Raw genomic sequence first — 109613 nt, forward strand, 5'->3', positions numbered from 1 at the left:
CCGCAGTTCCAGGCGCACCACCGGAACACGATGCGAGCCACACGTGATCAAGACGAAGTGCTGCCACGGGCCACGGCCAATGCACTCCATCCCATCGGAGTCGGTCTCCTGCTCAACCGTGCTGATCTCTAAATGGACCCCGTTCACCTCGTACCTAGCGAAATACTGCAAACTCTCGGGGAGCCAAGATGCCGCATACAGACAGGGGAAGGACGAGAGAGCGGCAGCGAACGTGTCCACGTCCTCCCGCCGAGCCACCAAGAGGTCAACATCTCCGACAGGAAGATGAACACCTTGCAGCAGAGCGGCACCTGTGCCACCCACACGGTACGTCGGGTCGGCCCCCGCGGCCTTCAGGGCGGTGAGCGTCGTCTCCAACGCCGACATTACGTCCTCCAGCCGCAGAGATGCCCCACTGTCTCCCATGGCGATCAGCGTACTAATCATGAGCCTCCACGGTCAGGACTCTGGTTGTCGGGCCGTTAACGGTCCATTGGCCAGGGTGACGAGGGGCCGATCACGGTCACGCACGGACTCGTCGGCCAGAGCCACGACCTGCGCTTCCGAGGTCACCAGGTCGCAGTGGCCTTTCGGTGCTCGAGGCTTGGATCTGGGTGTGGATGTTCATGGTCACGGAGATCTGCGAGCGACATCTGAACCCAGGTCAGACAGGACTAAACGCCCACTTAAGACACGGAACAACTTCCCCGGCCAGTTCCTCCGCCTCAACAACTTCCGACAACTTCACTCCCCCCGGTAACCTTGCGGGATTCTTTGAGTCCGGTGGAGAGTCGTCGTGGGGCCCCGATGTTCGTCATGCCGATCAGCACGCTCGGGCTGGCTCTTCGATCTCTTCCTGGCCGGACGGAAGTAACTGATCCGTGGTGTGACCACCCCGGGACGGAAGCAGGTCCTGCACCCCCCAACCCCCAGGAGGTAGAGCCGTGGGCTCTGGCAAGAAGATGTGGACGGCAGTGTTACTGGCCACTGCCGTGCTGCCGATCACCGCGGCCTGCGGCGGCGAAGGCGCCAACGGCGAGGTCAAGTTGCGCTTCTCCTACTGGGGCAGCGCCGCGCGGCAGCAGATGACCCAAGAGGTGATCAAGAAGTTCGAGGCCAAGCACCCGAACATCGACATCGAGGAAGAGTTCACCGACTTCGGCAACTACTACGAAACGCTGGCCACGAAGGTCGCGGGCGGCGAAGCGCCTGACGTCATCACCCTCGAGATCCGCGGCCTGCGCGAATACGCCGACCGCGGCACGCTGTCCGATCTGGCCAGCAAGGTCAACACCGCCGACATCGACGGCAAGGTGCTGGCCACCGGTGCCGTCGACGGCAAGCAGTACGCCATCCCCACCGGCGTCAACGCCTGGTCCCTGGTCGTGGACCCGAAGGCGATCAAGGATGCGGGGCAGGAACTGCCCGACGACACCATGTGGACCTGGGAACAATACGTCGACTTAGCGGCGAAGATCACCGCAAGGACCGGTGGCAAGGTCTACGGCACGCAGCAGAGCTTCAACCCGGCTTTCCTGCAGATCTTCGCCGCTCAGCGGGGCGAGTCCTTCTACAAGGGCAACAAGATCGGCATCTCGCCCAGTACGCTCAAGGCATGGTGGGCCGTCCACCGGAAACTGATCAACACCAAGGGCTCTCCTGAGGCGGCCAAGAGCGTCGAGCTCGGGGCCCTGGGCGAGGACCGGTCGCTGTTCGCCACCGGCACCGGCGCGATGGGCATGTGGTGGAGCAACCAGCTCGGCGCCATCGCCAAGAAGTCGGGCAAGAACGTGGACCTGCTCCGGATGCCGAAGCTGCCGGGCGCGACCACCGGCGGCATGTTCCTGCAGCCCGCGATGTTCTACACCGCCTCGTCGAAGTCCGAGCACGCGGCCGAGGCCGCCAAGTTCATCGACTTCATGATCAACGACCCGGAGGCGGGCCAGGTCATCCTCAGCGACCGGGGCCTGCCGGCCAGCTCCAAGGTGCTGGCGGCAGTCAGGGACAAGCTTCCGGAGACCGACAAGAAGACGCTGGCCTTCCTCGACAAGATCAAGGGCGAGCTCACGGACGCGCCCGCCGCGCCGCCGAAGCACGCCAGCGCCATCGAGAACATCCTCAAACGGTATACGAACGAGGTTCTGTTCCTCCGGATGTCCCCTGACGATGCCGCGCAGAAGCTCATCACGGAGGCCAACGCCCTCATCGCAGGCTAGAAAAGCGACATATAGTACGCGTTCGTCGGGCTCGGGCACCGCGCATAAATGTACGTCGACGCGCTGCTCGGGGAGTGGCGCGACGTCGGCACCATCGTCGCTCGGTGCGACACGAACCGGACCCGCATGGACTACCACGTCGAGCGGATCGGTCACGAGGTGCCGCGCTTCGCACCCGGTGAGTTCGACAAGGTGCTCGAGCTCGCCGACGCGGTCATGGAGTCCCTGCTGGGCATCCTCGCCGGGTCGGTGGCGGCGTCCCCGGCGACTGTGAGGGCCGGGGACGAAGGCACGTTTCCGTCGGTGGGGTTCCAGTGCGTGTAACCGCCGCCGCCGACCAGCTCGGAGTGGACGTCGTTTTTGGAGGCGGCCATGATCGAACAGGCAGGCCCCGATCATGGCCTGGCCGCAGTCGTTGCAAGGGACCGTACCGAGGCGGGTCCGTAGCGGCCGTCGGCAACGCCGGGGCCGCCAACGCCGGAGCCGGCAACTAGCACCTGACCAACCCGGCGAAGCCTGAGTGGTCAACGCATTAGTCTGATTCCTGGACGACTCGGACGGAGGCGTGGACGCAGATGAGCCAGACCGATCCGCACATCCACGTCGAGCAGAAGGTGGTGCAGGCCGGGGCCGCCGTCCGCAACGCGATCGTGTCGACGTTGGGCTTCGTGCCCGACGCACCGAGTGTCGTCACCACCGGTTGCGGACTCCAGGTGCCCTATGCGATGACCTCTCCTCGTCCGGAAAGCGTCACCTGCCTCGCCTGCCGGGAACACGCTCACCAGGAGCACCTGCGCTTCGCCGACCAGGTCGAGCGCTGGAGCCGGATACCTGGCATGCCCCTCACCGGCGACCAGGCGGCCGAGGCCGCGCAATGGGCCCGGGATCTCGCGAAGAGGTTCTCCAGATAGTGCGGTGACCATGGCCTTCGGTCCGGTTGTGTCCTGGCCGTGGAACAGTCGCCGATCGTCGCCACGGCCTAGCCGGGATCCCCGTCCGAGTGCACGGCGCCCCTGAGCCGCCGGCGTCAGGGTTGGTCCGGCGCGCGCGGGACGAGCAGTCCCCGGTTGAACGCCTCGGTGACGGCGGCGGCGCGGTCGCCGACGCCGAGCTTGCCGTAGATGTTCAGCAGGTGGGACTTGACCGTGGCCTCGGTGATGAACAGTTTCGCCGCCGCCTCCCGGTTCGTGGCCCCGGCCGCCACTCGTTCCAACTCACCCGAGGCGCGATATCGGTCCTCTTCTCAGATGGGGCAGGATAGGCCCATGGTCTCGATGGTGCAGAATGTGGCGATCGACTGTGTGGATGCCTATGAACTCGCCCGGTTCTGGAGCGAGGTGACCGGCTGTCCCATGCATCCCGAGGACCGGCCTGGGGACGAGGAGACGCAGGTCCTGCTACCGCAGGGACCACTGCTGCACTTCAACCAAGTGCCGGAGCCCAAGACGGTCAAGAACCGGCTCCATCTCTGCCTGCGACCGGAGACCTCGCGCGAGGCGGAAATCGACCGCCTGCTGGGTCTCGGCGCCACCTTCGTGACTGACCGGCGCAACTCCGATGGCACGGGTTGGGCCGTTCTGGCTGACCCCGAGGGCAATGAGTTCTGTGTCCTCCGCAGCGAGTCCGAGCGGGTCGCGACGACCCCCTGAGGCCGCATTGCTGCTCGCACGGACGGATGTCCCGCGATCGCGAGAGCGCGAGCCCGGACTGTTTCCAGCGGCCGGTCACGGTCGCCTGGGGCAACGAGTCCTTGCGGGCGGAGGGTGCCGACGACCACCGAACCGTCTGGCCTGTTGTTCGCGGCCCTGCGAAGAACACCTTCCCGGGGTGGCGCATGCCGACGAGCCGAAGTCTCAGGTGTTCATCGACGGGGTCGTCAGCGCTCTGGACGGTCGATGCCCGTCCTGACCTCCGGCGGGGCCGGTTGTGAGGTGGTCAAGAACAGGGGACGGGCGGTGGTCAGGAGGGTGCCGATCAGCGGGTTCTGTTGTGCGGCTTCGTCCAGGGCGGCCGACAGAATCCGCGCATAGGTGGTCCGCGCCTCGTGGTGGCGGGCGCGCCCGGCATCGGTGATGACGGTGTAGACGCCCCGCTTGTCGTCGGGGCACAGGTCGCGGTACGTGAATCCGGCGGCGTTCAGCCGGCTGACCAGGCGGGTCACCGAGCTCTGGTTGAGCCCGAGGCGGCTTGCCAGGTCCTGCATGCGAAGTTCGCCGTCGTCGGCGCCGGCCAGGAGGTCGAGGGCGCGGTACTCGGACAGGCCGAGGCCGTGCTGGCGCTGGAGGGCGGTGCCGAGGCGGTGCTCGACGTGCGCGTACAGGGTCAGCAGCTGGTTCCACATGAGCGCATCCCCGATGTCGCTCGGGGCGATCTGCGCGGCTGACGACATCACGTGGTCTCCTTCGCCGGACGATTCAGGCTGATTGACACAAGCTTACTTGTACATGCATACTCTTTCGAGTCGCAAAGAACTTGCATATACATACAAATAGGGAGCTGCTTCAATGGCCTGGATCTATCTGCTGATCGCCTCGGTCTTCGAGGTGGTGTTCGCCCTGGCCACCAACGCCACCAACGGCTTCACCGAGCTCGGCCCGTCCCTCCTCACCGCAGGGGCCGCCGCCGGCGGCATCTTCTTCCTCAGCCAGGCGCTGAAAACGCTGGACGTGGGCGTCGGCTACACCGTGTGGACAGGCATCGGCTCAGTCGGCACGGTGGTGCTCGGCACCGTGATCTTCCACGAGTCGATGAACATCTGGAAGGCGCTCGCCTTCGTCCTGATCATCGGCGGCGTCCTGGGGCTCAAGCTCGCCGACAAACTCACCAAGAAGCAGCCCGTCGCCGGCTGACCGGCCCAACACCCATTCCGAAGAAGGAGCACACCGTCATGGCCTGGTTCTATCTGTCGCTCGCCGTCGTCTTCGAGATCGCCTTCGCGCTCGGCACCAACGCCACCCAGGGCTTCACGAAGCTGTGGCCCTCGGTCTTCACGCTGCTGGCCGCAAGCGGCGGCATCTTCACTCTCAGCCTGGCACTGAAGACGCTGGACGTGGGCGTCGGCTACACCATCTGGACCGGCCTGGGCTCCATCGGCACCGTCATCCTGGGCGCGCTGATCTACAAGGAGAAGATCACCCTGCCCAAGGTGCTGTCTTTCGCCGCCATCATCCTCGGCGCCATCACCCTCAAGCTGGCCGCCGGGGTCTGACCACGGCCGCGTGCTTCAGGGAGTCATCGCCTGAGCGCTCTGGGAGGGACGATGCCGCTGACGGTGGTCCCCCCGCCGGGCACGCCGTTGACCGTGAGGTCCCCGCCGATTTCGGCAAAGTACGCCTTCATCGCGCTCAGCCCTCGACCGGTCGTCCCAGAGGGGAAGCCGCACCCGTCATCGCTCACCGTCAGCCGCAGGCAGCTCTTTGCCAGCGTGAGGGCGATCGAGACGGTACCGGCGCCACTGTGCCGCTCGACGTTGGCCAGCGCCTCGCTCACCGCCGCGTACACGTTACGGGCGACGGGATCGGGAATGTCGCCCTTGGGCAGGGCCCACACCTCCACGGCGATGCCCGTACTCGCTGACAACTCCGCCAGCCGGCGCTCTAGCGTTTGCTGAAGGGTCTTGGCTTCCAACAGGCGAAGGTCGTCGTGCAACTGCTTTCTCCCCGCTTCCCCGCGAGCGTCTCGCTGCCCGCAGTCCGACTGGAGGTGAGCATGTCAGGCGGTGCCGTCAATCTGGTTACAAGTCGCTATCCTGCCCCTAGCGTCCCTTATGTACGACCATGCGACGACAGGCCCAATGGGCTCCAGCGTAGCCCCGGGACTAGTTCCCTTTCCTGTTATTTGCCGTACTCGAGGCGCTGTATTGAAACGGTCAGGGAAGTGCGGTCCGAAATTTCGTCAACGGCATGAATGTGTGGACTGAGGGCTCGCGTCGGCCCTGGGCGTAATACCGTGTTTGGCGGGTGGTGTGGATAGGCGCGAATATGCGGCGATGCGGCAGAAATAATGCTTTGCCGCCGGCTGGGACATTCCGGCGGGTGCCGCGATTAATCTGAGTGATGTCCAGCGCCGCATCGGCGTATCCCGAGACCCGGAACCGACTCTCGTCATCCCCGTGAACCGGGGTTGGGCCCTCACTCAGGGAGTGATCTCTGATGCTCAAGCGTTTGCTCCTCGGCGTCGCGCTGGCGGCGTCCACGCTCTTCGTCACCGGGACTGTCACCGGCACCGCGCAGGCCTCCAGCCCGAGCATCTGCGCGCCGGCCCACCACCGCACCACCACGGCCCAGGACTGCAAGTGGAGAGATGATGGCTGCTATTACTGCTACTCCTACCGGAGCGCAACCTGGGAGCGCCAGTATTGCCGCTAGCCGCATCGGTTAGTCCCGACGGACGACCGCAGCCCCGCGAAGCGCTGTCTCGCGGGGCTGCCCGCGGGTATGAAGGATCGGCGAGAAGCAGGGCTTGGCAGGGGGCGAGCACGACCGGCTCCCCGCCCCGATCGGCATGAGCTGCGTCTCGCCCCCATCCAGAGCCGCCGCCGTCCTCGCCGGCACGGCCTTGGGACAAAGAGGTTTGTGGTGGCCGGTCATCTGTTTCAAAGGTCGGCGGCTATGATCCTTTCGATGTTCCGTTCGGCCAGCGCGGTGATGGTGACGAACGGGTTTACCGAAGTGTTGCCGGGGATCAGTGCGCCGTCGATGACGTACAGGCCGGGATAGGCGGTCAGGCGGCCGTAATTGTCGGTGGCCTTGTTCAGCACCGCGCCGCCGAGCGGGTGATAGGTGAGGTGGTCGCCCCAGATCTTGTAGACGCCGAATAAGTCGGTACGGTAGATCGTCCCCTCCTTCGCGTTGATTTTGTCGAAGATGGTCCTGGCCATGTCGATGGACGGTTGTTTCCAGGACGCCTGCCAGCTCAGATCCACCTTGCCGGTGGCGGCGTTCCAGGAGAACTGGGCGCGGTTCGGGTTGTTGGTTATCGACAGATAGAACGAGGCGTAGGTCTCGATCCCGGTGGGCAGCGGGGCCACTTCGGCGAATGCGCCGCCCGCGGTCCAGTTGTCGATGCCGGAGCACGGGATGGCCGACTGGAGTGCGCCGGTCGGGTCCCACATGTGGTTGGCGCGGCCGCACATGACGTTGCCGTTGTCGCCCCAGCCTTTGCCGATCTCGTTGTTCAGGTTGGGGAGCGCGCCGGTGGCCTTCAGCTTGACCAGCAGCTTGCTGGTGCCCACGCTGCCGGCGGCGAAGAACACGCGGTCCGCGGTCACGGTCTTGGTGGTCGTGGTGTCGCCATTGGTGTTCAGCTGGTCCATGACGACCGTGTAGCCGCCGCCGGTCGCCTGGCTTACCGAGGTGACCTTGTGCAGGGGCGAGATGGCGACCCTGCCGGTGGCCTTGGCCTGGGCGAGATACGTTTTCTGCAGCGATTTCTTGCCGTGGTTGTTGCCGTAGAGGATTTCGCCGGCCAGCGCGGACCTGGTGACCGTTCCCGCGGCTTCCTGCTTCATGTAGTCCCAGTCGTACACGTCGGGCACGAAGACGAACGGGAAGCCGGAGCGCTGGGCGTGCTTGCGGCCGACGCGGGCGTATTGGTAGCAGTCGGTGGAGTCGAACCAGGCCGGGTCCACCGTGGCGGTGCCGAGGGCGGCGTTCGCGCGGGGGTAGTAAGTGTCGTACATTTCCGCGGGGTTCACGGAAGGGAGGACGGCGGCGAAGTTGGCGCGTTTCGGGGTGACCGCCATGCCGCCGTTCACCAGCGAGCCGCCGCCGACGCCGCGGCCCTGGTAGACCGTGATGCCGCTGAAGTCCTCCGCGTCCAGGATCCCGGTGTAGCGGGGGATGTCCCGGTCGATGGGGAAGCCGAGGAAGTAGTTGAGCGGGGCCTTCGTCCTCGTACGGAGCCAGTAGGAGCGGTAGTCGGGCGCGCGCGTGTTGCAGAAGATCCTGCCGTCGGAGCCGGGGGTGTCCCAGGCCATGCCCATCTCGACCATGTGCACGTCCACGCCCGCCTGGGCCAGGCGGAGGGCGGCGACGGAGCCGCCGTACCCGGTGCCGATCACCAGCACCTGGACGTGGGCCCCGCTCGCGATCGGGGCCGCCGCGGCGGCGGGCTCGCCGAGGGCCGCCACCCCCAGGACGGAACCGGCTCCGGCGAGGAATCCGCGGCGGGAGATGCCGCCCGAGGGGTTGCTGCTCATGTGGTCCTCACTTCCTGGGCTGAGGTGTGGGTGAGGAGCCGCCGGTCAGCGTGCAGGCGGTGTCGAGGCCCAGCACGTGGTTGAGGCGGCCGAAGGCCAGCCATGAGCCGAGGCACATGCTCAGCTCCACGATCTCGAGCTGGCTGTAATGCGCGGTCATCCGCGCCCAGAACTCGTCGTCAAGTCCGTGGTGGTCGAGGGCGTACCGCTCGGCGTACTCGGCGGCCAGCCGGGTGCGCTCGTCGAACGCGGCGGTGGTGCGCCACTGCGTCACCGCCTCCGCGAACTCCTCCTCGACCTTCTCCCCGTCGCGTTCCGTGCGCCAGTCGAGGCAGAAGGCGCACCCGTTGATCTGGGCGATGCGCAGCCGGGCCGCCTCGAACTCGCGCAGCCCGAGCGTGCTGTGGGCGTACACCGACATCGAGAACTTCGAGGCGGCGATCCCGATGCCGGGCACCATCTCGCCCCAGACGTACGCGATCGGGTCCTTGCCCTGGGGGATGTCGATGTTCACGGCCGGTTCCCTCCGAGTCTGCCGGGGTGCAGCGGGACGTCGAGCGCGTCGTACAGTCCTGGCTCCGCCTCGGCGAGCCAGTCGACGGCGCCCACCAGCCGGGCGACCGCGGTGGCGTTCCCGCCGGCGGAGCTGTTGCCGCCCTCGTCCGTGGCCTCGACCGTGACCTCGATGCGCGGGCGGCCCTCGATGATCACCCGGTGCGCGCCCACGCCGTTCGGCGGCGTCGGCCAGTCCGGCGCGCAGGACGGGTGGATGCGGGTGACGTGCTCGATGACGATGCGGGGCGTGCCCCCGACGATGCCCTGCACCTCGAACCGCACCGCGCCCTGGGTCCCCGCCTCGAACTCGCCCACAGTGGCGTCGAGCGGGCGCCGGTCCCTGGTCTCGCGGATCTCGTCCAGCTCGACGCCGAGCGCCCTGGCCATCAGGCGTATCTGCCCGCCCCAGACCATGGTGGGGACGGTCGGCGCGATCATGGGCGGCTCGTAGTCCATCGGCTGGCCCATGCCGACCAGGTAGCGGACCGAGTCCGGCTGGTCGTACGTGGAGTAGTCGAAGATCTCCTGGCAGCGGATCGCGTCAATGGTGGTGCCGAGCCCGCTGATCAGCAGCGGCAGCACGTCGTTGCCCCAGCCGGGGTCGATCCCTGAGACGAACAGCGAGCCGCCGCCGTCCCCGATGGCGGCCAGCACCGGCTCGCGCAGCTCGGGCGGGGCGCCGCGCTGGTCGTAGAGCGCGTACAGCGAGGGGGTGACGACTATGGCCCCCGCCCGGATCGCCCGGGTGACGTCGGCGAGCGCCTCGTCGGGGCGGAGGTCGCCGGAGGCCGCGTACACGACGGCGCGGGGGCTCGCGGCCAGCACCGCCTCGATGTCGTCGGTCGCCGCGACGCCGAGCTCGTGGCCGAGCCCGCCGAGCTCGCCGGCGTCCCGGCCGACCTTGTCCGGGTCGTGGACGAGTACGGCCGAGAGCTTCAGTCCTGAGTGGGCCGCGACGGCACGGATGGCCGCGCGGCCGACGTTGCCGGTGCCCCAGACGACCGTGGACATCATGGGCGGAGCGTAGCAAGCGCTTGGTTGAGTGTATAGGGGTCGAATGCCTCACCCTCGTACGGCGCACAGCAGGCGGTTGTTGCCCCGCTGCCAGAGCGTGCCGATCTCCGAGAAACCGGCTTCCCGGAGTGCCTGGACGTGATCCGAGAGGAGCCGGGACTCCGAGCCGTGGTGCGAGGCCCCGGCCGTGGTGCGCCGTTCCTCGTTGAGCTCGGCGAAGGCGGGGTCCGCCTCGACCGCGTCCCACCAGGCCCGCCAGCCCTCCGGCGGGTTCACGCCGAACGTCCGCTCCGTCTCCCGGTCGTGAACGGCGTGCTCCAGGCGGGCGAGGGCCGGGGTGGCGTCGTCGGTGTCCATGTGGTCGCCGTTGAGCAGCAGCCCGCCCGGGCGCAGCACGGCCGCGACCTCTCCGTACACCGCCTTGAGGTCGGACGGGGAGATCCAGTGCAGCGCCGTCGTGCTGATCGCGGCGTCGGCGGGCCCGTCGAGCTCGAGCAGTCCCGTCCATCCTCCGGTGCGAAGGTCCGCGGAGACGAACGTGAGCTGCGGGTACGCGGCCCGCCCGAGCCCGAGCAGCAGCGGGTCGGCGTCCACCGAGATCACCTTCGCCTTCGGGAGGCGGTCGAGCAGCCGGGCGGACAGCGAGCCGGGGCCGCAGCCCAGGTCGATCACCACCGGGTCCGGTCGTCCCAGCGCCTCGACGGCGTCGATCAGGGCGGTGAACCGCTCCTCGCGGTCCGGCAGGTAACCCTCCTGCTGGCGGTCCCAGCGCGCGATCCACTGCGATGCGGCATCGTGAGTGAGCACGAAGGTCTCCTTGTGACTGTCGTTTATGCTTTGGGCAGTTACAAGCTAGAACATGAAGGTGTAACCGGTCAATTGGATTTCAACAGTCACACAGATGGAGTGGTCAGGGCGGCGGTGGCGCTCGTCAACGTGCTGACCCCAGGCGAGCAGCGGGGGCGCGCCCATCCGGCGCCGGACAGGCCCGCCGCGGCCGCCACCGAGGGCCTGCGTGCCGTCTATCCGGATCATCGAGAGGTCACCGAACGGGAGGGCGCCGAGCTGGCCGAGGTGGCCGCCCGCCTGCGAGCGGTCTTCGCCGCGGTGGCCGACGGCGACATCGACACCGCGGCCACCCAGGTGAACGCCCTGCTGGAGGAGACCCACGCCAGGCCGACGCTCCAGCGGCACGACGGCGAGCCGTGGCACCTGCACTTCCACGGTCGCGGCGGCACCATGGCGGGCGACTGGGGGGCGAGCTGCGCCACCGGGCTCGCGATCGTGCTGGGCAGCGAGTTCAGCGACCGCCTGGGAGTCTGTACGGCGCCGCACTGCGACCGCGTCTACGTGGACGTGTCACGCAACGGCACCCGCAGGTTCTGCTCCACGGCCTGCCAGAACCGCGTCAAGACGGCGGCCTTCAGGGCCAGGGGCAAGACTCACTGAAGGCGCCAGGGGCAAGACTCGGTGAAGGCGCCAGGAGCAAGGTTCACTGAAGGCGGCGGATGGGGGCGCCGTCGAGGAAGGCGTCGATGTCCTCGACGGCCCCGCGGAAGAATGTGCGGTAGTTCAGCTCCGTCACGTACCCCAGGTGCGGCGTGGCCAGCACGTTGGGCAGCGTGCGCAGCTCGTGGCTGGCGGGCAGCGGCTCGGTCTCGAACACGTCCAGCCCGGCCCCCGCGATCCGCCCCGCCTTCAGCGCCGCCACCAGCGCCGCCTGGTCGACGATCCCCGCCCGCGAGGTGTTCACCAGGTACGCGCCCGGCCGCATCAACGACAGCTCCCGCTCCCCGATCAGGCCGCGCGTCCGGTCGCTCAGCACGAGGTGGATGGAGACGATGTCGGCCTCGGACAGCAGCGCCTCCTTGCCTGGGGCGAGCCGCACGCCGAGGGCGTCCGTGCGTTCCTGGGTCAAGTGCCGGCTCCACGCCACGACGTCCATGCCGAACGCCTGGCCGATCTCCGCCATCCGGGTCCCGATCTTGCCGAGCCCCAGCAGTCCGAGCGTGCGGCCGTGCAGATCCGTGCCCAGGGTGCTCTGCCAGGGGCCGCCCGTGCGGAGGGCCGTCGCCTCCGGCAGCAGGTGGCGGGTGAGGCCGAGGATCAGGGCCCAGGTCAGCTCGACCGGCGGGGTCGAGCTGCTGCCCGTGCCGCAGACCGTGACGCCACGCGCCCGCGCCGCGTCCAGGTCGATGGAGGCGTTGCGCATGCCCGTGGTGATGAGCAGCCGGAGGTTGGGCAGCCGGTCGAGCACCTCGGCCGGGAACGGCGTGCGCTCCCGCATGGCGACCACGATCTCGCAGTCGTGGATGGCGGCCACGAGCTCGTCCTGGCCGGCGAAGTGGTCGCGGAAGCTCGTCGCCCGCACTCTCGACCAGTCGGCCAGGCGGAGAGCCACTCCCTGATAGTCGTCAAGCACGGCGCAACGCAGCATGGTCGGTAATCCTATGAGGCGTTCGGAAAGCGCTCTTATCCGTCCCCCTGCTCCAGCTCCCCGGGTGCGGCCCGGGGAGCTGGAGCCCGCTTTTCTGCCTCTTCGTGCAGCGCCAGGATGAGAACCAGCTCCAGGTGGAGCTCCTCAAGATCGGGCGCCGCGAGACCGTCTGGCGCGCGCATGTTGGGCCTCCCTGGTTATAGGACGTCCCAGGCGCCTCAACGGTTCACGGATCAGGTCTCGGTCCTGAAACGTTCCCACGCGGACTGCCGCGTCATGCCGAGCGAGGCGCCGATGCGCTCCCAGCTGACTTCCCGGGTGCGCAGGTGCGCCACCCAGTCGCGCAGGTTGTCGTCCACCTGTGCTTGTACGGCGGCGATTTTCGGAAGGTGGTCGAGTATTTGCTCTTCGGTCATCGACTCCCACATCGGCAGCCGGGGCTCGGTGGAGGAGACGAGTTGTTCCTCTTCGAGGATTTCATTGCACAGCCCTATGCATTGGTCGCAAATGTGCACACCAGGACCAGCAATCAACTTGCTCACGTCCGCACTCTTCTTGTGACAGAAAGAGCAGCGGATCTTGTCCTTCCAGTCAGGCATGGCCTGACACTACTCCCGTCAGGCCGCACCTGACAACCCTATGTGCTCCTGCAGGATCTCCTGGCGCTCCTCGGTGATCCTGTGGCAGATCGTCACATACGCGTTCAGCACCTTGCGGTACAGCTCGCGCGCCTGCTCCAGCTGGACGCGCAGCTCCAGGACGCGGCCGGCCTCGCCGCGCTGCTCGGCCTCCGCCAGCAAGGCACGCGCCTCGTCCACTATCTCTTCGGCTCGCATCCTCGTACGGCGAAGCAGTGCGGAGCACTCGTGCAGCTCGTTCAGTCGAGCCGTCGAGGCCATGAACTCAGCAGAGTGCCCGGGCGAGTCGTGCGCCGCCCGCCTGCGGAGATCCGATCCCATTTACCGCCACCTCCCGGTCAAGGTTGCCTAACTGTAGACGCGCAACTCTCAGGAGCGGATCACCCGCCGGCGGCCGGGGGTAGCTCAATGATCCTGGTGGAGAGGTTTCTATTCCCGGGTAGGAAAACCTCGTCCCTGAAACTCGTTCGGTTCCGACTAAATGTGGTACTTCGATACCTATTAGTGGAATGCCGTAAATCTCCGTTGCTGGCAAAAAGCCGGGGAGGAAGACGTCCGATCCGCCCCCCTGGACACCTCTGCCCGTCACATACTGAAACCAACTAGCAGCACAACGTGACTCAGGCGGCGGTGGTGGCGATGTCGGCAACGGGGAACGATGACGACGCGGTTGACGTGAGCGTCGTGATCCCCGCGCACAACTGCCGGGCATACCTCGACAGATGCCTCACCTCCGCGCTCGTGCAGCGCGTGAAGAAGGAGCTCATCGTCGTCGACGACGGCTCCACGGACGGCAGCGGCGAGCTCCTCGACCTCTACGCCGCCTACCACAAGGACAGCGTCAAGGTCGTCCACATCGAGAGCAGCGGCGGCGCGGGCCGGCCGCGCAACGTCGGCATCGAGCACGCCACCGGCCGGTACGTGTTCTTCTGCGACGCCGACGACTACCTCGGTCCCGAGGCGCTGGAACGCATGGTCGCCATGGCCGACAGGAACGGCTCCGACATCGTCCTCGGCAAGATCGTGGGGCACGGCCGGCGGGCGCCGGTGTCGATGTTCCAGCACAGCGCCGACCGCGTGACCCTCGGCGACAGCAACGTCTACAACAGCCTGTGCTGCTTCAAGCTGTTCAGGAGGGACCTGCTCGAGCGCCACGGCATCAGGTTCGGCGAGGGCATGCTCGTCGGCGAGGACATCGTCTTCACCGTCCACGCCTACTGCCACGCCGGGGTCATCTCCGTGGTGGCCGACTACGACTGCTACCACCTCGTGTCCAGGCCGGACGGCAGCAGCATCATGCAGCAGAAGAACAGCAGGGACCCGCTGGCCTGGCTGGCCATGATCAGGCGGCCGATCCGGCTGATGGCCGAGCATGTCGAGCCCGGCCCGCTCCGCGACCACCTGCTGCGCAGGCACTTCAGGCTCGACGCGTTCGCCCAGCTCGGGGCGGTGTTCCTGGAGAGCGACGACGTGCGGCGCAAGGACATCGCCCGGGAGGTGGCCGCCCTCTGCGACGAGTGGTACACGCCCGGGGTGCACGAACTGCTCAACAGCATCGACAGGCAGCGGGCGACCGCGCTCGAGGACATCGACCGCCTGGTGCGCCTGGCCCGCATCGAGAGCGCCACCGTGCGGCGCAGGCTGACCGGGCTGCGCTGGGACGGCGACCGCCTGGTGGTGACGGGATCCGCCCGGCTGGACGGCATCAGCAGGGACGACGGCCTGGCCGTGGTGCTGCGCTCGCGGCACGACCCGGCCGCCGAGATCGTCGTCCCGGCCGAGCGGAAGGGGGGCGAGTTCACCGTCCGGGTGGACGTCTCCGCGCTCGCCTCGGGGATCTGGGATCTGCGGGTGGCGGTCGAGATCGAGGGCGTGGTGCGGTTCGGCAGGCTCGGGGCCGAGCGCGACAGCGGCGCCGGCCTCCCGCCGCCCCGGCTGATCGGCGGCGTGGTGGCCCTGCCGTACTTCACCAGGGACAACGGCAATCTCAGCATCGACGTCGGCGGCCATGTGGTCGCGGTGCCCGGCACGGCGCGCCTCATCAGGACGAGATGGGCGCTGGGGCACCGGCTGGTCATCGACGGAGAGCTCAGCGTCGTCGGCACCGCTCCGGCGGCCTCGGCGGTCAAGCAGATCGTCTGGCGCGAGCGGCGCACCGGGTGTGAGCGGACCGAGCGCGTGCTGGCGCTGCCCGGAGGGGGCTTCGCGGCCAGGGTCGCGGTCGGCCTGTTGCCGCCAGGGACCTGGGACGCGTACCTGGAGCTCGATCTCGGCGGGCCGCCCGCGCGGTTCAGGATCGAGACCGACGCCGAGATGGTCGCGGCGCCGCGCATATGGTGGGGTGCGGGCCTGCTCAGGACCGTGCGGCCGTACGCGACCTCGGGGAAGGGGCGGCTGAGCACGGTGGTGCGGCGGCTGACGGCGCGGACGATCATCAGAAGGATCATGCGCTAATTGCCATCTATGTGCAGGTGCAAGACGATGTCCTAAAGTAGGGTCGTTTGGCTCTTGCAGGAGGTTTGCCGTGCACGTACCCGATGGCTTCTTCAACGCGGCGACATCCGTGTCGGCCGGCGTCGTGGCGGCGGCCGGCGTCGCAGTCTGCCTGCGCGGGGCGCGGCGCGAGCTCGACGACAGGACCGCACCCATGGCCGGGCTCGTCGCGGCCTTCATCTTCGCCGTCCAGATGCTCAACTTCCCCGTCGCCGCCGGCACCAGCGGTCACCTGCTGGGCGGGGCGCTGGCGGCGATACTCGTCGGGCCGTACACAGGCGTGTTGTGCATGGCCGTGGTCCTGCTCGTGCAGGGTGTGTTCTTCGCGGACGGCGGGCTGACCGCGCTCGGCATCAACATCACGATCATGGGCATCGTCACCGTGCTGGTCGGGTGGGGGATCTTCCGGCTGGTGACGAGGGTGGCCAGAGGCAAGGTCGTGGTGGCGGCGTTCCTGGGCGCGCTGGTCTCGGTGCCCACGTCCGCGCTGGTGTTCTCGCTGCTGTTCTGGGTCGGTGGGACCGCGCCGATCGAGGTGGGCGCGGTGGCGGCGGCCATGGGCGGCGTGCACGTGCTGATCGGGATCGGCGAGGCGCTGATCACCGCGGTGACGGTCGGCGCGGTCCTCGCGGTCCGGCCCGACCTCGTGCACGGCGCCCGCGGCCTGGCCAGGCCGCTGGTCCTGCGCGGGGCCGAGGGGGCGACGACGACCACCGCCGCCGGCGAGCGGGAGCCGGCGGCCGCGCCCGGCAGGCTCAAGCCGTTCCTGCTCGGGGGGATCGGCCTGACGCTGGTGCTGGCCGGGGTCGTGTCGTTCTTCGCCTCCTCCTCGCCTGACGGGCTGGAGGCGGTCGCGGAGAACAAGGGCTTCCTCTCGCAGGCGAGCGACCACCTGGTGACGTGGGGACTGGCCGACTACGGCGAGGTGGGCGGCATCCCCGTCGGCGTGGCCGGGATCATCGGCGTCGGGCTGGTGCTGCTCATCGCCGGGGCCGTGGCCCACGCCGCGCGGAGCCGTGCCAAGGTCGAGGCCTGACCCGTGGGCGCGGGGCACCATCACCAGCTCTACCTGCCGGGCGACTCGGTCGTGCACCGGCTGCCGCCGCAGTGCAAGCTGCTGGCCGTCTTCACTTTCGCCATCGTCGTGGTGGCCACGCCGCGCGAGCGGTTCTGGGCGTTCGCGGTGTACGCCGCTCTGCTGGGGATCGTGGCGGTGGCGGCGAAGGTGCCGATGACATACGTCCTGCGGCGGATGGTGATCGAGGTGCCCTTCGTGCTGTTCGCGTTCCTCATCCCGGTCATCGGGCTGGGGGAGCGGACCAGCGTCCTGGGGGTGTCGCTGAGCGTGCCCGGGCTCTGGGCGGCCTGGAACATCCTGGCCAAGGCCACGCTCGGTGTGTTCGCCTCCATCCTGCTCGCGGCCACCACCGAGCCGCGGGTGATCCTCATCGGGGCACAGCGGCTCCGGCTGCCGAGCCTGCTGGTGCAGATCGCCATGTTCATGCTGAGGTATATGGACGTGATCGTGGAGGAGATGCGGCGGATGCGGGTGGCTCGGGAGTCCCGGGGGTTCGAGGCGCGCAACTTCCAGCAGATCCCGGTGATCGCCCGGTCCGCCGGGGCGCTGTTCATCCGGTCGTACGAGCGGGGCGAGCGCGTTCATCTCGCGATGCTCAGCCGGGGATACTCGGGGCGGATGCCGATTATTCAAGATATTTCGGCATCGGCCCGCCAATGGGGCATTGCTCTCGCCCTCCCGGCCATGGCCCTCGCAGTATGGGGACTCTCGTGGTGAACTCTCTCGAAGTCAGGCAGCTCGCCTACGCCTATCCCGACGGCACGCAGGCGTTGTTCGGCGTGGACCTGTCGATCGGCCGCGGCGAGCGCGTGGCCCTGCTCGGCCCGAACGGCGCCGGCAAGACCACCCTCGTCATGCACCTCAACGGCATTCTCACCCCCGGTCACGGAAGCGTCACCGTGGCAGGCACCCCGTTGCGCAAGGACACGCTCAAGGAGGTCAGGCAGCGCGTCGGCCTGGTCTTCCAGGATCCGGACGACCAGCTCTTCATGCCCACGGTCAGGGACGACGTCGCCTTCGGCCCGGCCAACGCGGGCGTGCGCGGCGAGGACCTCGACCGCGTCGTCAAGGACGCGCTGGAGCGGGTCGGCATGCTGGAGGCCATCGACCGGCCGCCGCACCACCTGTCGTTCGGCCAGCGGCGCAGGGTGGCGGTGGCGACGGTGCTGGCCATGTCACCGGAGATCCTGGTGCTCGACGAGCCCTCGTCCAACCTGGACCCGGCCGCCCGCAGGGAGCTGGCCGAGATCCTGCGCTCCCTCGACGTGACGGTGCTCATGGTCACGCACGACCTGCCGTACGCGCTGGAATTGTGTGGACGCTCGCTGATCCTTTCCGGCGGCGTGATCGCGGCCGACGGCCCCACGCGTGACCTGCTCGCGGACACAGAATTGCTGGCCGAGCACCGGTTGGAGCTTCCGTACGGGTTCGCCATCCCTGCGGTATGAGGCCGCTTTCTGGTGTCTCGTCCACATCTTCGTAGTTTGTGCATGCCCAGTACCCGGGGATGTCGAAGTACAGTGGCTCATCGAGGAGGGGCCAAATGAAGCTGCGGCTTGCGCGACACGCTCTTGGCGATGCCGTGGTGGTGGCCGTTGAGGGAGAGCTCGATCTGTTCACCGCACCGTTCCTGCGCGACGAGGTGCGTGACGCCATCAAGCAGGACAGCGCCAAGCTCGTGCTCGATCTGCAGCAGTTGTCGTTCATGGACTCCAGCGGGCTGTCGGTGCTGATCGAGGCCTGGCGGCTGGCGACGGGCGAGGGCGGCGGCGTGTCCCTGGCGGCTCCCCAGGCGCCCGTGGCGCGTATTCTGCGTACGACGGGTCTCGACCGGCGCATCAAGGTGTACTCCGACGTCGACAGCGCCGTGGGCGAGATTTGACCGCACCCCGAGTAGAACTTCATTCGGTCTGCGGGTTAAGGTCCGGGATATGGACGTGAACGGATCTGCAGCAATCATCTCCGGCGGTGCCAGCGGCCTCGGTGAGGCCACGTCGCGCGAGCTGGCCCGCGCGGGCGCCACCGTGGTCGTCGCCGACCTCAACGAGGAGCGCGGCAAGGCCGTCGCCGACGAGATCGGCGGGGTGTTCGTCAAGACCGACGTGTCGGACGACGACCAGGTGCAGGCGGCCGTGGACGCCGCCGTGGCCACCGGCAAGCCGCTGCGCGTGGTGGTCAACAGCGCCGGCATCGGCTGGGCCGAGCGCACGGTCAACCGCGACGGCAGCCCGCACAACCCGGCCTCCTACCGCAAGGTCATCGAGGTCAATTTGATCGGCACGTTCAACCTCATGCGCATCGCCGCCGCCGCGATCGCCAAGACCGAGCCGGCCGACGAGGACGGGCAGCGGGGCGTGGTGATCAACACGGCCTCCGTGGCGGCGCTGGAGGGCCAGACGGGGCAGCTCGCGTACTCGGCATCCAAGGGCGGCATCGTGGGCATGACGGTGCCCGCGGCGCGCGACCTGGCCGCGATCGGCGTACGGGTGAACACGATCTGCCCGGGCATCATCGACACCCCGATCTACGGCTTCTCGGACAACGCGGAGGAGTTCAAGGCCAAGCTGGTGGCGCCGGTGGTGTTCCCCAAGCGCATGGGGCGGCCCGACGAGTTCGCGCACCTGGTGCGGTCGTTGATCGAGAACGACTACATGAACGCCGAGGTCATCCGCTTCGACGGCGGCATCCGCTTCCAGCCCAAGTGAGGTCTCGTTGTCTGACGAAGTGCTCGTCGAGGAGTCCGAGAACGTCGCCGTTATCACGATAAATCGCCCTAAAGCTCGTAATGCTGTGAACGGGGCGGTGGCGCGGGGGATCGCCGAGGCGCTGGACACGCTGGACGCTCGTCCCGACATTTCCGCTTATGTCCTGACCGGTGCCGGTGGCACCTTCTCCGCGGGCATGGACCTCAAGGGGTTCCTGTCCGGGGACTTCCCGGTGGTCGAGGCGCGCGGCTTCGGCGGGCTGACCGAGTCGCCGCCGAAGAAGCCGCTGGTGGCCGCCGTGGAGGGGTACGCGCTCGCGGGCGGGTTCGAGCTGGCACTGTCGTGCGACGTCATCGTGGCGTCGTCGGAGGCCACGTTCGGCCTGCCCGAGCCCAAGCGCGGCCTGGTGGCGGGTGCGGGCGGCATCATGCGGCTGCCGCGCCGGATTCCATACCACGTGGCCATGGAGATCGCTCTGACCGGCGACCACTACCCGGCCTCGCGCCTGTACGAGCTGGGCCTGGTCAACCGGATCACGTCGCCGGGGGAGGCGCTCGCGGGGGCGTTGGAGCTGGCCCGCAAGATCGCCGCCAACGCGCCGCTGGCCCTCGCCGCCACGAAGAAGGTGATCATCGAGTCCGCGGACTGGTCGCTGGAGGAGATGTTCGCCAAGCAGAGCGCGATCGTCGGGCCGGTCTTCGGCTCCAAGGACGCCATGGAGGGCGCCGCGGCCTTCGCCGAGAAGCGCCCACCCAAGTGGAAGGGCGAATAACCGGGGGAGGGCGCCCCACCCGCGCCCTCCCCGCACCTCTGCGCCGCCCGCCTCTTGGACGACTCCCCGCACCGGTTCGCGGGCGGCGCGACAGCGGACGCCTTTAGCGCGCGCATAAGCGTTCCTGGCTACGGTAAAGAAAGAGAAAGCGACGTACCAGGAGAGGCGCATGAGCGACTATTCGGGTTCCAGGTTCGAGTCGGCCAGGCGCGGCGCCGGGGCCCTCCTCTCCGGTGCGCTGAGCGCCCTCCTCGTCGTGGTCGCCATGCTCGCCGTCATGTGGGTCGTGGAGGGCGTCGACTTCTTCCTCAACGGCACGCTCGACCGGGAGTTCGGCATCATCGGGTGGGAGCCCGACGGCCTGATCGGCATCCTGTTCGCCCCGTTCCTGCACGGCGGCTTCGGCCACCTCATGGCCAACTCGTTGCCGCTGCTGATCCTGGGCTTCCTGGCCGGGCTGCGCGACCTGCGCAAGTTCCTGTGGGCCAGCGTGCTGATCATCCTCATCGGCGGCTTCGGCACCTGGCTGACCAGCCCCGGCGTCTACACGGTCGGCGCGAGCGGCCTGGTCTTCGGCTACTTCGGCTTCATCCTGGCCCGCGGCCTGTTCGACCGCAGGCTGCTCGACATCGTCATCGCCGTCGGCGTGGGGATCGCGTACTGGGGGATCCTGGCCGGCCTGCTGCCCAACCAGCAGGGCATCTCCTGGCAGGGCCACCTGTTCGGGCTCATCGGCGGCGTGGTGGCCGGCTGGGTGCTGCGGCGCAAGCGCGAGATCCCCGCGTACTAGCCGGCTACCAGTCCTCGTCGCCGACGTCCACCGACTCCCCGGCGCTCGTCCGCGGCGTCATCTTGATGGTCACCTTGTGCGTGACGTTCTTGGCCACCGTCCCCTTGGCGCCCACGGAGACGACCCCGAAGCGCACGCCGGCATTGCCCGATCCCTCCTTCCGGATCTCCATGCCGAACTCAACGGTCACCTCGCCGAGCGCGAACTTCAGATCCTCGTCCGCACCCCGCTTGCGTGCCTCGTCGAGCTGCCTCCGTAACGCGGTGATCGCGTCGTCCAGCTCCACCCATTCGGAATCGCTCACGGCGACCTCCCATCGCGGCCCACGTTTCGGGGAAAACTAGATCGTACGTGGAGGTGAGGCGTGGTCGCTGAGTCCGCGAGAGCTGTGTACGTGCGCGCCCGGGCGGGCGACGGCCGCAAGGCGTTCGGCAGCGGCTTCCTCGTCGCCCCGTCGCTGGTGCTGACCTCGGCCCACGTGGTCGAGGACGTGGGCCAGGAGGTCACCGTCGGGCGGGCCGGGCAGGAGTCGGCGGGCATCGTGGTGTGGCGGCGCCGCTCCGGGGCCGTGGACGCGGCGCTGATCCGGGTGCCCGGCGCGGAAGAGGGGCCCGGCAGGCGGCCGGTGCGGTGGGGGCGGCTCACCGGCACCAGACCGGGCGTCCCCTGTCAGGCCACCGGCTACCCGAGGGCGCAGCGCGAGGAGGGCGGACGGTGGGAGGAGCAGCTGTCCGGTCACGTCAATCCGGGCACCGCCGCCTCCGCCGGCCGCTACGAGATCCACGTGGACGACTCGCTGCCCAGGCCAGGGGCGCCGGGCGAGTCCCCATGGGCGGGCATGTCCGGTGCGGCCGTCTTGTCCGCCGACGGCCGGCTCGTGATCGGCGTCGTCTCCCAGGACCGCACGGCTTACGGCGGCCGCCTGGCCGCCACCCGCGCTCAGGACCTCCTGGCCGATCCGGACTTTCACGATCTGATCAGGGGCGCGACCGGCTGCGTGCCGCTGCTGGAGTCGGTGGAACTGGCCGGACTGCTGGACCCGCCGCAGGTCCGGACCGATCTCCGCTCGCCCGCCTTCCTGCTGCGCGCCGACGCCGAGGTGGTCGCCTTCCGCGGCCGCCGGGAGCTTCTTGAGGAGCTGACCGCCTGGTGCGAAGGCGGCGGGGTCTCCGTTCGCCTGCTGGCCGGCCCCGGGGGGCAGGGCAAGACCAGGCTGTCGCGGCGGCTGTTGAACAACCTGTACGAGCGCGGCTTCGTCGGCGGCCACCTGCTGTCCCGGCGCGTGGACCCGGCCGCCTACGCCGCCTTCGCGCAGACGACGGTGCCGCTCATCGTCGTCGTGGACTACGCCGAGAGCCGGCATGACCAGGTGGTGCACCTGCTGGAGCAGGTGCTGCACGGCGGCGACGGGCCGGCCGTACGGATCCTGCTGCTGGCCCGCACCGCCGGGGAGTGGTGGACGCAGCTCCGCACCGGCCACCCCGACCTGGAGGCGGCGCTGTCCGGGACCGTCGTGCACACCCTCCAGCCGCTCGAACCCGACGAGGGCGGCCGCCGCGCCGCCTTCGGCGACGCCTTACGCGACCTCGCCGGCCACCTCGAACGCATCCCTGGCTTCGGCGGCCACGCATGGGCCTCGGCAGCCACGGCCATCGATCCGCCCGCCTGGCTGCGCGCCGACGCCCGCGCGTCCATCCTGACCATCCAGATGGCCGCACTCGTGGAGTTGCTGCAGTCGGGCGATCATCCGGTCGAAGTGGCGGGATCGGACACGGTCGAGGACGTCCTGCTCAACCACGAACGCCGCTATTGGCAGCGTACGGCGGCCGCGGCTGGCCTGACGTTCAACCCCAAGTCGCTCGAACGGGCGATCGCCGCGGCCGCGCTGTGCGGCGCCGACGACGCGGCGCAGGCGGGGGCCACGCTGGAGGCGGTGCCGGGCTGGGCCGACACCGACGCCGACCGGCGAGAGGCGGCGGCACGCTGGATCCACGGCCTCTACCCGGCCCCGGCGGAGGAGTATTGGGGCGCCCTCCAGCCGGACCGGATCGGCGAGCACCTGGTCGCGACCGTCACCAGGGACACCCCCGACCTGCTGAACGTGCTCCTGCCCGCCGCGACCGTCGAGCAGCGCCAGCGGGCGCTGGAGGTGCTGGCCCGAGCCTCGGCCCGCGAACAGGAACATTTCCGCTCGATCTTCCGCTCGCTGCTCGGCATCAGGCACTGGCACCTGGTCGTGACGATGCTCGACATCACGACGCACGCCGAACGTCCGGAGGCGCTGCGTGCCGCGCTGGCGTCCTTCGTCGAGGAAGAGGAGGGCCTTGCCTACGGCGAACTGCTCGTCCTGACGATGGCGACGCCGATGTCGACATCGGTGCTGCGCGACTTCGGCGTACGGGCGGCGGAGCGGCTGGTCGCGGTCGCCAGGCAGGACGCCCGGCGGGCGACCGCGACCGGCCGCCTGTGGCCCTTCCGCGTGCCGAAGAGACACCGGGAGGCTGTGAGCGATCTGGCCACGGCGCTGGCCTACCTGGCCGAGCGTTACCTGGTCGTGGACCGGGGGGAGGAGGCAGTAGCCGCCGCCGAGGAATCCGTTGCCCTCTACCGCCGCCTCGGCCCGGACCACATCCCCGGCCTTGCCAACGCGTTGCGGGTGTTCGCCGACGCGTGCCCGCCCGGGCGGCAGGAGGCCGCGCTGGCAGCCGCCGAGGAGGCGGTGGCGCTACAGCGCCGCCACGTGGCCGATGCCGAGCCGGGCTCTTTCGCGAGGGAGCACCGGCACTCGGAGCTGGCGCACGCCCTCGTCACACTGTCCACCCTGTACGAGGAGGCCGGCCGCGCCGCAGAAAGTGTGGCGGCGAGCGAGGAGGCGACCGCCATCGAGCACAGGCTCGCCGAGATCGACCCGGACAACCACGTGCCCAGGCTCGTCTCGACGCTGACGACTGCGGCATCCAGCCGTGCCGAGATGGGTCGGCACGACGACGCGGTCGAACGCGCGGAGCGAGCCGTGGCCCTGCTCCGCGACCTCGCCGCCACCAGCCCTGACTTGCATCTGGACAGTCTCGCCACCGAGCTCAACAACCTGTCGAACGCCTACGGCGACAGTGGCCGCCCGGAGGAGGCACTGGCGGTCGTACAGGAGGCGGTGGCTGTGCTCCGCCGCCTGGCCGCCGCCTCTCCCGGCACCCGGCCGGGCAGCCCGGCCGCCGCCCGCGACGGGAGAGGACTGGACCGCCTGGCCACCGCGCTGGCCAACAACGCCATCCGGTACGCCCTGCTCGACCGGCACGCCGAGGGCCTGGCCCCGATCGACGAGGCGATCGCGATCCGCGACGGCGGGATCGGGGAGCCCGAGGCGCTGGCGGACTGCCTGTCGTTGCGCGGTGGGCTGCTGGTCGAGTGCGGGCGCCCGGTGGAGGCGATCGAGCCGCTGCTGAAAAGCCTCCACCTGCTGATCGAGCTGGACGCCGAGACGAAGGCGGCGGCGGTGTGGCTGCGCGCCGCCGGGGATGCGGACCCCGAGGGGGTGTCGGCCGAGTGGCGGCGGCTCACCGGCGAGGAGGCGGACTGGGTGGACGCCCCCTGACCGGATCCCGCTTGGAGCGCCGTGCATTTGCTGGAAAGTACGCGATCAAGGGTGCTGAAATCTCGTGGACAGGACCCCGCGGATAGCGAAAACTGAAATGCGATCGAGTCGGCGCGCACGTACGGGATGCGGCCGGATTCGCGGTCACTTGTTGGGAGGGCGTCATGTCGACCCGAGGAGCGGCCATCGCCGCGGCTGTGATCGCCGCCGTCGCGACGATCACAGCGGCGCTGATCACATCCGGCCAGATAAAGATCGGCGGCAATCCGGCGGAGTCCGACACGAAGCGCAACACCGTTCCAAGCAGCCGGCCAGGAGGGTCGAAACGGACGCCGAACATCGCCGTGACGCCGAAATCCCTGGAATTATGCGTCGGCGAGAGCTGCGCGAGAGAAGTGCACATTCTCAGCACGGGCACCGCCACGCTGAAGATCTCCGACATCGAATTCACGGGTGAATCAGCCGGAGATTTCCGCCACGACGACGCCTGCGCGCACCAGGACCTCGAGGTCGATGACGAGTGCACACTCAAGGTGTGGTTCGAGCCGGCGGTAGCCGGGACGAGCGGCTCGGCGCTCCTGGTGATCCACCAGAACCTCCCCGGCAAACCCACCTACGTCGGGCTGAGCGGGATCCAGCAGCAGCCCACGAACGACCCGACCGAGCAGTCCCTGCCAGATGGCGGCTAGAGGTGCGACCGCGTGTGCTCGGCTGGCGAGGTGGACAGCAGGCGGTCGATGTAGGCGAGGCCGATGGCCGAGGCCACGAAGGCGAGATGCATGACCGTCTGCCACATGATCTTGTCGTTGGGCGTCGACTGGGCTCTGATGAACGTCTGCAGCAGGTGCACCGACGAGATGCCGATGATGGCCGTGGCCAGCTTGACCTTCAGCACGTTCGCGTTGACGTGGGAGAGCCACTCCGGCTCGTCGGGATGGTCGTTGAGGTCGATGCGGGAGACGAAGGTCTCGTAGCCGCCGATGATCACCATGATCAGCAGGTTGGAGATCATCACCACGTCGATGAGCGCCAGGACGGTGAGCATGACCACGACCTCGGCGGACGGCGCGCTCTCCGCGGTCGGTGCGGCGTGCAGGAGCACCGTCTCGATCAGGTGCCAGAGCTCCAGCGCGAACTGCCACACGTACACCGCCTGAGCCACGATGAGGCCCAGGTAGAGGGGGACCTGGAGCCATCGGCTGGCGAACATGAGATAACCGAGGCTCTTCGACCGGGTGATTCTCTGGCCGGACCTGAGCATTTCGGGCAAGAAGTTTCCTACTGTTCGAGCCGGAGGCCGGCAACGGCAGGCTGCCGTCGCCGGCCTGTTTCGCGCGGAGCGTCGGGGAAGAGGGCGCGCTCGCGCCAAGGAGCTGTCGCGCCGGACGGGTCAGCCGAGGTGCTCGACCACGTAGTCGACGCAGACCGTGAGCGCCTCGATGTCGGCCGGGTCGACGGCCGGGAACATCGCGATGCGCAGCTGGTTGCGGCCCAGCTTGCGGTAGGGCTCGGTGTCGACGATGCCGTTGGCGCGCAGCACCTTGGCCACGGCCGCGGCGTCGACGGCGTCGGAGAAGTCGATCGTGCCGACCACCTGCGAACGGAACTCCGGCGCGGCGAACGGCGTGGCGAAGGACGACTTCTCGGCCCACGTGTAGAGGCGCTGGCTGGACTCGGCCGTGCGGGCGGTGGTCCAGGCCAGGCCGCCGTTGGAGTTCATCCAGTCGAGCTGGTCGGCCAGCAGGAACAGCGTGGCCACGGCCGGCGTGTTGTAGGTCTGGTCCTTGGCGGAGTTGTCGATCGCCACCGGCAGGCTGAAGAACTCCGGCACGTAACGGCCGGTCGCGGCGATCTCCTCGACCCTGGCCAGGGCGCGCGGCGACATGATCGCGATCCACAGGCCGCCGTCGGAGGCGAAGCTCTTCTGCGGGGCGAAGTAGTAGACGTCGGCCTCGGTGATGTCGACGGGCAGGCCGCCGGCGCCGGAGGTGGCGTCCACGAGCACGAGCGAGTCGTCGGAGCCCACGCGCTTGATCGGCATGGCGACGCCGGTCGAGGTCTCGTTGTGGGTGAGCGCGTACGCGTCCACGCCCTCCTCGGCCACCGCGGTGGGGTGGGTGCCGACCTCGGACTTGATGACGCTGGGCTCGGCCAGCCACGGGGCCTTCTGGGTGACCGCGGCGAACTTCGAGGAGAACTCGCCGAACGACAGGTGCTGTGACTTGTCGCGGATCAGCCCGAAGGCGGCGATGTCCCAGAACGCGGTGGTGCCGCCGTTGCCCAGCACGACCTGGTAGCCCTCGGGGAGCGAGAAGAGGTCGGCGAGCCCGGAGCGTACGCGGCCGACCAGGTTCTTGACCGGCTTCTGGCGGTGGGAGGTGCCCATGAGGCTCGCGCCGGAGGCGGCGAGCGCGGCCAGTTGCTCGGTGCGTACCTTCGAGGGCCCGCAGCCGAATCGGCCGTCGGCGGGCTTGATGTCAGCGGGAATCACGATGTCAGCCACGTGCCCAGCGTACTGAGCCCGCAAGAATGCCCTGGACCGGGGTCCGCCTCGTGAGACCTGCGTCAGGGACCTGCCCGATCCTTGACCTGATGGACGGCTGCCGCGGCAGTGGCGGCAGCCGTACGGATCAGCGTCAGACGGTGCCGGCGACTTCGGCGGCGCCGGGCACGTCGCTCAGAGGACGGGAGGCCGGGCCGACGTAGTTCGCGCTGGGACGGACGAGCCGGCCCGTGAGCTTCTGCTCCAGGATGTGCGCGGCCCAGCCGGCCGTGCGGGCGCAGGTGAACATCGAGGTGAACATGTGCGACGGCACCTCGGCGAAGTCCAGCACCACAGCCGCCCAGTACTCGACGTTGGTGGCCAGCACCCGGTCGGGCTTGCGCGCGTGCAGCTCCTCCAGCGCGGCCTGCTCCAGCGCCGCGGCGACCTCGTAGCGGGGCGCGTCGAGCTCCTTGGCGGTACGGCGGAGCACGCGGGCGCGCGGGTCCTCGGCGCGGTAGACGCGGTGGCCGAAGCCCATGAGCCTGTTGCCCTTGTCGAGCTCGCTCTGGACGTACTTCTTGGCGTCGCCGAGCTGCTCGACACCCTCGATCATGTGCAGGACGCGGGCCGGGGCGCCGCCGTGCAGCGGGCCCGACATGGCGCCGACGGCACCGGAGAGCGCGGCGGCCACGTCGGCGCCGGTGGAGGCGATGACGCGGGCGGTGAACGTCGAGGCGTTCATGCCGTGCTCGGCCGCGGAGGTCCAGTAAGCGTCGATGGCCTTGACATGCTTGGGATCAGGCTCACCGCGCCAGCGGATCATGAAGCGTTCGACGATCGTCTTGGCCTCGTCGACCCGGCTCTGGGGCACCATGGGAAGGCCGAGCCCGCGCGCGGACTGCGCGACGAACGAGAGAGCCATGACGGAGGCGCGGGCGAGCTGGTCGCGGGCCTCCTCGTCACTGATGTCGAGCAGGGGCTTGAAGCCATAGGCCGGAGCCAGCATGGCCAGCGCGCTCTGCACGTCTACGCGGATGTCACCGGAGTGGACAGGGATGGGGTACGGCTCCGCCGGCGGCAGGCCCGGCTGGAACTTGTTGTCGACCAGCAGGCCCCAGACGGCCCCGAACGGGACACGGCCGACCAGTTCCTCAATGTCGACGCCTCGGTATCGAAGGGCGCCCCCTTCTTTGTCCGGTTCCGCGATCTCGGTCTCGAAAGCTACAACGCCTTCGAGCCCGGGTTTGAAGTCGGACATACTCGGCCGCCTCCCTTTCCCTTGCCATGTTTGGGCAATGCCTTGATGTCGAGATACCGGCGGGTCAATTTAACCCCTTCCCAGGTCGTGCTCGGTCTCCGGACCCGCTGTAAGGCCAAACCCGCTGGTGAGAGGGGGTGCATGGGATCTACCACACAAGCGCGCAAGAATACCTTCTCGTGGATGCCACCCCGCGCCCGCCCGTGCTGGCGGGGCTTCGCCGTACGTACGAGGGCGAGCCGCTGCTCGAATCCGATCTTGCGTCAGAACCGATTGAGCAATTCACCATGTGGTTGCAGGACGCGCTGGAGACCGGCCTGCCCGAACCCAACGCCATGATCCTGGCCACCGCCTCCGCGGGCGGCCGGCCCAGCGCCAGGACGGTCCTGCTGAAGGGCTATGACGAACGCGGTTTCGTCTTCTACACCAACTACGAGTCGCGCAAGGGCCGCGATCTGGCCGAGAACGCCCGCGCGTCGCTGCTTTTCCCCTGGCACCCGATCCGCCGCCAGGTGCGCATCGAGGGCACTGTGACGCGAATCTCCCACGAAGAGTCGGCCGCGTACTACAACTCCCGCCCGTACGGCTCGCGCATCGGGGCCTGGGCGTCGCGCCAGTCGGCCGTCGTGCGCTCCAGGGAGGAGCTGGACGCCCGCTATGCGGAGCTGGCAGCGCGCTGGCCGGAAGATCCGCCGGTGCCCGACTTCTGGGGTGGTTTCCGGGTCTATCCGATCGAGGTGGAGTTCTGGCAGGGACAGCTCGACCGGATGCACGACAGGCTCCGCTACCGGCGTACGCGACCCGGCTGGGTCCTGGAAAGGCTCGCGCCTTAATGTGCCTTGAGTGGCGATCGCGGAGCTGGTCAAGCGTCATCTGGTAGATACCCGGCCGCTCAGTGTGCCCGAGTATCGGCGGCTATGGCTTGGCCAGTCCGTTTCCCACGTTGGTGTCGCGGCGACCGTGGTCGCGGTCGGGCAGCAGGTCTGGGAGCTCACCCACTCCTCGTTCCACGTCGGGCTGCTGGGCATGGCCAACCTGATCCCGCTGGTCGTCTTCGGCCTGTGGGGTGGGGCGGTCGCCGACGCCGTGGACCGGCGCAAGCTGCTCATCGCCGGCTCGCTCATCGCCTGGGCGGCGACGCTGCTCATCTTCGCGCAGGCGCTGCTCGAGCTGGGGAACATCTATCTGATCTTCGCCGCGGTCGCCGTTAACGCCACCGGCTTCGCGATCACGAGCCCGACCAGGGGCGCGGTCATCCCGAGGATCCTGGACAAGGAGCTGGTGCCCGCGGCCAACGCGCTCAACTCGCTGGTCTTCAGCATCGGTGCCGTGCTGGGGCCGATGATCGGCGCGGTCGCGCTGAGCACCGGTGGGTTCGCGGCGGCGTACGCGTTGGATGCCCTGCTCTTCACCGGCAGCCTCTATGCGGCGCTCAGGCTGCCCTCACTGCCCCCGTTGGGCGAGGTGGCACGTCCGGGAGCCAGGGCCGTGCTCGAGGGGCTCAGCTTCATCGTCAGCAGCCCGGTGCTGCTGATGTCGTTCGTGGTGGACATCATCGCGATGGTGTTCGCCCATCCTCGCGCGCTCTTCCCCGAGCTGACCGCCGAGCGGTTCGGCGGCTCCAGCCTGGCGCTCGGCCTGATGACCTCCGCCATGGCCTTCGGCTCGGTCATCGGGGCGCTGTTCTCCGGCTGGGTGGGCCGGGTCTCGCGGCAGGGCGTGGCGCTCGTCGTGGTCATCGCCGTCTGGGGCCTGGCCGTGGCCGCCGCGGGGCTCGTGCACGAGCTCTGGCTGGTGGTGGCGTTCATGGCTGTGGGAGGCGTGGCGGACGTGATCTCGTCGGTGTGGCGGCAGTCGATCCTGCAGCTGTACGCGCCCGACGAGATGCGGGGTCGGATGCAGGGGGCGTTCATGGTGGTGGTGGCGGGCGGGCCGCGCCTCGGCGACCTGCGGGCCGGGGCGACGGCGACCGCGTTCGGGCTGACCGGGGCGTGGGTGGGCGGCGGCATCGCCTGCGCCGTCACGGTGCTGGCCGTCGGCCTCTCCGTGGCCGGCTTCCGCAACTACCGGGCCCGCAGCGTCACGCCGGCCACTCCGAGGTCGGCCGAGAAGCCCTGACCACCGGGCCGGTTGGCATCACGTCAGGTCGGCCGAGAAGCCCTGACCACCGGCCTGTCGGCGTCACGTCAGGTCGGCCGCCACCCTCAGGTCGGCCAGAAAGCCCTTGTACGCCAGGTCCCTGTCGGGTGCGCGCAGCACGGCCGACGGGTGCACGGTGGCCACGGCGAGCGCGTCCCCGAGCGGCACCGGCTCGCCCCGGTGCTGCGTCACCCGGAACTCCCGCCCCAGCAGTGCCCTGGCCGCCGTCGCCCCGAGCACCACGATCACCTCCGGCCGCACCGCGGCCAGCTCGGCGTCGAGCCACGGATGGCAGGCGGTGATCTCGGCGGCCGTCGGCTTCTGGTGGATCCGCCGCTTGCCGCGCAGCGTGAAGGAGAAATGTTTGACCGCGTTGGTGACGTATACGTCATCGCGCTGGATTCCGGCCTCCTCCAGCCCTTTGTCCAGCAGGCGTCCCGCCGGGCCCACGAACGGGTGCCCCTGCCGGTCCTCCTGGTCCCCGGGCACCTCGCCCACGAGCATGTATCTGGCCTCCTGCGGGCCCTCGCCGAACACGGTCTGCGTGGCGTTCCGGTAAAGGCCGCAGCCCTCGCAGCAGGCCGCCGCCTGGCGCAGCGAGTCGAGATCGCGCCTGTCGGGAAGGAAATCGGCCGCTGATTTGTTGCCGTCCTTATCCATCGTCGGTCGTTCTCCCAATAGGGTTCCTGAGGCTCCTGTGCCCGATGCGGACGGGCTCAGTCCCCACCCGACCGGCGTACCATTTACTTGGGAGGACTGCCTTGACCGCACACGGCCTGATCGACACCACGGAGATGTACCTCCGCACGATTTACGAGCTCGAAGAGGAGGGCATCGTCCCCCTTCGCGCCCGCATCGCGGAGCGCTTGCAGCAGAGCGGGCCCACCGTGAGCCAGACCGTCGCCCGCATGGAGCGCGACGGCCTCGTCCGCGTCGAGGGCGACCGGCACCTGTCGATGACCGACCTGGGCCGCACGCTGGCCACGCGGGTGATGCGCAAGCACCGGCTCGCCGAGTGCCTGCTGACCCAGGTGATCGGCCTTCCGTGGGAAGAAGTGCACATCGAGGCGTGCCGCTGGGAGCACGTCATGTCGGAGTCGGTCGAGTCGCGCCTGGTGACGCTGCTCGACAACCCCACGGTCTGCCCGCACGGAAACCCCATCCCCGGTCTGGGCGAGCTGGGCGCCAAGGAGGCCGCCGAGGGCGCCGCCAACGTGCTGACATCGATGTCGGACGTGGCGGGCCCGAGAGACACACCTGTCGTCGTGCGGCGAATTAGCGAACAAGTGCAAAGCGATCCTGCTGTGATGCTTAAACTCAAGCAAGTTGGGATACAACCCGGACGCGAGGTGACGCTCGCGGCGAGCGACGACGGTGTGCGGGTGACAGGTGACGGTGACGCAAACGACACTCCCGCGGAGCTTCCGCGTGATGTCGCCGCGCACGTTTTTGTCTCCAAGCGCTGACGCGCGCGCAGCTGCTTGGTTGAATCCCTCCTGGGAGGCCCTCCACTCTCCCCTGGCCAAGACTGTTGCAGGAGCGCCCGTGGTCCGCTTTGCGTGCATGCCACCCCAAGGTGTGGTCTCCGGATGAACCGTTGGGGGGATCTGTCACAGGAAACGGCTGATCACCTTAATGCCGGATCTGTGCTTGACCACGCCGAGATGGCGGTGGTCGTCACCGACCGTTTCAGCAATCTCCTCTATTGGAACCCGTTCGCCGAGAAGCTCTTCGGTCGTAAGTCGCCGTCGCGTGACACTCCCGTCCTGTCCCTCGGGATTCTGGAGAAGGACCACCCGCTCGCCATCGACCTGGCCAAGCACGTGCTCAAGGGCGGAGTGTGGGAGGGCACGTTCGACGTCAGGCGCGGCGACGGCACCATCGTCTACGTACGCGCCCAGGCCGTGCCGCTGCGCCACGCCTCGGGCTCGGTGACGGGCATCGTCATCATGGCCCGCGAGGCGCTGCGCAGCAACGAGCGGGAGAAGGACCGGTTCGGCCTGCTCGAGCGCATCGGCGAGCGGCTGGCGGGCTCCCTCTACGTCGAGGAGACGCTCAAGCGGGTCGCCGAGATGCTGGTCCCGCAGTTCGCCGACCACTGCTTCATCGAGCTGATGGAGGGCGACAGGCTCGTCCGCCGGGTCTCACAACACGTGCAGGGGTGGACGCCGCCATCGGGCACATGGAAGCCGGTGGGCGCGGAGATCCGCTACCCCACCGGCCACTACGCGGACACGGCGCTGCGCCGCCAGGAGACCATCCTGGTCGAGAGCTTCGCCTCCAGCGGCGGCTTTCCGGCCCCCAGCGAGGGCAGCGCGCGGCTGTGCGGCGAGATCGGCATGACCTCCGCCATCGTCGCTCCGCTGCTGGTGCGCGGTGAGACGCTCGGGCTGATGTACCTCGGCCTGTCCAACCTCACCGACCGGCGCAGCCCCCACTACGACGCCTTCGACCGTGACTTCGTGGGCGCCATCGCCACCAGGGTCGCGCTCGCCATCGACAACGCGCTGCTGTTCGAGGAGGAGCGCCACACGGCGGAGTCGTTCCAGAAATATCTGCTGCCCCGGGCGCTGCCGCAGCTCGACGGCCTGGAGATCGCGGTGCGCTACTACCCGGCGGCGCCGCTCGCCTCCCACGGGCAGGGCATCCAGACCCAGGTCGGCGGCGACTGGTACGACGTGATCCCGCTCTCGGCCGGCCGCGTCGGCATCGTGATCGGCGACGTCGAGGGCAGGGGCGCCAAGGCGGCGGCCATCATGGGCCAGCTCAGGGCGGCGCTGCGGGCCTTCGCCCAGGACGACAAGTCGCCGGCCGACATCCTGGCCAGGCTCGACGAGTGGACCCGCATCATCGCCACGCCCGAGCACGACGACAACGGCGCCGAGGTCAGCATCCCGCCCATCGTGACCTGCCAATACCTGGTCTACGACGCATGGTCGCGCCAGCTGTCGTTCGCCAACGCGGGCCACGCGCCGCCGCTGCTGCTGGTCGACGGCCAGTGCCTCGAGCTCGACATCGAGGAGGTCGGGCAGCCGCTCGGCGTCCGCGCCAAGGGCCTGCACGCCGACCTGGTCTACAAGGAGGAGACGCGCACCCTCCCGCCGGGCGCCGCGCTGCTGCTCTACACCGACGGGCTGGTCGACCGCCGCCCGGGCCGCGACGGCCAGATGGCGAGCGAGGAGGAGACGCTCGGCGTGCTCTGCGAAAAGCTCGCCAAGATGTCCGGCGCCGAGGTGGAGCGCATCGCCGACGCCGCCACCGTGGCCGTGCCCGGCGAGATCGACGACGACATGGCGATCCTGGTCGTCCGCTCCAGCGACGTCGACCTCGACGTCGAGGAGCGCACGTTCCCCGCCCAGCCGATCATGGTGGGGGAGGCGCGCCGCATGGCGTCGGAGGCGTTCTCCAGCTGGAACGTCCCCGAGGAGCGGGCCGAGCTGGCCTGTCTGCTCGTCTCCGAGGTCGTGACCAACGTCGTGCTCCACGCGGCCACCGCCAGCATCCCGCGCAGGGAGCTGGTCGTGGAGGGGCCGCCGCTGCCGTTCGAGGAGTCCTGGGACATGCCGGGCTTCGAGGACGAAGTGGTCGGCGACAAGGAGTTCACGCTCAGGCTGCGCAGGGGCGAGGAGTCGGTCTGGGTCGAGGTCTTCGACCAGGACCTGCGGCTTCCGCGCATCCGCAGCGCGGGGGAGAACGACGAGGGCGGGCGCGGCCTCTACCTCGTCGACCAGCTGGCCCGACGCTGGGGATCACGTCCCACCAGGGAAGGCAAAGCCGTCTGGTTCGAGATTCCCACTCGCGGCAGGTGAGTGATTAGCTGGCGGTATGGAGCTGGCGTTCGAGCGACGAGGCACCGGTGCGCCGCTGATCCTCATTCACGGCATCGGCCACCACTGGCAGGCCTGGCTGCCGGTGCTGGACCGGCTCGCCGCCTCGCGCACGGTGATCGCGATCGACCTGCCCGGCTTCGGGGTCTCGCCGGGGCTGCCTGAGGGCATCCCCTATACCGCCGAGTCACTGGCGGACGCGGTCGAGTCGTTCTGCGCGCGACTCGGCGTCCGTGAGCCGCACGTGGCGGGCAACTCGCTCGGCGGCTACATCGCGCTCGAGCTGGCCTCGCGCGGCGTCGTACGGTCGGCGACGGCCCTGTCGCCCGCCGGCTTCTGGTCCCGCCCCGAGCTGCTCTACGCCCAGGCGATGCTGCGTGCCTTGCGGGCGGGCGCCAGGTTCGGCGCCATCCCGCTCCTGAGCAGCGCGTCCACCGGGATTCTGGTCGCCCACCCGTCCAGGCTGGAGCCGCAGGCGCTGGCCGCGGCCGCGCAGGCACTGAGCGAGGCGAGCGGCTTCGACGAGACGCTTGAGTCGTTCGCCGGATTGATGCCGCCCGCGCCGCCCAAGTCGCCCATCACGATCGCGTGGGGCGAGCACGACCGGCTCCTGCTGCGCCGCCAGGCCATCCGCGCGGCGCGGTGGTCGGGGCAGCGGGTCAAGCTGCTGAAGGGCTGCGGTCACGTGCCGATGAGCGACGATCCCGAGCTCGTGGCCCGCGTCGTGCTGGAAGCCAGCGCTATGTCGTGAGATTGGCGGACATGCGGCGGAGCACGTCCACCATCGCCTGGTACTCCTGCGGGCTCACGCCCTCCATTACCCGTCGCCGGAAATCGCCGACCTGCTCGTAGATCCGCGCGTGCGCGGCACTGCCCTCATCGGTGAGCTTGCCGCCCGCCAGCCACCCCCTGGCGGTGAGCCGCTCCTTGGCCTCCTCCACTCCGGTGAACGGCATGGGGTCGGTGCTGTCATGGGCCGCCGCGTTGAGCACCTGCCACTCCCGGCGGGTAAGGGTCTCGAGCGCCTGCTCCATGGCGCTCTCCAGCAGGTTGTCGACATGCTTCAGCCAGTGGCCGATGAGTTTCTCCATGCATGTATAATAGCAACTATATGTACACAGACAATGAAATTGTCGCGATCGAACAGGCGATGATCGCGATCCGGCGACGGCAGAGCAGGCGGGCGCTGGCGAAGACGCAGGGTGCCCCGGGCCCCGAGTTCGACGTGCTTGATGTGATCGAGGGCATGGACGGGCCTGTCACCGTGTCCGCGGTCGCGCAGGCGCTCAGCGTCGATCAGCCGAGGGCGAGCAGGCTCGTGGCGGCGGCGGTGGCGGCGGGCCTGGTCAGGCGGGAGGCCGATCAGGTGGACGGGCGCCGGGCGTGGCTGGTGCTGACCGAGGCGGGGCAGGCGGCGCTGGAGCGGGCCCACCGTGGCAGGCAGGCGGCGTTCGCGGCGGCCATGGAGGGGTGGTCGGGGGAGGAGCGGGCCGAATTCGCCAGGCTGCTCACGCGCTTCGTTGAGGGCATGCCCGGTTAGATTCGCTTGGACATGACCGAGGTCTAGAGGGTGATCGGCCTTCTCGTCAATCGACGTGGGGATAAGCGCGCTCTAGGGGTTTCGTTGGGTTGCGGACTCGGCGTTCCATTTGTTGCCACCGAACCGGTGCCGCGGGCACAGAGCTTGGCGCTGTTCGACGCCTTGGCCTCAGCCGAGAAGGCGCTCCACGCCAACCCCGGCAAGCACGGGGAGATCCCGGCATTCGAGCTGGACAGCACGCTACGGTTCGACGTAAATCGTCTTAACGATTAGTGGTTACAGCCGCTCAGCCGGCCGCCATCACCTCGATCTCCACCAACCAGCCACTCGCGAGGGTCTGTGCCACGATCGCCGTCGTGGGCACCCGCCGTCCACCCAAGGCAGCCACCCTGGCCTTCGCATTCGCCTCCGCGTAGGAGGGATCACGCAGGTAACTCGTGAGCCTCACGATGTTGTCCACACTCATCCCTGCCTCGGCGAGAATCACCCGAAGATTCGCCCAGATGAGCTCGAGCTGTTCTTCGAGCTTCGTGGCGGGGACGCCATCGGAATCCAGCCCCATCGTTCCCGAGATGAACAGAAACCGAGACGGATTCCGCACCTCAATCGCGTGTATGAAGTCATCGGTGGCGGCGTAGATACCCTCAGTCGGGTTGTGAACGATCATTTCCATGACCGTCATCCTGTCCCCCCGCAGAGCTCGCCCCAAGAGCCAATCTGACGCGATTGGTCCTGATCGCAAGACGAGATCTCACCCGACCACCAAGATCAAGCGGGCTACTCCCGATGGGGTAAGCACGCCTGCGATCAGTTTGTTCACGGCACTCAGGTCGGGCCAGGCTCAGGCGGTGCTTCGCCCGTGGATGTCCGTGGGCGGAGGCAAGGACCGTACCCGCTCGCGCAGGTCGCGAACTGGAGCGATGTCCGCGCCTCCCAGTGCCCCGACGAGGTTCTTCAGCCGGTCGCGAGACGTCGACCTGAGCCGGTCCGTGGGGATGCGCTCAAGGACGTCCAGAGCCCGTCCCGCGGCGTCGCCTGGTTGTGCGGCAGCCTCGGTCTGGGCGAGGACGAGCGTCGCTGCAGCCCAACCGGGCGTGAACGGGACGCAGCGACGTTCACGACGGCTACGGACTCGCGCTCGTGTCGGTGTGGGTCGGGCTCGTAGTCTGGTGTCACCGTGACGGATTCTGGTGGCGTACCGGCTGGGACGCGAGCAGGAAGCGCGCCATCTACGCCTGGCATCCCATCCTGGAGCCCGGAAAGGCCGCCCGCCGCGTCGCCTTCCGTCCCCACGAGGATGTGTCCTACCGGTTGGGCATATCGATCGCGGACCGCAAGGCGGTACAACACGCGGGACCGTTGGAGCCTGCCCCACCTGTGCACAGCTAGTGGCATCCGGTCTGTGCCCCGACCGAGTGACAACTCCGTCCCCGCAACCGTTGCCCATGATCCCCACGTGGCGTTCACGGTCTACAGCTTGGTCTGACCCCAGACCAGCAGCATGGCGATGATGAAGACGATCATCACGCCGGCATAGCCGACCGGCCCCAGGCGGAACGCCCGGCGCACGCGGTTGAGGCCCCAGGCGAACAGCAACGCCAGGAAAACCAGGAGGATCAGGCCGCCGTCCATGGTGTCCAGTATGAGGGGCGGACCGCCGTCCCGCGCGGTCAGAATCCGAAGGTGCGGCCGATGATCTCCTTCATGATCTCGGTGGTGCCGCCGTAGATCGTCTGGACCCGGCTGTCGATCCACGCCTTGGCGACCGGGTATTCCATCATGTAGCCGTACCCGCCGTGAAGCTGGAGGCAGCGGTCGATGACCTTGTTCTGCAGCTCGGTGGTCCACCACTTGGCCTTGGCCGCGTCCACCGCGGTGAGCTCGCCGGCGTTGAGCGCCAGGATGCACTTGTCCACGTAGTGGCGGGCGATCTCGGTTTCGGTGGCCAGCTCCGCCAGGACGAAGCGGGTGTTCTGGAACGAGCCGATGCTCCGCCCGAACGCCTTGCGGGTCCTGCAGTACTCGATGGTCTCCTCCAGCACGGCCTCCGCCGCGGCCACCGCCCCTACGGCGATCGACAGGCGCTCCTGCGGCAGGTTGTTCATGAGCTGGAAGAAGCCCTCGCCGTCGCGCGGGCCGAGGCGGTTGGCGACGGGCACGCGTACGTTCTCGAAGAACAGCTCGGCCGTGTCCTGCGCCTTCATCCCGATCTTGTCGAGGTTCCGTCCTCGCTCGAAGCCCTCCATGCCGCGCTCGGCCACGACCAGGGTCGTCCCCTTCGCGCCCGCGCCCGGATCGGTCTTGGCCACCACGACGACGAGATCGGCGTTGATGCCGTTCGTGATGAACGTCTTCTGGCCGTTCACCAGGTAGTGGTCGTCCTCGCGGAGGGCCGTGGTCCTGATCCCCTGCAGGTCGCTCCCGGCCTCCGGCTCGCTCATCGCGATCGCCGTGATCAGCTCACCGCTGACGAAGCCGGGCAGCCACCGCTGCTTCTGCTCGTCGTTCGTCAGATCCACCAGGTACGGGGCCATGACGTCGTTGTGCAGCGAGAACCCGAGCCCGGAGGCGCCATGCCGGATGATCTCCTCGACGATGACCGCGTTGTACCGGAAGTCTTTGATCCCCGCCCCGCCGTACTCCTCCGGCACCGAGAACCCGAACATCCCCAGTTCCCCGGCCTTCTTCCAGACCTCGCGCGGGACGATGCCGTCCTTCTCCCACTGAGCGTGGTGCGGCACGACCTCGCGGGCCATGAACTCGCGCACGGTCTCGCGGAAGAGCAGGTGCTCCTCGTCGAAGAGGTCTCGCCGCATCGGTCGCCTCGCTTCTCGAATAGAGTTCTGTTACTAGCAGGTATACCTCCTTTTTGAGTACGGACACGGCTTCATCACAAGTGCCGTACGTTGCCGCGTTCGGTATGTGTTGCGGGGGTTTTCGACTCTAGGATCTACCCTCGGTCTATTTCGTGGCGTGATCGGAGTCTCCCGTGAGTCGCTGGCGCATGGCGTTGATCGCCTTATCGGTGGGGGTAGCCACCTCGGCGGCGTTAGTCGCGACATCCTCGATCCCGGGCCAGGCCGAAGCCTCGCTGGTGGCCAACTACACGTGCACCGGCGGCATCGCGGGCGCCGGCGTGGACCTGGAAGCCCGCATGACCCCGCAGATCGAGGCGGGCGGGCTGATGAGCGTCCGCTGGGACATGTCGTACAAGACGGGCGGGCGGCAGTTCGGCTCGCCGGGCTTCTTCCCCCCGGGCTCCTCGCTCGACCTGGATGGCACCGTGGACATCAGCGGCGCCTGGAACGGCCGGCTCCTGCCCAGGGGCAGCAAGGACCAACCCGAGCTGGTGCCCGGCGAGTACCTGGAGCTTCCCGAGGGGCTGTCCGACCAGGGCTCCATCAAGCGCTCGGGCAAGATTCGCTTCAAGCCCGGCGCGCTGGTCGTCCGCTTCACGCCCGCCGAGGGCGAGGTGACGGTCAACAACCACAGGCCGGCCATCACCTATTCGCCCGGCTGGTCGCTTGAGCACACCGAGGAGGAGTACGGCGACCACCTCTACGACGTGCACAAGACCAGCACGCAGAACGCCAAAGCCGCGCTCGACTTCACCGGCACGAAGGTCGCCTACATCGGCAGGCGCGCGCCGGGCCTCGGCGCGATCCAGGTGAAGCTCGATGGGAAGAGCATCACCGACCCCCTGGTCGAGCCGGGTAAGGACCGCAGCGGGACGCCCATGACGGGCACCGAGAGCCAGGAGGTTCTCTGGGAGTCACCGCAGCTCGCATACGGGCCGCACACGCTCGAGGTCATCAATACCGAGGCCAAGGACGCCTATGTGGATGCGTTCAAGGTGACGATCAGTGACGTGCCGGAGCCGCCGACCTACAACGAGGCCACCTGTACGCTCCAGGGCGACCCCGGCGCCATCGACATCAACATCCCCGGCAGCACCCCGACGAGCCCGACACCATCAGGCACCTCCACGGACGACCCGCCCACCGGCGACCCGTCGGAGACCCCGAGCTCGATGCCCACCACGTCCAACACCACCCCGGACGACCGCTCCGGCGACGGCGGCCTCGGACGCGTGATCGTGGTGCCCAGCGCCACCGGCACCGCCTCGGCCACGCCCAAGACCACCGGCCCGACCGCGACCAAGTACTACAAGGCGCCGCAGGTTGCCAGGACGCCCAAGGGCGGTGTGGACACCGGTGAGGCGCCGGAACGAGAGGATCGGCCGTACGGGCTGATGGCGGCGCTCGTGATGAGCGGCGCGGGCGGCGGGCTGCTGCTGCGCCGGCGCAGGGCCGCGCACGCAGGAGGAGTTCACCGATGACCGAACAGCAGAAGACACCGATGCAGCGGGCGCAGCCCGGGCTGCTGATCGCCGGCTCGCTCGGCGGCGTCGGCCTGGTCATGGTGACCCTGCTCTCACTGGTGCCCACCGTGGACGACGGCTCGGGCTCGCTGGCGGCGGCACGGGACACGCCGACGCAGGTGGAGATGGCGAACGCGGGCGCGTTCGTGCTCCCGCCCACCGTGGGCCCCGGCGGCAAGAACGTCCCGCTGACCCCGGCCCGCCCCGACGCGCCCCCACCCCTCGCGGCCGCCCCGGTCGCGGCCCCGATCCCCGCGGCCAAGACCAAGACCGCCCGGGCCAAGCCGACCCGCATCAAGATCCCCAAGATCAAGGTGAACTCGCCCATCGGCTCCGTCACCGTGGACACCAAGGGCAAACTGGGCACCCCGCCCCTGACCAAGCCCAACCAGACGGGCTGGTACCGCTACTCGCCGGTGCCGGGCGAGGTCGGCCCCGCGATCATCAACGGCCACGTGAGCACCCGCAAGGGCCCCGCCGTCTTCGACCGCCTACGTGAGCTGGCGAAGGGTGACCAGATCTACGTGTACCGGTCGGACGGTAAGGTCACCCGGTTCACGGTGAGTGGGATCGAGCAGGCAAGCAAGACGTCGTTCCCGACATCTCGGGTGTACGGGAACACGAAGGACTCTCAGCTGAGGCTCATCACCTGTGGTGGGGTCTTCAACCAGGCGGCGCACAGTTACACGGACAACATTGTCGTGTACGCAACGTTGTCGAAGAAGAAGGGCTGAGGGTAAGGTGTGGCCGATTTGGTCGTTTACGGGAAGTTGACAGGGACAGTTCGTAAGATCTCAACCTAACCGTGACCAACGGCTGGAATTCTGGCACGACTGTTGATACTGGCTTTGATCGGAGATGGACCCGTGCTTATGTCCCAGGCGTGGCGCCGCCTCGCCCAGAAGACGTCGGCCGTGGGGCTGGTCAGCACGCTCGTCCTCTTTGTCGGCTCGGTGTTAGCCCTGTCGTCCCCGGCCCAGGCCGCCGCCGACAAGACTATGGAGGTCACCTACACCTGCGCTGCGGGTGGTGCCTTCGCGGCGACTGACGTCAAGGTCACGATCACCGCACCTGACACGGTAGCGCCCAGCCAGACGGCTGACATCAAGTGGACGTTGCCCCCGTTCAGCGCCACGTCGTCGCTCGTGGCAAACACCCAGGTTGCCATCCAAGGCGACCTCACGGTCGGAGGGGGCGGCACGCCTACCGCCTTGCAGAAGGTGCACACTGGCACGGTCGCTGCGGCGGGCCAGACTTATACGCCATCGCCCGCGACGATGTCGGCTACAGTGACGGCGCCGAGCACCGGTGGCCCGATCACGATCTCGCCGGGGACCGTGAGCACCACAAAGGGCCTGAAGTTGACCGCCACGCCTCCCGGTGGGCAGGCAAGCGTTACAGAGTGCACGTATAAGTCCGCCACACCCACGAGCTTGTCGATTGCCGTCCAAACGGGCGGTGGTGGCGGTAACGGCACCGACATCGTGGCCTACAAGTGCACGCTTGCCAGCAACGGCGGCGATGCCGACTACCCGGCCGACGTCGACATCAAGGTCGCCATGACGACGCCGACCAGCGCCTCTGCCAACGCGGACGCCTCTATCACCTGGACCGGCACGATTCAGGACACCCGCGATCCGCTGAAGGCCCCCACCGGCTTCCCCACCAACAGCCCCAAGATCTTCGTCACGATCAAGGCGAGCGGCGCCGGAGTCCCGTCCAGCCCGAGCCCCACTGGCGAAGGGACGCTCAACAACGTCACCATCGGCCAAGACATCACGCAGCTCCCCAGCGTCACCATCAAGGTCAAGCCCACCACCACGGGCACCGTGACGCTGACCCCAGGTGATCTGGCCTTCGGCGCCTCCTCGACCTCGCCCTTCATCAAGTGCGCGGCCCCCACGTCCGGGCTCAAGACGTTCACCTTCCAGGTGGGCTCCTCCACCAGCCCGAGCCCTTCGCCCACGCCGACCACCACCTCGCCCAAGCCCACCAAGACCAGCACCCACACGGTGACCGTCACCCCCTCCAGCAAGAAGACCACCAGGTCCAAGACGCCCAAGGCCGGTGCTGACACGGGCGGGGGCGGTGAGATCGGGCCTGACGGGCGGTTGTTCATCCTGACCGGTACCGCCCTGATCGGGGCCGCCGCCGTAGGCGGACTGATCATGCGACGTCGTTCCATCCGGGGCTGACGCACGTGTCGGGGCACTATCCGTACGGTGGCGGCGGCGGTGGGGCACTGCCGCCGGCTCACGACAAGGGCAGCACGGCGCTCAGGACCGTGCTGATCGTGGCGGCCATCGCCGGCGTCGTCACCGTCGTGGCCGGGCTGCTGATCGTGTTCAGGTCCCCGGAAGAGTACGGCCTGGCCAGCAACCGCGACGCCCTCAAGCTGCAGGCGCAGCCGGACGGAAAGGCGAGCGGGCAGCCCGAGCAGGCGCTTTTCCAGGCCGCTCCGGACGTGCCGCCGCCGCTGCCGCAGATCAACCCGGCGCCCTCCATGATGCCCTCCACGCCCGTGCGGATCGTGGTCAAGAGGCTGGGGATCAACGCGCCGGTCAAGTCGGTCGGGCTGGCCAAGGACGGGACGATCGAAGTGCCCCCGGCGAATGACCCCAACCTGGTCGGGTGGTACCGGAACATGTCCACCCCGGGTGAGGCGGGGCCGGCCGTGATGCTGGGACACAAGGACACCAGGACGCGCAGCGCCGTGTTCAGCCGGTTGGCCGAGATCAAGAACGGCGACACGATCGAGGTCAAGCGCCAGGACAAGACCACCGCGGTGTTCACGGTCGGCGGCGTCGAGCAGGCGAGCAAGAAGACGTTCCCGACCCAGCGTGTCTATGGGCCCCAGGAGAACGCGCAACTCCACCTCATCACCTGCGGCGGCTCCTACGATCGGACCATCGGGCACTACAACGACAACGTCATCGTCTACGCGACGATGACGAGCTCCTATCGAAGCTGAGATAGCTGAGAAAGCTGAAGCGCGGAGGCGGGCTATGGGCTGGATGGCGAAGCGGAGACTGCGTACTGGCCCGACGGCGGCCCTGCCCGCGAAACCGGACCCGGACGAGTTGCTGCGCATCGTACGGCTCGCGGACCCGGGCGCGCGGCAGGACGGCGACGACATCGTGGCCACCGACGTGCGGGTGTGCGCGCCCGTGGAGGCCGACACCGAGCTGGCCGGCGGCGAGCTGGAGAAGGTGTGGGCGGTCCGGGTGGCCGCTGAGGGGCCGTTGCCGCTGGACTACTTCGACCGCTACCTCGCCGAGGGCCTGGCCTTCCGGCTCAAGGGGCTCGCGGTGTGCCGGGGCGAGGTGAGCGATCCGGCCGACGGCCAGGGGAGCGGCCCCGCCGTCATCCTCCCGGTACGGCCCGGCGCCGACGAGCTGGCGCCGCTGCTCGAGCAGGACGAGGACGACGAGTTCACCTTCATGGCAGGCGACATCCGAGCTGCGCTCGTACCGCAGAAGGGGCAGCCGCCGGCCGTACAGGAGCTGCTGCCCTTCGCCACCGAGCTGACCGCGATCGAGCTGCGCGGCGACGAGCCCGCCAAGCTCGGCGCGCTGGCCCTCGATCTGGCCGAGGCGCTGAACGGGCTGGTCGTGGACCGGTGGCGGTTCAGGGTCGACGCCGCGGAGGACCTGGTACCTCCCGCCTGAGAGGTCGTACGCCAGTGCCGAGCCGGCGGGCTGCCGGTGCCGGCCCGCAACACGGTGGTGCGGCGGATCGAGGCGCTGGATCCGGCGATGCCGCATGCGGCAGCCACCGCGGTGCAGCTGGCTGAGCGCATGTCCACTCTCATGAGGCCGATCACTCTCACGGGACGGGGCGGGAAATCGGGGGCCAGAGACAAGATTTCGGTGTGGAGTTGTCGATTTCTTGGCTCGCGGTTCGTCTTACTGCGACCAGCCTGGTCATGAAGAGGAGGCAGCGATGAAGTACGTCATGCTGATCTATCAGGGCGCCGCGCTTGAGGGGCAGGCCGCGCTGTCCGAGGAGGAGCAGAAGCAGGTCCAGGCCGAGTACCAAGGGATCAATCAGACGCCGGGCGTCACCCCCGGGGTGCCGATGGGCCTTCCCGAGAACGCGACCACCGTGCGGGTCGAAGGCGGCAAGACCCTGACAACCGACGGCCCGTTCGTCGGGATGAAGGAGGCCGTCGGCGGCTGGTTCGTCCTCGAGGCCGATGACCTCGACGCGGCCATCGAGATGGCCGCCCGCCACCCTGCGGCACGCTATGGTGGCGCCATCGAGATCCGCCCCTCGGAGGTGTATTGGTAGCGACGCTCGAACAGGTCTTCCACGAGGAGTGGGGCCGCGTTCTGGCTACCTTGATCGGCTTCCTCGGCGACTTTGACCTCGCCGAGGAAGCCGCGCAGGAGGCGTTCGCCATCGCCGCCGATCATTGGCCACGCGACGGCGTGCCGACCAACCCGCGCGCCTGGCTGATGAGGACGGCTCGCAACCGCGCCACGGACCGCATCCGCCGCGACCGGACCCTCGCCGCCAAGTTCGGCCTGCTCGTCGCAGACGATCGTGTTGAGGTGCCGATGAACGTCACCGCGTTTCCCGACGAGCGCCTGGAACTCATCTTCACCTGCTGTCATCCGGCGCTCGCGATCGAGGCACAGGTAGCGCTCACCCTGCGCACCCTGGGCGGGCTCAGCACCGACGAGATCGCCCGCGCCTTCCTGGTACCGGAGCGCACGATGGCGCAGCGGCTGGTGCGGGCCAAGCGCAAGATCAAAGCAGCGGGGATCCCGTTTCGCGTGCCACCGGTTCACCTGCTGCGCGAGCGGCTCGACGCCGTTCTCGCCGTCGTCTACCTGATCTTCAACGAGGGCTACGGCGGCCGCGACGAACTCGCGGCAGAGGCGATCTGGTTGGGACGTGCGCTGACCGAACTGCTCCCCGACGACTCCGAGATCCGCGGGCTGCTGGCGATGATGCTCTTGCACGACTCCCGCCGCGAGGCGCGGTTCAGCGGCGGCGAGCTCGTGTTGCTGGGCGATCAGGACCCGGCACGGTGGAACACCATGCAGATCGCCGCTGGACGCGCCGAGCTCGACCGCGCGCTCGCCCTGGGCGGTCGCGGGCCCTACGTCCTGCAGGCCGCGATCGCCTCGTTGCACGCCGAGAGGCCGTGCGACTGGGCGCAGATCGCCGCCCTGTACGGGGAGCTCACCCGCCTGACCGGCTCGCCAGTCGTGGAGCTGAACCGCGCCATCGCCATCGCCGAGGCTGAAGGCGCCGAGGCCGGGCTGCGTATTGTCGACGGACTCGGTCTCGACGACTTCCGCTACCTGCACTCGACCAGGGCCGAACTGCTGCGACGGCTCGGGCGGACCGATGAGGCGAGGGAGGCTTATCGACGTGCGAGGGAGCTCACCGACGACGGTGCCGAACGGCGCTTCCTCGACCGCCGGCTAACCGAACTGGCAGCCACCGCAGGCTCGGGCTAGGCGTTGTCCTGCGGGTGGAACGGCCGCCACGGGCTGAGCGATGACGCCGGCGCCGGGGTATGACCGTCCTCTGAGCTCCCGCCACGTGAGCAGAACGTCGTTCTGTTGTAGTCTGCCCTTAGTAACCGAATAATGCTCGGTTTCAGGAGGCACTGTGGCAGAGGCGTACATCGTCGGGGCGGTCCGCACCCCGGTCGGCAAGAAGAAGGGCGGCCTTTCCACCGTCCACCCCACTGACCTGGCAGCTCACACGCTGAAGGCGCTGATCGACCGCACCGGCGTCGACCCCGCGGCGGTGGAGGACGTCATCATGGGGTGCGTCATGCAGTTCGGCCCCCAGAGCATGGACATCGCGCGAAATGCCTGGCTGTCGGCGGGGCTGCCCGAGACCACCGCCGGTGTCACGATCGACCGGCAGTGCGGCTCCTCGCAGCAGTCGATCCACTTCGCCGCGCAGGGCGTCATGTCCGGAACCCAGGACCTGGTGGTGGCGGCCGGTGTCGAGTCGATGAGCATCGTCCCCATGGGCTCCTCGATCACGGCCGCGCTGGAGAAGGGCATGCCGTTCCCGTTCGGCGAGAAGTGGGTCGAGCGGTACGGCAAGCAGGAGATCTCGCAGTTCCGCGGCGCGGAGCTGATGTGCGAGAAGTGGGGCTACACCAGGGAGACGCTGGAGCAGTACGCGCTCGAGTCCCACCAGCGGGCCGCCAAGGCGATCGCGAACGGCTACTTCAAGGACCAGATCGCCCCCGTCAACGGCGTCGAGGACGACGAGGGCCCGAGGGCCGACACGACGCTGGAGAAGATGGCCTCGCTGAAGACGCTGAAGGAGGGCGGCCAGATCACCGCCGCCACCTCCTCGCAGATCTCCGACGGCTCGGGCGCGCTGCTGATCGCCTCCGAGCAGGCGGTCAGGGACCACGGCCTGACGCCGCGGGCCCGCATCCACCAGCTCGCCCTCAAGGGCGACGACCCCGTCTACATGCTGACCGCGCCGATCCCCGCCACGCGGCTGGCCCTGCAGAAGGCCGGCATGTCGATCGACGACATCGACGCCGTGGAGATCAACGAGGCGTTCGCGCCGGTGCCGCTGGCCTGGACGCAGGAGCTCGGCGCCGACCCCGCCAAGGTCAACCCGAACGGCGGCGCCATCGCGCTCGGACACCCGCTCGGCGGCACGGGCGCCATCCTCATGACCAAGCTGCTGCACGAGCTCGAGCGCACGGGCGGCCGGTACGGGCTGCAGACGATGTGCGAGGGCGGCGGCCAGGCCAACGTCACCATCATCGAACGACTGTGAACCAAGGCGAGCGCCGCCTCCAGGCGTCACGGGGAAGCGGCGCTCGCTGACTGAACAAAACGGCACTCCGCCAAGTACGTGACGTACTTGGCGTACTTATATGTGGAAGGCATCCTGAAGGCACGCTCCAATGGAGGTGCCGCCATGACTGCCGTTCATTTCGACAGCTACACAGAGGCACGCGCGCATCTGAAAGCACTCTTGGGCGCGGCTGAACGAGGCAATGACGATCAGTTGCGTGAATGGCTGGTTGGGAAGGCCCGGTGACCTGGCCCCTCTCTCACCCGCCCGATCGAAGCGCCCATGGCCGGAGCCATCGGCTGCGCGGCCATCCCAGGTGGAATCAGCCGGCGAAACTATGGCGTCCAAGCCTGCGTCGAACCACTGGTCGTAGAAGGCCGCGGCCGTCTCGTCGGCCGGCGTAGGCGGGCGCAAGAGTCGAGTCTGATACGCCCTGCATTTACCTGAAAGCACTCTTACCCCGAAATCAGCGGCGGGCGGTCGTCTCTCTGGGGATGAGCCGGTGGCTCAGCATGGTGGTCGTGGCGCTGCCGGTCCCTGTCGGGTTGTCGATGATGTGGCGAGCGGCCATCGCGCCCATCTCGTACAGAGGCAGGCTCACGGTGGTCAGGCCAACGAACTGGGCGACCCTGAGGTCGTCGATGCCGGCGACGGAGACCTGCCCAGGCACGTCGATGTGCGCCTGGCGGAGGGCGTTGAGCGCGCCGACCGCGGCCTCGTCGTTGGCGGCGAGGATGGCGTCGGGCAGCGGCGGCCGCGGGATGATCCGCATGGTCGCGGCGTGTCCCGCCTCGTAGTCGAAGCCGCCCGGGTGGCACTGCGCGGCCTCGGCGAGCCCGGCGTCGCGCATGCAGGCCAGGAAGCCGTCGCGGCGCTGCTTGGAGGCGACCATGCCGGGCGGTCCTTCGATGAAGTCGATCCTGCGGTGGCCGAGCGAGATGAGGTGGTCAGTGATGTCGTAGGCGGCGGTCTGGGCGTCCGAGGTGATCACTGGGCAGTCGAGATCGCGCATGGTCAGCGACACGACCTGGATGCCCTGCTCCTGCGCCTGGCGTACGGACGCGGCCAGCTCCTGGGCCTGGGGGTCGTCGACGTAGCCGCTGCCCGCGAAGATCACTCCGGCGGCGCGGTAGTCGCGCATGGTCTTCATCCGGTTGATCTCGATGTCGGTGCGCCTGTCGACGTTGGACAGCATGGTGACGTAGCCAGCCCTGCTGGCTACGTCGTCCACGCCGCGGGCTATGACCGAGAAATAGGGGTTGACGATGTCGCTGACCAGGACGCCCATGAGCCGGGTGCTGCGTGACACCAGAGCTCGTGCCAGCGCGCTCGGCGAATAGCCGAGCCGCTCGGCGGCGGCGATGACCCTGGCGCGGGTCGCCGCCGAGATGGGATGACTCGAGCCGTTGAGCACCCGCGACGCTGTCGACACGGCCACGCCCGCTGCCCGTGCCACTTCCACCAGTGAACTCACGGGCGCCATTCTAGGACAACGTTTGCCTACGTCAGGCCACAGCTGGAGAACTTAGGACAATAAATCCTCCTTGACAGGACCATGGCACAGATCGCTAACCTGCCAATCAGGCATACGTTTGCCTAGCTGATGACCTCAGCCTATGCAGGGAGGGGAGGCCATGCACGCTGTGGCTTACATGAAACGGCTCGCCGTCCTCGTGGTCATGTCCGCCGTGGCGGCGTGCGGCGGCGCCGACGCGGAAGACGGGTTCACGGTCGCGGTGATCGAGCCCGACATCGCGACGGTGCCGATCCTGGCGGCCGTCGACGCCGTACGCCAGCAGGGGCACAAGGTCAAGGTGGTGGAGCTGGCCGAGCCTGAACTGGCGATCGAGGGGCTGGCCAAGGGGGACTACGCCATCTCGGCAGAGGCGACGAGCCCGGCACTGATCGCCGTCGAGCGTGACGCCCCCATCAAGATCATCGCCGATGCGATCGGCAACCAGTGGGCGGTGTACGGCAAGCCGGGCATCGCCTCGTGTGACGCGCTGAACGGCCGGCCTTTCGGCATCTTCAGCGAGGGTGCGGTAGCGACCGCGATGGCCAAGGAGTGGGTGGCCTCCCGTTGCAGCGCGGGCAAGCGACCGGCCTATCTGACCATCGGCGGTTCTGATGTGCGCGCCCAGGCGCTGGTGGGCGGCCAGATCGACGCGACGCCACTCGAGCTGGCCGACGTGGTCAGCCTGGGCGAGTCGAAGTTCACCCAGGTCGTCGACTTCACCAAGACCATGCCCGATCTGCACCCGCAGACCGTATACGCCAACAGCGACTTCCTGTCCGAGCACAGGAACGTCGGGCAGGCGTTCGTCACCGCCCTGGTCCAGGAGCACGCGAAGATCAACAAGGATCCGCGGCACCTGGTGGGACTGGTGAACAAGTACCTGCCAGACGAGGAGCACGACGAGGTGGCCGAGATCGCCAAGCGGTACGTCGAGGCGAAGCTGTTCGACGCGGCGGCCCTGACAGAGAAGAACGTGCAGGGCACCATCGACTTCTTCGTTAGGGCCGGGGTGATCGAGAAGGGGATGACCGCGAAGGACGCGGCAGACCTGTCCTTCATCAAGGCGGCCGCATGAGGCCGGAACGCCGCCTCAGATCGGCGCTGCCGTACCAGATCCTGACGTTCGTGGTGTTCGTTGCGGCCTGGGAGCTGTTCGTCCACCTGCGGGGCGGGCTGCTCATCCCCCGCTTCACCGAGACCGTCGAGGCCACCGTCAAGCTGCTGGGCAGCGCGGAGCTGTGGCAGGCGATGTACGTCAGCAACCAGGCGTTGGTTCTCGGCTTCCTCGTCGCGGTCGTGGTCGGCGTGCCGACCGGCATCATGCTCGGCCGCTACCGGTTACTGGAGAGGTTCGCCGACGTCTACCTCAACATCCTGCTGGTCACCCCGATGGCGGCGATCATCCCGCTGTTGGTGATGTCGGTGGGATTCGGACTAGCCTCCCGCGTCATCCTCGTCACGATCTTCTCGATCGTGATGGTCGTGGTGAACAGCCGAGCGGGCGTCAGGCAGGTGGATCCTTCGCTGATCGAGATGGCCAGGTCCTTCGGAGCCGGCGAGCGGGAGATCTGGACGCGCATCCTGCTGCCGGGCGCGCTCCCGGCGATCATGACGGGTATCCGCCTCGGCCTCGGGCGTGCGGTCACCGGCATGGTGATTGTCGAGCTGCTCATGGTGTCCACCGCACTCGGCGGGCTGATCTTGGAGTATCGCGGCCTGTTCAAGGCTCCGCAGCTCTACGGCACCATCGTGATCATTTTGGCGGAGGCGCTCCTGCTGATCTCCGTCGCGCGGTGGGGCGAAAGGAAACTGACCAGGAACAGGAGCGTGCGGTGATCGAGATACGTGGACTGAGCAAGAGCTTCGTCGGCCAGGACGGCGCGACCGTCGACGCGTTGCGCGGAGTAGATCTGGACGTGGGCGACAACGAGTTCGTGACCGTGCTCGGGCCGAGCGGCTGCGGGAAGACCACGCTGCTGAAGGCCATCGCGGGGCTCGCACCCTGGAACGAGGGCGACATCGTCATCGATGGCGCGCCCGTGCGCGGGCCAGGGTCGGATCGCGCCGTGGTGTTCCAGAACTTCGCGCTGCTGCCATGGGCGACTGTGCTGGACAACGTGGCGTTCGGGCTCAAGATGCGCGGTGTCGCCAGGGCCGAGCGTGAAGAGCGTGCCAGGTCATTGATCGCCATGGTGGGGCTGTCGGGATTCGAGGCCAAGCGTCCAGGCGAGCTGTCAGGCGGCATGCAGCAGCGCGTCGGGATCGCCAGGGCGCTTGCCGTACAGCCTCGGGTCCTGCTGATGGACGAGCCGTTCGGCGCGGTCGACGAGCAGACCCGCCGCCTGCTGCAGGAAGAGCTCCTGTCCATCTGGGAGGAGCATCGGCTGACCGTCGTGTTCATCACGCACAGCATGGAGGAGGCGGTGCTGCTGGGTGACCGCGTCGTGCTGATGAGCGCCCGTCCAGGGCGCATCGCCGAGATCGTGCCGGTGTCCCAGAAACGGCCCCGCTCCCCCGACGTGGGCGCGGCAGAGCGCGCGGAGATCACCGGCTACCTGTGGAACCGGCTGCGCGAGATGCACCAGGAGCGCCGATGAGGCGCCTTCCAGCAGGTCTGATCAGCCTGGCCGCGGGCGCGGTGGCCTGGGAGCTGATCGGATGCGTGGCCGACGTACCGTTCTTTCCGCCGCTGACCACCGTTCTGGTACGGCTGGCCGCCATGGTCGCCGGCGGCCAGATCGTCGCCAGCCTGGCCGACAGCCTCGTCAATCTCGTCATTGGATTCGTCATCTCCCTGGCTCTCGGCCTGGTCACCGGCGTGGCCATGGGCCGTTACCGCAAGGTCGAGGCCGCGCTTGGCATCTACGTCTACGCGCTGCTGACCGCCCCATCGCTGGTCTTCGCGCCGATCTTCTTCTCCCTGCTGGGAGAGGGGCGCGGCTCGATCATCGCCGTGGTGGTCATGTACGCGGTGTTCGTCATCGTCATCAACACCGCCTCGGCGACCCAGGGTGTGCCCGCGCACCTGGTGGAGATGGCCCGATCGTACGGCGCGAGCGAGGCCCAGGTGCTCCTGCGCGTCATGCTCCCCGCCGCCGCCCCCATGATCATGGCGGGCGTGCGGCTCGGTGTGGGGCGCGCGGTCACCGGCATGATCAACGGCGAGATGTTCATCGCCGTCGTCGGCCTGGGCCGCATCGTCACCCAGGCGGGCGGGCGGTTCGACGGCGCGAGCGTGCTGGCCGTGCTCGTCGTCATCATCGTCGTCGCGCTCGGCGCCGTAGCCCTGGTCCAGGCAGTGGACCGCAGGATCACCCGTTGGGTTCCGCAAACATCGAGGGGAGACCAGTGAAGGTCGACGCATACAGCCACATCCTGCCCGCACGATACTTCGAGCGCATGAGAGAGCTCGTCGTTGACACTGATCAGTTCAAACGCTGGCTGGAACTACCCGCGCTCCATGACCTCGACACGCGACTGCGGGTGATGGAGGAGTTCGGCGATGGCTACCAGCAGGTGCTCACCTTGTCGTCACCGCCGATCGAGGTGCTCGCAGGCCCCGAGCAGTCGCCCGCGCTGGCGCGGCTGGCCAACGAATCGATGCTGGAGCTGTGCGAGAAGCACCCCGAGCGGTTCCCGGCGTTCGTCGCCTCACTGCCGATGAACAACCCGGAGGCCGCCATGGCCGAGCTCGCCTTCGCCATCGACGAGCTCGGCGCCCGCGGTGTGCAGGTGTTCACCAACGTCAACGGCAGGCCGTTGGACGAGCCCGCGTTCCAGGGCATCTTCGACGAGATGGCGGCGCGGGACCTGCCCATCTGGATGCACCCGACACGCAGCGCCGCCTTCTCCGATTACGCCACGGAGGACGCCTCCAAGTACGAGATCTGGTGGGCGCTCGGCTGGCCGTACGAGACCAGCGTGGCCATGGCCAGAATGGTCTTCTCCGGACTGTTCGAGCGCCATCCCGACATCAAGATCATCACTCACCACCTGGGCGCGATGGTCCCCTATCTGGAGGGTAGGATCGGACTGGGCTGGAGCGACCAGCTCGGCAGCCGCACGGCCGATGAGGATTACACGCGCCTGCTGCCGCGCCCGCTGCTGGACTACTTCCGCCGCTTCTACGGCGACACCGCGCTGTCGGGGTCGGCCATCGGCACGCGATGTGGGCTGGACTTCTTCGGCGCCGACCACGTCCTGTTCGGCACCGACTGCCCCTTCGACCCGGAGGGCGGCCCAATGTACATCCGCGAGATCATCCGCGTCATCGACGAGCTCGACCTCACCGAGGAGGCGCGCGAGCAGATCTACCACCTCAACCTGTGCCGCCTGATGCGGCTGTAACTGCTCCTCTCATTTTGTGTGCCTGGTAAGCGTACGTAGTACGCAAATCCTGATCCCCGTCGCAACCACCCCTGCGAGCGCCGTCACGAGCAGCGTGATCGACAAGGGTGCGGGGAAGTACGTCAGCTGCGCCCATGTGACCTCCCGTCCGTTCATCAGGAACGAGATCAGGTCCGGGTACGCCGCCAGCATCACCGCGGGCAGTAGGGCAGGTACCAGCCGCAGCCCGATCCACCACCATGGCCTGCCCGCGTGCCTGGCCGCCCAGCGCCGGGAGCGCAGCACGCCCATGACGCCCAGGCCCGCCGCGGCGGCCGCGATCGCGGCCAGCACCAGCTCGAAGAGCTGCCGGTCGCCGCCGGGCGGCTCAGGGGTCCGGCCCTCGGCCAGCGCGTTCAGCCCCTGCATGATGGTGTACGTGTCGTCGGTCAGGGCGGCGCCGTTCGCCATGACCGCGAAGCCGTAGCCGGTCTTGGGGGAGATGGCCTCGACAGCGTTGTACGTGAACAGATTCCCGGAATGCGCGAGCAGCCCGGTTTCCCGCTCCACGCCCCACCCCATGCCGTAGTCCCGGAGCTTGGTGGGCGTGTGCATGACGTCGAGGCTCTCGCGCTTGACCAGCGGGCGGCCACCGCCCGTCTGCGTGATCAGCCATTTGCCCATGTCGGCGGCGGTGGTGATGACCCCGCCCGAGCCGCTGCCGTTGAGGAAGCCGGACAATTCGGGGCGCGGGAGCCAGGCGCCGAAGATCGAGTTGTAGCCGTCAGCCGGTCTGACGACCTGGTCGCTGACGGCGCTGGATTTCATGCCGAGCGGGCCGAACACCCGCTGCCGCAGGTAGTCGCCGAACCGCTGCCCCGAGGCCGCCTCCACCAGCCTGGCAGCGAGGTTGTAGTTGACGTTGCAGTACTCCCAGCGGGTGCCCGGGTCGGCGCGGAGCCCCGAGCCGGCCAGCCGGGAGGTGTAGTCGGCGAGCGAGGTGGCGCTGTCGACCGCGGCGATGTCGACCGTGGAGTCAGAAAGGCCGGAGGTCTGGTTCAGCAGCTGCCGTACGGTGATCTTCGCCGCCCGCGGGTCCGCCACCCTGAAGCCGGGCAGCTGGCTGGCCACCGGCTCGTCGAGCGCGATCTTGCCGCGCTCCACGAGCGTCATCACGGCCATCGCGGTGAACGACTTGCTCACCGAGGCCACCCGCATCGGGGTGTTCTCGGTGACCGCGTGGCCTTCGGAGTCGTGGCCGTACCCGGCCGCGTGCACGACCTTGCCGTTGTGCGTGACGACCACGGAGAACCCGGGCAGGCCGGTGGATTCCAGCGCCTGCCGCAGGAAGGCGTCGATGGAGCCGGGCGTCATCCCGGCGGGGGCGGTGCCGAACGTCAAAGCGGCCGAGAGGCCGATCAGGAGGGACTTCACGGGAGAAACCTAGGAAGGCGCCGCCCCCTTCCGGATCGGCCGACCGTCCAGTACCGACCCTGACGAAAGTCAGGTCAGCCGCTCCGGGACGGTGTTGTGCACCTGCTGGAAGATCACCGACGTGCGGAAGCCGACGATCTCCTTGCGCTTGCTCAGCCGGTCGAGCAGGAACGAGTGCAGGTGGTCCAGGTCCTGCACCGCCACGTGCAGCAGGAAGTCGTCCCCGCCCGCCAGCACGAACACGCTGAGCACCTCAGGCATGGCCGCGGCCGACGACTTGAAGGCGTTGATCACCGCCCGGCTCAGCGGCCGTACCTGGACCATGATCATGGCCTGCACGCTCCGGTTGAGCGCGGCCGGGTCGATGTCGGCGTGGTAGCCGCGGATGACGCCGCGCCTGGTGAGCGCCCTGACCCGCTCGAGGCAGGTCGAGGGCGCGATGCCGAGCTGCCGTGCGAGCTCCCTGTTGGACTGCCGCGCATCCGTTTGGAGCAGCCGTACGATCTCCGAATCAAGTTCGTCCATAGGTGGATGCTTGCACGTACTTCCGGCCACTCGTTCGGTTTGGCGGCATGATGACCGAATGACTGCACTAATTTCGGCCGTATGACGGAACATCAGATAGGCGCGGGGCAGGGCACGGCGTTGCTGGTGGGAGCGGTGCTGGGGCCGGGGATGCTGGTCCTGCCGCACCTCGCCGCCGCCGCCGCGGGGCCCGCGTCCGTGCTGGCCTGGGCGGGGCTGCTCGCGCTGAGCGTGCCCGTCGCGCTCACCTTCGCCGCGCTCGGCGCCAGGTATCCCGACGGCGGCGGCGTGGCGAGCTTCGCCGGGCTGGCGTTCGGCCGGCACGCCGCCGCCGTGGTCGGCTGGTGGTTCTACGGCGCCGTCCCCGTCGGCACCGTCGCGGGCGCGCTGATCGGCGGCCAGTACGTCGAAGCCACCCTGGGCATGAACGCCACCCTGGCCGCCTGCCTGATCCTGGCCGCGGCCTTCGCCGCCAACGCCGCCGGGCTGCGCACCTCGGGGCGGCTGCAGATCGGCTTCGTCGCCCTGCTCGTCGCGCTGCTGGCGACCGCCGTGATCACCGCCGCGCCGCACGCCGACCCGGCCAACTTCACCCCCTTCGCCCCGTACGGCCCCGCGGGCGTGGCCAGCGCGGCAGGCGTGCTCATGTTCGCCTTCGTCGGCTGGGAGGCGGCCAGCCACCTGTCGGCGGAATTCGCCGGCGGCAAGAGCGGCCTGGTCAGGGCCACCGCGGTGACCCTGGTCGTGATCGCGCTCCTGTACGTGGGCGTCTCCGTCACCTCCGTCGGCGTGCTCGGCCCCCACATGCCCGGCGTGCCGCTCACCGCGATGCTGGAGACCGGCATCGGCCCCGCCGCGCGGCCGGTCACCGGGGTGGTGGCGGTGCTGCTGACGTTCGGGGCCGTCAACACGTACATCGCCGGGGCCGCCCGGCTGGGCGCGGCCCTGGCCAGGGATGGAGCGCTGCCCGGCTGGTTCGCCAGGGGAGGGTCGCCGGGCATGACGCCGTACCGGAGCCTGGGGCTGCTCGCCGTGCTCAGCGTGCCCGTGCTGGTGTGGGCGGTGGACCTGGACCTGCTCATGCGGGCCACGTCGGCGTGCCTGGCCGCCGTCACGGTTGCGGGGGTGGCGGCGGCCGTGCGGATGTTGCCCGCGGGGCGGCACAGGATCACCGCCGTCGTGGGCGCGGGACTGTCGCTCGTGGCGCTGACGTTCTGTGGCGCGTATCTCGTGGTGCCTGCCGTGCTGGCCCTGGTCGCGCTCGCGGTCCTGAAAGCGAATGCTCGCCGTTCGTACAAATTCCGGCTATAAACAGCGCAGGGCGCCGTCAGGCGGGCAGTACTCATAGCACAGACGGCGCATCGTCGGGAGGTGCTATGACCGAGCACGCCAAGTACGCGGAGTCCAGGGAGGTCGGCGAGCAGGCCCGCGAGAAGGAATGGACGCGGCCCAGCTTCGCCAAGCAGCTCTTCCTCGGTGACTTCCGGCTGGATCTGGTGCATCCCGTGCCGGCGCTGTCCGACGAGGCGACCAAGCGAGGCGAGGAGTTCGTCAGGGCGGTGCGGCGCTACCTCGACACGAACGTCGACCCGGCGCTCATCGAGCGGACCGCGCAGGTGCCCGACGAGGTGGTGAAGGGGCTGGCGGAGCTCGGGGCGTTCGGGATCACGATCGGCGAGCAGTACGGCGGGCTCGGCCTCTCATACCTGTATTACTGCCGCGCTCTCATGCTCGTCGGTTCGTACTGCCCGGCCCTGGCCACGCTGCTGTCGGCACACCAGTCGATCGGGGTGCCGCAGCCGCTCAAGCTGTTCGGCACCGAGGAGCAGAAGCGGGAGTTCCTGCCGAGGTGCGCGCGGGGCGAGATCTCCGCGTTCCTGCTGACCGAGCCCGACGTCGGCTCCGACCCGGCCCGCCTGGCCACCACCGCGGTGCGCGACGGCGACGACTACGTGATCGACGGCGTCAAGCTGTGGACGACGAACGGCGTGGTCGCCGACCTGCTCGTGGTCATGGCCAGGACCGGCAAGACGATCAGCGCGTTCGTGGTCGAGGCCGACTCTCCCGGCATCACGGTCAAACGGCGCAACGGCTTCATGGGGCTGCGCGGGATCGAGAACGGGGTCACCGAGTTCTCCCAGGTCAGGGTGCCTGCCAAGAACCTGATCGGGCGCGAGGGGCAGGGGCTGAAGATCGCCCTCACCACGCTCAACACCGGCCGCCTGTCGCTCCCGGCCACCTGCGCGGGCAACGCCAAGTGGGCCGTCAAGATCGCCCGCGAGTGGGGCAACGAGCGCGTGCAGTGGGGGCGCAAGGTCGGCCGGCACGAGGCCGTGGCCACGAAGATCTCCTTCATCGCGGCCACCGCGTACGCCCTCGAAGCCGTCTGCGAGCTCACCAGCCGCCTGGCCGACGACCAGCGCAACGACATCAGGATCGAGGCGGCGCTGGCCAAGCTCTACGCGTCGGAGCTGTCGTACCAGGCGCTCGACGAACTGGTCCAGATGAGGGGCGGGCGCGGCTACGAGACGGCCGAGTCGCTCGTGGCGCGCGGCGAGCGCGGCGTGCCCGCCGAGCAGATGCTGCGCGACTCCCGCATCAACCGCATCTTCGAGGGCTCCTCGGAGATCATGCGCCTGATGATCACGCGCGAGGCGGTGGACGCGCACCTGTCGGCCGCGGGGGAGCTGATCAACCCGGAGGCCTCCCGCCAGGAACGCGCCCAGGCCCTGCGCAGGGCCAGCCGCTTCTACGCCAAGTGGCTGCCCACGCTGGTGGCCGGCACCGGAAACCTGCCCACGTCGTACGGCGACTTCGGCCCGCTGGCCCAGCACCTGCGCTTCGTGGAGCGGACCAGCAGGAAGCTGGCCAGGTCCACCTTCTACGGCATGTCCCGCTGGCAGGGCAAGCTGGAGCACAAGCAGTCGTTCCTCGGCAGGATCGTGGACATCGGGGCCGAGCTGTTCGCCATGACGGCCGCCTGCGTCAAGGCGGCGGAGGATGCCGCAGACCTGGGACGCCGGCCGTACGAGCTGGCCGACACCTTCTGCCACCAGGCAAGACGCCGCGTGGACTCGCTGTTCGAGCGGCTCTGGGACAACACCGACGCGGGCGACGCGCGGCTGGCCGAGTACGTGCTCGACGGCCGCTACGACTTCCTCGAGGAGGGCATACTCGACCCGTCCGTTGAGGGGCCGTGGATCGGCACGCCACAGGGCGGGGAGAGCGTGCGGAGAAAGATCCTCTGACGCCCGGTCTAGACCGGTTGTGAGGCTTTTCTGGTCTGGATGTTTTCAAACTGATACGAGCCGGTATAGACCGGCTCCTTGGGCCAGGCTTACGCTGGCGCAAACGCGTCGGGCCTTGTGCTCGTGCGCCTCATCCCCCAGGGCGGGGTCCGTCAGCTGGTACGGACCAGCGACCCGCCCGACGAGAAGGCGGTATCTCCAGTGAACATGAAGCTTGTGGGCGGCGCCGCTCTCGGCCTTGCCGCGATGCTGGTCCTGTCCAGTTGCGGATCGGGCGGCTCCGGTGGTTCCGGTGGCGACGACAAGGCGTCGGGCGGCGGGCAGGTCACGCTCAAGATGGTCGCCGCCGACTACGGCGACGGCCCCGGCAAGCCGAACTCGGGCGAGACGTTCTGGAAGGGCGTCACCGACGAGTTCACCAAGGCCAACCCGAACATCAAGGTCGACGTCCAGGTCATCAACTGGAACGACATCGACAAGCAGGTCGCCACCATGGTCCAGAACGGCCAGGTGCCCGACATCCTGCAGACCGGCGACTACTCCGGCTTCGTCAAGGACCAGCTGCTCTACAAGGTGGACGAGGTGCTGTCGCCGAACGTCTCGGGCGACATGCTGCAGAAGTTCGCCGAGTTCGGCAAGGTCGACGGCACCGCGTACGGCATCCCGTTCGTCTCCTCCGCCCGCGCTCTGTTCTACAACAAGGACCTGTTCGAGAAGGCCGGCATCGCCGAGCCGCCGAAGACGTGGGACGAGCTCAAGGCCGACGCCGAGAAGCTGAAGAAGGCCGGCGTCACGCAGCCGTTCGGCCTGCCGCTCGGCCAGGAGGAGGCCCAGGGCGAGTCGTTCCTGTGGATGCTGGGCAACGGCGGCGGCTACAAGGACGCCTCCGGCAAGTGGACGATCAACTCGCCGCAGAACGTCGAGACGTTCACGTACATGAAGGGCCTGGTCGACGCGGGCCTGACCACCCCCAACCCGGGCACCAAGGACCGTAAGACGGTCTGGGAGGACTTCGGCGCGGGCAAGGTCGGCATGGTCAACGGCGGCCCCATGTCCATCCCGATCTTCGACGCGGCCGGGCTGAAGAACTACGGCGTCGCGCCCATTCCCGGCAAGACCGGCCCGCTCGACACCACGCTCGGCGTCATGGACTGGATCATGGCGTTCAACAAGAACGGCCACGCCGCCGAGATCAAGAAGTTCTTCGACTTCTTCTACACCGGCGACGCCGCGCAGAAGATCTCCGACACCTACAAGCTGCTGCCCGTCACCAACGGCGGCATCAAGAAGCTGGAAGGCGACGAGAAGCTCAAGCCGTTCCTCGACGCGCTGCCGAACGCCAGCTTCTACCCGTTCCAGGACCCCAAGTGGGCCGAGGTGAACCCGGCGATCAAGCAGACGATCGGCGGGGCCGTCAAGGATGACCCGGCCAAGGTCCTCGGTGAGCTGCAGAAGACCGCCGAGTCGGCCGGCTGATCGATCGGGGGCCCGTGCGGCCGGCACTCTCACCGGTGCCGGCCGCACCGTCTTGGAAGGTTGCTCATGAGAAGGTTGCGCGCCCTCGAGCCCCTCGCGTGGGTGGGGCCCGCCGTGGTGCTGATCGCGCTGGTCGTGCTCTGGCCCGTGATCGAGATGATCAGGTCGTCGTTCCTCAAGATCAGCCGGTTCGGCGTGGTCCAGGGGAGCAACGGGTTCGCGAACTACGAGAAGCTGTTCGGCGAGAAGGACTTCGCCGACATCATGGTCCGCAGCGTGATCTGGGTGATCGCGGTCGTCGCGCTCACCGTGCTGATCTCGCTGGCCCTCGCCCAGCTGTTCAACCAGCGCTTCCCGCTGCGCAAGGTGGCCCGGTGGGCGCTGATCGCGCCGTGGGCCGCGTCCGTGCTGATGACGGCGATCATCTTCAAGTGGATGCTCGACCCCGAGGTCGGCGTGATCAACCAGATCCGGCTGAAGCTGGGGCTGATCGACGCGATGGGCGGGGCCTCGGCCGACCAGCTCGGCGACGCCGCCACGGCGATGCCCTGGCTGGTGTTCGTGGCCGTCTTCGTGTCGGTGCCGTTCACCACGTACGCGCTGCTGGCCGGGCTGGCGACGATCCCCGCCGACGTCTACGAGGCGGCCAAGATGGACGGAGCCGGACGGTTCCGTACGTACTGGTCGATCACACTGCCGCTGCTGCGCCCCGCGCTCACCGTGGCGGCCCTCATCAACGTCATGAACGTCTTCAACAGTTTCCCGATCATCTGGGCCATGACGCACGGCCAGCCGGGCTACTCCACCGCCACCTCGACGATCCTCATGTTCATCCTCAAGGGCTCCAACATCGGCGAATCGGCGGCCATGTCCGTCGTCAACTTCGGCATGGTGATCATCCTGACCGCGATCTTCCTCAAGGTCTCGCGCTGGAACAAGGAGGTGGCGTGATGACCGTGAACACCATGCGCCCGCCCGCCACCAGGCCGCGCCAGCACGTCAGGCCGGTCGCGCGGCGCGGGATGCCGCGTCTCAAGACCGTGGTCGTCGCGGCCGCCGCCTACGTCGTCGCGCTCATCTTCCTGTTCCCGTACGTGGTGATGCTGCTCACCTCGCTGCGCGCCCAGGACTCGCTGCGCGAGGTGACGTTCTGGCCGAAGGAGTGGGTCTGGTCCAACCTCGCCAACTTCTGGAGCAGCGGCCTGGCGGGGAACCTGTGGGTGACGCTCAAGGTCGCCGGCGGCTCGACCCTGCTGGTGCTGCTGGTGGCGCTGCCCGCCGCGTACTACTCGGCCAGGCATCACTTCAGAGGGCGTACGGCGTTCCTGATCCTGGTGCTGGTCACCCAGATGTTCCAGCCGACGGCCATGCTGGTCGGCATCTACCGTGAGTTCTTCCAGTTCGGCCTGGTGGACTCGACCTGGTCGCTGATCCTGGTCAACGCCGGGTTCAACCTGGCGTTCGCGGTGTGGATCCTGAACGCGTACTTCGCCTCGATCCCGCGTGAGCTGGAGGAGGCCGCGTTCATCGACGGGAACGGGCGCTTCGGCGCGCTGTTCAGGATCACACTGCCGCTGGCCATGCCCGGCGTCATCACGGCGCTGATCTTCACGTTCATCGCCGCGTGGAACGAGTTCGTGGTCGCGCTTACCCTGACCACGACGCCGGAGAACCAGCCGCTCACGGTGGCTCTCAACTCGTTCATCGGCCAGTATCAGGTGGACTGGCAGAACCTGTTCGCCGGCTCCGTGATCGCCACCATCCCCGTGATCATCCTTTTCGCGCTGATCGAGCGGAAGGTGGTCGGCGGCCTGACGGCCGGCTCCATCAAGTGAGCGGCTTCGGGACCCGCGCCACGCAGAAGACGGTCTGGCCGAACGGTGGCCTGATGAACCGCTCGATGAAGCGGGTCGTCGGGACCACCGTGCGGTCGTAGATCTTGACCAGGCGCGGGTCGGGGTAGCCGACGCCGCCCCGGCGCACGGCCGCCCACCAGGCGATGCCGCCCAGGAAGTTGATCGGCTTGAGCACCTCGGCGTCGAGGCCCGCCCTGGCGACCGTCGCGCCCAGCGTCTTGGGCGTGTAGCGCTGGACGTGGCCCACCTTGCGGTCGAAGTCGCCGTAAAGCTGCGGGTAGCCGGGCACCCAGATGATGATCCGGCCGCCCGGCAGCGTGACGCGGGCCAGCGAGCGCAGCGCCTCGGCGTCGTCCTCGATGTGCTCAAGGACGTTCATCATGACGACGGTGTCGACCTTGTCCTCGAGCGGGATGTCGGTGGGCAGCCCGAACTGCAGGACGCTGATGTCGTCGCGGTCGGTGAAGCGCTTCTCCAGCTGCTCGACGCAGTAGGGGTCGAAGTCGCTCACGACGAGCCTGTCGAGGCGCGGCAGGAACTGCTCGGCGAAGTGGCCGAGCCCCGAGCCGATCTCCAGCATCGAACGGCCGACATGCGGGGCGACCATGTCGAACTCGTACTGCCGATAGTTCTTGGCCTCGTCGCCACCTAGGTGGTTCTCCAAGGCCTCGTCACCGGCCGCCGGTTGCACTACACGGTCATACCCAGAAGACATTGTCCAGTTCCTTCGAGGGAGCTCATGGATTGCCCGAGTCTAATGCCCCGATCAACGGTGGGGTCACATGAGGCACGAATGCCTCTTCCGCACGGGCCTCGGATGAGGTGGAATCTGACTCGCCATGAACGACGACGAGGCTGTCGAGCGCTCGCTCGCCGGTGACTTAGCCGCCTATGAGGCGTTGGTCACCCGCTACAGCGCGCTCGCCCACCGTACCGCTTCCATGCTGGGGGCGGGGGACGAAGCCGAGGACGTCGTGCAGGAGGCGTTCGTCAAGGCGTTCCGGCACCTGGCGAGCTTCCGCAGGGACGCGCCCTTCCGCCCGTGGCTGCTGCGGATCGTGGCCAACGAGACCCACAACCTGACCCGGTCGCGGGGGCGCCGCTCCGAGCTGACCCTGCGGCTGGGCGCCACGGCCGCCGTGAGCGCGCCCGACGATCCCGAGGGCACGGCGGTGGCCACCGACCGGCGGTCCCGGCTGCTGGAGGCGGTACGGCGGCTGCCCGAACGGGAACGCCAGGCCGTCGTCTGCCGGTACTTCTTACAGCTGACCGAGGCGGAGACGGCGCAGGTGCTCGACTGGCCCGTCGGCACCGTCAAGTCCAGCACGCATCGGGGGCTGGCCCGGCTGAGGGAGGAGGTGGGCAATGAACTCGCGTGAGCCTTCCGACGACCTGGAGGCCGAGCTCCTGGCGCTCGGGGACCTCCTGGACGTCCCCGACCCGCCGGCCGCCGACGTCGCCGCCACCGTCCGCGCCCGCCTCGAAGCGGAGATCCACGACACCCCCGCCGCCACGTCCGCGGACGCCGCCCCAGGTCGCGATCCGGCGCATGGGCCTCTCCGGCCGCACCCCGGGGCGCCGGGTCGGCGGGAGGATGGCCGGCGGCCTCCGGCGCGACGTGGCCGGCGGGCGAGGTGGAAGATCGTCACGGCCGTCGTCCTCGTCGTCATCGCCATCACGGCGGCCACCCCTCAGGGCCGGGCGGCCGTGGTGTGGATCCTGCGTTTCGCCGGGATCGAGCTGCAGGTCGGCGAGACCACCCCGCCGCCGGTCACCACCACGGCGCCCGTGCCGGGCGAGCACACCGTCCAGCCCGACCAGGTCGGGGGCCAGGTGAAGTTCCAGGTCAAGACGGTGAAGGCGCTCGGCGACCCCAGGAGCGTCACGGTGGCCGACAACGGCAGGGTCGTGTCGATGTTCTGGCCGGACGGCGTCCGGCTCGACCAGTTCGACGGCGGCCTGGACCCGGTGTTCTTCAAGAAGCTCGGTCCACCGTGGCCCGACTACGTCAAGGTCGGCCCGTACAACGCCTGGTGGGTGCCGGGATCGCACCCTCTCGGCTACATCCGGCGCCAGGACGGCACGGAGGTGTCCCTGCGCCAGGCCGGCCCCACCCTCATCTGGCAGCAGGACACGCTGAGCTACCGCCTGGAAGGGCTCAAGACCAAGGACGAGGCCGTCCGCGTCGCCATGTCACTGCAGTGAGCCCGTCAGCCAGTCGTCCACGCCCTTGAGCAGCTCCTTGCGGACCGAATCTGGGGCCGCGGACGAGCGGATGGACTGGCGGGCCAGCTCGGCCAGCTCCGCGTCGCTGAAGCCGTAAACCTCCCGAGCCAGCTCGTACTGCCGCAACAGCCGCGTGCCAAAGAGCAACGGGTCATCGGACCCCAAAGCGATCGGCACCCCCGCGTCGAACAGCCGCCGCACCGGCACGTCGGCGGCCTCCTCGGCTACCCCGAGCCCGACGTTCGAGGTGGGGCAGACCTCGCAGCAGATCTGCCGGTCGGCCAGCCGCTCCATCAGCCGCGCGTCCTCCGCCGCCCGCACGCCGTGCCCGACGCGATCGGCTCCCAGGTCGTCCACGCACTGCGCGACGCTCCGCGGCCCCAGCAGCTCGCCCCCGTGCGGCACGGCCAGCAGCCCGCCGCGCCTGGCGATCCGGAACGCCCGCTCGAAGTCCCTGGCCTCGCCCCGGCGCTCGTCGTTGGACAGCCCGAACCCCACCACGCCCTTGCCGGCGTATTGGGTGGCGAGCCTGGCCAGCGTGTTCGCGTCGAGCGGATGGCGGGTCCTGTTGGCCGCCACGACCACCGCGATCCCGATCCCCGCATGCTCGGCGGCCTGGCGCGCCGCGTCCAGCGTCAGCTCCAGCGTGGCCGTCAGCCCGCCGAAGCGCTGCGCGTACCCGGACGGGTCCACCTGGATCTCCAGCCACCGCGACCCGGCTGCCGCCTCGTCCTCGGCCGTCTCGCGCAGCAGCCGGTAGACGTGCTCCGGCTGGGTCAGCACGGACCTGGCGATGTCGTACAGCCGCTGGAACCTGAACCACCCGCGCTCGTCCGTGGCGCGCAGCTTGGGCGGCCAGTCCTCCTCCAGCGCGTCCGGCAGATGCAGCCCTTGATCCCTGGCCAGCTCGATCAGCGTGGAATGCCGCATCGATCCGGTGAAGTGCAGGTGAAGGTGGGCCTTGGGTAGCGCGATCAGGGGCCTTGCCATTGACATATCTTGCCACTCAACCTCGGGCGGGGTTCGCGCGTCGGGGAGCGACCGGCCGAGCTGAGGAAAATCGCGAAGGGCGTCCGGGCGATCAAGTGATGGGCGGGGCGTAACTGGGGATCAACAATGCATGATCCCTGAGGAGCCTGGCGGCATCGGGCAGGGACGGCGTGCGGCGCTCGCGGTGCTGGCGTTCGGGGTGGCGGCTCTGATCATCTACGGGCTCTTCTCCTCGGGCTTCGGGCGCCCGCGGCCCGCCGCCGGGGTCGCCGCCGTCCCCGTACGGACCCCGCCGCAGGCCGCCCCCGCCGTGGTCTCCCACGACTTCTGGATCACCTACCTGCCCGCCGGGCTGGCGCGCAGCGGCGGGGGAGCGATCAAGCCCAGGGGGGCCTGGGCCAGGTTCGGCTCGGGCGACCGGTACGTCGAGGCCCAGGTCGAGCCCGCCGCCGACTGGGCGAGCTACCGCAGGCGGGACACCGTGCTGGACGCCCGCGCCACCATCGTGCGCGGCAGGCCCGCCGTGGCGGGCCGGCATCCGAACGGCGGCCGGCTGATCGTCTGGCTGGAGCGCGCGGGCACGGGCGCGTGGATCCGGGTCAGCGAGTCGCTCGGCCGCGAACTGGTGGCGATTGCCGCTTCCGTCAAAGGTCCTGTAGGAGACTAGGAGCCTTTTCCGCGACTTTTCTGGGGGGTCCGATGCGGCGTCTGGCAGCGGCGCTCCTCATATTCGCGCTGGCCGCGTGCGGCGGCGACGACATGCCCGGGTCCGAGCCCGAGTCTCACGCCATGCCGCCGCCCACGCACGTACCGCAGGAGGGCCGCTCGCTGGCCTGCGGGCCGACCGACGTGCGGCTGCCCGCCATGCCGGAGGGGCTGACCAGGACGGGCTCGTTCGCCCGGCTGGGCTCGCTCACCCGGCGGCTCGAGGTCAACGGCCTGATCTGGCGGGAGAACGACGAGGAGCTGTACGTCGGCGTCGTGTGCGGGGTGCGGACCGCCGAGCAGTTCGCCACCCTGGTCGCCAGGTCGACGCTGACGGTGTACAAGGGCAGGCCGGCGCTGCGCTGGACCACGCGTACCGGCCTGCGTAACTTCATGTGGCTGGAGCGGCCCGGCACCGCGGTCTACATCGCCGCGACGCCCGGCCTGGCAGCCCACATCAAGCGGATCGCCGCCGGGGTCACCCTCAGCCCGGCGCCCTGACGGCAGCGGGCCTCAGCGGGCCTCTGACAGCAGCTTGCCCAAGCGGCTGACGCCCTCGACCAGGTCGTCGTCGCCCAGCGCGTACGACAGGCGGAAATAGCCAGGCGTGCCGAACGCCTCGCCCGGCACCACCGCCACCTCGGCCTCCTCGAGGATCAGCTCGGCCAGCTCGCCGGACGACCGCGGCCGCCTGCCGCGCAGCTCCTTGCCGATCAGCTCCTTGACCGACGGGTATGCGTAGAACGCCCCCTTCGGCTCCGGGCAGAACACGCCCGGGATCTCGTTGAGCATCCTGACGATCGTCTGGCGGCGCCGGTCGAACGCCGTGCGCATCTCCGCCACCGCCGACAGGTCGCCGGAAACGGCGGCCAGCGCGGCCATCTGGGAGACGTTCGAGACGTTGGAGGTGGCGTGGGACTGCAGGTTGGTGGCGGCCTTGACCACGTCGGACGGGCCGATCAGCCAGCCCACGCGCCAGCCGGTCATCGCGTACGTCTTGGCCACGCCGTTGAGGATCACGACCCGGTCGCCCAGCTCGGGGACGGCCGTGGCGATGCTGGTGAACTCGGCGCCGCCGTACACGAGGTGCTCGTAGATCTCGTCGGTGACCACCCACAGGCCGTGCTCGGCCGCCCAGCGGCCGATCGCCGCCGTCTCCTCGGGGGAGTAGACGGCGCCCGTCGGGTTGGACGGCGAGACGAACAGCAGGACCTTCGTGCGCTCGGTGCGCGCGGCCTCGAGCTGCTCGACGCTCGCCAGGTAGCCGGTGGACTCGTCGACCACGACGTCGACCTGCACGCCGCCGGCCAGCTTGATCGCCTCGGGGTAGGTCGTCCAGTACGGGGCCACGACCAGGACCTCGTCGCCCGGGTCGAGCAGGGTCGCGAACACCTCGTAGACCGCCTGCTTGCCGCCGTTGGTGACCAGCACCTGCGACGCCTCGACCGCGTAGCCGGAGTCGCGCCGCGTCTTGTCGGCGATGGCCTGCTTGAGCTCGGGCAGGCCGCCCGCCGGGGTGTACTTGTGGAAGCGCGGCTCGCGGGCCGCCTGGATGGCCGCCTCGACGATGTAGCCGGGCGTCGGGAAGTCGGGCTCGCCCGCACCGAAGCCGATGACGGGGCGGCCCGCCGCCTTCATCGCCTTGGCCTTGGCGTCCACGGCGAGCGTGGCGGACTCGGAAATCGCGGAAATTCTGGCGGAGACACGAGGTCGGGTGGACATACGTCCATGCTCCCACGCGAGCCGCACGCGGTTGTGACCTGGGCGATCGGTATTGGGTTCGACGTGCCGGGCAATCCCCCGTATGCTTTCGGCTGGTCCTTCCGCACAGCATGTCGGCGAGCGGTTCGGTCCAGGCAGTGGGTCGATCAGGGTACTCTGGTCTAACGACATAGGGCACTGGCGCAATTGGTAGCGCTCCGGTCTCCAAAACCGGCGGTTGGGGGTTCGAGTCCCTCGTGCCCTGCGAGTGCGGTCCGCGCAATAATGGCGTGTAAGCGCGCCGCAAAACTGCGTTGGATACGACAGATTTCAGGTGAGGACTGTGGCGATCGACACGCGCGGCGAGACCGCAGGCAAGCCGAGTGGCGAGAAGAAGACACGCACTTCACCTGCCCTTTTCTATCGGCAGGTCGTCAACGAGCTCCGCAAGGTCATCTGGCCGACACGCAAGGACCTCATCACCTACACCACGGTCGTCCTGGTATTCGTTCTGATCATGGTCGGGATCGTGTACGGGCTCGACAGTGCCCTGGGATGGGCGGTCCTCAAGGTCTTCGGCGGCAGCTGATCCAGCCGCCCGCCGGTATGGCCTGACGGATACGCCATTCGTTACGAGCTGAATCAGCGAAAAGACGAAAGAGGAAGAGTCACCGTGTCCGAATCTTCAGTTCCGGCCGACGAGTCCCGCGAGGAGTGGGGCGACTCCCGCGAGGAGTGGGGCGACGAGCTGGAAGAGGCCACTGAGGAGGCCGCCGAGGCGGCGCTCCAGGAGGCCGAGGTCGCGGAGAGCGACGAGGCAGCCGATGTCGAGGCTTCCGCCGTCGAAGACGGTGCGGTCCTTCCCGACGTCGACCCCGTCGAGGAGTTCAAGAGCTCGCTGCGCGGCCTTCCCGGCGAGTGGTACGTCATTCACTCCTACGCCGGTTACGAAAACCGCGTGAAGTCCAACATCGAGAGCCGCAACGTCTCGCTCAACATGGAGGACTACATCTACCAGGTCGAGGTGCCGACGCACACCGTCCAGGAGTTCAAGAGCGGCAAGAAGGTGCCGGTCAAGGAGCGCGTGCTGCCCGGCTACGTGCTGGTGCGCATGGAGCTCACCGACGAGTCCTGGGCCGCCGTGCGCAACACGCCCGGTGTGACCGGCTTCGTCGGCCTGTCCAACAAGCCGAGCCCGCTCAGCCTCGACGAGGTCGCCAAGCTGCTGGCGCCCGAGCCGACCGAGGAGACCAAGAAGGCCGCGGCCAAGACCGCCACGGGCCCGACGGTCGAGTTCGAGATCGGCGAGTCCGTCACGGTCATGGACGGCCCGTTCGCGACGCTGCCCGCCTCGGTGAGCGAGATCAGCCCCGAGTCGCAGAAGCTCAAGGTGCTCGTCTCGATCTTCGGTCGCGAGACTCCGGTGGAGCTCTCGTTCAACCAGGTCTCGAAGATCTAGGACGATCACATACACTGAGACGTTCGGTCGGCCGCCTGTTCGTGAGGGCGGCCTCCGACGTGTCAGGGCTGCAATCCGCCGGCCCTGACAGGCATCGCAATCAGGACCCGGAGAAGGACAAATGCCTCCGAAGAAGAAAATCGCCGCTCTGGTGAAGGTCCAGCTCCCCGCTGGACAGGCCACCCCGGCGCCGCCGGTGGGTACCGCGCTCGGTCCCCACGGCGTCAACATCATGGACTTCGTCAAGCAGTACAACGCTGCCACGGAGGCCCAGCGGGGCAACATCATCCCCGTTGAGATCACCATTTTCGAAGACCGCAGCTTCACCTTCGTCACGAAGACGCCCCCGGCGCCCGAGCTGATCAAGAAGGCCCTCGGTCTCGACAAGGGCAGCGCGGTCCCGCACCGCGACAAGGTGGGCAAGCTCACCCGCGAGCAGCTGCGCAGCATCGCCGAGACGAAGATGCCCGACCTCAACGCCAACGACATCGAGGCGGCCGAGAAGATCATCGCCGGCACCGCCCGGTCGATGGGCATCACCGTCGCCGAGTAACACCTTTCCCAAGCATCGTGGGAGGGCCCTCGGGCCCGCGGACCACTAGGAGTCAGCAATGAAGCGCAGCAAGGCGCACAAAGACGCGGCCGCCAAGGTCGACCGCGACAAGCTCTACTCGCCCGTCGAGGCAGCGAAGCTCGCCAAGGAGACGTCGACCACCAAGTTCGACGCCACCGTCGAGGTCGCGCTGCGGCTGGGCGTCGACCCTCGCAAGGCCGACCAGATCGTGCGCGGCACGGTCAACCTTCCGCACGGCACCGGCAAGACCGCCCGGGTCCTGGTCTTCGCGACCGGTGACCGTGCCGAGGCGGCCCGCGAGGCGGGCGCCGACATCGTCGGCGCCGACGAGCTGATCGACGAGATCTCCAAGGGCAACCGGCTCAACGAGTTCGACGCCGTGGTGGCCACGCCCGACCTGATGGGCAAGGTGGGTCGCCTGGGCCGCGTGCTCGGCCCGCGCGGTCTCATGCCCAACCCGAAGACCGGCACGGTGACGCCCGACGTCGCCAAGGCCGTGACGGAGATCAAGGGCGGCAAGATCGAGTTCCGCACCGACCGCCAGGCCAACCTTCACTTCATCATCGGCAAGACGTCGTTCGAGGAGCGCCAGCTCATCGAGAACTACGCCGCCGCCCTTGACGAGGTGCTGCGTCTCAAGCCGTCGGCGGCCAAGGGGCGTTACCTGAAGAAGGTCACGTTCTCCACGACGATGGGCCCGGGCGTCCCGGTCGACCCCAACGTCACCCGCGGCCTCACCGCCGAGTTCGAGGCCTGACCTCTCTTTTTGATTGAGCCTCGCCCGGTTTCCGGGCGGGGCTCTTTCTTTGTTTCGGGCGCGCCTTTCGCCCGGGTGGTCGTCACTGGACTCGAGCCCGTCATCCGTCGCCCCCGCCACAGCACCCGCATCGTGGTTCGCCGGAGTCGGGCGAGTTGTGAAGGGAATGTGTGGAGTGTGTGGGGGAGAACCCTGGGTTTTCCCCTAATTGTGAGGGGAAGTCGCTACGGCGGGGAAACTTAAACGTAGGGTCAAAACATGCTGAAGCGCACGATAAGTCTCACCGCGGCCGGTGCCGCGCTCGTAGTGGCGGCGGTCGCCGGTTGTGGCTCGAACGCACAGCCCATCCAGGTCAACCTGGCCGCCTCAGAGGTGCTCGCGCAGGCCGCGCAGAAGACCGCAGAGGTCACCAGCTACACCGTCGACGCCGTGGTCAACGTCACGCACACCCAGGAGGGCGCCGGCAAGGTGCAGGGGCGCATGCTCTACCAGAGCAAGCCTCAGCTCGCCGTGGACCTCACCCTGGACACCGTGGACATGGGCGGGAGGAGCCTGCCAGGCGGCGTGCGCGCCGTGCTGCAGGGCGACACCGTCTACGTCAAGGTCGAGGCGCTCAAGGACCTCGTCGGGGCCACCAAGCCGTGGATCAAGGTCCCGCTCAGCGAAATGGGCGACTCCGGCCAGGTGAACCAGTACCTGGCCCAGATCCAGCAGTTCGACCTGGGCAACGTGACCAAGCTCGTCACCGCCTCCCAGGACGTCAAGTCGGTCGGCACCGAGAGCGTCAACGGCGAGGACACCACGCACTACAGCGGCACGTTCCCCGTCGACGCGGCCGTGCAGCTGCTGCCCGCGGACAAGCAGGAGCAGGCCCGTACGAACCTGGCCGAGCTCAAGGACGTCAAGTTCGACATCTGGGTGGCCGGCGACGGCCTGCCGCGCAAGCTCGCGCTGAACGGCTCAAGGGACGGCGCCACGCTCGACGCCACGCTGCTTTTCAAGGGCTTCAACGAGCCGGTCACCATCGAGGCCCCGCCCGCCGACCAGATCGGAGAGCTGCCCAAGGGCACGACCAACTGAGAACGATTTGGAAACTCGGCGGCCAGCACGTACTCTGGTCGTTGCCGAAGACCGCCGGTCGTCGTCGGGTGCCTCAAAGCCCGGCGACCGAAGGATCCACATCATGTGGACGGCCCGCGCAGGTGTGATGCGAGTTTCCCATATGGTGTGATCCATATGTGTGAGCCCCGTGCGCCCTGCGTCCGGGGCTGTTCTCATTTCTGGGCCTTCGCCGGTGGCACATCTGGAAGGAGGCCCATGGCGAGGGCGGATAAGGCGACAGCGGTTGCCGAGCTCAAGAGCGAGTTCGAAGGCAGCGCCGCCGCCGTTCTGACCGAGTACCGCGGTCTCACCGTCGCGCAGCTCAAGGATCTGCGTAAGTCTCTCGGTGAGAATGCGAAGTTCGCCGTGGCGAAGAACACCCTGACCAAGATCGCGGCCAACGAGGCCGGTCTCGCGGGTCTCGACGACCTGCTCGCCGGTCCGACCGCGATCGCCTTCGTCAGCGGCGACGTTGTCGAAGCTGCCAAGGGTCTGCGTGACTTCGCCAAGGCCAATCCCCTTCTGGTGATCAAGGGCGGCGTCCTCGACGGCAAGACGCTCGACGCCACCGAGATCACCAAGCTCGCCGACCTCGAGTCCCGTGAGGTTCTCCTCGCGAAGCTTGCTGGCGCGCTCAAGGCGAAGCAGAGCGCTGCTGCCGCTGTGTTCGCCGCGCTGCCCACGCAGATGGCTCAGCTGGCCGACGCCCTCCGCGCGAAGCGCGAAGAGGCGGGCGAGTAACACGGGGGTTGCCGCAACAACCGCGGTCCCGTTCCTAGTTTTCTGCAAGTCCTATACGTAAGGAAATCATCATGGCGAAGCTCAGCACCGACGAGCTGCTCGACGCGTTCAAGGAGATGACCCTCCTCGAGCTGTCCGAGTTCGTGAAGCAGTTCGAAGAGGTCTTCGACGTCAAGGCCGCCGCCCCCGTCGCGGTCGCCGCCGCCCCCGCCGCCGCCGGTGGTGGCGAGGCCGCCGCCGTTGAGGAGCAGGACGAGTTCGACGTCATCCTCGAGGCCGCCGGCGACAAGAAGATCCAGGTCATCAAGGAGATCCGCGCCCTCACGTCCCTGGGCCTCAAGGAGGCCAAGGACCTGGTGGACGGCGCTCCGAAGGCCGTCTTCGAGAACAAGGTCAACAAGGAGCAGGCGGAGAAGGCCAAGGCTGCCCTCGAGGGCGCCGGCGCCACCGTGACCGTGAAGTAACTTTCCCCTTCACGCGAGCTCTTCGGGAAGAGGCGGATACACCCTGGTGCCGGGTGTGCCGCCTCTTTTCGCGTTCTCCGGGCCCCTGCGCGTGGGCTCAGAAGATTCTCATGTTCGTCTCATCGCCTCGCCAACCGGCCTGCCTAGCGTGCGGGATGTGGTTACCGAAGCCAAATCTCGATGGGCGCTGACCGCCCTCCTCATAGGCACTGGTGTGCTCTACATCTGGGGCCTGGGCGCCTCCGGATGGGCCAATTCCTTCTACGCGGCGGCCGTGCAGGCGGGCAGTCAGAGCTGGAAGGCGTTCTTCTTCGGATCTTCCGACGCCGCCAACGCGATAACCGTCGACAAGACCCCGGCTTCCCTGTGGCCGATGGTGCTCAGCGTGCGGCTGTTCGGGCTCAACTCCTGGGCCATGCTCGTTCCCCAGGCGCTCATGGGCGTCGGTGCGGTGGCGTTGGTGTACGCGTCCGTGCGCAGGTTGTTCAGCGCCTGGGCAGGGCTGCTCGCCGGGGCCGTGATGGCGCTCACTCCTGTGGCCGTGTTGATGTTCAGGTTCAACAATCCGGACGCGATGCTCGTCCTGCTGCTGACGGCTGCCGGATATTTCGTGGTTCGGGCGCAGGAGCGTGGGGCCACCCGGTGGCTGGTGCTGGCGGGGACCGCGATCGGGTTCGCGTTCCTGGCGAAGATGCTGCAGGCGTTCCTGGTGTTGCCCGGTTTCGCGCTGGTCTATCTGATCACCGCGCCGGTGGCGTTCTGGCGGCGGGTGTGGCAGCTGCTGCTGGCCGGCGGGGCCATGGTGGTCTCGGCCGGGTGGTGGCTGCTCGCGGTGGCGCTGGTGCCCGCGTCGGAGCGGCCGTACATCGGGGGTTCGCAGAGCAACAGCGTGCTGGAGCTGGCGCTCGGCTACAACGGGATCGGGCGGCTCAACGGCGCCGACTACGGCGGGCTCGGCAATCTCAACCAGCAGGCCGGATGGCTGCGGATGTTCGACACGGAGGCGGGCGGCCAGATCTCCTGGCTGCTTCCGGCGGCGCTGGCGCTCCTGATCGCCGCCACCTGGCTCACCCGGCGGGCGCCTCGGGTCGATCCGGTCCGCGCGGCCTTCTGGGTGTGGGGGAGCTGGCTGATCGTGACCGGGCTGGTCTTCAGCCTGATGCAGGGCATCTTCCACGCGTACTACACCGTGGCCCTGGCCCCGGCGATCGCCGTGCTGGTGGGCATGGGGGTGGCCGTGCTGTGGGAGCGGCGCTCGTTCCGGCTGCTGGCCATGGTCACGGCGGGGACGGCGGTGTGGTCGTACGTGCTGCTGTCGCGCAGCACGGACTGGAACCCGTGGCTGGGCGTGGCCGTGCTGGTGGCCGGGCTGGGGGCGGCGCTGGCGATGCTGTTCACCCGCCGGGCCCTGGCCGTGGTGGGCGTCGCCCTGGTGGCGTGCCTGGCGTCGTTGGCGGGTCCGGCGGCCTATGCCGTCGATACGGCCGCTTCCCCGCACAGCGGGGCGATACCGACTGCCGGGCCCTCCACCGGTGGCTTCGGGAGGGGTTTCGGTGGCGGTTTCCCGCGTGCGGCCGGGGGAGGCGGCCAGCAGTTCCGGCAGCCGTCAGGAAACGGCTGGACGCCCGGCCGGCAACCTGGAAACGGCCAGGCGCTGGGGCAACCGCCGGGCGGCGGGCAGGGGCAGGCCGGTGACGGGTCCGGCAGCCGTGGGATGGGGCGCGGCGGAATGGGCATGGGCGGGCTGCTCAACGCGGGCACCCCGGCCGCCGAGCTGACCGCGCTGCTGAAGACCAACGCCTCCGCCTACACGTGGGTGGCGGCGACGGTTGGCTCCAACAACGCGGCCGGATACCAGCTGGCCGCCGGCCAGCCGGTGATGGCGGTGGGCGGGTTCAACGGCACCGATCCCGCGCCGACGCTCGAGCAGTTCAAGCAGTACGTCGCCGAGAAGAAGATCCACTACTTCATCGGCGCCGGAATGGGAGGGGGCCGTCGCAGCACGGGTGGCAGCGATGACGCGGCGCAGATCGCGGCCTGGGTGCAGGAGACCTTCACCGGCACCACCGTCGGTGGCACGACCGTCTTCGACCTCACTCAGACCTGACCCACCTTGCTCCTCGGCCATTCCTTGAGCGCGGGCGTGGCGGAGGTCAGGAGGCGGCGGCGGCTCTTACCTGGGCTACGGCGCTGGTGTCCATGTAGTCCCTGGTGTGAATGATCTGGCCGTTTCTGATCCGGAGCACGAGGAGTCGGCCAGGGCGCTGTTCGCCGAGGTGGGGTTCGAGCGGGCCACCATCAGGGCCATCGCCAAGCGGGCCGAAGTCGATCCCGCCCTCGTGATGCAGTACTTCGGCAGCAAGCAGGAGCTCTTCCAGTGGGCCGTGCAGGCGGCGCCGGTCGCGCACGGCGAGCTGGGCGCGACGAGGTGGTCGAGCAGATGCTCGGCACGCTCGGCGTGAAGCTGGGCGAGCTGCCGCAGAGCTCGCTGGCCATGATGCGGTCCATGCTCACGCACCCCGAGGCGGCCGTGTCGGCGCGCAAGGTGCTCGGCGAGCAGATCGACCGGCTGGCCCAGGCCGTACCGGGCGAGGACGCGAGGCTGCGGGCGGCGCTGATGATGATGACCATGCTCGGCGTGACCGTCGGGCATCAGCTGCTCGACCTCGACGAGCTGCGCGGGGTGCCGCACGAGGAGATCGCGCGGCTGCTGCGGCCCAGCCTGCGGGCCCTGACCGGCGGTGCACAGGGAGCCGGATCCGCGGTTTCATAACCGGGAAGTAACAAGTTATTGGAACTGGTTCCAATTCGACGGAACCTCACTACGGTGAGGACGTCACGTTATCCGGCGAATACTCACTGCGATCGGAAGGTGTCCAGTGGGAGTCGAAGTCGTGGTCGACGGGTTGACCAAGTCGTTCGGCCGGCAGGTCATCTGGGAGGACGTCTCCCTCACGCTGCCCGCGGGCGAGATCTCCGTCCTGCTCGGCCCCTCGGGCACCGGAAAGTCGGTCTTCCTCAAGACTCTGGTCGGCCTGCTGCGGCCCGATCGCGGCCACATCTGGATCGACGGCTACGACCTGGCCAACTGCACCGAGAACAAGTTGTACGAGCTGCGCCGGCTGTTCGGCGTGCTGTTCCAGGACGGCGCGCTGTTCGGCTCGCTCAACCTCTACGACAACATCGCCTTCCCGCTGCGCGAGCACACCAAGAAGACCGAGGCGCAGATCCGCCAGATCGTGATGGAGAAGGTGGAGCTGGTCGGCCTGCTCGGCTCGGAGTCCAAGCTGCCCGGGGAGATCTCCGGCGGCATGCGCAAGCGTGCGGGGCTGGCCAGAGCGCTGGTGCTGGATCCGGAGATCATCCTGTTCGACGAGCCCGATTCCGGCCTCGACCCGGTCCGCACCGCGCTGCTCAACCAGACCATCGTCGACCTCAACGCCGAGATCGAGGCGACGTTCCTGATCGTGACGCACGACATCAACACCGCCCGTACGGTTCCCGACAACATCGGGATGTTGTTCAGGCGCGAGCTGGTCATGTTCGGCCCGCGCGAGATGCTGCTGTCGAGCGAGGAGCCGGTGGTGCGGCAGTTCCTGAACGCCAGGAGGCACGGCCCGATCGGCATGTCGGAGGAGAAGGATCTCTCCGAGCTGGAGGCCGAGGCTCAGATGGGGCTCGATCCCGGCGCGCTGCCGCCGATCCCGCCGCAGCTCATGCCGAGCGACAACAGGATCCGCCGCTCGCAGCAGCCGCCGGGCACGTGGCTGGCGGCCAACGGGGTGATCCCGCCGCCGGGGTCGTTCGTGGACGAACGCGGTCGTAACTGGCTGGAGGAATATCCCCGGCTGGTCAACGCCTACCTCCACGGCATGCGCTGACTCCGGCGTTCGGCAGGGGTGCGCCTGCTGGTAGCTATCACTTGATCCAGCGCGTGCGGCACGGACGCTCCACGGCCCTTCTCGGGGTCCGGAAACGCGTGCGGGACGCTCAGCGGGCATCTGAGGGCCGCCTGTAGGGCATTTGTGGGGATCTAGGCACCTTGACCCGATTCGCACCGAGTTCCCAACCGCCTCGGTTGATTCGGGGGCTCCAGGAGCGGGCGGCGCGTTATGATCCGCGGACCGGCCGAGGGAGGGGTGAGCAGACGTGGCAGGACTTGCCGCCCGGCCCGCCCGCATCCTGATCGCGGCGCTCAGCGGAGTGCTCGCGGTGCTGGTCGGCACGGGCGTGTGGATCGCCGCGCAGGCGCGCGAGGAGCAGGGCAGGGCAGGCGACAAGCAGGCGGCGCTCCTGGCCGCGGGGACCCACGCGAAGAACCTGATCTCGCTCGACTACAAGACCGTCGACGACGACGTGAAACGCATCATGGACACCTCGACCGGGACGGCCAGGGCGGAGTACGAGGCCAACGCGGCCAAGCTCAAGTCCACCACGGTCGAGAACAAGGTCGTCCAGCACGGGGTGCTGCGCGCGACGGGCCTGGTCTCCATGGCGGGCGCCACGGCGAAGGTGCTGGTCGTGGCCGACGTGGAGATCCGCTGGGACGGCTCCAAGAGCCCGCCGCAGGAGCGGTACTACCGGTGGTCGATGGAGATGGCCAAGGTCGGCGGCGTCTGGCTGGTGTCGAAGGCGGTGCAGGTGAAGTGAGGACGTTCGCGATCGTGATGCTGGGCGTCCTCGTGGTCGTGGCGGGCGTGCTGGTGCCGACGATGTGGTTCAACCTGCGCGACCTGCGCGCGGCGGACGCGGCCGGGACGGAGGCGATGGCGGCGGCCAAGGAGGTGGCGCCCGACCTGCTCTCGTACGACTACCGGACGGTGGAGGCCGACCTGGCGCGGGCCGGCACACATACGACCGGCGAGCTGACGAAGCAGTACAAGGAGCTGACCACGTCCCTGGTGTCCAGGGCCAAGGCGCAGAAGATCGTGCAGAGCGTGGCCGTGGCAGGGGCCGCGATCGAGCGGGCCGAGCGTGATCGAGTAGAGGTTCTGCTCTTCGTGAACACGGGTACGGTCAAGGAGGGCGCGGGCAAGACCGGGCTTCAGCAACAGTTCACCCAGAACAGGGCCAGGTTCGTCATGGTCCGGCAAGACTCGCGCTGGCTGGTGGGCGACATGTCGACCCTCCTGGGCACCGCTTGACGCCTCAGCGTGCCGCTTCTTTCAATTGTTACCAAAAATCAGGTTTAGCGAAGCCTTTGGAACGGGTACCTCAGTCACAGATACACCGGTTGTCGGCATGGGTTCGACCCCCGGTGTGACAGAGCGTTAACCGCCCCCGTTCGCGGGTATCGTCTTGGGCCTGGCGGTAGGCGACCGGTCACACAGGGGAGAAAACCCAGCGTCCGGCCCCCTAGTCGGCTAAAAGTCGGGGTTGTGGGCTTGACGTTTCCGCCTGAACGGGCGATGCTGCGACCAACGTGGAGCATGCAGCGAGAGCGAAGTGGACAGGCGTGTGCCGTTCGGCTACACTGCCCCTTTGCGCTGCCCTTTGACGACCCGCGATGCTTGCTCACGTTGCGAGGTTGTCTGGCGTGCGTGTAGTCAGTCCGCCGCGAGCCCTCGGAAGGACATCTGTTGGCAGCCTCGCGCAACGCCTCCGCCGTACCCGCTGGTCCCCGTCGCGTGTCTTTTGCGCGCATCCAGGAGCCCCTCGAAGTTCCTGACCTTCTGGCCCTGCAGACCGAGTCTTTCGACTGGCTGCTCGGAAACGAGAAGTGGAAGGCCCGGGTAGAGGCGGCTCGCCAGGCCGGGCGCAAGGACGTCCCGACCCAGTCGGGCCTCGAAGAGATCTTCGAAGAGATCAGTCCGATCGAGGACTTCTCGGGGACCATGTCCTTGTCGTTCCGCGACCACCGGTTCGAGCCGCCGAAGTACTCAGTCGATGAGTGCAAAGACAAGGACATGACCTTCTCCGCCCCGATGTTCGTGACGGCGGAGTTCATCAATAACACCACTGGTGAGATCAAGAGCCAGACGGTGTTCATGGGCGACTTCCCGCTCATGACGCCGAAGGGCACGTTCATCATCAACGGCACCGAGCGTGTCGTGGTCTCGCAGCTGACCCGTTCGCCCGGCGTCTACTTCGAACGAAGCGTGGACAAGACGTCCGACAAGGATCTCTACGGTTGCCGGGTCATCCCGTCCAGGGGTGCCTGGCTGGAGTTCGAGATCGACAAGCGCGACAGCGTCGGTGTGCGCATCGACCGCAAGCGCAAGCAGGCCGTCACCGTGCTTCTCAAGGCACTGGGATGGACCAGCGAGCAGATCCTCGAGCGGTTCGGCCAGTACGAGTCCATGCGGGCCACCCTGGAGAAGGACCACACGGCCGGCCAGGATGACGCGCTGCTGGACATCTACCGCAAGCTGCGGCCGGGTGAGCCGCCGACCAAGGAGTCGGCGCAGACCCTGCTGGAGAACCTGTACTTCAACGCCAAGCGGTACGACCTGGCCAAGGTCGGTCGCTACAAGATCAACAAGAAGCTCGGCGTTGACTCGGAGATCTCCCAGGGCACCCTGACCGAGGACGACATCGTCGCCACCATCGAGTACATCGTCCGCCTGCACGCGGGCGAGGAGTCGATGCCGGGCGCCAATGACCGCGAGGTCATCGTCGAGGTCGACGACATCGACCACTTCGGCAACCGCCGTCTGCGCAGCGTCGGCGAGCTGATCCAGAACCAGGTCCGTCTGGGCCTGGCCCGGATGGAGCGCGTCGTGCGCGAGCGCATGACCACGCAGGACGTCGAGGCGATCACGCCGCAGACCCTGATCAACATCCGCCCGGTCGTGGCGTCGATCAAGGAGTTCTTCGGCACCTCGCAGCTGTCGCAGTTCATGGACCAGACCAACCCGCTGGCCGGCCTGACGCACAAGCGGCGTCTGTCCGCGCTCGGTCCCGGTGGTCTGTCCCGTGAGCGGGCGGGCTTCGAGGTCCGTGACGTGCACCCGTCCCACTACGGCCGGATGTGTCCGATCGAGACCCCTGAAGGCCCGAACATCGGCCTCATCGGCTCGCTGGCCTCCTACGGCCGGATCAACGCCTTCGGCTTCGTCGAGACTCCTTACCGCAAGGTCGTCGACGGCCGGGTCACCGAACAGATCGACTACCTCACGGCCGACGAGGAAGACCGTTACGTCAAGGCGCAGGCCAACACGGTGCTCAACGCCGACGGTTCGTTCGCCGAGCCCCGCGTCCTGGTCCGCACCAAGGGCGGTGAGACCGAGCTCATGCGGGCCGAGGAGGTCGACTACATCGACGTGTCGCCGCGCCAGATGGTGTCGGTGGCCACCGCGATGATCCCCTTCCTCGAGCACGACGACGCCAACCGCGCGCTCATGGGCTCCAACATGCAGCGGCAGTCGGTGCCGCTGCTCAAGAGCGAGGCGCCGCTGGTCGGCACCGGCATGGAATACCGTGCCGCCACCGACGCCGGCGACGTCATCAGCGCCGACAAGGCCGGTGTGGTCGAGGAGGTCTCCGCCGACTACGTCACCGTCATGAACGACGACGGCACCCGCACCACCTACCGTGTCGCCAAGTTCAAGCGCTCCAACCAGGGCACCTCGTTCAACCAGAAGCCCATCGTCGCCGAGGGCGACCGGGTGGAGGTCAACCAGGTCATCGCCGACGGCCCCTGCACCGACAAGGGTGAGATGGCGCTCGGCAAGAACCTGCTGGTGGCGTTCATGCCGTGGGAGGGCCACAACTACGAAGACGCGATCATCCTGTCCCAGCGGCTGGTCCAGGACGACGTCCTGTCCTCGATCCACATCGAGGAGCACGAGGTCGACGCCCGTGACACCAAGCTGGGCCCGGAGGAGATCACCCGGGACATCCCGAACGTGTCGGAGGAGGTCCTGGCCGACCTCGACGAGCGGGGCATCATCCGCATCGGCGCCGAGGTCGTGCCCGGCGACATCCTGGTCGGCAAGGTCACGCCCAAGGGCGAGACCGAGCTGACTCCGGAGGAGCGGCTGCTGCGCGCGATCTTCGGTGAGAAGGCCCGTGAAGTGCGTGACACCTCGCTGAAGGTGCCGCACGGCGAGCAGGGCAAGGTCATCGGGGTGCGCGTGTTCTCCCGTGAGGAGGGCGACGAGCTGCCGCCGGGTGTCAACGAGCTGGTCCGCGTCTACGTGGCCCAGAAGCGTAAGATCACCGACGGTGACAAGCTCGCCGGCCGCCACGGCAACAAGGGCGTCATCTCCAAGATCCTGCCGGTCGAGGACATGCCGTTCCTGGAGGACGGCACCCCGGTCGACATCATCCTCAACCCGCTGGGCGTGCCCGGCCGGATGAACGTCGGCCAGGTCCTGGAGACCCACCTGGGGTGGATCGCCGCCCGCGGCTGGGACATCTCCGGCATCCAGGAGGCCTGGGCCGAGCGGCTCCGCGACAAGGGCTTCGAGAAGGTGGCCCCGCGCACGAACATGGCCACGCCGGTGTTCGACGGCGCTCACGAGGAGGAGATCGTCGGCCTGCTCGACAGCACCATCCCCAACCGTGACGGTGACCGGATGGTGCAGCAGAGCGGCAAGGCGCAGCTGTTCGACGGCCGCTCCGGCGAGCCGTTCCCGTACCCGATCTCGGTCGGCTACATCTACATCCTCAAGCTGCTGCACCTGGTCGACGACAAGATTCACGCGCGGTCGACCGGCCCGTACTCCATGATCACCCAGCAGCCGCTGGGTGGTAAGGCCCAGTTCGGTGGCCAGCGCTTCGGTGAGATGGAGGTGTGGGCACTGGAGGCCTACGGCGCCGCCTACGCCCTGCAGGAGCTGTTGACCATCAAGTCCGACGACGTCCTGGGCCGCGTGAAGGTCTACGAGGCCATCGTCAAGGGTGAGAACATCCCCGAGCCTGGCATCCCGGAGTCCTTCAAGGTCCTCATCAAGGAAATGCAGTCGCTGTGCCTGAATGTCGAGGTGCTCTCCAGCGACGGCATGTCCATCGAGATGCGCGACACCGACGAGGACGTCTTCCGCGCCGCGGAAGAGCTCGGCATCGATCTGTCCCGGCGTGAGCCGAGCAGCGTGGAAGAAGTCTGAGGGGGAGATCGCACAAATGCTGGACGTCAACTTCTTCGACGAGCTCAGGATCGGCCTCGCGACGGCCGACGACATCCGTCAGTGGTCGCACGGCGAGGTGAAGAAGCCCGAGACCATCAACTACCGCACCCTCAAGCCGGAAAAGGACGGACTCTTCTGCGAGAAGATCTTCGGTCCGACCCGCGACTGGGAGTGCTACTGCGGCAAGTACAAGCGCGTCCGGTTCAAGGGCATCATCTGTGAGCGCTGTGGCGTCGAGGTGACTCGCGCCAAGGTGCGCCGTGAGCGGATGGGCCACATCGAGCTGGCCGCGCCGGTCACGCACATCTGGTACTTCAAGGGCGTCCCGTCGCGTCTTGGCTACCTGCTCGACCTGGCCCCGAAGGACCTGGAGAAGGTCATCTACTTCGCGGCGTACATGATCACGCATGTCGACACCGAGATGCGTGAGCGTGACCTGCCCTCGCTGGAGGCGAAGATCTCCGTCGAGCGGCAGCACATCGAGCAGCGCCGTGACGCCGACGTCGAGGCCCGGCAGAAGAAGCTCGAGGCCGACCTGGCCGAGCTCGAGGCCGCCGGTGCCAAGGGTGACCAGCGCCGCAAGGTCCGCGAGGGCGCAGAGCGCGAGATGCGCCAGCTGCGCGACCGGGCCCAGCGTGAGCTGGACCGGCTCGAGGAGGTCTGGAGCCGCTTCAAGAACCTCAAGGTCCAGGACCTCGAGGGCGACGAGCTGCTCTACCGCGAGATGCGCGACCGCTTCGGCCGCTACTTCAAGGGCGGCATGGGCGCGCAGGCGATCCAGGACCGCCTGATCTCCTTCGACCTCGACGCCGAGGCCGAAAACCTGCGCGAGACCATCCGCAGCGGCAAGGGCCAGAAGAAGGCCCGTGCGCTCAAGCGGCTCAAGGTCGTGTCGGCGTTCCTCAACACCACCAACTCGCCGCGCGGCATGGTGCTCGACTGCATCCCGGTCATCCCGCCGGACCTGCGCCCGATGGTGCAGCTCGACGGTGGCCGGTTCGCGACCTCCGACCTGAACGACCTCTACCGCCGGGTCATCAACCGGAACAACCGCCTCAAGCGTCTGCTCGACCTCGGCGCGCCCGAGATCATCGTGAACAACGAGAAGCGGATGCTGCAGGAGGCCGTCGACGCGCTGTTCGACAACGGCCGTCGCGGTCGCCCGGTCACCGGTCCCGGCAACAGGCCGCTGAAGTCCCTGAGCGACATGCTCAAGGGTAAGCAGGGCCGCTTCCGGCAAAACCTGCTGGGCAAGCGAGTCGACTACTCCGGCCGTTCGGTCATCGTCGTCGGCCCGCAGCTCAAGCTGCACCAGTGCGGCCTGCCCAAGCAGATGGCGCTGGAGCTGTTCAAGCCGTTCGTGATGAAGCGGCTGGTTGACCTCAACCACGCCCAGAACATCAAGTCGGCCAAGCGGATGGTCGAGCGCGCCCGCCCCGTGGTGTGGGACGTGCTCGAAGAGGTCATCACCGAGCACCCGGTGCTGCTCAACCGTGCTCCGACGCTCCACCGCCTGGGCATCCAGGCGTTCGAGCCGCAGCTGGTCGAGGGCAAGGCCATCCAGATCCACCCGCTCGTCTGCACCGCGTTCAACGCGGACTTCGACGGCGACCAGATGGCCGTGCACCTGCCGCTGTCGGCTGAGGCCCAGGCCGAGGCACGCATCCTGATGCTCTCGACCAACAACATCCTCAAGCCGGCCGACGGCAAGCCCGTGACGATGCCGACCCAGGACATGGTCATCGGCCTCTACTGGCTGACCACCATGAAGGAGGGCGCACGGGGCGAGGGCCGCGTGTTCGGCTCGATCGCCGAGGCGCAGATGGCCTTCGACCGCCGCGAGCTGGAGATTCAGGCGAAGATCCAGATCCGGCTGAAGGACGTCCTGCCGCCGCGTGACTGGGTCGCGCCCGAGGGCTGGGAGCAGGGCGACGCGATCAGGCTGGAGACGACGTTCGGCCGGTGCCTGTTCAACCAGACGCTGCCCGACAGCTACCCGTTCGTCGACTTCCAGGTCGGCAAGAAGCAGCTGTCCACGATCGTGAACGAGCTGGCGGAGACCTACCCCAAGATCGAGGTCGCCGCTTCGCTCGACGCGCTCAAGGACGCCGGCTTCCGCTGGGCCACGCGCTCCGGTGTCACGATCTCGATCGAGGACGTCGTCGCGCCCCCGAACAAGACCGACATCATGGAAAACTACGAGCGCCGGGCCGACAAGGTCCAGCGCGAGTACGAGCGCGGTCTGATCACCGACGAGGAGCGCCGTCAGGAGCTCATCGAGATCTGGACGCACGCGACGGCCGACGTCGAGACCGACATGGTCAACGCCTTCCCGGCGACCAACCCGGTCTGGATGATGGTCAACTCCGGCGCCCGTGGTAACAAGATGCAGGTCCGGCAGATCGCCGGCATCCGCGGCCTGGTGTCCAACACCAAGGGTGAGACGATCCCGCGGCCGATCAAGGCCTCGTTCCGCGAGGGCCTGTCGGTGCTGGAGTACTTCATCTCCACCCACGGTCAGCGGAAGGGTCTGGCCGACACCGCCCTGCGTACCGCCGACTCGGGTTACCTGACCCGTCGTCTGGTGGACGTGGCGCAGGACGTCATCGTGCGCGAGATCGACTGCGGCACCGACCGCGCGGTCCCGCTGCACGTCGGCGAGCGTGACGCGTCGGGCAACCTGGTCAAGGCCGAGAACGCCGAGTCCAACGTGCACGGCCGCATCCTGGCCGAGGACGTCGAGGTCGACGGCAAGGTCATCGCGGCGGCGGGTGTCGACATCAACGACATCCACGTGACCAAGCTGGTCGAGGCTGGCGTCGAGACCGTGCGCACCCGCAGCGCGTTGGTCTGCGAGGCCAAGATCGGTGTCTGCGCGACCTGCTACGGCCGCTCGCTGGCCACCGGCAAGCTCGTGGACGTCGGCGAGGCGGTCGGCATCATCGCCGCCCAGTCGATCGGTGAGCCCGGCACGCAGCTGACCATGCGTACGTTCCACACCGGTGGTGTGGCCGGCGCCGACATCACCCACGGTCTGCCCCGTGTCACGGAGCTGTTCGAGGCGCGCATCCCCAAGGGTGTCGCCCCGATCTCCGAGGCCGAGGGCCGGGTCCGCATCGACGAGACCGACAAGACCAGGAAGGTCGTGATCACCCCCGACGACGGCTCGGAGGAGATCGCGTACCCGGTGTCGATGCGCTCGCGCCTGCTGGTGCAGGACGGCCAGCGCGTGCAGGTCGGCCAGCAGCTGGTCGCCGGTGCGGTCAACCCCAACGAGGTGCTGCGCATCCTCGGCCCGCGGGCCGTGCAGCTGCACCTGGTGGCGGAGGTCCAGCAGGTCTACCGGTCGCAGGGTGTGTCGATCCACGACAAGCACATCGAGATCATCGTGCGGCAGATGCTCAAGCGCGTGAACGTGCTGGAGTCCGGTGACACCGACCTGCTGCCCGGCGAGCTCGTGGAGCGGCCGCGCTTCGAGCAGATGAACCGCGAGACGGTGGCGGAGAGCGGCGCGCCGGCCGCAGGCCGTCCGGTGCTCATGGGCATCACGAAGGCGTCGCTGGCCACCGAGTCGTGGCTGTCGGCGGCCTCCTTCCAGGAGACGACCAGGGTGCTGACGGACGCGGCGATCCACGCCAAGTCCGACTCGCTGCTGGGCCTGAAGGAGAACGTCATCATCGGTAAGCTCATCCCGGCCGGCACCGGCATGCCGCAGTACCGGAACATCCGGGTCGAGCCGACCGAGGAGGCCAAGGCCGCCATGTACACCGTTGGTGGTTACGACGGCTCCGCCGCCGACTACACCTTCGGCACCGGCAGCGGCGAGGCGGTCCCGCTGGAGGAGTACGACTTCGGCCAGTACAACCGATAGCGCCAAGTGATGCGCCCGGGTCTCTCGTCGAGAGGCCCGGGCGCTTTGCTGTTCACCGGCCCCTGGCTGTGCGTGGCGGCCGTTGTGCGGGCGTGAAAGGCCCGTGAGACGGCCTGAGTGCGACACCTCGCCCGGGATTGCCCGCCGTGCGGTGGGACCGGCGCTCAATGGCCCTCGTGGCGACGGGGCCGGCGTCCCGTGCGCTTGCCGCCAAGTGTCGTGGGGCGGGTTTGGGAACGTCGTGCGGAGTGGTCGGGTGGCCCGATATCATGGCGTCTGGAGCTGTAGATGGGCTGGATGAAGTAGGCCGCAGCGACACGGAGTGGCAAGGCTTGTCCGCTTTGCCGCGCCGTTTTGACGTGTCGCATGGGCCTGGGTAGTCTTGTGCATCGTGCCCGTCTCTATGCGGGCTCTCGACCGTGCGCTCATTACGGGCGTGGGACGGCTTCCTGGCTCGTAAACCTCGCGGGACGTCTGCGTGAATAGCGCGACACGCCCGAGCGCGGGGGCACCGGGTCGAGAAAAATCAGCAGGTCATGACACCGGCAGTACCTGCGAAATGCATCACAACTGACGAAGCACCGGCCAAGCACGAAACGGAGTGGCAGTGCCCACTATTCAGCAGTTGGTCCGCAAGGGCCGGCAGGACAAGGTCTCCAAGACCAAGACTCCTGCCCTCAACGGGAGTCCGCAGCGGCGCGGCGTCTGCCAGCGCGTTTACACGACGACTCCGAAGAAGCCCAACTCGGCACTGCGCAAGGTGGCCCGCGTTCGCCTCACGAACGGCGTCGAGGTCACGGCCTACATCCCCGGTGTGGGTCACAACCTGCAGGAGCACTCCATCGTGCTCGTGCGTGGCGGTCGTGTGAAGGACCTGCCCGGTGTTCGCTACAAGATCATCCGCGGTTCGCTCGACACCCAGGGTGTCCGCAACCGCAAGCAGGCCCGTAGCCGCTACGGCGCGAAGAAGGAGAAGAGCTAACAATGCCTCGTAAGGGTTCTCCTGGCCGTCGTCAGCTCATGGCTGACCCGGTTTACAGCTCGCCGCTGGTGACCGCCCTGATCAACAAGGTGCTCCTGGACGGCAAGCGCTCCATCGCGCAGTCGATCGTCTACGGCGCCCTTGAGGGCTGCAGGGAGAAGACCGGCAACGACCCGGTCGTCACCCTGAAGCGCGCGCTTGACAACGTCAAGCCGACCCTCGAGGTCCGCAGCCGTCGTGTCGGTGGCGCGACCTACCAGGTGCCGGTCGAGGTGCGCGCCGCGCGCAGCACCACCCTGGCCCTGCGCTGGCTGGTGCAGTACTCCCGCGCCCGCCGCGAGAAGACCATGACCGAGCGCCTCATGAACGAGCTCCTCGACGCCAGCAACGGCCTTGGGGCGAGTGTCAAGAAGCGCGAGGACACCCACAAGATGGCCGAGTCCAACAAGGCCTTCGCCCACTACCGCTGGTAGTGGATCCGACGAGACGACGAGGACGCGAGAGAAGTGGCCACCACGACCGCTCTTGACCTGGCCAAGGTCCGCAACATTGGGATCATGGCCCATATCGACGCGGGCAAGACCACCACGACCGAGCGCATCCTGTTCTACACCGGCATCAACTACAAGATCGGTGAAGTCCACGAGGGCGCTGCCACGATGGACTGGATGGAGCAGGAGCAGGAGCGCGGCATCACGATCACGTCTGCCGCGACGACCTGCGAGTGGCTCGGTCACACCATCAACATCATCGACACTCCGGGTCACGTTGACTTCACCATCGAGGTGGAGCGCTCGCTCCGCGTCCTCGACGGTGCCGTCGCCGTGTTCGACGGCGTCGCGGGTGTCGAGCCGCAGTCGGAGACGGTGTGGCGCCAGGCTGACCGCTATGACGTCCCCCGCATCTGCTTCGTGAACAAGATGGACCGGGTCGGCGCGGAGTTCCACCGCTGCGTCGACATGATGATCAGCCGCCTGGGCGCGACCCCGGCTGTCATCCAGCTTCCGTGGGGCGTTGAGGCCGACTTCAAGGGCGTCATCGACCTCATCAAGATGAAGGGTTACATCTGGAGCGCCGAGGCGGCCAAGGGCGAGATGTACGACACCGTCGACATCCCGGCCGACCACGCCGAGGCCGCTCGCGAGTGGCGCGACAAGCTGGTCGAGACCGTCTCCGAGAACGATGACGAGCTGATGGAGCTCTTCCTCGAGGGCGTCGAGCCCACCGAGGAGCAGCTGGTCGCGGCCATCCGCCGCGCCACGCTGGCCAGCGCCATCAACCCGGTGCTGTGCGGCACCGCGTTCAAGAACAAGGGCGTGCAGCCGCTGCTCGACGCGATCGTCGCCTTCCTCCCCGCCCCGACCGACATCCCGGCCTTCAAGGGCCACGCGGTCGGCGACGAGGACAAGGTCATCGAGCGGCACGCCGACCCGACCGAGCCGTTCTCCGCTCTGGCCTTCAAGATCGCCAGCGACCCGCACCTGGGCAAGATCACCTACATCCGCATCTACTCGGGCACGCTCGAGGCCGGCTCACAGGTCGTCAACTCTGTGAAGGGCAAGAAGGAGCGGATCGGCAAGATCTACCAGATGCACGCCAACAAGCGCGAGGAGCGCCCGACGGCCATCGCCGGTCAGATCGTCGCCGTCATGGGTCTGAAGGACACCACGACCGGTGACACGCTGTCCGACCCGTCGAACCAGGTCGTGCTCGAGTCGATGACGTTCCCGGCTCCGGTCATCAACGTCGCCATCGAGCCCAAGACCAAGGGCGACCAGGAGAAGCTGTCGACCGCCATCCAGCGGCTGGCCGAGGAGGACCCGTCCTTCCAGGTCCGCCGTGACGAGGAGACCGGTCAGACGGTCATCTGGGGCATGGGCGAGCTTCACCTGGAGATCCTCGTCGACCGTATGCGTCGCGAGTTCAAGGTCGAGGCCAACGTCGGCCGCCCGCAGGTCGCCTACCGCGAGACCATCCGCCGCAAGGTGGAGAAGGTCGACTACACCCACAAGAAGCAGACCGGTGGTTCCGGCCAGTTCGCGCGGGTGATCATCGACCTCGAGCCGCTCGGTGAGGGCAACGACGGCTACGAGTTCCAGAACAAGGTCACGGGTGGTCGTGTCCCGAGGGAGTACATCCCGTCGGTCGACGCGGGTGCTCAGGAGGCCGCCGAGTTCGGCGTGCTGGCCGGCTACCCGATGGTGGGCGTGAAGGTGACGCTCCAGGACGGTGCCGCGCACGACGTCGACTCCTCGGAAATGGCCTTCAAGATCGCCGGCTCGATGGCCTTCAAGGAGGCCGCGCGCAAGGCGGACGCCGTGCTTCTCGAGCCGATGATGGCCGTAGAGGTCACCACGCCCGAGGACTACATGGGTGAAGTCGTCGGTGACCTCAACAGTCGCCGCGGGCAGATCCAGTCGATGGACGAGCGGGCCGGTGCCCGTGTCGTCCACGCGCTCGTGCCGCTGTCTGAGATGTTCGGCTACGTGGGTGACCTGCGTAGCAAGACGCAGGGGCGCGCGAGCTACAGCATGCAGTTCGACTCCTACGCGGAGGTGCCCCCGGGCATCGCCAAGGAGATCGTCGCGAAGGCCCGGGGCGAGTAGTTCACGGCCTCTAGCGATGGAGGCCGGGACTCAAGTCCTGGTCCCTGGTGGGGTGGTGCGAGCCACCCCGCCGCCTAGGGGTTCGGGAGTTCCCGGGCCCGAGTGTGTAGACGAAAGTCAGTCAGATTCTCAAGGAGAGAACCAGTGGCTAAGGCCAAGTTCGAGCGGACCAAGCCGCACATGAACATCGGCACCATTGGGCACATCGACCACGGCAAGACCACGCTGACCGCGGCGATCACCAAGGTGCTCCACGACCGTTTTCCCGAGCTGAACAAGGCGACCCCGTTCGACAAGATCGACAAGGCGCCGGAGGAGAAGGCTCGCGGCATTACGATCTCCATCGCGCACGTCGAGTACCAGACCGAGAAGCGTCACTACGCTCACGTTGACTGCCCCGGTCACGCCGACTACGTGAAGAACATGATCACCGGTGCCGCCCAGATGGACGGCGCCATCCTGGTGGTCGCCGCCACCGACGGCCCGATGCCGCAGACGAAGGAGCACGTCCTCCTGGCCCGCCAGGTCGGCGTCCCCTACATCGTCGTGGCCCTCAACAAGGCCGACATGGTCGACGACGAGGAGATCCTCGAGCTCGTCGAGCTGGAGGTCCGTGAGCTCCTCTCCGCTCAGGAGTTCCCCGGCGACGACCTGCCCGTCGTCCGCGTCTCCGCGCTCAAGGCTCTTGAGGGCGACGAGAAGTGGGCCGACAGCATCATCGAGCTGATGAACGCCGTTGACGAGAACGTGCCCGAGCCGCCGCGTGAGACGGACAAGCCGTTCCTCATGCCGGTCGAGGACGTCTTCTCGATCACCGGTCGCGGCACCGTCGTCACCGGCCGTATCGAGCGCGGTGTCGTCAAGATCAACGAGCAGGTCGACATCATCGGCATCAAGCCGGAGAAGACGACCACCACCGTCACCAGCATCGAGATGTTCAACAAGATGCTCGACGAGGGTCACGCCGGTGACAACGCCGCCCTGCTGCTCCGCGGCATCAAGCGCGACGACGTCGAGCGCGGCCAGTGCATCATCAAGCCGGGCACGACCACCCCGCACACCGAGTTCACCGGCCAGGTCTACATCCTGTCCAAGGACGAGGGCGGCCGCCACACGCCGTTCTTCAACAACTACCGCCCGCAGTTCTACTTCCGTACGACTGACGTGACCGGTGTCGTGAACCTCCCCGAGGGCACGGAGATGGTCATGCCGGGCGACAACACCGAGATGCGCGTTGAGCTGATCCAGCCCATCGCCATGGAGGAAGGCCTCAAGTTCGCGATCCGTGAGGGTGGCCGCACCGTCGGCGCCGGCCGGGTCGTGAAGATCATCAAGTAGCTAGACCGTCGGGGCGGCGGTCGGCCCCGAATCTCGGAGCCGACCGCCGAACCACGTTCAGCCCCACGCATGGCGCCGTGATCCAGCAGTCGCTTCGGCCGAAGCGCATGTGACCGAAGTAACTGCCGGATCACGGAAGAAAAGGCAGATCGACTGCGTCTGCCTCGTGGGGTCAAGCAGGCTCCGACCTGCACCAGATACAGCGGCAACAGGCCGCACGATACTTTTTCAGACGACAGCGAAGGACACCGAGGCCACTATGGCGGGACAGAAGATCCGCATCCGGCTTAAGGCCTATGACCACGAGGTCATCGACAGCTCGGCCAAGAAGATCGTCGAGACGGTGACGCGGACTGGCGCGAAGGTCGCGGGCCCGGTGCCGCTGCCGACCGAGAAGAACGTGTACTGCGTCATCCGCTCGCCGCACAAGTACAAGGACAGCCGCGAGCACTTCGAGATGCGCACGCACAAGCGGCTGATTGACATCATCGACCCGACCCCCAAGACGGTTGACTCGCTCATGCGGCTCGACCTCCCCGCGGGTGTCGACATTTCGATCAAGCTCTGAGGGAACGCACTGACATGGCTAAGACGATCAAGGGCGTCCTGGGCAAGAAGCTCGGCATGACCCAGGTCTTCGACGCGGACAACCGGATGGTGCCGGTGACCGTGGTCGAGGCCGGTCCGTGCGTGGTGACCCGGGTCCGCACCGCCGAGAAGGACGGCTACTCCGCCATCCAGCTCGGCTTCGGGCAGGTCGACCCCCGGAAGGTCAACAAGCCGCTCGGCGACTACCTGCGTAAGCACGACATCACCCCGCGCCGTTACTTCGCGGAGATCCGCACCGACGACGCGAGCGACTACACCCTGGGCCAGGAGCTGCTGGCCGACACCTTCGAGGCCGGCCAGTTCGTCGACGTGACGGGCAAGAGCAAGGGCAAGGGCTTCGCCGGTGTCATGAAGCGGCACGGCTTCGGTGGTCTGGGCGCGTCGCACGGTACGCAGCGCAAGCACCGTTCGCCGGGTTCCATCGGTGGCTGCGCCACCCCGGGCCGCGTTTTCAAGGGTCTGCGCATGGCTGGTCGGATGGGTAACGTCCGCACCACTGTGCAGAGCCTCAAGGTTCACTCCGTGGACGTCGAGAACGGTCTCATCCTGATCAAGGGTGCGATCCCCGGCGCCAACGGCAGCCTGGTCCTCGTTCGCACCTCTGCCAAGAAGGGGGCTGCCAAGTGAGCACCACCATTGACGTCCTCGACGCCAGCGGCGCGAAGACCGGCACCGTAGAGCTGCCGGAGAACGTGTTCGGCGCCAAGGTCAACGTGCCGCTGATCCACCAGGTGGTCGTGGCCCAGCTCGCCGCTCGTCGGCAGGGCACCCACAAGGCCAAGACCCGCGGTGAGGTCTCCGGCGGCGGCAAGAAGCCGTACCGCCAGAAGGGCACCGGTCGCGCCCGTCAGGGCTCGACCCGCGCGCCGCAGTTCGCCGGCGGTGGCACCGTCCACGGTCCTGTGCCGCGTGACTACTCGCAGCGCACGCCCAAGAAGATGAAGGCCGCCGCCCTGCGTGGCGCCCTCTCCGACCGGGCCGGCGGCGGCCGCGTGCACGTGGTCAGCTCGCTCATCGCGGGCGAGACCCCCAAGACCAAGGCCGCCCTGGAGGCGCTGCGCAAGGTCACCCAGGCTCCGCGCGTTCTCGTCGTGGTCGACGAGGCCGACGAGCTGACCTGGCTGAGCCTGCGTAACGCTCCCGAGGTCCACCTGCTGGACGCCGGGCAGCTCAACACGTACGACGTGCTCGTGGCCGACGATGTGGTCTTCACCCAGGAGGCCTACGACCAGGTCGTGGCTCGCCTGAGCAACAGCGGGAAGGAAGAGGCCTGATGGAGAAGATCGCCGACCCGCGCGACATCATCATCAAGCCGGTCGTCTCTGAGAAGAGCTACGGCCTGATCGATGAGAACAACAAGTACACGTTCCTGGTGAAGAAGACCGCGAACAAGACCCAGGTCAAGATCGCCGTTGAGCAGATCTTCGGGGTCAAGGTCACCAGCGTGAACACGATCAACCGGCAGGGCAAGCGCAAGCGCACCCGTACCGGTTACGGCAAGCGTCCCGACACCAAGCGCGCGATCGTGAGCCTGGTCGAGGGCGATCGGATCGACATCTTCGGTCAGATCGGCTGAAAGCCATAGAAGTGAGTGCGGATCGCATGGTCCGTGCGGGGCTGAGACCGTCGCACTTCGGTGCGGCGGGCTCACCCATGTAACCGACGAAGGATGAACGAAAAAGATGGGCATCCGTAAGTACAAGCCGACGACTCCGGGTCGCCGCGGGTCGAGTGTCTCGGACTTCTCCGAGATCACCCGCAGCACGCCCGAGAAGTCGCTGCTTGCGCCCCTTCACAGCAAGGGCGGCCGCAACGTACACGGCCGAGTCACCGCTCGCCACCAGGGCGGCGGTCACAAGCGCGCCTACCGGATCATCGACTTCCGTAGGCATGACAAGGACGGCATCCCGGCCAAGGTCGCTCACATCGAGTACGACCCGAACCGCACCGCCAACATCGCTCTGCTCCACTACGCCGATGGCGAGAAGCGCTACATCATCGCGCCGACGGGCCTCAAGCAGGGCGACCGTATCGAGAACGGCCCCGCTGCCGACATCAAGCCGGGCAACTGCCTGCCGCTGCGCAACATCCCGACCGGTACCTTCATCCACGCGGTGGAGCTCCGTCCGGGCGGCGGCGCCAAGCTCGGCCGTTCCGCGGGCGCCCAGATCCAGCTGCTCGCCAAGGAAGGCCAGTACGCCACCCTGCGTATGCCGTCCGGTGAAATGCGCATGGTCGACGTGCGCTGCCGGGCGTCGGTCGGCCAGGTCGGCAACGCCGAGCAGGCCAACATCAACTGGGGCAAGGCCGGCCGTATGCGGTGGAAGGGCAAGCGCCCCACCGTTCGCGGTGTCGCGATGAACCCCGTCGACCACCCGCACGGTGGTGGTGAGGGCAAGACCTCCGGTGGTCGCCACCCGGTGAACCCGAAGGGCAAGCCCGAGGGGCGCACCCGCCAGGCCAACAAGGCCAGCGACCGACTGATCATCCGTCGTCGGAGCAAGAGGAAGAAGCGGTAGGAGCAGCCGAAATGCCACGTAGCCTTAAGAAGGGTCCCTTCGTGGACGATCACCTTCAGAAGAAGGTCGATGTCCAGAACGAGAAGGGCACCAAGAACGTCATCAAGACGTGGTCGCGGCGCTCCATGATCGTTCCCGACATGCTCGGGCACACGATCGCCGTGCACGACGGCCGCAAGCACGTCCCGGTCTTCGTCACCGAGTCGATGATCGGCCACAAGCTCGGAGAGTTCGCCCCCACGCGGACCTTCCGCAGCCACGTCAAGGAAGACCGCCGCAGCCGGCGGTAAGCGTCCCGGAAGTAGGAGAAAGCGATGGAAGCCAGGGCTCAGGCGCGGTTCGTCCGTGTCACGCCCCAGAAGGCCCGCCGTGTGGTGGACCTCATTCGCGGGCTGCCCGCTTCGGAGGCGCAGGCCGTGCTGCAGTTCGCTCCCCAGTCGGCGAGCGAGCCGATCTACAAGGTGCTCAGCAGCGCCATGGCGAACGCGGAGCACAACTTCGACCTCGACCCGCAGACGCTCGTCGTCAGCCGGGCGTGGGTCGACGAGGGCCCGACGCTGAAGCGGTTCCGCCCGCGTGCACAGGGTCGTGCCTATCGGATCAACAAGCGGACGAGCCACATCACCGTGATCGTGGAGTCCCGCGAGCCGAAGGGAAGGACCCGATAGTGGGCCAGAAGGTTAACCCGCACGGGTTCCGCCTCGGCATCACGACCGACTTCAAGAGCCGGTGGTACGCCGACAAGCTGTACAAGTCGTACGTCGCCGAGGACGTGGCGATCCGCCGCATGCTGCAGAAGGGCATGGAGCGGGCCGGCATCTCCAAGGTCGAGATCGAGCGCACGACGGACCGCGTGCAGGTGGACATCCACACCGCGCGTCCCGGCATCGTGATCGGCCGGCGCGGCGCCGAGGCGGACCGTATCCGTGGCGACCTGGAGAAGCTGACCAAGAAGCAGGTCCAGCTCAACATCCTCGAGGTCAAGAACCCGGAGATCGACGCGCAGCTCGTCGCGCAGGGCGTGGCCGAGCAGCTGTCCAGCCGTGTCTCGTTCCGCCGTGCCATGCGCAAGGCGATGCAGTCCGCCATGAAGTCGGGCGCCAAGGGCATCCGTGTCCAGTGCTCCGGCCGTCTGGGCGGCGCTGAGATGTCGAGGTCGGAGTTCTACCGCGAGGGCCGCGTGCCGCTGCACACCCTCCGCGCGGACATCGACTACGGCTTCTACGAGGCCCGCACGACCTTCGGCCGCATCGGCGTGAAGGTCTGGATCTACAAGGGCGAGGCTCCCACCAGCCGCGCCGAGCGCGAGGCGGCCGCCGCCGGCGCCCGTGCCGGCCAGCGTCGCGAGCGCGACGACCGTCGCGGTGGCGGCGAGCGTCCCCGTCGTGGTGGCGGCGACCGTCCCCGCCGCGGTGGTGGCCGCGCCCCCCGTACCGAGGCGGCCGCACAGGCTGCCCCCGAGACCGGCCCGGCTGCGCAGCCGGGTGCTGAAGGGAGCTGACCATGCTGATCCCGCGCAGGGTCAAGCACCGCAAGCAGCACCGGCCTGACCGCAGCGGAGCCGCCAAGGGCGGCACCAGGGTCACGTTCGGCGAGTTCGGCATCCAGGCGATTGAGCACTCTTACGTGACCAACCGCCAGATCGAGTCGGCCCGTATCGCCATGACCCGTCACATCCGCCGTGGCGGCAAGGTGTGGATCAACATCTACCCCGACCGTCCGCTCACCAAGAAGCCTGCCGAGACCCGCATGGGTTCCGGTAAGGGTTCGCCGGAGTGGTGGATCGCCAACGTCAAGCCCGGACGCGTGATGTTCGAGCTGTCCGGCGTGGCGGAGCCGATCGCTCGCGAGGCGCTTCAGCGTGCGATCCACAAGCTCCCGATGAAGTGCAAGATCGTTAAGCGTGAAGTGGGTGAGGCGTGATGGCTAAGGGCCTGACCGCCGGCGAGCTGCGGCTCGAGGACGAGGACACCCTCGTCCAGAAGCTGAAGGAGGCGAAGGAGGAGCTGTTCAACCTCCGCTTCCAGGCGGCGACCGGTCAGTTGGAGAGCCACGGGCGGCTGCGCGCCGTCCGCCGCGAGATCGCCCGTATCTACACCGTGATGCGCGAGCGCGAGCTGGGCATCGTCACGGTCGAGAAGGAGACGAGCGATGGCTGAGACCGAGACCACCGAGACCACGAACGAGCGGAACTTCCGTAAGGTCCGTGAGGGCCTCGTCGTGAGCGACAAGATGGACAAGACCGTCGTCGTCGCCGTCGAGGACCGCGTGAAGCACCGTCTGTACGGCAAGGTCATCCGCCGTACGACCAAGTACAAGGCGCACGACGAGGCCAACGCCTGTGGCGTGGGCGACCGCGTGCTGCTCATGGAGACCCGCCCCCTCTCCGCCACCAAGCGGTGGAGGGTCGTGGAGATCCTCGAGAAGGCCAAGTAACCCTTCCTTCTCGACATATGCCGCGCCTCGTGGGGGCTCTCAGAGCCCCCATGACGGCGTCCAAGGACGCGGGGCCACGTGTGGTCTCGCGTCGCCTGCGGTGCGGCGCCTACGGGCGCTGTGGCCGTGGGAACAAGACAACGACGGGTTCCGCCAGGCTCAGAGATGAGAACCGGCGCGACTAACAGGAGTTCAAGTGATCCAGCAGGAGTCGCGGCTCAAGGTCGCCGACAACACGGGAGCGAAGGAGATCCTTTGCATCCGTGTGCTCGGTGGCTCGGGCCGACGCTACGCCGGTATCGGCGACGTCATCGTCGCCACTGTCAAGGACGCGCTGCCCGGCAGCACTGGCGTCAAGAAGGGCGACGTGGTCAAGGCCGTCATCGTCCGCACGGTCAAGGAGCGCCGCCGGCCCGACGGCTCCTACATCCGCTTCGACGAGAACGCCGCAGTCATCATCAAGGACAGCGGTGACCCTCGCGGCACTCGTATCTTCGGCCCGGTCGGCCGCGAGCTGCGTGACAAGAAGTTCATGCGGATCATCTCGCTCGCCCCGGAGGTGCTGTGATGCCGAAGTCGCTGCATGTGAAGAAGGGTGACCTGGTTCAGGTCATCGCCGGCAAGGACAAGGGTGCCAAGGGCCGCGTGATCGCCGCGCTGCCGCGCGAGGACCGCGTGGTGGTCGAGGGCGTCAACCTGATCAAGAAGCACTCCAAGGAGACCCACCAGGGCCCGCGTGGCGCCAAGACCGGCGGCGTGCAGACCATGGAGGCTCCCCTCCACGTCTCGAACGTGAAGAAGCTCAAGGACGAGAAGCCCGCCGAGAAGAAGGCCGACGAGAAGAAGGCCGACGAGACGGGTGAGGACAGCTGATGACTGCCACTACCACTGAGACCGAGCGCCCGACGCCGCGACTCAAGACGAAGTACCGCGAGGAGATCGCGGCCCAGCTTCGCGAGCAGTTCGGCATCGAGAACGTCATGCAGATCCCCGCGCTGACCAAGATCAAGGTCAACATGGGCGTCGGCGAGGCGGCTCGCGACTCCAAGCTCATCGAGGGTGCCGTCCGCGACCTCACCGTGATCACCGGCCAGAAGCCGGCCGTCGTCCGGGCGCGCAAGTCCATCGCCCAGTTCAAGCTGCGCGAGGGCATGCCGATCGGCGCGCACGTCACGCTGCGCGGCGACCGCATGTGGGAGTTCCTCGACCGGCTGCTGGCGCTGGCCCTGCCCCGTATCAGGGACTTCCGCGGTCTGTCGCCCAAGCAGTTCGACGGCAACGGCAACTACACGTTCGGTCTGACCGAGCAGGTCATGTTCCACGAGGTCGACCAGGACAAGGTCGACCGTCCGCGGGGCATGGACATCACGATCGTGACCACCGCGAAGAACGACGACCAGGGCCGGGCGCTGCTGAAGCTCCTCGGCTTCCCCTTCAAGGAGGCCTGATCCAATGGCGAAGAAGTCGCTGATCGCCAAGGCGGGGCGCAAGCAGAAGTTCGAGGTCCGGGCGTACACCCGGTGCTCGCGTTGTGGCCGGCCGCGCGCCGTCTACCGCAAGTTCGGGCTCTGCCGCGTGTGCTTCCGCGAGATGGCGCACCGGGGCGAGCTGCCCGGCATCACCAAGTCGAGCTGGTAGATACCCTTAGGGGCGGCCTCAGGTCGCCCCGAAGGCGATCATATTTTTCAGTAGAAGACCGGACGCTTTTACGAGCGTCCATGACCACGCCGAAGGTCCACCGGCAGAGCGCTGCTTGGCCGACTGGAAACCGCGGCGAGGAAGGCCACTGGCCATGACGATGACCGACCCGATCGCAGACATGCTCACACGTCTGCGCAACGCGAACTCGGCGTACCACGACAGCGTGTCGATGCCGTACTCGAAGATCAAGGCGCACATCGCCGAGATCCTCCAGCAGGAGGGTTACATCCAGTCCTGGAGCGTCGAGGACGCCAAGGTTGGCAAGAACCTCGTGGTGGAGCTCAAGTTCGGGCCCACCCGTGAGCGGTCGCTCGCGGGAGTGCGCCGGGTATCCAAGCCCGGTCTGCGGGTCTATGCGAAGAAGGACAACCTGCCTCGAGTCCTGGGCGGGCTGGGCGTCGCGATCATCTCGACGTCCGCCGGTCTCATGACCGACAAGCAGGCCGGCAAGCGTGGTGTGGGCGGGGAAGTCCTCGCCTACGTCTGGTAGAGGGGAGGAACACAGCATGTCGAGAATCGGACGGCTGCCCATCCCTGTGCCCAGCGGCGTAGACATCACGATCGACGGCCAGGATGTCCAGGTCAAGGGCCCGAAGGGCACGCTTTCTCACACGGTTGCGACGCCCATCACGGTCGGTCGCGACGAGGACGGCGCCATCGCCGTCTCCCGGCCCAGCGACGAGAACAAGGTCCGTGCGCTGCACGGCCTGTCCAGGACGCTCATCGCCAACATGGTGCAGGGCGTCACCCAGGGGTACTCCAAGTCCCTGGAGATCGTCGGCGTCGGTTACCGCGTCCAGGCCAAGGGCCCGACGCAGCTGGAGTTCTCGCTGGGCTTCAGTCACCCGGTCATCGTGGACGCCCCCGAGGGCGTCACCTTCCGCGTCGAGAAGCCGACCCTGTTCCACGTGGACGGCATCGACAAGCAGAAGGTCGGCGAGGTCGCGGCCAACATCCGCAAGCTGCGCAAGCCCGACCCGTACAAGGGCAAGGGCGTGCGCTACCAGGGCGAACAGATCCGCCGCAAGGTCGGAAAGGCTGGTAAGTAGGCATGGCTCCGAAGACTGCGTTCAGCAAGCACACGGCTGCCCGCACCGTCTCGCGGGCCCGCCGTCACCGCCGCGTCCGCAAGTTCGTCGTCGGTACGGCCGAGCGTCCGCGCCTGGTCGTCAACCGCTCGACGCGTCACATGTTCGTCCAGATCGTGGACGACTCCGTCGGCCACACGCTGGTGAGCGCGTCCACCATGGACGCCTCGCTGCGCACGCTGGAGGCGGACAAGACCGAGAAGGCGAAGAAGGTCGGCGAGCTCCTCGCTCAGCGGGCCAAGGAAGCCGGGATCACCAAGGTCGTCTTCGACCGCGGTGGCAACCGCTACGCCGGGCGCATCGCCGCTCTGGCGGACAGCGCCCGCGAAGGCGGGCTCGAGTTCTGATGACCGCAATTGAGATGAGGAACCACTGATGGCTGCAGCTCCGCGTCGCGGTGGCGGCACCGGTGGCGAGCGGCGGGACCGTCGTGACGATCGCCGCGGTGGCGCCGCCGACAAGGGCGTCTCGTACATCGAGCGCGTAGTGAAGATCAACCGAGTGGCCAAGGTCGTGAAGGGTGGTCGTCGCTTCAGCTTCACCGCCCTCGTCATCGTCGGTGACGGCAACGGCCTGGTCGGCGTCGGCTACGGCAAGGCCAAGGAAGTGCCCGCGGCCATCGCCAAGGGCGTCGAAGAGGCGAAGAAGCACTTCTTCAAGGTGCCTCGGATCCAGGGCACGATCCCGCACACCGTGCAGGGCGAGGAGGCGGCCGGTGTCGTCTTCCTGCGTCCGGCCTCGGCCGGTACCGGCGTCATCGCCGGCGGTCCGGTGCGCGCGGTGCTGGAGTGCGCCGGCATCCACGACGTGCTGTCGAAGTCGCTCGGCTCCGACAACCCGATCAACATCGTGCACGCCACCGTGGCGGCTCTGAAGGGCCTCTCGCGGCCCGAGGAGATCGCCGCCCGCCGTGGCCTGCCGATCGAGGACGTCGCTCCGGCCCGCATGCTGAAGGCTCAGCGTGAGGGTCTCGCCGAGGCGGCGGCCGCGAAGGCGGTGAGCTAGTCATGGCACGCCTGAAGATCACTCAGGTTCGCTCGAAGATCGGTGGCAAGCAGAACCAGCGTGACTCGCTGCGTTCGCTTGGCCTGAAGCGAATCGGCGACGTCGTCGTCAAGGAGGACCGGCCCGAGATTCGCGGGATGGTCTCCGTGGTGACGCACCTCGTCGAGGTGGAAGAGGTCGACTAGTCATGACTGACAAGGCTCCGCTCAAGATTCACGACCTGCGTCCCGCCCCCGGCGCCAACAAGGCCAAGATCCGCAAGGGTCGCGGCGAGGCGTCGAAGGGCAAGACCGCCGGTCGCGGCACCAAGGGCAGCCACGCCCGTACGACGGTCCCCCTCGGCTTCGAGGGTGGCCAGGTGCCGCTGCAGAGGCGTCTGCCGAAGCTCAAGGGCTTCTCCAACGCTCTGTTCAAGACGACCTACCAGGTCGTCAACCTCGACAGGATCGGTGAGCTGTTCCCCGAGGGTGGCGAGGTCACCGTCGAGGCGCTGGTCGCCAAGGGTGCTGTCCGCAAGAACCAGCTGGTGAAGGTGCTCGGCACCGGCGAGATCTCGGTCGCGGTGAACGTTTCGGCTCACGCCTTCTCGTCCTCCGCGAAGGAGAAGATCGCCGCTGCCGGTGGTTCCGTTACCGAGCTGTAAGAGCTATTACGCGGCGTGGGGGCTTTGACAAATGCCCCCACGCCCGTAGTGCGTTAGAGTTCGCGAGACGGCAGGATTCTGTCCGGCTCGTCAGACCTAAGACTTGAGATGGCAGATCCCCGCACCATCGCATACTCACACCGCCGTAAAGGCGCGCAGGAGGGACCGTGCTGACCGCGTTTACCCGGGCGTTCCGGACACCGGACCTGCGCAAGAAGTTGCTCTTCACCCTGGGCATCATCGCGCTTTTCCGTCTCGGCTCGGTTCTTCCGACTCCGGGAGTTCACGTCCAGAACCTCGCGGCCTGTTTCGACCAGGCCCGTAACGGAGCCGCCGGCAACATCTACGGGATGGTGCAGCTATTCAGTGGTGGTGCGCTCCTGAAGCTGTCGGTGTTCGCGCTGGGCATCATGCCGTACATCACCGCGAGCATCATTCTTCAGCTGCTCGTCGTCGTGATCCCGCGTCTTGAGGCGTTGAAGAAGGAGGGGCAGGCCGGTCAGGCGAAGATCACGCAATATACGCGTTATCTGACCATCGGACTCGCCATCCTGCAGTCGACCGCCTTCATCGCGCTGGCCCGCACCGGGCAGCTCTTCCCCGAGTGCCAGCGGGACGTGCTGCTCGACCCCGACAACATCTTCATGATCATCACGATGGTGGTCATCATGACCGCCGGTACGTCGGTGATCATGTGGCTCGGCGAGCTCGTCACCGACCGCGGCGTCGGCAACGGCATGTCCATCCTGATCTTCACGCAGGTCGTCGCGGTCTTCCCGGCCGAGCTGACCAACATCTTCAAGGCGAACAAGTTCACCTTCGCGGTCGTCCTGGTGGTCGGCATCTTCATGGTCGCCGCGGTGGTCTTCGTCGAGCAGGCGCAGCGGCGCATCCCGGTCCAGTACGCCAAGCGGATGGTCGGGCGCAGAATGTACGGCGGCACGTCCACGTACATCCCGCTGAAGGTCAACCAGGCCGGCATCATCCCGGTCATCTTCGCCTCCTCGCTGCTCTACCTGCCGCAGCTGATCACGTCGCTCTTCCAGACGTCCGACAACGTGGTCATCCAATGGATCTCGCAGAACCTGGCCACGGGCGACACCCCGATCTACATGGCCACGTTCTTCCTGCTGATCATCTTCTTCACGTACTTCTACGTGTCCATTACGTTCAACCCCGCTGAAGTCGCCGACAACATGAAGAAGTACGGTGGTTTCATTCCGGGCATCCGCCCCGGCCGGCCGACGGCTGAATACCTGAACTTCGTGCTCACTCGTCTGACCGCGCCTGGCTCGCTCTATCTGGGTCTGATCTCCATGGTCCCGATCGTCGCGCTGGCGGTGTCCGGTGCGAGCCAGAACTTCCCGTTCGGAGGGACGAGCATTCTGATCATGGTAGGCGTCGGCCTGGACACCGTTAAGCAGATCGAGAGCCAGCTGCAGCAGCGCAACTACGAAGGCTTCCTGCGGTAGTGCGTCTCGTTCTGGTCGGGCCCCCCGGAGCGGGTAAGGGGACGCAGGCCCAGTACATCGCATCGAACCTGTCCATCCCGAAGATCTCGACAGGTGACATTTTCCGTGCCAACGTCTCGGGAGGCACGGAGCTTGGCAAGCTGGCCAAGACGTACATGGACCGTGGTGATCTGGTGCCCGACGAGGTCACCATCGCCATGGTGCGTGACCGTCTGTCCGAGGCCGACGCGCAGGACGGGTTCCTGCTCGACGGCTTCCCGAGGAACGTGGCGCAGGCGGAGATCCTGCGCGACATGCTCAAGGACTGGGGCCAGGCGCTCGACCTCGTGCTCGAGCTCGTGGTCGATGACGACGAGGTGGTCAGGCGGCTGGCCGGCCGGCGCACCTGCAGCCAGTGCGGCCGCATCTGGCACGTCGAGTTCGACGACAAGAAGGACGACAGGTGCGACGCGTGCGGGGGCGCGCTCTTCCAGCGTGACGACGACAAGGAGGAGACCGTCAGGCACCGCCTGGAGGTCTACCAGGAGCAGACGGCGCCGCTGGTCTCCTACTACGCCGACGAGGGCATTCTCGTGGGGGTGGATGCGACGGGTCCGGTCGAGGAGGTTACTCAGCGGGCCATGGAGGCGATCCGCCCGTACATGGGTTAGTACCAAGTACGACCGATTTGCGGAGGTGGCACGGGTTTCCGTGCCACCTCGCGGTTATTGTGGGGGGAATTGGGCCCCCATCGTGGCCCGTTGAGTGACCCAGGGGGGCAGAAGATGTTCAAACGCAACAGACACGGCATCCAGATCAAGTCGCCGGAGCAGCTGGAGAAGATGCGGGCGGCGGGCCTGGTGGTCGGGCGCACGCTCGACCTGCTCAGGCGCTCGGTCGAGCCCGGCATGACGCCGTTCGACCTCGACGTCATCGCCGAGAAGGCGATCAGGGACGAGGGCGCGATCCCGTCGTTCAAGGGCTACCAGGGCTTTCCCGCGACGATCTGCGCGTCGGTCAACGACGAGGTGGTGCACGGCATCCCGACCGACGCCCGGAAGTTGCGCGAGGGCGACATCATCTCGATCGACTGCGGCGCGATCCTGGACGGCTGGCACGGCGACTCGGCCGTCACCGTCCCGGTCGGCGAGGTGGACCCGAAGCTGACCGAGCTGATGCGGATCACGGAAGAGGCCATGTGGCGCGGCATCGCCGCGCTGAAGGCCGGCCGGCACCTCTCCGACATCGGCTACGAGGTGGAGCGGTACGTCAGGTCGCAGGGCCGCTTCGGCATCCCTCCGGAGTACGGCGGCCACGGCATCGGCACCGAGATGCACATGGACCCGTGGATCGCCAACCACGGCCGGCCCGGCAAGGGCCCGGTGCTGGAAGAGGGCATGTGCCTGGCCATCGAGCCCATGGTGAACCTGGGCACCGAGCGCACCCGCGTGCTGGCCGACGACTGGACCGTGGTGACGATCGACGGCAAGCACTCCGCACACTTCGAGCACAGCGTCGCGGTGACACATAATGGTCCTTGGGTGCTAACCGCCCTGGACGGGGGCAAAGAGCGCCTGGCCCAACTTCAGAACTAGCCCCCAGGAGTGGGTGGGATGGCGAACAGCCCCGAGATGCGAGCCTCCGACGCCGACCGCGACCGCGTCGCCGCCATCCTCCGCGAGCACGCCGCGCAGGGGCGCATCACGATGGACGAGTTCAACGAGCGGCTTGAGAATCTCTACGCGAGCAAGACGTACGGAGAGCTGGCCAAGCTGACGGCGGACCTGCCCGACGTGGACCTGCGCCGGCCGCCCGCCAAGGTGTCCCAGAGCCCCGAGCGGCGCGGTGGCATGCATCCCGGCATGCGGGCGGCCTGGGGCGCCTGGGCGACGGCCAGCGGCATCAACTGGGTGATCTGGCTGATCGTGAGCATCACGGCAGAGCACATGATCTATCCCTGGCCGCTGTGGGTGATGGGTCCGTGGGGCGTCATCCTCCTGGTCAGCACCATCTTCGGCGGCCCTCCGCCCAAGAAGCACCGGTAGGGCTTTGTGCACTAGTGCACTGTGTGCATTCCTCCGCAGTACGGATATGTCTGGATTTCTAACGTGAGCGGTGTCGAGAACACGACTCACGGAGGAACCCAAATGCGCAAGATCCTTGCAGCCGCCGCCCTCGCCGGTTCGATCGCCGTCACCGGCCTCGCCGTCGCCCCCGCCGCCCAGGCTGCCACCGCCACCGCGTCGACCACCACGTCGATCAGCAAGTGGGGCAAGTACTACTCGAGCAACCACAAGGCCTACACCTACGGCATGACCTGGAAGAAGAACGGCAAGGTCCACACCCACTGGTACGGCAAGGAGTTCACCCCGAAGAAGGGGTACGTCTGGTTCAAGTACTACTCCGGCGGCAGCTGGCACAAGTTCGTCGAGGACTGGGACGGCTCGTACCACGCGACCTGGTCCAAGCGCGGGATCAAGAAGCTGTACACGTACACCTGCTGGGGCAGCCCGTCCACATACTGCGGCTCGGTGCACCGCATCTACTGAGGCCCCTGTCCCCCTTGACGGCCCGCCGGGATCTCTTTCCTGGCGGGCCTTTCGTTGTGCGGCGTAGTGCGGGACGAAGATAGGGTAAACTCTTACATGGTTGTGTCAGGACGCCTGGCACGCGTTTCGCGTTTTGGGCCCAGGTGTCGTACACTCCTTAGTCGGCTCACTATGACTATCACGCGTCGGTGACCCTTGCCGGTCGCCGCTCTCTCCGAAGCGTGAGGTCGCGGCTGCTTAGTGAACCGGAGCCTCAGACGATCGATCAGTGAAACGCGAGGAATTTTGGCCAAGAAAGACGGCGCCATCGAGATCGAGGGCACTGTGGTCGAGTCGCTCCCGAACGCGATGTTCCGGGTGCAGCTCGACAACGGCCATAAGGTCCTGGCCCACATCAGCGGGCGGATGCGGATGCACTACATCCGGATCCTGCCGGACGACCGGGTAGTCGTTGAACTGAGCCCCTACGACCTGAGTCGTGGGCGGATCGTCTACCGATACAAGTAAGACGTCTGAGGAATCACGAAGGACAATGAAGGTAAAGCCGAGCGTCAAGAAGATCTGCGACAAGTGCAAGGTGATCCGCCGGCACGGTCGCGTCATGGTGATCTGCGACAACCTGCGCCACAAGCAGCGTCAGGGCTAGTCGCCGCAAGGCTCCCCCGAGTCCGCCCCGAAATCAGGGAGCGGGCTCGACGCATGAGGAGCCTGAGTCAGTAATCGCGTCTCGCACCTGAGCAGGCGGGCTCTTTTTCGAAGGCCCGAACCACTCAGGAGACCCCCGGTCGGAGGCCGGGGCCCTCACCCCGGGCATTGGGGAGGGGTAGTGCGGCGCAAGACCTCCGCCACAGAGAAGGAGAATGCCCGACCATGGCTCGCCTGGTTGGCGTCGACCTCCCCCGCGAGAAGCGGCTGGAGATCGCTCTCACCTACATTTACGGAATCGGCCGCACCCGCGCCCAGGAGATCCTCCAGGCCACCGGTGTCAGCGGCGACCTCCGCGTGCACCAGCTCACCGACACCGAGCTCGTCCCGATGCGTGACTACATCGAGGCGAACTTCAAGATCGAGGGTGACCTGCGCCGCGAGGTCCAGGCCGACATCCGCCGCAAGATCGAGATCGGTTGCTACCAGGGCATCCGGCACCGCAAGGGCCTGCCTGTCCACGGTCAGCGCACGCAGACCAACGCGCGCACCCGCAAGGGCAAGAAGAAGACCGTGGCCGGTAAGAAGAAGCCCGGTAAGAAGTAGTCCACAGCCGCGGACCGAAGACCTCAGGAGTAATGGCAAGCAATGCCTCCTAAGAGCCGTCAGGGCGCCCCGAAGAAGGTGCGCCGCAAGGAAAAGAAGAACGTCGCTCACGGGCACGCCCACATCAAGAGCACGTTCAACAACACGATCGTCTCGATCACGGACCCCAGCGGGAACGTGATCTCCTGGGCCAGCGCCGGCCACGTGGGTTTCAAGGGCTCCCGTAAGTCCACCCCGTTCGCCGCGCAGATGGCCGCGGAAAACGCCGCCCGCCGCGCCATGGAGCACGGCATGCGCAAGGTCGACGTCTTCGTCAAGGGTCCCGGCTCCGGCCGCGAGACCGCGATCCGCTCGCTGCAGGCCACCGGCCTCGAGGTGGGCTCGATCCAGGACGTCACCCCGGTTCCGCACAACGGCTGCCGGCCTCCGAAGCGCCGCCGCGTCTGAATCCCAGGAGATAGAGAGAAATGGCTCGTTACACGGGCGCGGACTGCAAGCTCTGCCGTCGCGAGAAGACCAAGCTCTTCCTCAAGGGCAGCAAGTGCGAGTCCGCCAAGTGCCCCATCGAGATCCGTCCTTACCCGCCGGGTGAGCACGGCCGCGGACGCCCCAAGGAGTCCGAGTACCAGCTTCAGCTTCGCGAGAAGCAGAAGACCCGCCGCATCTACGGCGTCCTCGAGAAGCAGTTCCACAACTACTACGAGGAGGCCGCGAGCAAGACCGGCAAGTCGGGTGAGGTGCTGCTCCAGATCCTGGAGAGCCGGCTCGACAACGTGGTCTACCGCGCCGGTTTCGCGCAGTCGCGTGACGCCGCCCGCCAGCAGGTCCGTCACGGGCACTTCCTGGTGAACGGCAAGAAGGTCGACATCCCGTCCTACCGCGTTCGCGAGCACGACATCATCGAGGTCCGCGAGAACAAGCGCAACCTGATGCCCTACGAGGTCGCCAGGGCGACCGCGGGCGAGCGCACCGTTCCCGCGTGGCTCGGCGTCGTGCCGGACAAGCTCCGCGTCCTGGTTCACCAGCTGCCGGTTCGCCAGCAGATCGACACCCAGGTCCAGGAGCAGCTCATCGTCGAGTACTACTCGAAGTGAGCCTGAGTTGAGGTGCGGTTTTCCGCACCTCAACTACGCTGTTTATCGGAGTGGCGTCATATAGCGGGCGCCACACGAAAAAAGGGGAGACCCACACATGCTGATCGCTCAGCGCCCGACTCTTCTCGAAGAGTCGATCGACGACACCCGGTCCCGGTTCGTCATCGAGCCGCTGGAGCCGGGCTTCGGCTACACCATCGGCAACTCGCTCCGTCGCACGCTGCTGTCGTCCATCCCGGGCGCGGCCGTGACGAGCATTCGCATCGAGGGCGTGCTGCACGAGTTCTCGACCGTTCCCGGGGTCAAGGAAGACGTCACCGACATCATCCTCAACCTCAAGGAACTGGTCGTCTCCTCCGAGCACGACGAGCCGGTCGTGATGTACCTGCGCAAGCAGGGCCCGGGTGAGGTCACCGCCGCCGACATCGCGCCGCCGGCCGGTGTCGAGGTGCACAACCCCGAGCTCCGCATCGCCACGCTCAACGGCAAGGCGAAGCTGGAGATGGAGCTGACCGTCGAGCGCGGTCGCGGCTACGTCTCCGCCGCCCAGAACAAGCAGCCCGGCCAGGAGATCGGCCGCATTCCGATCGACTCGATCTACTCCCCGGTGCTCAAGGTCACCTACAAGGTCGAGGCGACCCGAGTCGAGCAGCGCACCGACTTCGACCGTCTCATCCTCGACGTCGAGACCAAGCCGGCCATGAAGCCCCGCGACGCGGTGGCCTCCGCAGGTAAGACCCTCGTCGAGCTCTTCGGCCTGGCCCGCGAGCTCAACGTCGAGGCCGAGGGCATCGACATCGGCCCGTCGCCGACCGACGCCGCCCTGGCCGCCGACCTGGCGCTGCCGATCGAGGAGCTGAACCTCACCGTCCGCTCCTACAACTGCCTCAAGCGCGAGGGCATCCACACCGTGGGCGAGCTCGTCGCCCGCAGCGAGCAGGACCTGCTGGACATCCGCAACTTCGGCGCCAAGTCGATCGAAGAGGTCAAGCAGAAGCTGCACGAGATGTCGCTGGCGCTCAAGGACTCCCCGCCCGGGTTCGACCCGAGCGCGGTGGCCGGTGGCGGTTACGACGACGACGACAGCGCTTACGTCGAGACCGAGCAGTACTGATCCCGCTTTTCGAGGGCCCCGCGCAGTGTCATGGCGCGGGGCCACAGTAACGGATCGCACACAGAGCGACTGCGATCCGGCCCGACTCCGGTACCTGGTACGGCCGGGGCGGGTTAATCCAGGAGGAGAAAGACCATGCCCAAGCCCACCAAGGGTGCACGTCTTGGCGGCAGCCCGGCGCACGAGCGGCTGATCCTGGCCAACCTGGCCACCGATCTGTTCCGCCACGGCAAGATCCGCACGACGGTCACGAAGGCCAAGCGCCTGCGTCCGCTGGCGGAGCGCCTGATCACCAAGGCGAAGAAGGGCGACATCCACAACCGTCGCCAGGTCCTGACCGTCGTCAAGGACAAGGGCGTCGTACACCACCTCTTCACCGAGATCGCGACGACGTTCGCCGAGCGTCCCGGTGGCTACACCCGGATCACCAAGATCGGTCCGCGTAAGGGCGACAACGCCCCGATGGCGGTCATCGAGCTGGTGACCGAGCCGCTGGGTGGCGTCACGACCCGCCGCACCGAGGCTCCGGCCGCCGCTACGGCCCCGGCGCCCGCCGCGGAGGAGACCGAGGCCCCCAAGGCCGAGGAGGCCGCTGAGGCTCCCGAGGCCCCCGCCGCTGAGGCCGCCGCTGAGGAGGCTCCGGCCGCCGAGGCCGAGGCGAAGAAGGACGAGGCCTGATCTCTCAGGCCACATGAGACGGGCCCGGACCCCTGAGGGGTGCGGGCCCGTTTTCAGTTCAAGGAGGATCATCGTGGTACGGCTCCGCCTCGACCTCGCGTACGACGGGACCGACTTCTCCGGATGGGCGAGGCAGCCGGGACGCCGCACGGTCCAGGGCGAGATCGAGCAGGCACTGGGCCGGATCCTGCGCCTCGATGGGCCTGCCATGCTGACCGTGGCCGGCCGTACCGACGCCGGGGTGCACGCGCGCGGCCAGGTCGCCCACGTGGACGTGCCAGATGGCTCGCTGGCCGAGCTCGACGGCAACCGCGGGCCGCTGAGCGTCGATGAGCGGCTCTCTGCGCTTGTCAGACGGCTCGGTGGGGTGTTGCCCTCAGATGTGCGTGTATATCGCGTCTCCGTGGCTCCTGAGGGCTTTGACGCCCGTTTCTCGGCGATGTTCCGGCGGTACGCGTACCGGGTGAGCGACGCGATGGGCGGCGTCGACCCGCTGCGGCGGCGTGAGGTGGTCTGGCACAACCGGTCCCTGGACGTCGGCGCGCTGAACGCGGCGGCGGCGCGGCTGCTCGGGGAGCACGACTTCGCGGCGTTCTGCAAGAAGCGCGAAGGGGCCACCACGATCAGGGAGCTGCAGCGGCTGGAGTGGGTACGCGAGCCGGACGGGGTGCTGGTGGCGACCGTCGTGGCGGACGCGTTCTGCCACTCGATGGTGCGGGCGCTGGTCGGGTCGCTGCTGGCGGCCGGCGACGGCAGCCGGCCCGTGGAGTGGCCCGGCGAGGTGCTGGCGCGGGCCGTACGCGACTCGGGCGTGCACGTCGCGCCCGCGCACGGGCTGTGCCTGGAGGAGGTCGGCTACCCGGCGGAGGCGGAGCTCGCCGCGCGGGCCGAGGCCACGCGGCGAGTGCGCACTGCTGCTGATCGCCCAGCTCCGCTCGGGGGACTGTGACTGGCGTCAGCCCTTGGTGACGCGGCGTTCGAGGACGAGTGAGGTCTGGTCGCGCAACGCCTGGCTCACCTTGGGTAGCGTCTTGTCCTTCGACTCGGGCGTGTGGCCGTCGGCGTACGTGGCGTAGCTGAAGACGATGTAGCGGCCCCACACCATGCCGGCCGCGTAGCCGCCCGCTATGTGCACCCGCTCGCCGCCTGAGCCCGCGGCGCCGGGGAGCGGGCGGAACCAGATGTTGCGGGTGAGGTTCTTGGCCTGGTCGGCGGCTGCCGCCGCGTCCTTGTCCGGTAGGACCGCTATGCCGGTGGTGACGGCGTAGCGGCGCTTGCTGTCGACGTACGTGGCCCTGAGCACGCGACCGCACTTCTGCTCCTTCAGCGCGTCGGCGAAGGCCCCCATGGCGACCTTGTCGCAGCTCGTCTCCATGTCGGCCTTGACCCTGGTGAACGTCGTGCCCGCCGCGCTCACCTTCTTCTTCGGGAACGCCTCGGACAGTGACAACTTCTGCGGGTCGGTCTGCTCGGAGTTGAGGATCGACGTGCCGCCGGCAGCGTCTGTGGGCCCGGTGGACGGCAGCTCGGAGCTCGCCTGCCCGGACGCGCTGGGCCGGGCGGCGACCGTGGTGGGCGCGGGGGAGCTCACGGCCTG

Annotated in this window: 128 protein-coding genes, 1 tRNA gene and 1 pseudogene (2 of these 130 running past the window's edge); 102 read left to right on the forward strand and 28 right to left on the reverse strand. The window is 67.9% G+C overall.

Annotation, left to right across the window (positions count from 1 at the left end):
* Positions 1-426, reverse strand: partial view of a hypothetical protein gene (locus tag ABN273_RS00590; protein ID WP_349446597.1) — the 5' portion only. The gene continues 210 nt to the left of window position 1, outside the view; only the first 426 of its 636 coding nucleotides appear in the window; it begins with the start codon at positions 424-426; the stop codon falls past the left edge of the window.
* A gap of 518 nt (positions 427-944) precedes the next feature.
* Between ABN273_RS00590 and ABN273_RS00595 the strand changes: the two genes are divergently transcribed.
* The 3 genes from ABN273_RS00595 to ABN273_RS00605 all read left to right on the forward strand — a co-directional run bounded on the left by ABN273_RS00595 (position 945) and on the right by ABN273_RS00605 (position 3127).
* Positions 945-2216: an ABC transporter substrate-binding protein gene (locus ABN273_RS00595; protein WP_349446598.1), complete on the forward strand. Its 1272-nt coding sequence runs from the start codon at positions 945-947 to the stop codon at positions 2214-2216.
* Positions 2217-2264: 48 nt separating this feature from the next.
* Positions 2265-2540 (forward strand): hypothetical protein, encoded by a 276-nt coding sequence (locus ABN273_RS00600; protein ID WP_349446599.1) that lies wholly within the window; start codon positions 2265-2267, stop codon positions 2538-2540.
* A 251-nt stretch (positions 2541-2791) separates the two neighbouring features.
* Positions 2792-3127, forward strand: a complete 336-nt coding sequence (locus tag ABN273_RS00605; RefSeq protein ID WP_349446600.1) for a hypothetical protein — start codon at positions 2792-2794, stop codon at positions 3125-3127.
* Positions 3128-3243: 116 nt separating this feature from the next.
* Here the strand turns inward: ABN273_RS00605 and ABN273_RS00610 are convergent.
* A pseudogene (locus ABN273_RS00610) lies at positions 3244-3429 on the reverse strand (LuxR C-terminal-related transcriptional regulator); the annotation flags it as partial.
* A gap of 52 nt (positions 3430-3481) precedes the next feature.
* Here ABN273_RS00610 and ABN273_RS00615 point away from each other — a divergent pair.
* The gene (locus tag ABN273_RS00615) at positions 3482-3865 is read left to right on the forward strand and encodes a VOC family protein (protein WP_349446601.1); all 384 of its coding nucleotides are present in this window, start codon (positions 3482-3484) and stop codon (positions 3863-3865) included.
* A gap of 227 nt (positions 3866-4092) precedes the next feature.
* Here ABN273_RS00615 and ABN273_RS00620 read toward each other — a convergent pair whose 3' ends face one another.
* The gene (locus ABN273_RS00620; RefSeq protein ID WP_349447161.1) at positions 4093-4605 is read right to left on the reverse strand and encodes a MarR family winged helix-turn-helix transcriptional regulator; all 513 of its coding nucleotides are present in this window, start codon (positions 4603-4605) and stop codon (positions 4093-4095) included.
* Between the two features lie 115 nt (positions 4606-4720).
* On the opposite strand from ABN273_RS00620, the gene ABN273_RS00625 reads away from it, so the two are divergent.
* Both ABN273_RS00625 and ABN273_RS00630 read left to right on the forward strand, forming a co-directional pair.
* Complete coding sequence (locus ABN273_RS00625) at positions 4721-5065, forward strand: DMT family transporter (RefSeq protein ID WP_349446602.1); 345 nt, start codon at positions 4721-4723, stop codon at positions 5063-5065.
* A 38-nt stretch (positions 5066-5103) separates the two neighbouring features.
* Positions 5104-5424 carry a DMT family transporter gene (locus tag ABN273_RS00630; RefSeq protein ID WP_349446603.1) on the forward strand — a complete coding sequence of 107 codons (321 nt, stop codon included), beginning with the start codon at positions 5104-5106 and terminating at the stop codon, positions 5422-5424.
* Between the two features lie 23 nt (positions 5425-5447).
* Here the strand turns inward: ABN273_RS00630 and ABN273_RS00635 are convergent, their stop codons facing one another.
* Positions 5448-5864: a sensor histidine kinase gene (locus tag ABN273_RS00635; RefSeq protein ID WP_349446604.1), complete on the reverse strand. Its 417-nt coding sequence runs from the start codon at positions 5862-5864 to the stop codon at positions 5448-5450.
* Positions 5865-6367: 503 nt separating this feature from the next.
* On the opposite strand from ABN273_RS00635, the gene ABN273_RS00640 reads away from it, so the two are divergent.
* Positions 6368-6583, forward strand: coding sequence for a hypothetical protein (locus ABN273_RS00640; RefSeq protein ID WP_349446605.1), 216 nt, complete (start codon positions 6368-6370; stop codon positions 6581-6583).
* Positions 6584-6810: 227 nt separating this feature from the next.
* Here the strand turns inward: ABN273_RS00640 and ABN273_RS00645 are convergent, their stop codons facing one another.
* The 4 genes from ABN273_RS00645 to ABN273_RS00660 are packed head-to-tail and all read right to left on the reverse strand — an operon-like array spanning position 6811 to position 10791.
* Entirely contained in the window at positions 6811-8415 is a 1605-nt protein-coding gene (locus tag ABN273_RS00645) for a GMC oxidoreductase (RefSeq protein WP_349446606.1), read from the reverse strand.
* Between the two features lie 7 nt (positions 8416-8422).
* Positions 8423-8929 (reverse strand): carboxymuconolactone decarboxylase family protein, encoded by a 507-nt coding sequence (locus tag ABN273_RS00650; protein ID WP_349446607.1) that lies wholly within the window; start codon positions 8927-8929, stop codon positions 8423-8425.
* Positions 8926-9984, reverse strand: a complete 1059-nt coding sequence (locus ABN273_RS00655; protein ID WP_349446608.1) for an NAD(P)H-dependent amine dehydrogenase family protein — start codon at positions 9982-9984, stop codon at positions 8926-8928. The genes ABN273_RS00650 and ABN273_RS00655 overlap by 4 nt, the downstream gene beginning before the upstream one ends.
* A gap of 48 nt (positions 9985-10032) precedes the next feature.
* A complete protein-coding gene (locus ABN273_RS00660) occupies positions 10033-10791 on the reverse strand; it encodes a class I SAM-dependent methyltransferase (RefSeq protein ID WP_349446609.1) in 759 nt (252 codons plus the stop codon).
* 72 nt (positions 10792-10863) lie between these two features.
* Between ABN273_RS00660 and ABN273_RS00665 the strand changes: the two genes are divergently transcribed.
* A complete protein-coding gene (locus ABN273_RS00665; protein WP_349446610.1) occupies positions 10864-11433 on the forward strand; it encodes a CGNR zinc finger domain-containing protein in 570 nt (189 codons plus the stop codon).
* Between the two features lie 43 nt (positions 11434-11476).
* Here the strand turns inward: ABN273_RS00665 and ABN273_RS00670 are convergent, their stop codons facing one another.
* From ABN273_RS00670 to ABN273_RS00685, 4 genes are read right to left on the reverse strand one after another with little or no spacing between them, the layout of a single operon-like run.
* On the reverse strand, positions 11477-12421 hold the full coding sequence (locus ABN273_RS00670; RefSeq protein ID WP_349446611.1) for a D-2-hydroxyacid dehydrogenase family protein: 945 nt from the start codon (positions 12419-12421) through the stop codon (positions 11477-11479).
* Between the two features lie 35 nt (positions 12422-12456).
* Positions 12457-12603 (reverse strand): hypothetical protein, encoded by a 147-nt coding sequence (locus ABN273_RS00675; protein WP_349446612.1) that lies wholly within the window; start codon positions 12601-12603, stop codon positions 12457-12459.
* Positions 12604-12654: 51 nt separating this feature from the next.
* Positions 12655-13020 (reverse strand): ClpX C4-type zinc finger protein, encoded by a 366-nt coding sequence (locus tag ABN273_RS00680; protein WP_349446613.1) that lies wholly within the window; start codon positions 13018-13020, stop codon positions 12655-12657.
* An 18-nt stretch (positions 13021-13038) separates the two neighbouring features.
* Complete coding sequence (locus ABN273_RS00685) at positions 13039-13380, reverse strand: hypothetical protein (RefSeq protein ID WP_349446614.1); 342 nt, start codon at positions 13378-13380, stop codon at positions 13039-13041.
* A 294-nt stretch (positions 13381-13674) separates the two neighbouring features.
* Here ABN273_RS00685 and ABN273_RS00690 point away from each other — a divergent pair, with 294 nt between their 5' ends.
* From ABN273_RS00690 to ABN273_RS00725, 8 genes are all read left to right on the forward strand, one after another.
* Positions 13675-15513, forward strand: coding sequence for a glycosyltransferase family 2 protein (locus tag ABN273_RS00690; RefSeq protein ID WP_349446615.1), 1839 nt, complete (start codon positions 13675-13677; stop codon positions 15511-15513).
* 70 nt (positions 15514-15583) lie between these two features.
* A complete protein-coding gene (locus ABN273_RS00695; RefSeq protein WP_349446616.1) occupies positions 15584-16588 on the forward strand; it encodes an energy-coupling factor ABC transporter permease in 1005 nt (334 codons plus the stop codon).
* Between the two features lie 3 nt (positions 16589-16591).
* Positions 16592-17347 carry a cobalt ECF transporter T component CbiQ gene (gene cbiQ / locus ABN273_RS00700; protein ID WP_349446617.1) on the forward strand — a complete coding sequence of 252 codons (756 nt, stop codon included), beginning with the start codon at positions 16592-16594 and terminating at the stop codon, positions 17345-17347.
* Complete coding sequence (locus tag ABN273_RS00705; RefSeq protein WP_502910898.1) at positions 17341-18078, forward strand: energy-coupling factor ABC transporter ATP-binding protein; 738 nt, start codon at positions 17341-17343, stop codon at positions 18076-18078. Before cbiQ ends, ABN273_RS00705 begins: the two co-directional genes overlap by 7 nt.
* A gap of 95 nt (positions 18079-18173) precedes the next feature.
* The gene (locus ABN273_RS00710) at positions 18174-18512 is read left to right on the forward strand and encodes an STAS domain-containing protein (protein WP_091080528.1); all 339 of its coding nucleotides are present in this window, start codon (positions 18174-18176) and stop codon (positions 18510-18512) included.
* A 49-nt stretch (positions 18513-18561) separates the two neighbouring features.
* Entirely contained in the window at positions 18562-19335 is a 774-nt protein-coding gene (locus ABN273_RS00715; RefSeq protein ID WP_349446619.1) for an SDR family NAD(P)-dependent oxidoreductase, read from the forward strand.
* A gap of 7 nt (positions 19336-19342) precedes the next feature.
* Positions 19343-20107 carry a crotonase/enoyl-CoA hydratase family protein gene (locus ABN273_RS00720; protein ID WP_349446620.1) on the forward strand — a complete coding sequence of 255 codons (765 nt, stop codon included), beginning with the start codon at positions 19343-19345 and terminating at the stop codon, positions 20105-20107.
* Between the two features lie 169 nt (positions 20108-20276).
* Positions 20277-20897, forward strand: coding sequence for a rhomboid family intramembrane serine protease (locus ABN273_RS00725; RefSeq protein ID WP_349446621.1), 621 nt, complete (start codon positions 20277-20279; stop codon positions 20895-20897).
* A gap of 4 nt (positions 20898-20901) precedes the next feature.
* On the opposite strand, the gene ABN273_RS00730 is transcribed toward ABN273_RS00725, so the two are convergent.
* Entirely contained in the window at positions 20902-21201 is a 300-nt protein-coding gene (locus ABN273_RS00730; protein ID WP_349446622.1) for a trypco2 family protein, read from the reverse strand.
* A 60-nt stretch (positions 21202-21261) separates the two neighbouring features.
* Here ABN273_RS00730 and ABN273_RS00735 point away from each other — a divergent pair, with 60 nt between their 5' ends.
* Complete coding sequence (locus ABN273_RS00735) at positions 21262-24489, forward strand: trypsin-like peptidase domain-containing protein (protein WP_349446623.1); 3228 nt, start codon at positions 21262-21264, stop codon at positions 24487-24489.
* Positions 24490-24686: 197 nt separating this feature from the next.
* Positions 24687-25178, forward strand: a complete 492-nt coding sequence (locus tag ABN273_RS00740) for a hypothetical protein (RefSeq protein WP_349446624.1) — start codon at positions 24687-24689, stop codon at positions 25176-25178.
* On the opposite strand, the gene ABN273_RS00745 is transcribed toward ABN273_RS00740, so the two are convergent.
* The 3 genes from ABN273_RS00745 to ABN273_RS00755 form a co-directional block, all read right to left on the reverse strand.
* Positions 25175-25699: a TIGR00645 family protein gene (locus ABN273_RS00745; protein ID WP_349446625.1), complete on the reverse strand. Its 525-nt coding sequence runs from the start codon at positions 25697-25699 to the stop codon at positions 25175-25177. The two genes, ABN273_RS00740 and ABN273_RS00745, sit on opposite strands and share 4 nt — an antisense overlap.
* Before the next feature lie 180 nt (positions 25700-25879).
* Positions 25880-26992 (reverse strand): phosphoserine transaminase, encoded by a 1113-nt coding sequence (gene serC, locus ABN273_RS00750; protein ID WP_349446626.1) that lies wholly within the window; start codon positions 26990-26992, stop codon positions 25880-25882.
* A 133-nt stretch (positions 26993-27125) separates the two neighbouring features.
* Positions 27126-28232 carry a citrate synthase 2 gene (locus ABN273_RS00755; RefSeq protein ID WP_349446627.1) on the reverse strand — a complete coding sequence of 369 codons (1107 nt, stop codon included), beginning with the start codon at positions 28230-28232 and terminating at the stop codon, positions 27126-27128.
* A 179-nt stretch (positions 28233-28411) separates the two neighbouring features.
* On the opposite strand from ABN273_RS00755, the gene pdxH reads away from it, so the two are divergent.
* Positions 28412-29065, forward strand: a complete 654-nt coding sequence (gene pdxH, locus ABN273_RS00760; RefSeq protein WP_349446628.1) for a pyridoxamine 5'-phosphate oxidase — start codon at positions 28412-28414, stop codon at positions 29063-29065.
* A 10-nt stretch (positions 29066-29075) separates the two neighbouring features.
* Positions 29076-30350, forward strand: coding sequence for an MFS transporter (locus ABN273_RS00765; protein ID WP_349446629.1), 1275 nt, complete (start codon positions 29076-29078; stop codon positions 30348-30350).
* Positions 30351-30413: 63 nt separating this feature from the next.
* On the opposite strand, the gene ABN273_RS00770 is transcribed toward ABN273_RS00765, so the two are convergent.
* Positions 30414-31031 (reverse strand): UdgX family uracil-DNA binding protein, encoded by a 618-nt coding sequence (locus ABN273_RS00770; protein WP_349446630.1) that lies wholly within the window; start codon positions 31029-31031, stop codon positions 30414-30416.
* 101 nt (positions 31032-31132) lie between these two features.
* Here ABN273_RS00770 and ABN273_RS00775 point away from each other — a divergent pair, with 101 nt between their 5' ends.
* From ABN273_RS00775 to ABN273_RS00785, 3 genes are all read left to right on the forward strand, one after another.
* Positions 31133-31837, forward strand: coding sequence for an iron-dependent transcriptional repressor DtxR (locus tag ABN273_RS00775; RefSeq protein ID WP_349446631.1), 705 nt, complete (start codon positions 31133-31135; stop codon positions 31835-31837).
* A gap of 123 nt (positions 31838-31960) precedes the next feature.
* Positions 31961-34180 carry an ATP-binding SpoIIE family protein phosphatase gene (locus ABN273_RS00780; protein WP_349446632.1) on the forward strand — a complete coding sequence of 740 codons (2220 nt, stop codon included), beginning with the start codon at positions 31961-31963 and terminating at the stop codon, positions 34178-34180.
* Positions 34181-34196: 16 nt separating this feature from the next.
* Positions 34197-34949 carry an alpha/beta fold hydrolase gene (locus ABN273_RS00785; protein ID WP_349446633.1) on the forward strand — a complete coding sequence of 251 codons (753 nt, stop codon included), beginning with the start codon at positions 34197-34199 and terminating at the stop codon, positions 34947-34949.
* Here the strand turns inward: ABN273_RS00785 and ABN273_RS00790 are convergent.
* Positions 34939-35289 carry a helix-turn-helix domain-containing protein gene (locus ABN273_RS00790; RefSeq protein WP_349446634.1) on the reverse strand — a complete coding sequence of 117 codons (351 nt, stop codon included), beginning with the start codon at positions 35287-35289 and terminating at the stop codon, positions 34939-34941. The genes ABN273_RS00785 and ABN273_RS00790 overlap by 11 nt on opposite strands.
* A 20-nt stretch (positions 35290-35309) precedes the next feature.
* On the opposite strand from ABN273_RS00790, the gene ABN273_RS00795 reads away from it, so the two are divergent.
* On the forward strand, positions 35310-35738 hold the full coding sequence (locus ABN273_RS00795; protein ID WP_349446635.1) for a MarR family winged helix-turn-helix transcriptional regulator: 429 nt from the start codon (positions 35310-35312) through the stop codon (positions 35736-35738).
* A 30-nt stretch (positions 35739-35768) separates the two neighbouring features.
* A complete protein-coding gene (locus tag ABN273_RS00800) occupies positions 35769-36011 on the forward strand; it encodes a hypothetical protein (protein WP_349446636.1) in 243 nt (80 codons plus the stop codon).
* Between the two features lie 13 nt (positions 36012-36024).
* On the opposite strand, the gene ABN273_RS00805 is transcribed toward ABN273_RS00800, so the two are convergent.
* The 3 genes from ABN273_RS00805 to ABN273_RS00815 all read right to left on the reverse strand — a co-directional run bounded on the left by ABN273_RS00805 (position 36025) and on the right by ABN273_RS00815 (position 38554).
* Positions 36025-36411 (reverse strand): RidA family protein, encoded by a 387-nt coding sequence (locus tag ABN273_RS00805; RefSeq protein WP_349446637.1) that lies wholly within the window; start codon positions 36409-36411, stop codon positions 36025-36027.
* Between the two features lie 797 nt (positions 36412-37208).
* Positions 37209-37370: a hypothetical protein gene (locus ABN273_RS00810; RefSeq protein ID WP_349446638.1), complete on the reverse strand. Its 162-nt coding sequence runs from the start codon at positions 37368-37370 to the stop codon at positions 37209-37211.
* Between the two features lie 38 nt (positions 37371-37408).
* Positions 37409-38554, reverse strand: coding sequence for an acyl-CoA dehydrogenase family protein (locus ABN273_RS00815; RefSeq protein ID WP_349446639.1), 1146 nt, complete (start codon positions 38552-38554; stop codon positions 37409-37411).
* Positions 38555-38727: 173 nt separating this feature from the next.
* Here ABN273_RS00815 and ABN273_RS00820 point away from each other — a divergent pair, with 173 nt between their 5' ends.
* The 9 genes from ABN273_RS00820 (at position 38728) to ABN273_RS00860 (ending at position 47157) form a co-directional block, all read left to right on the forward strand.
* Positions 38728-40077 (forward strand): hypothetical protein, encoded by a 1350-nt coding sequence (locus ABN273_RS00820; RefSeq protein WP_349446640.1) that lies wholly within the window; start codon positions 38728-38730, stop codon positions 40075-40077.
* Positions 40074-40853 carry a class F sortase gene (locus tag ABN273_RS00825; protein ID WP_349446641.1) on the forward strand — a complete coding sequence of 260 codons (780 nt, stop codon included), beginning with the start codon at positions 40074-40076 and terminating at the stop codon, positions 40851-40853. Before ABN273_RS00820 ends, ABN273_RS00825 begins: the two co-directional genes overlap by 4 nt.
* Before the next feature lie 138 nt (positions 40854-40991).
* A complete protein-coding gene (locus ABN273_RS00830) occupies positions 40992-42314 on the forward strand; it encodes a hypothetical protein (protein ID WP_349446642.1) in 1323 nt (440 codons plus the stop codon).
* A gap of 5 nt (positions 42315-42319) precedes the next feature.
* Positions 42320-43090, forward strand: coding sequence for a class F sortase (locus ABN273_RS00835; protein WP_349446643.1), 771 nt, complete (start codon positions 42320-42322; stop codon positions 43088-43090).
* A 43-nt stretch (positions 43091-43133) separates the two neighbouring features.
* Entirely contained in the window at positions 43134-43787 is a 654-nt protein-coding gene (locus tag ABN273_RS00840) for a hypothetical protein (protein WP_349446644.1), read from the forward strand.
* Between the two features lie 274 nt (positions 43788-44061).
* On the forward strand, positions 44062-44409 hold the full coding sequence (locus ABN273_RS00845; RefSeq protein ID WP_349446645.1) for a YciI family protein: 348 nt from the start codon (positions 44062-44064) through the stop codon (positions 44407-44409).
* Positions 44403-45590, forward strand: a complete 1188-nt coding sequence (locus ABN273_RS00850; RefSeq protein WP_349446646.1) for an RNA polymerase sigma factor — start codon at positions 44403-44405, stop codon at positions 45588-45590. The genes ABN273_RS00845 and ABN273_RS00850 overlap by 7 nt, the downstream gene beginning before the upstream one ends.
* 154 nt (positions 45591-45744) lie before the next feature.
* Positions 45745-46890, forward strand: a complete 1146-nt coding sequence (locus ABN273_RS00855; protein ID WP_349446647.1) for an acetyl-CoA C-acetyltransferase — start codon at positions 45745-45747, stop codon at positions 46888-46890.
* A 102-nt stretch (positions 46891-46992) separates the two neighbouring features.
* Positions 46993-47157: a hypothetical protein gene (locus tag ABN273_RS00860; protein ID WP_349446648.1), complete on the forward strand. Its 165-nt coding sequence runs from the start codon at positions 46993-46995 to the stop codon at positions 47155-47157.
* A 220-nt stretch (positions 47158-47377) separates the two neighbouring features.
* Here ABN273_RS00860 and ABN273_RS00865 read toward each other — a convergent pair whose 3' ends face one another.
* On the reverse strand, positions 47378-48385 hold the full coding sequence (locus ABN273_RS00865) for a LacI family DNA-binding transcriptional regulator (protein WP_349446649.1): 1008 nt from the start codon (positions 48383-48385) through the stop codon (positions 47378-47380).
* A 160-nt stretch (positions 48386-48545) separates the two neighbouring features.
* Between ABN273_RS00865 and ABN273_RS00870 the strand changes: the two genes are divergently transcribed.
* The 5 genes from ABN273_RS00870 to ABN273_RS00890 are packed head-to-tail and all read left to right on the forward strand — an operon-like array spanning position 48546 to position 52774.
* A complete protein-coding gene (locus tag ABN273_RS00870) occupies positions 48546-49502 on the forward strand; it encodes an ABC transporter substrate-binding protein (protein ID WP_349446650.1) in 957 nt (318 codons plus the stop codon).
* Positions 49499-50263 carry an ABC transporter permease gene (locus tag ABN273_RS00875; protein ID WP_349446651.1) on the forward strand — a complete coding sequence of 255 codons (765 nt, stop codon included), beginning with the start codon at positions 49499-49501 and terminating at the stop codon, positions 50261-50263. Before ABN273_RS00870 ends, ABN273_RS00875 begins: the two co-directional genes overlap by 4 nt.
* Positions 50260-51024 (forward strand): ABC transporter ATP-binding protein, encoded by a 765-nt coding sequence (locus ABN273_RS00880; RefSeq protein ID WP_349446652.1) that lies wholly within the window; start codon positions 50260-50262, stop codon positions 51022-51024. Before ABN273_RS00875 ends, ABN273_RS00880 begins: the two co-directional genes overlap by 4 nt.
* Complete coding sequence (locus ABN273_RS00885; RefSeq protein WP_349446653.1) at positions 51021-51779, forward strand: ABC transporter permease; 759 nt, start codon at positions 51021-51023, stop codon at positions 51777-51779. Before ABN273_RS00880 ends, ABN273_RS00885 begins: the two co-directional genes overlap by 4 nt.
* Positions 51776-52774 carry an amidohydrolase family protein gene (locus ABN273_RS00890; protein ID WP_349446654.1) on the forward strand — a complete coding sequence of 333 codons (999 nt, stop codon included), beginning with the start codon at positions 51776-51778 and terminating at the stop codon, positions 52772-52774. Before ABN273_RS00885 ends, ABN273_RS00890 begins: the two co-directional genes overlap by 4 nt.
* A 9-nt stretch (positions 52775-52783) precedes the next feature.
* Here the strand turns inward: ABN273_RS00890 and ABN273_RS00895 are convergent, their stop codons facing one another.
* Positions 52784-54187 carry a serine hydrolase domain-containing protein gene (locus tag ABN273_RS00895; protein WP_349446655.1) on the reverse strand — a complete coding sequence of 468 codons (1404 nt, stop codon included), beginning with the start codon at positions 54185-54187 and terminating at the stop codon, positions 52784-52786.
* 69 nt (positions 54188-54256) lie between these two features.
* Positions 54257-54712 carry an Lrp/AsnC family transcriptional regulator gene (locus tag ABN273_RS00900; protein WP_349446656.1) on the reverse strand — a complete coding sequence of 152 codons (456 nt, stop codon included), beginning with the start codon at positions 54710-54712 and terminating at the stop codon, positions 54257-54259.
* Positions 54713-54793: 81 nt separating this feature from the next.
* On the opposite strand from ABN273_RS00900, the gene ABN273_RS00905 reads away from it, so the two are divergent.
* The 5 genes from ABN273_RS00905 to ABN273_RS00925 all read left to right on the forward strand — a co-directional run bounded on the left by ABN273_RS00905 (position 54794) and on the right by ABN273_RS00925 (position 61271).
* Positions 54794-56023 (forward strand): APC family permease, encoded by a 1230-nt coding sequence (locus ABN273_RS00905; RefSeq protein ID WP_349446657.1) that lies wholly within the window; start codon positions 54794-54796, stop codon positions 56021-56023.
* Between the two features lie 65 nt (positions 56024-56088).
* Positions 56089-57960: an acyl-CoA dehydrogenase family protein gene (locus ABN273_RS00910; RefSeq protein WP_349446658.1), complete on the forward strand. Its 1872-nt coding sequence runs from the start codon at positions 56089-56091 to the stop codon at positions 57958-57960.
* Between the two features lie 207 nt (positions 57961-58167).
* Positions 58168-59436 carry an extracellular solute-binding protein gene (locus tag ABN273_RS00915; RefSeq protein WP_349447162.1) on the forward strand — a complete coding sequence of 423 codons (1269 nt, stop codon included), beginning with the start codon at positions 58168-58170 and terminating at the stop codon, positions 59434-59436.
* Between the two features lie 66 nt (positions 59437-59502).
* Positions 59503-60387: a carbohydrate ABC transporter permease gene (locus tag ABN273_RS00920; RefSeq protein ID WP_349446659.1), complete on the forward strand. Its 885-nt coding sequence runs from the start codon at positions 59503-59505 to the stop codon at positions 60385-60387.
* Positions 60387-61271, forward strand: coding sequence for a carbohydrate ABC transporter permease (locus tag ABN273_RS00925; RefSeq protein ID WP_349446660.1), 885 nt, complete (start codon positions 60387-60389; stop codon positions 61269-61271). Before ABN273_RS00920 ends, ABN273_RS00925 begins: the two co-directional genes overlap by 1 nt.
* Here ABN273_RS00925 and ABN273_RS00930 read toward each other — a convergent pair.
* Complete coding sequence (locus ABN273_RS00930; RefSeq protein WP_349446661.1) at positions 61264-62007, reverse strand: methyltransferase domain-containing protein; 744 nt, start codon at positions 62005-62007, stop codon at positions 61264-61266. The genes ABN273_RS00925 and ABN273_RS00930 overlap by 8 nt on opposite strands.
* Positions 62008-62131: 124 nt before the next feature.
* Between ABN273_RS00930 and ABN273_RS00935 the strand changes: the two genes are divergently transcribed.
* Together ABN273_RS00935 and ABN273_RS00940 are read left to right on the forward strand one after the other, a co-directional pair.
* Positions 62132-62671, forward strand: a complete 540-nt coding sequence (locus tag ABN273_RS00935; protein ID WP_349446662.1) for an RNA polymerase sigma factor — start codon at positions 62132-62134, stop codon at positions 62669-62671.
* Positions 62658-63497, forward strand: a complete 840-nt coding sequence (locus ABN273_RS00940) for a hypothetical protein (protein ID WP_349446663.1) — start codon at positions 62658-62660, stop codon at positions 63495-63497. Before ABN273_RS00935 ends, ABN273_RS00940 begins: the two co-directional genes overlap by 14 nt.
* Here ABN273_RS00940 and ABN273_RS00945 read toward each other — a convergent pair.
* A complete protein-coding gene (locus ABN273_RS00945; RefSeq protein WP_349446664.1) occupies positions 63486-64508 on the reverse strand; it encodes an adenosine deaminase in 1023 nt (340 codons plus the stop codon). The two genes, ABN273_RS00940 and ABN273_RS00945, sit on opposite strands and share 12 nt — an antisense overlap.
* Before the next feature lie 130 nt (positions 64509-64638).
* Here ABN273_RS00945 and ABN273_RS00950 point away from each other — a divergent pair, with 130 nt between their 5' ends.
* Complete coding sequence (locus ABN273_RS00950) at positions 64639-65175, forward strand: hypothetical protein (RefSeq protein WP_349446665.1); 537 nt, start codon at positions 64639-64641, stop codon at positions 65173-65175.
* Positions 65176-65207: 32 nt separating this feature from the next.
* Positions 65208-65714 carry a hypothetical protein gene (locus ABN273_RS00955; RefSeq protein WP_349446666.1) on the forward strand — a complete coding sequence of 169 codons (507 nt, stop codon included), beginning with the start codon at positions 65208-65210 and terminating at the stop codon, positions 65712-65714.
* A 12-nt stretch (positions 65715-65726) separates the two neighbouring features.
* On the opposite strand, the gene ABN273_RS00960 is transcribed toward ABN273_RS00955, so the two are convergent.
* Positions 65727-66935 (reverse strand): pyridoxal phosphate-dependent aminotransferase, encoded by a 1209-nt coding sequence (locus tag ABN273_RS00960; RefSeq protein ID WP_349446667.1) that lies wholly within the window; start codon positions 66933-66935, stop codon positions 65727-65729.
* Positions 66936-67106: 171 nt separating this feature from the next.
* On the opposite strand from ABN273_RS00960, the gene ABN273_RS00965 reads away from it, so the two are divergent.
* From ABN273_RS00965 to truA, 54 genes are all read left to right on the forward strand, one after another.
* Positions 67107-67179 (forward strand) — tRNA-Trp (locus ABN273_RS00965).
* A gap of 78 nt (positions 67180-67257) precedes the next feature.
* Positions 67258-67503 carry a preprotein translocase subunit SecE gene (gene secE / locus ABN273_RS00970; RefSeq protein WP_349446668.1) on the forward strand — a complete coding sequence of 82 codons (246 nt, stop codon included), beginning with the start codon at positions 67258-67260 and terminating at the stop codon, positions 67501-67503.
* Positions 67504-67587: 84 nt separating this feature from the next.
* Positions 67588-68373 (forward strand): transcription termination/antitermination protein NusG, encoded by a 786-nt coding sequence (nusG, locus tag ABN273_RS00975; protein ID WP_349446669.1) that lies wholly within the window; start codon positions 67588-67590, stop codon positions 68371-68373.
* 121 nt (positions 68374-68494) lie between these two features.
* A complete protein-coding gene (rplK, locus tag ABN273_RS00980) occupies positions 68495-68926 on the forward strand; it encodes a 50S ribosomal protein L11 (protein WP_349446670.1) in 432 nt (143 codons plus the stop codon).
* Between the two features lie 58 nt (positions 68927-68984).
* Positions 68985-69704 (forward strand): 50S ribosomal protein L1, encoded by a 720-nt coding sequence (rplA, locus tag ABN273_RS00985; RefSeq protein WP_349446671.1) that lies wholly within the window; start codon positions 68985-68987, stop codon positions 69702-69704.
* Between the two features lie 258 nt (positions 69705-69962).
* Positions 69963-70784 (forward strand): SCO4651 family lipoprotein, encoded by an 822-nt coding sequence (locus ABN273_RS00990; protein ID WP_349446672.1) that lies wholly within the window; start codon positions 69963-69965, stop codon positions 70782-70784.
* 237 nt (positions 70785-71021) lie between these two features.
* Complete coding sequence (gene rplJ / locus ABN273_RS00995) at positions 71022-71546, forward strand: 50S ribosomal protein L10 (RefSeq protein ID WP_349446673.1); 525 nt, start codon at positions 71022-71024, stop codon at positions 71544-71546.
* Between the two features lie 71 nt (positions 71547-71617).
* The gene (rplL, locus tag ABN273_RS01000; protein ID WP_349446674.1) at positions 71618-72010 is read left to right on the forward strand and encodes a 50S ribosomal protein L7/L12; all 393 of its coding nucleotides are present in this window, start codon (positions 71618-71620) and stop codon (positions 72008-72010) included.
* Positions 72011-72167: 157 nt separating this feature from the next.
* Positions 72168-74117 carry an ArnT family glycosyltransferase gene (locus ABN273_RS01005; RefSeq protein WP_349446675.1) on the forward strand — a complete coding sequence of 650 codons (1950 nt, stop codon included), beginning with the start codon at positions 72168-72170 and terminating at the stop codon, positions 74115-74117.
* A 106-nt stretch (positions 74118-74223) separates the two neighbouring features.
* Positions 74224-74472 carry a helix-turn-helix domain-containing protein gene (locus tag ABN273_RS01010; RefSeq protein WP_349446676.1) on the forward strand — a complete coding sequence of 83 codons (249 nt, stop codon included), beginning with the start codon at positions 74224-74226 and terminating at the stop codon, positions 74470-74472.
* Entirely contained in the window at positions 74451-74783 is a 333-nt protein-coding gene (locus ABN273_RS01015; RefSeq protein WP_349446677.1) for a TetR/AcrR family transcriptional regulator, read from the forward strand. The genes ABN273_RS01010 and ABN273_RS01015 overlap by 22 nt, the downstream gene beginning before the upstream one ends.
* Before the next feature lie 106 nt (positions 74784-74889).
* Positions 74890-75891 carry an ABC transporter ATP-binding protein gene (locus ABN273_RS01020; protein ID WP_349446678.1) on the forward strand — a complete coding sequence of 334 codons (1002 nt, stop codon included), beginning with the start codon at positions 74890-74892 and terminating at the stop codon, positions 75889-75891.
* 268 nt (positions 75892-76159) lie between these two features.
* Positions 76160-76660 carry an Rv1363c family protein gene (locus tag ABN273_RS01025; protein ID WP_349446679.1) on the forward strand — a complete coding sequence of 167 codons (501 nt, stop codon included), beginning with the start codon at positions 76160-76162 and terminating at the stop codon, positions 76658-76660.
* A complete protein-coding gene (locus ABN273_RS01030; RefSeq protein WP_349446680.1) occupies positions 76657-77154 on the forward strand; it encodes a hypothetical protein in 498 nt (165 codons plus the stop codon). The genes ABN273_RS01025 and ABN273_RS01030 overlap by 4 nt, the downstream gene beginning before the upstream one ends.
* Before the next feature lie 435 nt (positions 77155-77589).
* Positions 77590-81060, forward strand: coding sequence for a DNA-directed RNA polymerase subunit beta (gene rpoB, locus ABN273_RS01035; protein WP_349446681.1), 3471 nt, complete (start codon positions 77590-77592; stop codon positions 81058-81060).
* Positions 81061-81076: 16 nt separating this feature from the next.
* Entirely contained in the window at positions 81077-84952 is a 3876-nt protein-coding gene (locus ABN273_RS01040) for a DNA-directed RNA polymerase subunit beta' (RefSeq protein ID WP_349446682.1), read from the forward strand.
* 607 nt (positions 84953-85559) lie between these two features.
* On the forward strand, positions 85560-85934 hold the full coding sequence (gene rpsL, locus ABN273_RS01045) for a 30S ribosomal protein S12 (RefSeq protein ID WP_349446683.1): 375 nt from the start codon (positions 85560-85562) through the stop codon (positions 85932-85934).
* 2 nt (positions 85935-85936) lie between these two features.
* The gene (gene rpsG, locus ABN273_RS01050; RefSeq protein WP_020542314.1) at positions 85937-86407 is read left to right on the forward strand and encodes a 30S ribosomal protein S7; all 471 of its coding nucleotides are present in this window, start codon (positions 85937-85939) and stop codon (positions 86405-86407) included.
* A gap of 84 nt (positions 86408-86491) precedes the next feature.
* The gene (fusA, locus tag ABN273_RS01055; RefSeq protein ID WP_502910923.1) at positions 86492-88540 is read left to right on the forward strand and encodes an elongation factor G; all 2049 of its coding nucleotides are present in this window, start codon (positions 86492-86494) and stop codon (positions 88538-88540) included.
* 144 nt (positions 88541-88684) lie between these two features.
* Positions 88685-89878, forward strand: a complete 1194-nt coding sequence (gene tuf, locus ABN273_RS01060) for an elongation factor Tu (protein ID WP_349446685.1) — start codon at positions 88685-88687, stop codon at positions 89876-89878.
* A 259-nt stretch (positions 89879-90137) separates the two neighbouring features.
* Positions 90138-90446 (forward strand): 30S ribosomal protein S10, encoded by a 309-nt coding sequence (gene rpsJ, locus ABN273_RS01065; RefSeq protein WP_012887830.1) that lies wholly within the window; start codon positions 90138-90140, stop codon positions 90444-90446.
* Between the two features lie 14 nt (positions 90447-90460).
* Positions 90461-91114 carry a 50S ribosomal protein L3 gene (gene rplC / locus ABN273_RS01070; RefSeq protein WP_349446686.1) on the forward strand — a complete coding sequence of 218 codons (654 nt, stop codon included), beginning with the start codon at positions 90461-90463 and terminating at the stop codon, positions 91112-91114.
* The gene (gene rplD / locus ABN273_RS01075) at positions 91111-91761 is read left to right on the forward strand and encodes a 50S ribosomal protein L4 (RefSeq protein WP_349446687.1); all 651 of its coding nucleotides are present in this window, start codon (positions 91111-91113) and stop codon (positions 91759-91761) included. Before rplC ends, rplD begins: the two co-directional genes overlap by 4 nt.
* Positions 91761-92063: a 50S ribosomal protein L23 gene (gene rplW / locus ABN273_RS01080; protein ID WP_080043238.1), complete on the forward strand. Its 303-nt coding sequence runs from the start codon at positions 91761-91763 to the stop codon at positions 92061-92063. The genes rplD and rplW overlap by 1 nt, the downstream gene beginning before the upstream one ends.
* Before the next feature lie 106 nt (positions 92064-92169).
* On the forward strand, positions 92170-93006 hold the full coding sequence (gene rplB / locus ABN273_RS01085) for a 50S ribosomal protein L2 (protein ID WP_090769688.1): 837 nt from the start codon (positions 92170-92172) through the stop codon (positions 93004-93006).
* Between the two features lie 11 nt (positions 93007-93017).
* Positions 93018-93296 carry a 30S ribosomal protein S19 gene (gene rpsS / locus ABN273_RS01090; RefSeq protein WP_012887835.1) on the forward strand — a complete coding sequence of 93 codons (279 nt, stop codon included), beginning with the start codon at positions 93018-93020 and terminating at the stop codon, positions 93294-93296.
* Between the two features lie 24 nt (positions 93297-93320).
* Positions 93321-93674 carry a 50S ribosomal protein L22 gene (gene rplV, locus ABN273_RS01095; RefSeq protein ID WP_020542306.1) on the forward strand — a complete coding sequence of 118 codons (354 nt, stop codon included), beginning with the start codon at positions 93321-93323 and terminating at the stop codon, positions 93672-93674.
* On the forward strand, positions 93674-94507 hold the full coding sequence (gene rpsC, locus ABN273_RS01100; RefSeq protein WP_349446688.1) for a 30S ribosomal protein S3: 834 nt from the start codon (positions 93674-93676) through the stop codon (positions 94505-94507). Before rplV ends, rpsC begins: the two co-directional genes overlap by 1 nt.
* Positions 94508-94509: 2 nt before the next feature.
* Positions 94510-94929 carry a 50S ribosomal protein L16 gene (gene rplP, locus ABN273_RS01105; RefSeq protein ID WP_344997584.1) on the forward strand — a complete coding sequence of 140 codons (420 nt, stop codon included), beginning with the start codon at positions 94510-94512 and terminating at the stop codon, positions 94927-94929.
* Complete coding sequence (gene rpmC / locus ABN273_RS01110; RefSeq protein ID WP_106253417.1) at positions 94929-95165, forward strand: 50S ribosomal protein L29; 237 nt, start codon at positions 94929-94931, stop codon at positions 95163-95165. Before rplP ends, rpmC begins: the two co-directional genes overlap by 1 nt.
* Positions 95158-95442: a 30S ribosomal protein S17 gene (gene rpsQ / locus ABN273_RS01115; protein ID WP_349446689.1), complete on the forward strand. Its 285-nt coding sequence runs from the start codon at positions 95158-95160 to the stop codon at positions 95440-95442. The genes rpmC and rpsQ overlap by 8 nt, the downstream gene beginning before the upstream one ends.
* A 196-nt stretch (positions 95443-95638) precedes the next feature.
* Entirely contained in the window at positions 95639-96010 is a 372-nt protein-coding gene (gene rplN, locus ABN273_RS01120) for a 50S ribosomal protein L14 (protein WP_026214151.1), read from the forward strand.
* Between the two features lie 11 nt (positions 96011-96021).
* Positions 96022-96315 carry a 50S ribosomal protein L24 gene (gene rplX, locus ABN273_RS01125; protein WP_349447163.1) on the forward strand — a complete coding sequence of 98 codons (294 nt, stop codon included), beginning with the start codon at positions 96022-96024 and terminating at the stop codon, positions 96313-96315.
* Positions 96315-96890 carry a 50S ribosomal protein L5 gene (gene rplE / locus ABN273_RS01130; RefSeq protein ID WP_106253395.1) on the forward strand — a complete coding sequence of 192 codons (576 nt, stop codon included), beginning with the start codon at positions 96315-96317 and terminating at the stop codon, positions 96888-96890. Before rplX ends, rplE begins: the two co-directional genes overlap by 1 nt.
* Before the next feature lie 4 nt (positions 96891-96894).
* A complete protein-coding gene (locus tag ABN273_RS01135; protein ID WP_020542298.1) occupies positions 96895-97080 on the forward strand; it encodes a type Z 30S ribosomal protein S14 in 186 nt (61 codons plus the stop codon).
* A gap of 154 nt (positions 97081-97234) precedes the next feature.
* Positions 97235-97633: a 30S ribosomal protein S8 gene (rpsH, locus tag ABN273_RS01140; RefSeq protein WP_349446690.1), complete on the forward strand. Its 399-nt coding sequence runs from the start codon at positions 97235-97237 to the stop codon at positions 97631-97633.
* A gap of 16 nt (positions 97634-97649) precedes the next feature.
* Positions 97650-98192, forward strand: a complete 543-nt coding sequence (gene rplF, locus ABN273_RS01145) for a 50S ribosomal protein L6 (RefSeq protein ID WP_349446691.1) — start codon at positions 97650-97652, stop codon at positions 98190-98192.
* 2 nt (positions 98193-98194) lie between these two features.
* Complete coding sequence (rplR, locus tag ABN273_RS01150; protein WP_125644663.1) at positions 98195-98578, forward strand: 50S ribosomal protein L18; 384 nt, start codon at positions 98195-98197, stop codon at positions 98576-98578.
* 28 nt (positions 98579-98606) lie between these two features.
* Entirely contained in the window at positions 98607-99236 is a 630-nt protein-coding gene (gene rpsE, locus ABN273_RS01155) for a 30S ribosomal protein S5 (RefSeq protein ID WP_349446692.1), read from the forward strand.
* A 2-nt stretch (positions 99237-99238) separates the two neighbouring features.
* Positions 99239-99421, forward strand: a complete 183-nt coding sequence (rpmD, locus tag ABN273_RS01160; protein WP_080043226.1) for a 50S ribosomal protein L30 — start codon at positions 99239-99241, stop codon at positions 99419-99421.
* Positions 99422-99423: 2 nt separating this feature from the next.
* On the forward strand, positions 99424-99879 hold the full coding sequence (gene rplO, locus ABN273_RS01165) for a 50S ribosomal protein L15 (RefSeq protein ID WP_349446693.1): 456 nt from the start codon (positions 99424-99426) through the stop codon (positions 99877-99879).
* 167 nt (positions 99880-100046) lie between these two features.
* On the forward strand, positions 100047-101351 hold the full coding sequence (secY, locus tag ABN273_RS01170) for a preprotein translocase subunit SecY (RefSeq protein WP_349446694.1): 1305 nt from the start codon (positions 100047-100049) through the stop codon (positions 101349-101351).
* Positions 101351-102001, forward strand: coding sequence for an adenylate kinase (locus ABN273_RS01175; protein ID WP_349446695.1), 651 nt, complete (start codon positions 101351-101353; stop codon positions 101999-102001). The genes secY and ABN273_RS01175 overlap by 1 nt, the downstream gene beginning before the upstream one ends.
* A gap of 114 nt (positions 102002-102115) precedes the next feature.
* Positions 102116-102925, forward strand: a complete 810-nt coding sequence (gene map, locus ABN273_RS01180) for a type I methionyl aminopeptidase (RefSeq protein ID WP_349447164.1) — start codon at positions 102116-102118, stop codon at positions 102923-102925.
* Between the two features lie 18 nt (positions 102926-102943).
* Positions 102944-103375, forward strand: a complete 432-nt coding sequence (locus ABN273_RS01185; protein WP_349446696.1) for a DUF1707 SHOCT-like domain-containing protein — start codon at positions 102944-102946, stop codon at positions 103373-103375.
* A gap of 102 nt (positions 103376-103477) precedes the next feature.
* Entirely contained in the window at positions 103478-103879 is a 402-nt protein-coding gene (locus tag ABN273_RS01190; protein ID WP_349446697.1) for a hypothetical protein, read from the forward strand.
* A 285-nt stretch (positions 103880-104164) separates the two neighbouring features.
* Complete coding sequence (gene infA / locus ABN273_RS01195; protein WP_012887858.1) at positions 104165-104386, forward strand: translation initiation factor IF-1; 222 nt, start codon at positions 104165-104167, stop codon at positions 104384-104386.
* Positions 104387-104411: 25 nt separating this feature from the next.
* The gene (gene rpmJ / locus ABN273_RS01200) at positions 104412-104525 is read left to right on the forward strand and encodes a 50S ribosomal protein L36 (RefSeq protein WP_003956441.1); all 114 of its coding nucleotides are present in this window, start codon (positions 104412-104414) and stop codon (positions 104523-104525) included.
* 224 nt (positions 104526-104749) lie between these two features.
* Positions 104750-105130: a 30S ribosomal protein S13 gene (gene rpsM / locus ABN273_RS01205; protein ID WP_349446698.1), complete on the forward strand. Its 381-nt coding sequence runs from the start codon at positions 104750-104752 to the stop codon at positions 105128-105130.
* A gap of 42 nt (positions 105131-105172) precedes the next feature.
* Positions 105173-105577 (forward strand): 30S ribosomal protein S11, encoded by a 405-nt coding sequence (gene rpsK / locus ABN273_RS01210; RefSeq protein WP_012887860.1) that lies wholly within the window; start codon positions 105173-105175, stop codon positions 105575-105577.
* Positions 105578-105597: 20 nt separating this feature from the next.
* Positions 105598-106224, forward strand: a complete 627-nt coding sequence (gene rpsD, locus ABN273_RS01215; RefSeq protein WP_349446699.1) for a 30S ribosomal protein S4 — start codon at positions 105598-105600, stop codon at positions 106222-106224.
* 97 nt (positions 106225-106321) lie between these two features.
* Positions 106322-107338 carry a DNA-directed RNA polymerase subunit alpha gene (locus ABN273_RS01220; RefSeq protein WP_103960866.1) on the forward strand — a complete coding sequence of 339 codons (1017 nt, stop codon included), beginning with the start codon at positions 106322-106324 and terminating at the stop codon, positions 107336-107338.
* Between the two features lie 135 nt (positions 107339-107473).
* Positions 107474-108016, forward strand: coding sequence for a 50S ribosomal protein L17 (gene rplQ, locus ABN273_RS01225; RefSeq protein WP_349446700.1), 543 nt, complete (start codon positions 107474-107476; stop codon positions 108014-108016).
* A gap of 73 nt (positions 108017-108089) precedes the next feature.
* Positions 108090-108965, forward strand: coding sequence for a tRNA pseudouridine(38-40) synthase TruA (gene truA / locus ABN273_RS01230; RefSeq protein ID WP_349446701.1), 876 nt, complete (start codon positions 108090-108092; stop codon positions 108963-108965).
* Positions 108966-108971: 6 nt separating this feature from the next.
* Here truA and ABN273_RS01235 read toward each other — a convergent pair whose 3' ends face one another.
* Positions 108972-109613: the final stretch of a hypothetical protein gene (locus ABN273_RS01235; RefSeq protein WP_349446702.1), read on the reverse strand. Its footprint extends 1464 nt past the window's final position; 642 of the gene's 2106 nt are visible here — the last part of the coding sequence; its start codon lies beyond the right edge, outside the window; its stop codon occupies positions 108972-108974.

The organism is Nonomuraea sp. B19D2, assembly GCF_040137845.1.
Taxonomy (GTDB): Bacteria; Actinomycetota; Actinomycetes; order Streptosporangiales; family Streptosporangiaceae; genus Nonomuraea.

What these genes read in the sequence shown, in the direction of transcription:
- rplQ (WP_349446700.1), top strand. Translation starts at nt 107,474, where the DNA reads ATGCCCAAGCCCACCAAGGGTGCACGTCTTGGCGGCAGCCCGGCGCAC.
- rpsK (WP_012887860.1), top strand. Translation starts at nt 105,173, where the DNA reads ATGCCTCCTAAGAGCCGTCAGGGCGCCCCGAAGAAGGTGCGCCGCAAG.
- ABN273_RS00930 (WP_349446661.1), bottom strand. Translation starts at nt 62,007, where the DNA reads ATGTCTTCTGGGTATGACCGTGTAGTGCAACCGGCGGCCGGTGACGAG.
- ABN273_RS00905 (WP_349446657.1), top strand. Translation starts at nt 54,794, where the DNA reads ATGACGGAACATCAGATAGGCGCGGGGCAGGGCACGGCGTTGCTGGTG.
- ABN273_RS00770 (WP_349446630.1), bottom strand. Translation starts at nt 31,031, where the DNA reads ATGGATAAGGACGGCAACAAATCAGCGGCCGATTTCCTTCCCGACAGG.
- ABN273_RS00645 (WP_349446606.1), bottom strand. Translation starts at nt 8,415, where the DNA reads ATGAGCAGCAACCCCTCGGGCGGCATCTCCCGCCGCGGATTCCTCGCC.
- rpmC (WP_106253417.1), top strand. Translation starts at nt 94,929, where the DNA reads ATGGCTAAGGGCCTGACCGCCGGCGAGCTGCGGCTCGAGGACGAGGAC.
- rplA (WP_349446671.1), top strand. Translation starts at nt 68,985, where the DNA reads ATGAAGCGCAGCAAGGCGCACAAAGACGCGGCCGCCAAGGTCGACCGC.
- ABN273_RS00605 (WP_349446600.1), top strand. Translation starts at nt 2,792, where the DNA reads ATGAGCCAGACCGATCCGCACATCCACGTCGAGCAGAAGGTGGTGCAG.
- rplK (WP_349446670.1), top strand. Translation starts at nt 68,495, where the DNA reads ATGCCTCCGAAGAAGAAAATCGCCGCTCTGGTGAAGGTCCAGCTCCCC.
- rpsE (WP_349446692.1), top strand. Translation starts at nt 98,607, where the DNA reads ATGGCTGCAGCTCCGCGTCGCGGTGGCGGCACCGGTGGCGAGCGGCGG.
- ABN273_RS00795 (WP_349446635.1), top strand. Translation starts at nt 35,310, where the DNA reads ATGTACACAGACAATGAAATTGTCGCGATCGAACAGGCGATGATCGCG.
- ABN273_RS00680 (WP_349446613.1), bottom strand. Translation starts at nt 13,020, where the DNA reads ATGCCTGACTGGAAGGACAAGATCCGCTGCTCTTTCTGTCACAAGAAG.
- rpsH (WP_349446690.1), top strand. Translation starts at nt 97,235, where the DNA reads ATGACGATGACCGACCCGATCGCAGACATGCTCACACGTCTGCGCAAC.
- ABN273_RS00725 (WP_349446621.1), top strand. Translation starts at nt 20,277, where the DNA reads ATGAGCGACTATTCGGGTTCCAGGTTCGAGTCGGCCAGGCGCGGCGCC.
- ABN273_RS00945 (WP_349446664.1), bottom strand. Translation starts at nt 64,508, where the DNA reads ATGGCAAGGCCCCTGATCGCGCTACCCAAGGCCCACCTTCACCTGCAC.
- ABN273_RS00810 (WP_349446638.1), bottom strand. Translation starts at nt 37,370, where the DNA reads ATGGACGGCGGCCTGATCCTCCTGGTTTTCCTGGCGTTGCTGTTCGCC.
- ABN273_RS00715 (WP_349446619.1), top strand. Translation starts at nt 18,562, where the DNA reads ATGGACGTGAACGGATCTGCAGCAATCATCTCCGGCGGTGCCAGCGGC.
- ABN273_RS00790 (WP_349446634.1), bottom strand. Translation starts at nt 35,289, where the DNA reads ATGGAGAAACTCATCGGCCACTGGCTGAAGCATGTCGACAACCTGCTG.
- ABN273_RS00845 (WP_349446645.1), top strand. Translation starts at nt 44,062, where the DNA reads ATGAAGTACGTCATGCTGATCTATCAGGGCGCCGCGCTTGAGGGGCAG.
- ABN273_RS00670 (WP_349446611.1), bottom strand. Translation starts at nt 12,421, where the DNA reads ATGCTGCGTTGCGCCGTGCTTGACGACTATCAGGGAGTGGCTCTCCGC.
- fusA (WP_502910923.1), top strand. Translation starts at nt 86,492, where the DNA reads ATGGCCCATATCGACGCGGGCAAGACCACCACGACCGAGCGCATCCTG.
- ABN273_RS00885 (WP_349446653.1), top strand. Translation starts at nt 51,021, where the DNA reads ATGAGGCGCCTTCCAGCAGGTCTGATCAGCCTGGCCGCGGGCGCGGTG.
- rplB (WP_090769688.1), top strand. Translation starts at nt 92,170, where the DNA reads ATGGGCATCCGTAAGTACAAGCCGACGACTCCGGGTCGCCGCGGGTCG.
- ABN273_RS01040 (WP_349446682.1), top strand. Translation starts at nt 81,077, where the DNA reads ATGCTGGACGTCAACTTCTTCGACGAGCTCAGGATCGGCCTCGCGACG.
- rplJ (WP_349446673.1), top strand. Translation starts at nt 71,022, where the DNA reads ATGGCGAGGGCGGATAAGGCGACAGCGGTTGCCGAGCTCAAGAGCGAG.
- ABN273_RS00840 (WP_349446644.1), top strand. Translation starts at nt 43,134, where the DNA reads ATGGCGAAGCGGAGACTGCGTACTGGCCCGACGGCGGCCCTGCCCGCG.
- ABN273_RS00925 (WP_349446660.1), top strand. Translation starts at nt 60,387, where the DNA reads ATGACCGTGAACACCATGCGCCCGCCCGCCACCAGGCCGCGCCAGCAC.
- ABN273_RS01190 (WP_349446697.1), top strand. Translation starts at nt 103,478, where the DNA reads ATGCGCAAGATCCTTGCAGCCGCCGCCCTCGCCGGTTCGATCGCCGTC.
- rplP (WP_344997584.1), top strand. Translation starts at nt 94,510, where the DNA reads ATGCTGATCCCGCGCAGGGTCAAGCACCGCAAGCAGCACCGGCCTGAC.
- ABN273_RS00950 (WP_349446665.1), top strand. Translation starts at nt 64,639, where the DNA reads ATGATCCCTGAGGAGCCTGGCGGCATCGGGCAGGGACGGCGTGCGGCG.
- rplW (WP_080043238.1), top strand. Translation starts at nt 91,761, where the DNA reads ATGGAGAAGATCGCCGACCCGCGCGACATCATCATCAAGCCGGTCGTC.
- ABN273_RS00830 (WP_349446642.1), top strand. Translation starts at nt 40,992, where the DNA reads ATGTCCCAGGCGTGGCGCCGCCTCGCCCAGAAGACGTCGGCCGTGGGG.
- ABN273_RS00745 (WP_349446625.1), bottom strand. Translation starts at nt 25,699, where the DNA reads ATGTTCGCCAGCCGATGGCTCCAGGTCCCCCTCTACCTGGGCCTCATC.
- ABN273_RS00685 (WP_349446614.1), bottom strand. Translation starts at nt 13,380, where the DNA reads ATGGGATCGGATCTCCGCAGGCGGGCGGCGCACGACTCGCCCGGGCAC.
- ABN273_RS00825 (WP_349446641.1), top strand. Translation starts at nt 40,074, where the DNA reads ATGACCGAACAGCAGAAGACACCGATGCAGCGGGCGCAGCCCGGGCTG.
- ABN273_RS00640 (WP_349446605.1), top strand. Translation starts at nt 6,368, where the DNA reads ATGCTCAAGCGTTTGCTCCTCGGCGTCGCGCTGGCGGCGTCCACGCTC.
- rplO (WP_349446693.1), top strand. Translation starts at nt 99,424, where the DNA reads ATGACTGACAAGGCTCCGCTCAAGATTCACGACCTGCGTCCCGCCCCC.
- ABN273_RS00625 (WP_349446602.1), top strand. Translation starts at nt 4,721, where the DNA reads ATGGCCTGGATCTATCTGCTGATCGCCTCGGTCTTCGAGGTGGTGTTC.
- rpsM (WP_349446698.1), top strand. Translation starts at nt 104,750, where the DNA reads ATGGCTCGCCTGGTTGGCGTCGACCTCCCCCGCGAGAAGCGGCTGGAG.
- rpsS (WP_012887835.1), top strand. Translation starts at nt 93,018, where the DNA reads ATGCCACGTAGCCTTAAGAAGGGTCCCTTCGTGGACGATCACCTTCAG.
- ABN273_RS01135 (WP_020542298.1), top strand. Translation starts at nt 96,895, where the DNA reads ATGGCGAAGAAGTCGCTGATCGCCAAGGCGGGGCGCAAGCAGAAGTTC.
- ABN273_RS00915 (WP_349447162.1), top strand. Translation starts at nt 58,168, where the DNA reads ATGAAGCTTGTGGGCGGCGCCGCTCTCGGCCTTGCCGCGATGCTGGTC.
- ABN273_RS00655 (WP_349446608.1), bottom strand. Translation starts at nt 9,984, where the DNA reads ATGATGTCCACGGTCGTCTGGGGCACCGGCAACGTCGGCCGCGCGGCC.
- ABN273_RS00910 (WP_349446658.1), top strand. Translation starts at nt 56,089, where the DNA reads ATGACCGAGCACGCCAAGTACGCGGAGTCCAGGGAGGTCGGCGAGCAG.
- rplL (WP_349446674.1), top strand. Translation starts at nt 71,618, where the DNA reads ATGGCGAAGCTCAGCACCGACGAGCTGCTCGACGCGTTCAAGGAGATG.
- ABN273_RS01185 (WP_349446696.1), top strand. Translation starts at nt 102,944, where the DNA reads ATGGCGAACAGCCCCGAGATGCGAGCCTCCGACGCCGACCGCGACCGC.
- ABN273_RS01015 (WP_349446677.1), top strand. Translation starts at nt 74,451, where the DNA reads ATGCTCGGCACGCTCGGCGTGAAGCTGGGCGAGCTGCCGCAGAGCTCG.
- rplV (WP_020542306.1), top strand. Translation starts at nt 93,321, where the DNA reads ATGGAAGCCAGGGCTCAGGCGCGGTTCGTCCGTGTCACGCCCCAGAAG.
- ABN273_RS00955 (WP_349446666.1), top strand. Translation starts at nt 65,208, where the DNA reads ATGCGGCGTCTGGCAGCGGCGCTCCTCATATTCGCGCTGGCCGCGTGC.
- ABN273_RS01220 (WP_103960866.1), top strand. Translation starts at nt 106,322, where the DNA reads ATGCTGATCGCTCAGCGCCCGACTCTTCTCGAAGAGTCGATCGACGAC.
- ABN273_RS00675 (WP_349446612.1), bottom strand. Translation starts at nt 12,603, where the DNA reads ATGCGCGCGCCAGACGGTCTCGCGGCGCCCGATCTTGAGGAGCTCCAC.
- rpsD (WP_349446699.1), top strand. Translation starts at nt 105,598, where the DNA reads ATGGCTCGTTACACGGGCGCGGACTGCAAGCTCTGCCGTCGCGAGAAG.
- ABN273_RS00710 (WP_091080528.1), top strand. Translation starts at nt 18,174, where the DNA reads ATGAAGCTGCGGCTTGCGCGACACGCTCTTGGCGATGCCGTGGTGGTG.
- ABN273_RS00805 (WP_349446637.1), bottom strand. Translation starts at nt 36,411, where the DNA reads ATGGAAATGATCGTTCACAACCCGACTGAGGGTATCTACGCCGCCACC.
- ABN273_RS00785 (WP_349446633.1), top strand. Translation starts at nt 34,197, where the DNA reads ATGGAGCTGGCGTTCGAGCGACGAGGCACCGGTGCGCCGCTGATCCTC.
- ABN273_RS00990 (WP_349446672.1), top strand. Translation starts at nt 69,963, where the DNA reads ATGCTGAAGCGCACGATAAGTCTCACCGCGGCCGGTGCCGCGCTCGTA.
- rpmD (WP_080043226.1), top strand. Translation starts at nt 99,239, where the DNA reads ATGGCACGCCTGAAGATCACTCAGGTTCGCTCGAAGATCGGTGGCAAG.
- rplC (WP_349446686.1), top strand. Translation starts at nt 90,461, where the DNA reads ATGGCTAAGACGATCAAGGGCGTCCTGGGCAAGAAGCTCGGCATGACC.
- ABN273_RS00615 (WP_349446601.1), top strand. Translation starts at nt 3,482, where the DNA reads ATGGTCTCGATGGTGCAGAATGTGGCGATCGACTGTGTGGATGCCTAT.
- rplR (WP_125644663.1), top strand. Translation starts at nt 98,195, where the DNA reads ATGGCTCCGAAGACTGCGTTCAGCAAGCACACGGCTGCCCGCACCGTC.
- ABN273_RS00600 (WP_349446599.1), top strand. Translation starts at nt 2,265, where the DNA reads ATGTACGTCGACGCGCTGCTCGGGGAGTGGCGCGACGTCGGCACCATC.
- rpsQ (WP_349446689.1), top strand. Translation starts at nt 95,158, where the DNA reads ATGGCTGAGACCGAGACCACCGAGACCACGAACGAGCGGAACTTCCGT.
- ABN273_RS00960 (WP_349446667.1), bottom strand. Translation starts at nt 66,935, where the DNA reads ATGTCCACCCGACCTCGTGTCTCCGCCAGAATTTCCGCGATTTCCGAG.
- rpsJ (WP_012887830.1), top strand. Translation starts at nt 90,138, where the DNA reads ATGGCGGGACAGAAGATCCGCATCCGGCTTAAGGCCTATGACCACGAG.
- ABN273_RS00630 (WP_349446603.1), top strand. Translation starts at nt 5,104, where the DNA reads ATGGCCTGGTTCTATCTGTCGCTCGCCGTCGTCTTCGAGATCGCCTTC.
- rplE (WP_106253395.1), top strand. Translation starts at nt 96,315, where the DNA reads ATGACTGCCACTACCACTGAGACCGAGCGCCCGACGCCGCGACTCAAG.
- ABN273_RS00780 (WP_349446632.1), top strand. Translation starts at nt 31,961, where the DNA reads ATGAACCGTTGGGGGGATCTGTCACAGGAAACGGCTGATCACCTTAAT.
- ABN273_RS00935 (WP_349446662.1), top strand. Translation starts at nt 62,132, where the DNA reads ATGAACGACGACGAGGCTGTCGAGCGCTCGCTCGCCGGTGACTTAGCC.
- map (WP_349447164.1), top strand. Translation starts at nt 102,116, where the DNA reads ATGTTCAAACGCAACAGACACGGCATCCAGATCAAGTCGCCGGAGCAG.
- ABN273_RS00940 (WP_349446663.1), top strand. Translation starts at nt 62,658, where the DNA reads ATGAACTCGCGTGAGCCTTCCGACGACCTGGAGGCCGAGCTCCTGGCG.
- rpsG (WP_020542314.1), top strand. Translation starts at nt 85,937, where the DNA reads ATGCCTCGTAAGGGTTCTCCTGGCCGTCGTCAGCTCATGGCTGACCCG.
- ABN273_RS00755 (WP_349446627.1), bottom strand. Translation starts at nt 28,232, where the DNA reads ATGTCCGACTTCAAACCCGGGCTCGAAGGCGTTGTAGCTTTCGAGACC.
- ABN273_RS00870 (WP_349446650.1), top strand. Translation starts at nt 48,546, where the DNA reads ATGCACGCTGTGGCTTACATGAAACGGCTCGCCGTCCTCGTGGTCATG.
- ABN273_RS00815 (WP_349446639.1), bottom strand. Translation starts at nt 38,554, where the DNA reads ATGCGGCGAGACCTCTTCGACGAGGAGCACCTGCTCTTCCGCGAGACC.
- rpmJ (WP_003956441.1), top strand. Translation starts at nt 104,412, where the DNA reads ATGAAGGTAAAGCCGAGCGTCAAGAAGATCTGCGACAAGTGCAAGGTG.
- ABN273_RS00900 (WP_349446656.1), bottom strand. Translation starts at nt 54,712, where the DNA reads ATGGACGAACTTGATTCGGAGATCGTACGGCTGCTCCAAACGGATGCG.
- ABN273_RS00620 (WP_349447161.1), bottom strand. Translation starts at nt 4,605, where the DNA reads ATGTCGTCAGCCGCGCAGATCGCCCCGAGCGACATCGGGGATGCGCTC.
- ABN273_RS00920 (WP_349446659.1), top strand. Translation starts at nt 59,503, where the DNA reads ATGAGAAGGTTGCGCGCCCTCGAGCCCCTCGCGTGGGTGGGGCCCGCC.
- rplF (WP_349446691.1), top strand. Translation starts at nt 97,650, where the DNA reads ATGTCGAGAATCGGACGGCTGCCCATCCCTGTGCCCAGCGGCGTAGAC.
- ABN273_RS00875 (WP_349446651.1), top strand. Translation starts at nt 49,499, where the DNA reads ATGAGGCCGGAACGCCGCCTCAGATCGGCGCTGCCGTACCAGATCCTG.